The sequence below is a fragment of the Aequorivita marisscotiae genome (assembly GCF_029814825.1).
GTDB lineage: Bacteria > Bacteroidota > Bacteroidia > Flavobacteriales > Flavobacteriaceae > Aequorivita > Aequorivita marisscotiae.
Window position 1 is genome coordinate 2,306,861 of record NZ_CP122379.1, and the last position, 115,343, is coordinate 2,422,203.

The 115,343-nt window shown below is 35.9% G+C and carries 112 protein-coding genes and 2 pseudogenes (1 of these 114 cut by a window edge); 88 read left to right on the plus strand and 26 right to left on the minus strand.

Annotated features, from left to right (window positions below):
* Nucleotides 1–87: 87 nt before the first annotated feature.
* From QCQ61_RS10385 to QCQ61_RS10395, 3 genes are read left to right on the plus strand one after another with little or no spacing between them, the layout of a single operon-like run.
* Nucleotides 88–1,284, plus strand: a complete 1,197-nt coding sequence (locus QCQ61_RS10385; RefSeq protein WP_279447582.1) for a nitrous oxide reductase family maturation protein NosD — start codon at nucleotides 88–90, stop codon at nucleotides 1,282–1,284.
* Nucleotides 1,271–1,981, plus strand: coding sequence for an ABC transporter ATP-binding protein (locus tag QCQ61_RS10390; protein WP_279447583.1), 711 nt, complete (start codon nucleotides 1,271–1,273; stop codon nucleotides 1,979–1,981). The genes QCQ61_RS10385 and QCQ61_RS10390 overlap by 14 nt, the downstream gene beginning before the upstream one ends.
* Nucleotides 1,974–2,756, plus strand: coding sequence for an ABC transporter permease (locus QCQ61_RS10395; protein ID WP_279447585.1), 783 nt, complete (start codon nucleotides 1,974–1,976; stop codon nucleotides 2,754–2,756). The genes QCQ61_RS10390 and QCQ61_RS10395 overlap by 8 nt, the downstream gene beginning before the upstream one ends.
* 63 nt (nucleotides 2,757–2,819) lie before the next feature.
* On the opposite strand, the gene QCQ61_RS10400 is transcribed toward QCQ61_RS10395, so the two are convergent.
* Together QCQ61_RS10400 and QCQ61_RS10405 are read right to left on the minus strand one after the other, a co-directional pair.
* Nucleotides 2,820–2,993 (minus strand): Lacal_2735 family protein, encoded by a 174-nt coding sequence (locus tag QCQ61_RS10400; RefSeq protein WP_279447586.1) that lies wholly within the window; start codon nucleotides 2,991–2,993, stop codon nucleotides 2,820–2,822.
* A 14-nt stretch (nucleotides 2,994–3,007) separates the two neighbouring features.
* Nucleotides 3,008–3,538, minus strand: a complete 531-nt coding sequence (locus tag QCQ61_RS10405; protein WP_279447587.1) for a CIA30 family protein — start codon at nucleotides 3,536–3,538, stop codon at nucleotides 3,008–3,010.
* A gap of 223 nt (nucleotides 3,539–3,761) precedes the next feature.
* Here QCQ61_RS10405 and QCQ61_RS10410 point away from each other — a divergent pair, with 223 nt between their 5' ends.
* From QCQ61_RS10410 to QCQ61_RS10440, 7 genes are all read left to right on the plus strand, one after another.
* A complete protein-coding gene (locus QCQ61_RS10410) occupies nucleotides 3,762–5,564 on the plus strand; it encodes a hypothetical protein (protein ID WP_279447588.1) in 1,803 nt (600 codons plus the stop codon).
* Between the two features lie 232 nt (nucleotides 5,565–5,796).
* Entirely contained in the window at nucleotides 5,797–6,255 is a 459-nt protein-coding gene (locus QCQ61_RS10415) for a c-type cytochrome (protein WP_279447589.1), read from the plus strand.
* Between the two features lie 4 nt (nucleotides 6,256–6,259).
* Entirely contained in the window at nucleotides 6,260–7,609 is a 1,350-nt protein-coding gene (locus QCQ61_RS10420; RefSeq protein WP_279447590.1) for a cbb3-type cytochrome c oxidase subunit I, read from the plus strand.
* A gap of 142 nt (nucleotides 7,610–7,751) precedes the next feature.
* Complete coding sequence (locus QCQ61_RS10425; RefSeq protein WP_279447591.1) at nucleotides 7,752–8,576, plus strand: CbbQ/NirQ/NorQ/GpvN family protein; 825 nt, start codon at nucleotides 7,752–7,754, stop codon at nucleotides 8,574–8,576.
* Between the two features lie 9 nt (nucleotides 8,577–8,585).
* Nucleotides 8,586–10,355, plus strand: a complete 1,770-nt coding sequence (locus QCQ61_RS10430; RefSeq protein ID WP_279447592.1) for a nitric oxide reductase activation protein NorD — start codon at nucleotides 8,586–8,588, stop codon at nucleotides 10,353–10,355.
* A gap of 1 nt (nucleotide 10,356) precedes the next feature.
* Nucleotides 10,357–10,941 carry a cytochrome c oxidase subunit 3 gene (locus tag QCQ61_RS10435; protein ID WP_279447593.1) on the plus strand — a complete coding sequence of 195 codons (585 nt, stop codon included), beginning with the start codon at nucleotides 10,357–10,359 and terminating at the stop codon, nucleotides 10,939–10,941.
* 3 nt (nucleotides 10,942–10,944) lie between these two features.
* The gene (locus QCQ61_RS10440; protein WP_279447594.1) at nucleotides 10,945–11,178 is read left to right on the plus strand and encodes a cytochrome C oxidase subunit IV family protein; all 234 of its coding nucleotides are present in this window, start codon (nucleotides 10,945–10,947) and stop codon (nucleotides 11,176–11,178) included.
* Between the two features lie 71 nt (nucleotides 11,179–11,249).
* On the opposite strand, the gene QCQ61_RS10445 is transcribed toward QCQ61_RS10440, so the two are convergent.
* From QCQ61_RS10445 to QCQ61_RS10455, 3 genes are all read right to left on the minus strand, one after another.
* Nucleotides 11,250–11,507 (minus strand): Txe/YoeB family addiction module toxin, encoded by a 258-nt coding sequence (locus QCQ61_RS10445; protein ID WP_279447595.1) that lies wholly within the window; start codon nucleotides 11,505–11,507, stop codon nucleotides 11,250–11,252.
* 1 nt (nucleotide 11,508) lies between these two features.
* Nucleotides 11,509–11,763, minus strand: coding sequence for a type II toxin-antitoxin system Phd/YefM family antitoxin (locus tag QCQ61_RS10450; protein ID WP_279447596.1), 255 nt, complete (start codon nucleotides 11,761–11,763; stop codon nucleotides 11,509–11,511).
* A gap of 110 nt (nucleotides 11,764–11,873) precedes the next feature.
* The gene (locus tag QCQ61_RS10455) at nucleotides 11,874–13,931 is read right to left on the minus strand and encodes an acetate--CoA ligase family protein (protein ID WP_279447597.1); all 2,058 of its coding nucleotides are present in this window, start codon (nucleotides 13,929–13,931) and stop codon (nucleotides 11,874–11,876) included.
* Between the two features lie 187 nt (nucleotides 13,932–14,118).
* On the opposite strand from QCQ61_RS10455, the gene QCQ61_RS10460 reads away from it, so the two are divergent.
* From QCQ61_RS10460 to QCQ61_RS10580, 25 genes are all read left to right on the plus strand, one after another.
* Complete coding sequence (locus QCQ61_RS10460) at nucleotides 14,119–14,517, plus strand: c-type cytochrome (protein ID WP_279447598.1); 399 nt, start codon at nucleotides 14,119–14,121, stop codon at nucleotides 14,515–14,517.
* Nucleotides 14,507–15,832, plus strand: coding sequence for a cbb3-type cytochrome c oxidase subunit I (locus QCQ61_RS10465; RefSeq protein WP_279447599.1), 1,326 nt, complete (start codon nucleotides 14,507–14,509; stop codon nucleotides 15,830–15,832). The genes QCQ61_RS10460 and QCQ61_RS10465 overlap by 11 nt, the downstream gene beginning before the upstream one ends.
* Nucleotides 15,832–16,758, plus strand: a complete 927-nt coding sequence (gene nadA, locus QCQ61_RS10470; protein WP_279447600.1) for a quinolinate synthase NadA — start codon at nucleotides 15,832–15,834, stop codon at nucleotides 16,756–16,758. The genes QCQ61_RS10465 and nadA overlap by 1 nt, the downstream gene beginning before the upstream one ends.
* Before the next feature lie 2 nt (nucleotides 16,759–16,760).
* Complete coding sequence (gene nadB, locus QCQ61_RS10475) at nucleotides 16,761–18,347, plus strand: L-aspartate oxidase (RefSeq protein WP_279447601.1); 1,587 nt, start codon at nucleotides 16,761–16,763, stop codon at nucleotides 18,345–18,347.
* Between the two features lie 68 nt (nucleotides 18,348–18,415).
* A complete protein-coding gene (locus QCQ61_RS10480) occupies nucleotides 18,416–19,012 on the plus strand; it encodes a thioredoxin family protein (protein ID WP_279447602.1) in 597 nt (198 codons plus the stop codon).
* Between the two features lie 239 nt (nucleotides 19,013–19,251).
* Nucleotides 19,252–20,520: an acetyl-CoA hydrolase/transferase family protein gene (locus tag QCQ61_RS10485; protein ID WP_279447603.1), complete on the plus strand. Its 1,269-nt coding sequence runs from the start codon at nucleotides 19,252–19,254 to the stop codon at nucleotides 20,518–20,520.
* Between the two features lie 104 nt (nucleotides 20,521–20,624).
* Nucleotides 20,625–21,053 carry an RrF2 family transcriptional regulator gene (locus tag QCQ61_RS10490; RefSeq protein ID WP_279447604.1) on the plus strand — a complete coding sequence of 143 codons (429 nt, stop codon included), beginning with the start codon at nucleotides 20,625–20,627 and terminating at the stop codon, nucleotides 21,051–21,053.
* A 105-nt stretch (nucleotides 21,054–21,158) separates the two neighbouring features.
* Nucleotides 21,159–21,593 carry an RrF2 family transcriptional regulator gene (locus QCQ61_RS10495; protein WP_279447605.1) on the plus strand — a complete coding sequence of 145 codons (435 nt, stop codon included), beginning with the start codon at nucleotides 21,159–21,161 and terminating at the stop codon, nucleotides 21,591–21,593.
* Nucleotides 21,594–21,789: 196 nt separating this feature from the next.
* Nucleotides 21,790–22,461: a ferredoxin reductase domain-containing protein gene (locus QCQ61_RS10500; protein WP_279447606.1), complete on the plus strand. Its 672-nt coding sequence runs from the start codon at nucleotides 21,790–21,792 to the stop codon at nucleotides 22,459–22,461.
* Between the two features lie 25 nt (nucleotides 22,462–22,486).
* Nucleotides 22,487–22,939, plus strand: a complete 453-nt coding sequence (locus QCQ61_RS10505) for a carboxymuconolactone decarboxylase family protein (RefSeq protein WP_342686573.1) — start codon at nucleotides 22,487–22,489, stop codon at nucleotides 22,937–22,939.
* 37 nt (nucleotides 22,940–22,976) lie between these two features.
* Entirely contained in the window at nucleotides 22,977–23,690 is a 714-nt protein-coding gene (locus QCQ61_RS10510) for an SDR family oxidoreductase (RefSeq protein WP_279447607.1), read from the plus strand.
* Nucleotides 23,691–23,781: 91 nt separating this feature from the next.
* Complete coding sequence (locus QCQ61_RS10515; protein WP_279447608.1) at nucleotides 23,782–24,075, plus strand: hypothetical protein; 294 nt, start codon at nucleotides 23,782–23,784, stop codon at nucleotides 24,073–24,075.
* 4 nt (nucleotides 24,076–24,079) lie between these two features.
* The gene (locus QCQ61_RS10520; protein ID WP_279447609.1) at nucleotides 24,080–24,544 is read left to right on the plus strand and encodes a hemerythrin domain-containing protein; all 465 of its coding nucleotides are present in this window, start codon (nucleotides 24,080–24,082) and stop codon (nucleotides 24,542–24,544) included.
* 160 nt (nucleotides 24,545–24,704) lie between these two features.
* Nucleotides 24,705–25,427, plus strand: a complete 723-nt coding sequence (ric, locus tag QCQ61_RS10525) for an iron-sulfur cluster repair di-iron protein (protein ID WP_279447610.1) — start codon at nucleotides 24,705–24,707, stop codon at nucleotides 25,425–25,427.
* Between the two features lie 126 nt (nucleotides 25,428–25,553).
* Entirely contained in the window at nucleotides 25,554–26,768 is a 1,215-nt protein-coding gene (locus QCQ61_RS10530) for a hypothetical protein (protein WP_279447612.1), read from the plus strand.
* 122 nt (nucleotides 26,769–26,890) lie between these two features.
* Nucleotides 26,891–29,299 (plus strand): heavy metal translocating P-type ATPase, encoded by a 2,409-nt coding sequence (locus tag QCQ61_RS10535; RefSeq protein WP_279447613.1) that lies wholly within the window; start codon nucleotides 26,891–26,893, stop codon nucleotides 29,297–29,299.
* A 60-nt stretch (nucleotides 29,300–29,359) separates the two neighbouring features.
* Nucleotides 29,360–29,584, plus strand: a complete 225-nt coding sequence (gene ccoS / locus QCQ61_RS10540) for a cbb3-type cytochrome oxidase assembly protein CcoS (protein WP_279447614.1) — start codon at nucleotides 29,360–29,362, stop codon at nucleotides 29,582–29,584.
* A 13-nt stretch (nucleotides 29,585–29,597) separates the two neighbouring features.
* Nucleotides 29,598–31,799, plus strand: a complete 2,202-nt coding sequence (ccoN, locus tag QCQ61_RS10545) for a cytochrome-c oxidase, cbb3-type subunit I (RefSeq protein WP_279447615.1) — start codon at nucleotides 29,598–29,600, stop codon at nucleotides 31,797–31,799.
* Nucleotides 31,800–31,801: 2 nt separating this feature from the next.
* The gene (locus QCQ61_RS10550) at nucleotides 31,802–31,999 is read left to right on the plus strand and encodes a CcoQ/FixQ family Cbb3-type cytochrome c oxidase assembly chaperone (RefSeq protein WP_279447616.1); all 198 of its coding nucleotides are present in this window, start codon (nucleotides 31,802–31,804) and stop codon (nucleotides 31,997–31,999) included.
* An 85-nt stretch (nucleotides 32,000–32,084) separates the two neighbouring features.
* Nucleotides 32,085–32,963, plus strand: coding sequence for a cbb3-type cytochrome c oxidase N-terminal domain-containing protein (locus QCQ61_RS10555; RefSeq protein WP_279447617.1), 879 nt, complete (start codon nucleotides 32,085–32,087; stop codon nucleotides 32,961–32,963).
* 82 nt (nucleotides 32,964–33,045) lie between these two features.
* The gene (ccoG, locus tag QCQ61_RS10560; RefSeq protein ID WP_279447618.1) at nucleotides 33,046–34,467 is read left to right on the plus strand and encodes a cytochrome c oxidase accessory protein CcoG; all 1,422 of its coding nucleotides are present in this window, start codon (nucleotides 33,046–33,048) and stop codon (nucleotides 34,465–34,467) included.
* 99 nt (nucleotides 34,468–34,566) lie between these two features.
* Nucleotides 34,567–35,013, plus strand: coding sequence for a FixH family protein (locus QCQ61_RS10565; RefSeq protein WP_279447619.1), 447 nt, complete (start codon nucleotides 34,567–34,569; stop codon nucleotides 35,011–35,013).
* A 48-nt stretch (nucleotides 35,014–35,061) separates the two neighbouring features.
* On the plus strand, nucleotides 35,062–35,784 hold the full coding sequence (locus QCQ61_RS10570) for a sulfite exporter TauE/SafE family protein (RefSeq protein ID WP_279447620.1): 723 nt from the start codon (nucleotides 35,062–35,064) through the stop codon (nucleotides 35,782–35,784).
* Nucleotides 35,785–35,814: 30 nt separating this feature from the next.
* A complete protein-coding gene (locus QCQ61_RS10575; RefSeq protein WP_279447621.1) occupies nucleotides 35,815–35,982 on the plus strand; it encodes a hypothetical protein in 168 nt (55 codons plus the stop codon).
* Between the two features lie 11 nt (nucleotides 35,983–35,993).
* Nucleotides 35,994–36,179, plus strand: a complete 186-nt coding sequence (locus QCQ61_RS10580; protein WP_279447622.1) for a hypothetical protein — start codon at nucleotides 35,994–35,996, stop codon at nucleotides 36,177–36,179.
* An 89-nt stretch (nucleotides 36,180–36,268) separates the two neighbouring features.
* Here QCQ61_RS10580 and QCQ61_RS10585 read toward each other — a convergent pair whose 3' ends face one another.
* From QCQ61_RS10585 to QCQ61_RS10645, 13 genes and pseudogenes are all read right to left on the minus strand, one after another.
* Nucleotides 36,269–36,886, minus strand: a complete 618-nt coding sequence (locus QCQ61_RS10585) for an SCO family protein (protein ID WP_279447623.1) — start codon at nucleotides 36,884–36,886, stop codon at nucleotides 36,269–36,271.
* An 8-nt stretch (nucleotides 36,887–36,894) separates the two neighbouring features.
* Nucleotides 36,895–37,659 (minus strand): formylglycine-generating enzyme family protein, encoded by a 765-nt coding sequence (locus tag QCQ61_RS10590; RefSeq protein WP_279447624.1) that lies wholly within the window; start codon nucleotides 37,657–37,659, stop codon nucleotides 36,895–36,897.
* A gap of 14 nt (nucleotides 37,660–37,673) precedes the next feature.
* Nucleotides 37,674–39,140 carry a copper-containing nitrite reductase gene (gene nirK / locus QCQ61_RS10595; protein ID WP_279447625.1) on the minus strand — a complete coding sequence of 489 codons (1,467 nt, stop codon included), beginning with the start codon at nucleotides 39,138–39,140 and terminating at the stop codon, nucleotides 37,674–37,676.
* A gap of 28 nt (nucleotides 39,141–39,168) precedes the next feature.
* Nucleotides 39,169–40,452: an alginate export family protein gene (locus tag QCQ61_RS10600; protein WP_279447626.1), complete on the minus strand. Its 1,284-nt coding sequence runs from the start codon at nucleotides 40,450–40,452 to the stop codon at nucleotides 39,169–39,171.
* A gap of 108 nt (nucleotides 40,453–40,560) precedes the next feature.
* Nucleotides 40,561–41,925 carry an oxygen-independent coproporphyrinogen III oxidase gene (hemN, locus tag QCQ61_RS10605; RefSeq protein ID WP_279447627.1) on the minus strand — a complete coding sequence of 455 codons (1,365 nt, stop codon included), beginning with the start codon at nucleotides 41,923–41,925 and terminating at the stop codon, nucleotides 40,561–40,563.
* Between the two features lie 214 nt (nucleotides 41,926–42,139).
* Nucleotides 42,140–42,669: pseudogene (locus QCQ61_RS10610) on the minus strand (pirin family protein); the annotation flags it as partial.
* Nucleotides 42,670–42,805: 136 nt separating this feature from the next.
* Entirely contained in the window at nucleotides 42,806–42,928 is a 123-nt protein-coding gene (locus tag QCQ61_RS10615; RefSeq protein ID WP_279447628.1) for a hypothetical protein, read from the minus strand.
* Between the two features lie 28 nt (nucleotides 42,929–42,956).
* The gene (locus tag QCQ61_RS10620) at nucleotides 42,957–43,670 is read right to left on the minus strand and encodes a pirin family protein (RefSeq protein WP_279447629.1); all 714 of its coding nucleotides are present in this window, start codon (nucleotides 43,668–43,670) and stop codon (nucleotides 42,957–42,959) included.
* Between the two features lie 32 nt (nucleotides 43,671–43,702).
* Nucleotides 43,703–43,987, minus strand: a complete 285-nt coding sequence (locus tag QCQ61_RS10625) for a GNAT family N-acetyltransferase (RefSeq protein ID WP_279447630.1) — start codon at nucleotides 43,985–43,987, stop codon at nucleotides 43,703–43,705.
* Between the two features lie 43 nt (nucleotides 43,988–44,030).
* Complete coding sequence (locus QCQ61_RS10630; RefSeq protein ID WP_279447631.1) at nucleotides 44,031–44,960, minus strand: DUF5996 family protein; 930 nt, start codon at nucleotides 44,958–44,960, stop codon at nucleotides 44,031–44,033.
* A 166-nt stretch (nucleotides 44,961–45,126) separates the two neighbouring features.
* A complete protein-coding gene (locus tag QCQ61_RS10635) occupies nucleotides 45,127–45,645 on the minus strand; it encodes a YceI family protein (protein WP_279447632.1) in 519 nt (172 codons plus the stop codon).
* A gap of 10 nt (nucleotides 45,646–45,655) precedes the next feature.
* Nucleotides 45,656–46,105 (minus strand): DoxX family protein, encoded by a 450-nt coding sequence (locus tag QCQ61_RS10640; protein WP_279447633.1) that lies wholly within the window; start codon nucleotides 46,103–46,105, stop codon nucleotides 45,656–45,658.
* Between the two features lie 437 nt (nucleotides 46,106–46,542).
* Nucleotides 46,543–48,621, minus strand: coding sequence for a helix-turn-helix domain-containing protein (locus tag QCQ61_RS10645; RefSeq protein WP_279447634.1), 2,079 nt, complete (start codon nucleotides 48,619–48,621; stop codon nucleotides 46,543–46,545).
* A gap of 236 nt (nucleotides 48,622–48,857) precedes the next feature.
* On the opposite strand from QCQ61_RS10645, the gene QCQ61_RS10650 reads away from it, so the two are divergent.
* The 33 genes and pseudogenes from QCQ61_RS10650 (at nucleotide 48,858) to QCQ61_RS10805 (ending at nucleotide 87,108) form a co-directional block, all read left to right on the plus strand.
* On the plus strand, nucleotides 48,858–49,451 hold the full coding sequence (locus QCQ61_RS10650; RefSeq protein ID WP_279447635.1) for an ankyrin repeat domain-containing protein: 594 nt from the start codon (nucleotides 48,858–48,860) through the stop codon (nucleotides 49,449–49,451).
* Between the two features lie 19 nt (nucleotides 49,452–49,470).
* A complete protein-coding gene (locus QCQ61_RS10655; protein ID WP_279447636.1) occupies nucleotides 49,471–50,601 on the plus strand; it encodes an acyltransferase family protein in 1,131 nt (376 codons plus the stop codon).
* Nucleotides 50,602–50,709: 108 nt separating this feature from the next.
* The gene (locus QCQ61_RS10660) at nucleotides 50,710–51,522 is read left to right on the plus strand and encodes a CPBP family intramembrane glutamic endopeptidase (protein ID WP_279447637.1); all 813 of its coding nucleotides are present in this window, start codon (nucleotides 50,710–50,712) and stop codon (nucleotides 51,520–51,522) included.
* A gap of 101 nt (nucleotides 51,523–51,623) precedes the next feature.
* Complete coding sequence (locus QCQ61_RS10665) at nucleotides 51,624–53,048, plus strand: serine hydrolase (protein WP_279447638.1); 1,425 nt, start codon at nucleotides 51,624–51,626, stop codon at nucleotides 53,046–53,048.
* A 56-nt stretch (nucleotides 53,049–53,104) separates the two neighbouring features.
* Nucleotides 53,105–54,553 carry a serine hydrolase domain-containing protein gene (locus QCQ61_RS10670; protein WP_279447639.1) on the plus strand — a complete coding sequence of 483 codons (1,449 nt, stop codon included), beginning with the start codon at nucleotides 53,105–53,107 and terminating at the stop codon, nucleotides 54,551–54,553.
* A 76-nt stretch (nucleotides 54,554–54,629) separates the two neighbouring features.
* The gene (locus tag QCQ61_RS10675) at nucleotides 54,630–55,643 is read left to right on the plus strand and encodes a medium chain dehydrogenase/reductase family protein (protein ID WP_279447640.1); all 1,014 of its coding nucleotides are present in this window, start codon (nucleotides 54,630–54,632) and stop codon (nucleotides 55,641–55,643) included.
* 263 nt (nucleotides 55,644–55,906) lie between these two features.
* Nucleotides 55,907–56,938 (plus strand): serine hydrolase domain-containing protein, encoded by a 1,032-nt coding sequence (locus tag QCQ61_RS10680; protein WP_279447641.1) that lies wholly within the window; start codon nucleotides 55,907–55,909, stop codon nucleotides 56,936–56,938.
* 74 nt (nucleotides 56,939–57,012) lie between these two features.
* Nucleotides 57,013–57,399 carry a VOC family protein gene (locus tag QCQ61_RS10685; protein WP_279447642.1) on the plus strand — a complete coding sequence of 129 codons (387 nt, stop codon included), beginning with the start codon at nucleotides 57,013–57,015 and terminating at the stop codon, nucleotides 57,397–57,399.
* 103 nt (nucleotides 57,400–57,502) lie between these two features.
* A complete protein-coding gene (locus QCQ61_RS10690; RefSeq protein WP_279447643.1) occupies nucleotides 57,503–58,375 on the plus strand; it encodes an alpha/beta fold hydrolase in 873 nt (290 codons plus the stop codon).
* 64 nt (nucleotides 58,376–58,439) lie between these two features.
* Entirely contained in the window at nucleotides 58,440–59,171 is a 732-nt protein-coding gene (locus QCQ61_RS10695) for an NAD(P)-dependent oxidoreductase (protein ID WP_279447644.1), read from the plus strand.
* An 89-nt stretch (nucleotides 59,172–59,260) separates the two neighbouring features.
* Nucleotides 59,261–59,953, plus strand: a complete 693-nt coding sequence (locus QCQ61_RS10700) for a DUF6624 domain-containing protein (RefSeq protein ID WP_279447645.1) — start codon at nucleotides 59,261–59,263, stop codon at nucleotides 59,951–59,953.
* Between the two features lie 308 nt (nucleotides 59,954–60,261).
* Nucleotides 60,262–62,046, plus strand: a complete 1,785-nt coding sequence (locus QCQ61_RS10705) for a helix-turn-helix domain-containing protein (protein ID WP_489470563.1) — start codon at nucleotides 60,262–60,264, stop codon at nucleotides 62,044–62,046.
* 256 nt (nucleotides 62,047–62,302) lie between these two features.
* Nucleotides 62,303–64,261, plus strand: a complete 1,959-nt coding sequence (locus tag QCQ61_RS10710; RefSeq protein WP_279447647.1) for a serine hydrolase domain-containing protein — start codon at nucleotides 62,303–62,305, stop codon at nucleotides 64,259–64,261.
* Nucleotides 64,262–64,314: 53 nt separating this feature from the next.
* The gene (locus QCQ61_RS10715) at nucleotides 64,315–64,968 is read left to right on the plus strand and encodes an amidohydrolase family protein (protein WP_279447648.1); all 654 of its coding nucleotides are present in this window, start codon (nucleotides 64,315–64,317) and stop codon (nucleotides 64,966–64,968) included.
* Between the two features lie 19 nt (nucleotides 64,969–64,987).
* Entirely contained in the window at nucleotides 64,988–65,818 is an 831-nt protein-coding gene (locus tag QCQ61_RS10720) for an amidohydrolase family protein (protein WP_279447649.1), read from the plus strand.
* A gap of 91 nt (nucleotides 65,819–65,909) precedes the next feature.
* Nucleotides 65,910–66,062, plus strand: a complete 153-nt coding sequence (locus tag QCQ61_RS10725) for a glycine zipper domain-containing protein (RefSeq protein ID WP_279447650.1) — start codon at nucleotides 65,910–65,912, stop codon at nucleotides 66,060–66,062.
* Nucleotides 66,063–66,066: 4 nt separating this feature from the next.
* Nucleotides 66,067–67,545, plus strand: a complete 1,479-nt coding sequence (locus QCQ61_RS10730; protein WP_279447651.1) for a serine hydrolase domain-containing protein — start codon at nucleotides 66,067–66,069, stop codon at nucleotides 67,543–67,545.
* Nucleotides 67,546–67,586: 41 nt separating this feature from the next.
* Entirely contained in the window at nucleotides 67,587–68,408 is an 822-nt protein-coding gene (locus QCQ61_RS10735; protein ID WP_279447652.1) for a GNAT family N-acetyltransferase, read from the plus strand.
* 275 nt (nucleotides 68,409–68,683) lie between these two features.
* Entirely contained in the window at nucleotides 68,684–69,253 is a 570-nt protein-coding gene (locus tag QCQ61_RS10740; RefSeq protein ID WP_279447653.1) for a hypothetical protein, read from the plus strand.
* Between the two features lie 202 nt (nucleotides 69,254–69,455).
* Nucleotides 69,456–70,238 (plus strand): CPBP family intramembrane glutamic endopeptidase, encoded by a 783-nt coding sequence (locus QCQ61_RS10745; RefSeq protein WP_279447654.1) that lies wholly within the window; start codon nucleotides 69,456–69,458, stop codon nucleotides 70,236–70,238.
* A 74-nt stretch (nucleotides 70,239–70,312) separates the two neighbouring features.
* Entirely contained in the window at nucleotides 70,313–71,110 is a 798-nt protein-coding gene (locus QCQ61_RS10750; RefSeq protein WP_279447655.1) for an NAD(P)-dependent alcohol dehydrogenase, read from the plus strand.
* 24 nt (nucleotides 71,111–71,134) lie between these two features.
* A pseudogene (locus tag QCQ61_RS15555) lies at nucleotides 71,135–71,275 on the plus strand (zinc-binding dehydrogenase); the annotation flags it as partial.
* A 15-nt stretch (nucleotides 71,276–71,290) separates the two neighbouring features.
* On the plus strand, nucleotides 71,291–72,355 hold the full coding sequence (gene trpS, locus QCQ61_RS10755) for a tryptophan--tRNA ligase (RefSeq protein ID WP_279447656.1): 1,065 nt from the start codon (nucleotides 71,291–71,293) through the stop codon (nucleotides 72,353–72,355).
* A 134-nt stretch (nucleotides 72,356–72,489) separates the two neighbouring features.
* Nucleotides 72,490–73,422 carry an NAD(P)-dependent alcohol dehydrogenase gene (locus QCQ61_RS10760; RefSeq protein ID WP_279447657.1) on the plus strand — a complete coding sequence of 311 codons (933 nt, stop codon included), beginning with the start codon at nucleotides 72,490–72,492 and terminating at the stop codon, nucleotides 73,420–73,422.
* Nucleotides 73,423–73,624: 202 nt separating this feature from the next.
* Entirely contained in the window at nucleotides 73,625–74,194 is a 570-nt protein-coding gene (locus QCQ61_RS10765; RefSeq protein WP_279447658.1) for a hypothetical protein, read from the plus strand.
* Between the two features lie 232 nt (nucleotides 74,195–74,426).
* On the plus strand, nucleotides 74,427–75,677 hold the full coding sequence (locus tag QCQ61_RS10770; RefSeq protein ID WP_279447659.1) for an alpha/beta hydrolase-fold protein: 1,251 nt from the start codon (nucleotides 74,427–74,429) through the stop codon (nucleotides 75,675–75,677).
* Between the two features lie 56 nt (nucleotides 75,678–75,733).
* The gene (locus QCQ61_RS10775) at nucleotides 75,734–77,125 is read left to right on the plus strand and encodes a S41 family peptidase (protein ID WP_279447660.1); all 1,392 of its coding nucleotides are present in this window, start codon (nucleotides 75,734–75,736) and stop codon (nucleotides 77,123–77,125) included.
* Nucleotides 77,126–78,266: 1,141 nt separating this feature from the next.
* Nucleotides 78,267–79,127: an alpha/beta fold hydrolase gene (locus QCQ61_RS10780; protein ID WP_279447661.1), complete on the plus strand. Its 861-nt coding sequence runs from the start codon at nucleotides 78,267–78,269 to the stop codon at nucleotides 79,125–79,127.
* Nucleotides 79,128–79,419: 292 nt separating this feature from the next.
* Nucleotides 79,420–79,632, plus strand: a complete 213-nt coding sequence (locus tag QCQ61_RS10785; RefSeq protein ID WP_279447662.1) for a hypothetical protein — start codon at nucleotides 79,420–79,422, stop codon at nucleotides 79,630–79,632.
* A gap of 33 nt (nucleotides 79,633–79,665) precedes the next feature.
* Nucleotides 79,666–80,154 carry a P-loop nucleotide/nucleoside kinase family protein gene (locus tag QCQ61_RS10790; RefSeq protein WP_279447663.1) on the plus strand — a complete coding sequence of 163 codons (489 nt, stop codon included), beginning with the start codon at nucleotides 79,666–79,668 and terminating at the stop codon, nucleotides 80,152–80,154.
* Nucleotides 80,155–80,435: 281 nt separating this feature from the next.
* Complete coding sequence (locus QCQ61_RS10795) at nucleotides 80,436–82,088, plus strand: tetratricopeptide repeat protein (protein WP_279447664.1); 1,653 nt, start codon at nucleotides 80,436–80,438, stop codon at nucleotides 82,086–82,088.
* Nucleotides 82,089–82,272: 184 nt separating this feature from the next.
* Nucleotides 82,273–83,766 (plus strand): T9SS type A sorting domain-containing protein, encoded by a 1,494-nt coding sequence (locus QCQ61_RS10800; protein WP_279447665.1) that lies wholly within the window; start codon nucleotides 82,273–82,275, stop codon nucleotides 83,764–83,766.
* A gap of 33 nt (nucleotides 83,767–83,799) precedes the next feature.
* Nucleotides 83,800–87,108: a fibronectin type III domain-containing protein gene (locus QCQ61_RS10805; protein ID WP_279447666.1), complete on the plus strand. Its 3,309-nt coding sequence runs from the start codon at nucleotides 83,800–83,802 to the stop codon at nucleotides 87,106–87,108.
* Between the two features lie 431 nt (nucleotides 87,109–87,539).
* Here QCQ61_RS10805 and QCQ61_RS10810 read toward each other — a convergent pair whose 3' ends face one another.
* The 4 genes from QCQ61_RS10810 to QCQ61_RS10825 all read right to left on the minus strand — a co-directional run bounded on the left by QCQ61_RS10810 (nucleotide 87,540) and on the right by QCQ61_RS10825 (nucleotide 91,086).
* A complete protein-coding gene (locus QCQ61_RS10810) occupies nucleotides 87,540–88,811 on the minus strand; it encodes a type II toxin-antitoxin system HipA family toxin (RefSeq protein ID WP_279447667.1) in 1,272 nt (423 codons plus the stop codon).
* 2 nt (nucleotides 88,812–88,813) lie between these two features.
* Complete coding sequence (locus tag QCQ61_RS10815) at nucleotides 88,814–89,077, minus strand: helix-turn-helix domain-containing protein (protein ID WP_279447668.1); 264 nt, start codon at nucleotides 89,075–89,077, stop codon at nucleotides 88,814–88,816.
* 164 nt (nucleotides 89,078–89,241) lie between these two features.
* Complete coding sequence (locus QCQ61_RS10820) at nucleotides 89,242–90,486, minus strand: site-specific integrase (protein ID WP_279447669.1); 1,245 nt, start codon at nucleotides 90,484–90,486, stop codon at nucleotides 89,242–89,244.
* 402 nt (nucleotides 90,487–90,888) lie between these two features.
* Nucleotides 90,889–91,086: a hypothetical protein gene (locus QCQ61_RS10825; RefSeq protein ID WP_279447670.1), complete on the minus strand. Its 198-nt coding sequence runs from the start codon at nucleotides 91,084–91,086 to the stop codon at nucleotides 90,889–90,891.
* 186 nt (nucleotides 91,087–91,272) lie between these two features.
* Between QCQ61_RS10825 and QCQ61_RS10830 the strand changes: the two genes are divergently transcribed.
* From QCQ61_RS10830 to QCQ61_RS10840, 3 genes are all read left to right on the plus strand, one after another.
* Nucleotides 91,273–92,028, plus strand: a complete 756-nt coding sequence (locus tag QCQ61_RS10830; RefSeq protein ID WP_279447671.1) for a hypothetical protein — start codon at nucleotides 91,273–91,275, stop codon at nucleotides 92,026–92,028.
* 3 nt (nucleotides 92,029–92,031) lie between these two features.
* On the plus strand, nucleotides 92,032–92,427 hold the full coding sequence (locus QCQ61_RS10835) for a DUF5675 family protein (RefSeq protein ID WP_279447672.1): 396 nt from the start codon (nucleotides 92,032–92,034) through the stop codon (nucleotides 92,425–92,427).
* 214 nt (nucleotides 92,428–92,641) lie between these two features.
* Complete coding sequence (locus QCQ61_RS10840; RefSeq protein WP_279447673.1) at nucleotides 92,642–92,878, plus strand: hypothetical protein; 237 nt, start codon at nucleotides 92,642–92,644, stop codon at nucleotides 92,876–92,878.
* Between the two features lie 73 nt (nucleotides 92,879–92,951).
* On the opposite strand, the gene QCQ61_RS10845 is transcribed toward QCQ61_RS10840, so the two are convergent.
* A complete protein-coding gene (locus tag QCQ61_RS10845; RefSeq protein ID WP_237604278.1) occupies nucleotides 92,952–93,374 on the minus strand; it encodes a DUF6943 family protein in 423 nt (140 codons plus the stop codon).
* Nucleotides 93,375–95,270: 1,896 nt separating this feature from the next.
* On the opposite strand from QCQ61_RS10845, the gene QCQ61_RS10850 reads away from it, so the two are divergent.
* The 5 genes from QCQ61_RS10850 (at nucleotide 95,271) to QCQ61_RS10870 (ending at nucleotide 104,073) form a co-directional block, all read left to right on the plus strand.
* Nucleotides 95,271–96,071, plus strand: coding sequence for a tetratricopeptide repeat protein (locus QCQ61_RS10850; protein WP_279447674.1), 801 nt, complete (start codon nucleotides 95,271–95,273; stop codon nucleotides 96,069–96,071).
* Nucleotides 96,072–96,290: 219 nt separating this feature from the next.
* Nucleotides 96,291–98,516, plus strand: a complete 2,226-nt coding sequence (locus QCQ61_RS10855; RefSeq protein ID WP_279447675.1) for a type I restriction-modification system subunit M — start codon at nucleotides 96,291–96,293, stop codon at nucleotides 98,514–98,516.
* Nucleotides 98,506–99,765 carry a restriction endonuclease subunit S gene (locus QCQ61_RS10860; RefSeq protein ID WP_204376462.1) on the plus strand — a complete coding sequence of 420 codons (1,260 nt, stop codon included), beginning with the start codon at nucleotides 98,506–98,508 and terminating at the stop codon, nucleotides 99,763–99,765. Before QCQ61_RS10855 ends, QCQ61_RS10860 begins: the two co-directional genes overlap by 11 nt.
* Entirely contained in the window at nucleotides 99,765–100,784 is a 1,020-nt protein-coding gene (locus QCQ61_RS10865) for a hypothetical protein (RefSeq protein WP_062619148.1), read from the plus strand. The genes QCQ61_RS10860 and QCQ61_RS10865 overlap by 1 nt, the downstream gene beginning before the upstream one ends.
* A 28-nt stretch (nucleotides 100,785–100,812) precedes the next feature.
* Nucleotides 100,813–104,073 carry a type I restriction endonuclease subunit R gene (locus tag QCQ61_RS10870; protein ID WP_279447676.1) on the plus strand — a complete coding sequence of 1,087 codons (3,261 nt, stop codon included), beginning with the start codon at nucleotides 100,813–100,815 and terminating at the stop codon, nucleotides 104,071–104,073.
* A 38-nt stretch (nucleotides 104,074–104,111) separates the two neighbouring features.
* Here QCQ61_RS10870 and QCQ61_RS10875 read toward each other — a convergent pair whose 3' ends face one another.
* Genes QCQ61_RS10875 through QCQ61_RS10885 form a run of 3 tightly spaced genes read right to left on the minus strand, consistent with a single transcriptional unit; the run spans nucleotide 104,112 to nucleotide 105,893 of the window.
* Nucleotides 104,112–104,906 carry an ImmA/IrrE family metallo-endopeptidase gene (locus tag QCQ61_RS10875; RefSeq protein ID WP_279447677.1) on the minus strand — a complete coding sequence of 265 codons (795 nt, stop codon included), beginning with the start codon at nucleotides 104,904–104,906 and terminating at the stop codon, nucleotides 104,112–104,114.
* Complete coding sequence (locus QCQ61_RS10880; RefSeq protein WP_062619140.1) at nucleotides 104,887–105,294, minus strand: hypothetical protein; 408 nt, start codon at nucleotides 105,292–105,294, stop codon at nucleotides 104,887–104,889. Before QCQ61_RS10880 ends, QCQ61_RS10875 begins: the two co-directional genes overlap by 20 nt.
* Nucleotides 105,270–105,893 carry a sigma-70 RNA polymerase sigma factor region 4 domain-containing protein gene (locus QCQ61_RS10885; protein WP_062619138.1) on the minus strand — a complete coding sequence of 208 codons (624 nt, stop codon included), beginning with the start codon at nucleotides 105,891–105,893 and terminating at the stop codon, nucleotides 105,270–105,272. Before QCQ61_RS10885 ends, QCQ61_RS10880 begins: the two co-directional genes overlap by 25 nt.
* Before the next feature lie 99 nt (nucleotides 105,894–105,992).
* On the opposite strand from QCQ61_RS10885, the gene QCQ61_RS10890 reads away from it, so the two are divergent.
* The 12 genes from QCQ61_RS10890 to QCQ61_RS10945 all read left to right on the plus strand — a co-directional run.
* Complete coding sequence (locus QCQ61_RS10890; protein WP_193392780.1) at nucleotides 105,993–106,166, plus strand: hypothetical protein; 174 nt, start codon at nucleotides 105,993–105,995, stop codon at nucleotides 106,164–106,166.
* A 5-nt stretch (nucleotides 106,167–106,171) separates the two neighbouring features.
* Complete coding sequence (locus QCQ61_RS10895) at nucleotides 106,172–106,588, plus strand: lecithin retinol acyltransferase family protein (RefSeq protein WP_279447678.1); 417 nt, start codon at nucleotides 106,172–106,174, stop codon at nucleotides 106,586–106,588.
* On the plus strand, nucleotides 106,581–107,408 hold the full coding sequence (locus QCQ61_RS10900; protein WP_279447679.1) for an SMODS-associated NUDIX domain-containing protein: 828 nt from the start codon (nucleotides 106,581–106,583) through the stop codon (nucleotides 107,406–107,408). Before QCQ61_RS10895 ends, QCQ61_RS10900 begins: the two co-directional genes overlap by 8 nt.
* Nucleotides 107,409–109,043: a nucleotidyltransferase domain-containing protein gene (locus QCQ61_RS10905; protein WP_279447680.1), complete on the plus strand. Its 1,635-nt coding sequence runs from the start codon at nucleotides 107,409–107,411 to the stop codon at nucleotides 109,041–109,043.
* A 60-nt stretch (nucleotides 109,044–109,103) separates the two neighbouring features.
* The gene (locus QCQ61_RS10910) at nucleotides 109,104–109,274 is read left to right on the plus strand and encodes a hypothetical protein (protein WP_279447681.1); all 171 of its coding nucleotides are present in this window, start codon (nucleotides 109,104–109,106) and stop codon (nucleotides 109,272–109,274) included.
* Nucleotides 109,275–110,518: 1,244 nt separating this feature from the next.
* Complete coding sequence (locus tag QCQ61_RS10915) at nucleotides 110,519–111,226, plus strand: VIT1/CCC1 transporter family protein (protein ID WP_279447682.1); 708 nt, start codon at nucleotides 110,519–110,521, stop codon at nucleotides 111,224–111,226.
* Nucleotides 111,227–111,285: 59 nt separating this feature from the next.
* Nucleotides 111,286–112,581 (plus strand): ferredoxin reductase family protein, encoded by a 1,296-nt coding sequence (locus QCQ61_RS10920; protein WP_279447683.1) that lies wholly within the window; start codon nucleotides 111,286–111,288, stop codon nucleotides 112,579–112,581.
* Between the two features lie 123 nt (nucleotides 112,582–112,704).
* The gene (locus QCQ61_RS10925) at nucleotides 112,705–113,283 is read left to right on the plus strand and encodes a cytochrome b/b6 domain-containing protein (RefSeq protein ID WP_279447684.1); all 579 of its coding nucleotides are present in this window, start codon (nucleotides 112,705–112,707) and stop codon (nucleotides 113,281–113,283) included.
* A gap of 113 nt (nucleotides 113,284–113,396) precedes the next feature.
* Nucleotides 113,397–113,804: an OsmC family protein gene (locus tag QCQ61_RS10930; protein ID WP_279447685.1), complete on the plus strand. Its 408-nt coding sequence runs from the start codon at nucleotides 113,397–113,399 to the stop codon at nucleotides 113,802–113,804.
* A 224-nt stretch (nucleotides 113,805–114,028) separates the two neighbouring features.
* Nucleotides 114,029–114,523 (plus strand): heme-binding domain-containing protein, encoded by a 495-nt coding sequence (locus QCQ61_RS10935; protein WP_279447686.1) that lies wholly within the window; start codon nucleotides 114,029–114,031, stop codon nucleotides 114,521–114,523.
* Between the two features lie 150 nt (nucleotides 114,524–114,673).
* A complete protein-coding gene (locus QCQ61_RS10940) occupies nucleotides 114,674–115,342 on the plus strand; it encodes a response regulator transcription factor (protein ID WP_279447687.1) in 669 nt (222 codons plus the stop codon).
* Nucleotides 115,339–115,343 carry the 5' portion of a sensor histidine kinase gene (locus tag QCQ61_RS10945; RefSeq protein ID WP_279447688.1) on the plus strand. The gene runs 1,369 nt beyond the window's last position, so 5 of the gene's 1,374 nt are visible here — the first part of the coding sequence; the start codon lies at nucleotides 115,339–115,341; the stop codon falls past the right edge of the window. The genes QCQ61_RS10940 and QCQ61_RS10945 overlap by 4 nt, the downstream gene beginning before the upstream one ends.

Here is a 115,343-nt window from a genome sequence, read left to right on the forward strand (position 1 = left end):
GAGTTCGTAAAGCGTAATTTTGTCATCGTTTTGAAAAATAATCACAACATATTCTTCTTTTTAATTTTATTGTTTTCCACAGCATCCATGTGGTCTAAAACAATAACGGTTTGTGCTACCTGCCCTGTAAAATCTATTAACGAAGCTATTCTTCAAGCCGAAGAGGGCGATACCGTTTTTGTAAAAAAAGGCATATACAAAGAAGCCAATATAAAAATTAATAAAAGCATTGCTCTAATTGGAGAAAATTTACCCACAATTGACGGGGAGAAGAAGGGTGAGATTATTACCATTGGTACTGATAACGTAACCTTAGATGGCTTTAAGATTATAAACGTAGGGGTTAGTTATACAACAGATTATGCGGCAGTTCGCGTGGTAAACAGTGAAGGTTTTGTTATAAAAAATTTAGAACTCGAAAAGCTTTTCTTCGGAATTTACCTTCAAAAATCTAACAATGGCAAAGTACTTAACAATAAGGTGCGGGGAGAGGCGGTAACCGAATTTAATTCAGGAAATGCAATTCATCTTTGGTATTGTAAAAATGTAGAAGTTCGCGGAAATGATGTGCAGCGGGTGCGCGACGGAATCTATCTTGAATTTTCAGATGAAATTTCAATCAAGGATAATTTCAGTAAAAATAATGTGCGCTATGGGCTTCATTTTATGTTTAGCAATAACAATTATGTAATCAATAATGTTTTTGAAACCAACGGCGCCGGAATAGCTTTAATGTTTTCAAAGTTTATGGAAGTTGAAAACAATATTATAAAGAAAAACTGGGGCACCGCAGCCTATGGGTTATTGTTAAAGGAAGTAAACGATGCCAACATTAAAAACAACCTGTTTTTTGAAAATACGGTAGGTATAACTGTAGAGGGGAGCAACCGTTTGCAATACGCAAATAACGATTTTACCAGTAATGGCTACGCAATAAAAGTGAAGGGCGCATGCTACGAAAACCACGTTATTGATAATAATTTTCTTTATAACTCTTTCGATATATCATACAACGGGCGGATAAACAACAATAAATTTAACAACAATTATTGGAGCAATTATACGGGGTACGATTTAGACAAGAACGGCATTGGCGATGTGGCGTATCGTCCGGTAAAACTGTTTTCATATATAGTAAACCGCACTCCGGAAACCATTATTTTAATGCGAAGCTTATTTATAGATATTATAGATTTTTCGGAAAAAGTTTCCCCGGTATTTACACCGGATGATTTAATGGATGAAAATCCAAGAATGAAACAAATAGCTCATGATAGAAATTAGGGATTTATATAAAAAATTCGGTAAGAACGAAGTGCTTAAGGGCATCGACCTCGCTATAAAAGAAGGCGGTATTTTTTCCATTCTCGGGCCTAACGGATCGGGAAAAACCACACTTATTAAAGCTATTTTAGGTATGGTTTTGCCAGATTCGGGTGAAATTTTCATTAATGGAAAGTCGTTGAGAAACAATTTTAAATATCGCGAAAAGATAGATTACCTACCGCAGATTGCAAACTTTCCCGGCAACCTAAAAGTGAATGAACTTATTGCCATGATAAAGGATTTAAGGGCTTCCGAGGCAACTAAAGACGAAGAGCTAATTGAACTTTTTAAGCTGCAACCCTTCCTTAATAAACGATTGGTAAACCTCTCCGGAGGAACAAAACAAAAAGTAAACCTAGTGCTTACTTTTATGTTTGACAGTCCGTTAATAATTCTTGACGAACCTACCAGCGGCCTCGATCCTATTTCGCATTTGCGGCTAAAAAACTTAATTTTTGCCGAAAAGGAAAAAGGGAAAACAATTTTGGTAACCTCGCATATTTTGAGTTTTGTGGAAGAAATTGCCGACGAGATAGTTTTTCTGTTGGAAGGAAAAATTTATTTTAAGGGAAGTATCCCAGAATTAAAAGCGAAAACCGAACAACCCGATTTTGAACACGCTATAGCCTCCATTTTATCTGCTAGTTATGCTTAAAATATTAAAATACAGTTTTTACGATTTAATGCGAAGCCGCTGGAGCTACGTATATTTTCTGTTCTATTTACTGCTTGGCATCGTGTTGTTGTTTCTTAACAACGACCTTTCAAAAGCAGTTATAACGTTAATGAACGTAATCATTATTTTGGTGCCGCTTATTGGGACTATTTTCGGGGTGATGTATTATTACAATTCCCGCGAATTTACCGAACTGCTTTTGGCGCAACCCGTAAAACGAAGCTCCATTTTTTTGGGTCAGTATTTTGGAGTTGCAACCTCTTTATCAATGAGTTTGGTGATAGGCTTGGGAATGCCATTTGTTTTCTACGGAATTTTTAACAGTAACGCCATTTGGGACTTTTCACTATTGCTAGTAACGGGGGCATTTTTAACCTTTATTTTTACCGCTTTGGCCTTTGTAATCGCGCTTTCCAACGAAAACAAAATAAAGGGGTTTGGGTACGCTATCTTACTTTGGTTGTTTATGGCGGTAATCTACGACGGTATCTTTTTAATGTCGTTATTGTATTTTGAAGATTATCCGTTAGATAAATTTTCCCTAATTGCCACGATGCTAAACCCAGTAGATTTATCGCGGGTATTGATACTTTTAAAGCTGGATATTTCGGCACTTTTAGGATATACCGGAGCCGTATTTCAGAAGTTTTTTGGAACAAATTTCGGACTAATTTTATCGTTTGTAATGCTAATTGTTTGGGTGGTTGTGCCTACCTTCTTTATTTGGCGAATTGCAAAACGGAAGGATTTTTAGTAAACCAATAAATTTCTTGTATTTGTTTTTAGGGCCGTGTGTTAAAATGAAATCGTCTAATAATTACGAATTCTTTTTAAGTAGCTCTATTTGCTGTAAAACTGCTTCGGCTTCTGAAACTTTACTGTCACTGAGTTTTCTGTTGGTTGTGGACAGTTTAAAAGATTCTTCCATTAATTTTTTGTACTGAGCATGTAGTTTTTCGGCCTTGGATTTTCTGTTGAATATATTAAACATAATTTTCGTTTGATTTATATTAGTTCGATTGTATCAATTAAAAGTTCAAAGTTTTCATCTTTTTTATTAGCGATCAGAAATGCAATTTGTTCTATATAGTTATGTGAAAAATTTGGAATGTCCAGTTTTCTTCCCCTTAAAGAGGGATACATATTTTTTAAACCTATTTCTATATTTTCCCACGTGTTGGCAGTTGAAAATGTAGCGATATAGGAGTAGTAACTATCTGCATTATCCTTAATTCTAAACTGATAATCTTTACCATCTCCTTTCAACCTAATTCTGATTTTCGAGTATTTTGCGACGTTCAATTTGTTGAATTGATAACGAACCGATGAAAATCCGCCATTATTTGCCACGGATACCTGTCCTTTAAAAACCCCAAAACCATTGGCGTTCAGTTTAATCTCACTTGTTGATTTACCGCCCATTACCGCATCGTCAACAATAATCCAAACTTGAAGATTTGACTCTTTATTAAAATCGAAAATTATTTTAGTGTTCATTCCTTGAAATAGTATTAGAATAAAGATGAAATATTTCATTGTAGCGATATTCTTGTTTAATAAAAACTAAGCAAAGTTAAACAAAAATAGATAACACGATGATTTATTGGGTATTATTTAGCTTTTTTACCAAGGAATAGTTGAATGTGTTTTTAAAAACAACAACATAAAAGACTAAAATGTATTATTTATGATTTTTATCATAAAATGGTGTTTTTAGATAGCTTTTCTTTACCGCATTTTCAATCCTAATATTTTTTTAATGCAGACTACCAGTCCACACAGTTTTCATATTCCCGTAATGGGAATTGCTTTTACCATTGATTCGCCTATAAAAGTTGCTCATTTTGGTATAAATAGTACGCTTTCTATTATTGAAGATAATTTAATAGAGGTAATGCGAAAATACTACTACCAGCAAAATAACGAGCCCTATGTGCCTATTTCAGAAAAGGAACCGGATTCGCGGGCGAGACGCATTACCGATTATTTAAATTTAATGCAGCGAATTGTAACCTCTAAAATGGAGCGGTTAAAACATTCAGCTTTTGAAACTGGTTCTGATATTGTGAAATATTTTGAAATGCTTCCAGATAGTAGTGTGTTGAAGGAAAAATACCATGAGTGGTTTTCGCTTTCTGATAGCACAGAAAAGCAGAATGCCGAAAAATTGCTACGGGAAAGTTTGGTTCCCGGTGCTATTGAGGTTAATATTATGACCAAGGTAGATAAGGACCAACTAGACAAAAACAAAGAACCTATTGAAAACGGATCGGATGCTATTACGGCCTTAAAGGGATACGCAGATTGCAATTTAGGCAATTCGGCCGTTGTGCTGTCGGCGGGAATGAATCCGCGTTTGTACAATTATATGGAAGGCTTTACAGCGTTTGATGCTTATAAATTGGGTGGTTTTTATAAAAAGGTAATTATTAAGGTAAGCGATTACCGTTCGGCATTGATTCAAGGTAAATACTTGGCTAAAAAGGGAATTTGGGTAAGTGAATTTAGAATTGAATCGGGCTTAAATTGTGGCGGTCACGTTTTTGCCACACAGGGTTTGCTTATGGGGCCGATTCTTCAAGAATTTAAGGAAAAGAAGCAAGAATTGCAGGATAGCCTATTTGAACTTTATAACCCCGCAATTAAGGCAAAAGGGAAGCCCTGTTTTGGCAAACCACATCCGATAAGGATTACCGTACAGGGTGGAATTGGAACCAGCGAAGAAGATACATTGCTAAAAAAGTATTACAACGTAGATGGTACTGGGTGGGGAACGCCATTTTTACTGTGTCCTGAAGCTACTACTGTAGATGAGAAAACCTTGGAGCTATTGGCAAAATCTAAAGAAAACGATGTGGTTAGAAGTAAAGCCTCGCCATTGGGAGTTGAATTTAATTATTTAAGGGGCACCACCGCAGAAACGGAACGTTTAAACAGAATTGGAAAGGATAAACCCGGTAGTCCGTGTACAGAAAAGCTATTGGAATCTAATACTGAATTTACAAAAACTCCAATTTGTACAGCTTCTTCCAAGTATCAAAAACTAAAATTAGCGCAGTTAAAGACTTTAAATATCTCAAAACAGGATTATGATAAACAAGTAGAAGACGTGTTAAGTAAAGAATGTCTTTGTATTGGGTTAAGCAACGCGGCACCAGCGCTTTACGAGGTGTCTTTTCTAAAAAAATTAACTGCCGTTACTATTTGTCCGGGGCCAAATATTATAAACTTCTCTAAAACCACCAGCCTCCGCGAGATGACAGATCATATTTACGGTAGAGCGGATATTATGCAAAAGCCCAATCGCGCTGCATTATTTGTCACTGAACTTAGACTATATATTGACTTTCTAAAAAAAGAGATAGAGGGCGTTACTTCGCCTACTGTGCGCGACTATAAATCTTGGGATAAATTTAGCCAGAATCTATTGGATGGCATTGAACACTATCAAAACTTGACGATAAATTATATTTTGGACAATGCTATAAAATTTAAAAGGGATTTAGATTTTGCCAAAGTTGAAATTTTAAAAGTTCGTGATTCTCAGTTGCAGTTGGGATAGTGGGATTAAGTAAATTCGGCTTATTAGAATAATGCGGCTTTGAGTAGCCTAAACTGGTTTGTTTTTTAAAATTATTTTGGCGTGGGATGTTTGCCGTTGCTGTTGATTACTTCTTAAAAAATTGTGAAAATCCACTCCAAATATGACAATGGTCATAAATAATTTTTAGTGAATGTTTTTATTTTGCTATTAAGATATTTTAGTCTTAATATGTAACTTAAAACCAACCAATATGCTATCCAAACAACAAGCGCGGGCATTTTTCCTCGGTGGAACGCTCGTAACATTCCTGATTTTTATTGGTCTTACCATTTACTCCTTTAGCGATGGAAACGACCAGACCAACTATGAAAACATTACCGAACAAGTAGTACGCGGTAAGGTTATCTGGGAGGAGAACAACTGCATGGGTTGCCACACCATTCTCGGCGAAGGTGGCTATTATGCCCCTGAACTTACCAAAGTTGTTGAACGTAGAGGCGAAGGTCTAATAAAAGCAATTCTTATGTCGCCCGTGCCTTGGGAGCCAAACGGTAGAAAAATGGTGGCTTATGGTTTCACGGCCGAAGAGGCCGATGACGTCATCGCATTTTTCAATTGGATTGGCGAAATAGACTTAAATGGTTTTGACCGCATAGTATCGCCTTTAGCGAAAGACAAACAATTACTTAATAACCAATCTGAAAATTAATATTATGAAATATAAATCTCAAAAAGTAGCTTATTGGTTTTTCGCACTTTCAATGCTGTTACTCGTACTTCAAATAACCTATGGTTTTATTATGGGTTTTGCCCGTATCGGGATGGATGGGCTTCACGAATTTATTCCTTTTAATACGGCGCGTGCCGTTCACACCAATCTCTTGGTGGTTTGGTTGCTCTCCGGGTTTATGGGGGCTGCTTACTATATTATTCCTGAAGAGGCCCAGCGCGAACTCGTAAGTGTAAAGTTGGCGTATGTACAGCTTATTTCACTTGCGGCGGTTGGCGTGGCCGCAATTGTGGGCTATCACTTTAACTGGTGGGAAGGCCGTAAATTTTTGGAAATTCCGCGGCAGCTTGACTATTTGGTAGTTTTAAACGTGCTGCTGTTTTTAGCATTAATACTTCTGACACTTTTTAAAGGAAAACGAAAAACTACCACAGCATTAGTGCTCACAATGGGGCTGCTATTTGCGGCATTATTATACATTCCCGGAATGTTGCCGTTTGACAGTCAGGTAACCGACAGCTTTTTTCGCTGGTGGGTAGTTCATCTTTGGGTTGAAGGCGTTTGGGAACTTATTATGGGCGGTATTCTGGCATTCCTATTAATTAAACTTACGGGAGTTGACCGAGAAGTTATTGAAAAATGGCTTTATGTAATCGTCGGCCTAACCTTTCTTTCTGGAGTACTGGGCACCGGCCACCACTACTATTATATTGGTGTAAATAAAATCTGGCTGATCGTTGGTGGAATTTTCTCGGCCTTGGAACCTTTGGCCTTCCTTGCAATGGCACTTTTTGCGGTAAATATGTACCGCAAAGGAGAGAAAAAACACCCTAATAAAATTGCCTTATTCTGGACGTTGGGTGCCGCAATTGTATCGTTTGTGGGCGCAGGACTTTTAGGGTTTGCACACACGCTGCCACAAACAAACCTTTATACACACGGAACCTTGGTAACTGCAATGCACGGACACTTGGCCTTTTGGGGAGCTTATGCAATGATTGTTTTAGCAATTATAAGCTATAGTTTGCCGAATATGACAGGGCGTAAGTATTATGACGGCATACGTGGCCGCGTGGCGTTCTGGACATCAAATATTGGAATGATAGGAATGACGATGGCTTTTGGTGTAGCGGGCGTAGCACAGGTTTATTTGGAACGAAAATTTGGCATGGAATTTATGGCAGTTCAAAAGGAAATTAGCATCCATTTTGTAGTGTTGATTATCTGCGCCAGTTTATTTGCCGTGGGAATTTTAACCTATATCTATGACTTTTACAAACACGGTCGTCCAACAGATGAAGCTTTGGAAAAAGCTGAACACGAATATTTATAATTGATAAAGGGTCTGAATTCGGTTACGCTCTTATACCTAAAAACGCCTGGAAAGTTCAACTTCACGTAAAACACTTAAAGTTTCTTTCCAAAAAGAACCGTTTTTCAGACCTTTTAAATAGCTATTTTAAGAAGAGAAAATTATGTCCACAATAGATACTAATATCATAAGATCAGAAACGAAGGTTTCTTATAGAACCATACCCTTTTACAAACCCATAGATCGCGAAGTTGAAGTTTTTCAGCACGCGTTTAAAAACAAATTGCCCATTTTGCTGAAAGGCCCCACGGGAACTGGAAAAACCAGGTTTGTAGATTTTATGGCGCATCAATTGGAGCAGTCGCTTTTAACGGTTTCCTGTCATGAGGAAACTTCTTCCACAGACCTTATTGGCCGCTATATAATCAAAGGCGCCGAAACTATTTGGGTGGACGGGCCGTTGACCAAAGCGGTAAAAGAAGGTGCAATTCTATATTTAGATGAAATCGCCGAAGCTCGCCCAGACGTTGTGGTTGCGATACATTCACTCACAGATCACAGAAAGGAATTGTATATAGACAAACTGGGCATTACCGTAGAAGCCCATCCGGATTTTATGCTCGTGGCTTCCTTTAATCCAGGATATCAAAAGGGTTTTAAAGAGCTGAAACCTTCTACCCGCCAACGTTTTGTGGCACTTTCGTTTCAATATCCCACTGCAAAGGATGAAACCGAAATTGTGCACACGGAAACTGGTTTGGACAAAGACACCTCCAAAAAATTGGTAAACATTGCCAATAAAATTCGCAATCTAACTGAATTGGGACTTACCGAAACCGTCTCCACCCGTTTGTTGGTAGATGCGGCAATGCTTATAAACAGCGGTCTTCCCAAACGACTTTCCGTAAAAGTGGCAATTGTGGAACCATTGACCGATGATCTTGAAATTACCCAAGCACTAACAGATCTGTGCGATTTGATGATTTAAGAAAAAACCATGTTCGAACCCGATGAGTTTATCTTTGCCAAGGTTGCAAAATTTCTAAAGCGCAGAAAAAAAAGTGCTAAGGAAGCAATTGCGCACACCGTAAAACTTTGTGAAATAAAGCCTCGGCTCACTTTGATGGCACGTGCCGTAACCGGTCATCCCATCGAAATTTTTGAGGCAGAGCAGGAGGGTGGTTATAAAAACAACGCTTTCTTTTTGCCCGAACGATTTTCAGGGTTTGATACTTCGGAAAAAAATCTGGCCTTTTATATTTTTAGGACGCTATATCTTTCAATTCAAAAAAGCTTTCAGCTTAATTATGAATTGGGCGAGGAGCATACCTTGGAAGAGGCGCGGCAAATTTCCGAAGAAAATGCTGAAAAAGTATTAACTGAAATTTTTAATCAATTTCCCGGAACGGAGCAGATTTATAACGAACTGAAACTTCACTTTGAAAAAAACGCTTCGGAAAAAAATCCGCCCGACTATTCCTATATTTATGGGAAATGGATGGCGAATTCGCCTGAAACACCAAAGAAAAAAGTACTTCAGAATATTTCAGAAAAAGTAAAAACCGCCATTGAAGAAGAGATAAATACTATTTTGAAAGCCAATGCGGTAGAAGAAATAAAATCTATTGAAGTTGACAAAAAAGCACAGGAAGATTATGTGCTCACCCACAACTTTGAAAAAGCCGAAACCGCAGAAGAGTGGGAAGGCGGTTGGCGCGATTTTGATGGCGATGACGAGCTGGACGACCACGCAAATGCGCTGGAAGATTTAAATATGAAACAAACCGTGCGGGTAGACGATCCCACGCATTCTATTTATCAGGCCGAGTTTATTGAAAATACAACCATTTCTGAAAGTGCGGAAATAGAAAATGCCAACTACAACATTTTGTATGACGAATGGGATTATTCCAAACGCACTTATAAAACAGATTTTTGCAAGGTTTATCCGCAAACACAAACCGAAACCGATTCTGATTATTATATAAATACTTTAAGGGAACACGCAACAACCTTGATGGGGCTTCGGAAAATGCTTACTTCGGTAAATAATAAATACCAACAGCAACGCAGGCAGTTGCAGGGCGAGGAGTTTGACCTTGATGCGCTCACAGATTTGTATGTGGACGTTCATTCGGGCCACACGCCTTCGGAAAATATCTATCTCTCAAAACGCAAAAAAGAAAAAGACCTTTCTATTTTGATGCTTTTGGACAGCAGCCTTTCCAGCGATGGCTATGCTGCAGACAATCGGGTAATAGATGTGGAAAAACAGGTTTCAATCATTTTTGGGGAAATTTTGGAGGAATTCAACGTAGATTTTTCTATTGCCGGTTTTCATTCCAAAACCCGGAACCACAGCACATATTTAACCTTAAAAAATTTTGATGAGCCGTGGCAGAAGGCAAAGCAAAAAGTTGGCGCCTTGCAACCCAGCGGTTATACGCGAATTGGTACGGCATTGCGACATTCGGGTGCTTTGCTGGATAAACGTGACACAAAAAACAAATGGGTAATTCTTATTTCAGATGGAAAACCCAATGATTACGATAAGTACGAAGGCAAATACGGCATAAATGATGTAAAGCAGGCGCTACGTGAATTGAACCAGCGGAATATAAATTCGTATGCGTTGGCCATTGAAGCGCAGGCAAAATATTATTTGCCGCAGATGTTTGGGCAGAACCATTTTCAGATTTTGACTACACCGGTAGAACTGCTGCAATCGCTTGTAAAATTGTACGATAAAATAAAACACCAAAGTTAATATGAAAACTACGGCAACAATAGATTACAAAAACATATTTTACCCACCAGGCGGCATATTGCTGTGGATTGTTATTTATTTGGAACTGGTAACTTTTGGCATTGCATTGGTTTTTATGGCGATAAATGCAAAAGCCGAACCCGAAATATTTCACGAATCGCGCTTAATGCTCAATACGGCTTATGGCGCAATAAATACCGTATTTTTACTTAGTAGCGGATGGTGCATGGCGCAGTCGGTTCATTTTTTGAAACGTCGAAATTTTAGTAAAAGCAAATTGTTTTTAAAGCTAACCATGCTTGGTGGCGTACTTTTCTTGGTATTGAAAGGAGTGGAATATTACGATAAAGTGGAAGCCGGCCTTACTATCGGCTACAATGCCTTCTTTGGTTATTATTGGATGCTTACGCTATTTCACCTAATTCACGTTGTAGTGGGCATCATTATTTTGCTTGTTTTGGGAAGAACCCTCAGCAAAAAACCCGAAACCCTAAAAGTAGAAGATTATGAATCGGGCGCGGCCTTTTGGCATATGTGCGATTTGATTTGGCTACTTCTTTTTCCAATAATTTATTTATTATTCTAAAAAATGGAACGCACTTTTAACATCACTTGGCTTATTTTAATTGGGCTTACAATTCTGTCTGCAGTTTTTGCGAATCTGGATTTGGCTAATGTTGCATTAATTATTTTGGCTTTGTCTTTTCTAAAATTTATCGGGGTTGCTTTTTTCTTTATGGAACTTAAAAAAGCCAATGCTTTTTGGAAGGTACTTTTGGTGGCGTTCTTGGGATTACTGTTAATTGTAGTTTGGGCGATTTAGCGAATTATAAGATTTTTGTAAGTGAGTATAAAGAAACAATGATTTAACTATAATTTTGACAAGAAAACTTTTCAGTCGTAATGGAAGCGGCATTTTGCAATTAATATTTCACCCTCTTTAAATTTATAAATTAGCCTATGTTCGCTATCAATTCGCCTAGACCAGAAGCCAGCGTATTTGTGTTTTAAAGGTTCAGGTTTTCCAATGCCATCAAAAGGATTTCGAGCGATATCTTTTAGAATTTCATTTATTTTTTTCAACTTCTTTTTGTCGGTTTTTTGCCAATACAGATAATCTTCCCAAGATTCGTCGACAAAAATATACTTCATTTTAATCTTCGATTAGTTCTTTGTTAAAAGTAGATCCGCTATTAAGTTTGTCAATTGCAGAATCTAATCTCCTTTCATTCTTTCGAGAAGACAATTCGTGATTTGTAGCCATTAAGGAATTGTACTCCTGCAAAGACATGATTACTATTCCAGAATCCTTTCCGCGATTAATAATTAAAGTTTCAACGTTCTTTACAACTCGATCTAAGTACGTTTTAATATCCTTTCTAAAGTCCGAAACGGTTGTAATTTGCATAAGGTTATTTTTTAAAATTAGTACAAATTTATGTACAAAATTTGAATTATGCAATTTTCATCAAGACACTATATTATCTTGTTACAACTTGTCCAAGTATTAATTCCCACTCACCTCCCAATCCGCACTCGCGCATCTACCGCGGTGATGGCGCGTTGTGTGCCAATTAATGGGTTGATGTCCATTTCAATAATTTCGGTGGCAGCTTGGACCAATGCCGAGAGCCGCTGGATAATATCTATAAATATTTTTTCATTCGCTCCTTTTTTCCCTCGTGCGCCTTGAATTAATTTGTATCCGCGGAGCGACTGCACCATATTTTCGGCCTCGTTTTTAGAGATGGGGCTTAAGCCCGCAGAAACATCATTGAGCACTTCAATAAAAATTCCGCCCAAACCGCAAAGAATGGTGTGGTTAAATCCGGGTTCCTTCATTACGCCCACAAACAATTCCAGCCCTACTAATTGAGGCTGCACCATTACAGCAGTGGCCGAATCTATCTTCATCAATAAATCGAAAGTTTCGGCGGCTTCACCTTTATTGGCAATATTTAAAACCACGCCTTGGGCATCCGATTTGTGGAGTGGGCCAACCACTTTCATCACTACGGGAAAGTCTGTTGCTTCCATAGCTGCAAGCAATTTTTCTTTTGAATTTTCTACAATTTCATGAACCCGCGGAATTCCTGCTGCATCCAATAAATCTACGGTTTGTTTAGGAGAAAGATAGCCTTCAGTAGCGGTGTTGATGATTTTTCTAATACTTTCAATATCAATTTTTGGGAGAGATATTTTTTGCGATTGCGGCTCGGGTGTATTATAAACTTGTGCCAGAGCTTTTCCCAAAACCACTTCATCTGGAAAATGAATGTGTCCTTTCTTTAAAAAAGATTGAATTTCGCGTTGGGCGTTTACAACGGAAGGTAGAACCGGGAAAATTGGTTTGTTGCAAATTTCTAGTTTTACGCTTAAAACGTTGTACACATTTTCAACATCAAAGAGGCCTGCACTACCAAAAACTACGACCATAGCATCTATAGAATCAAATTTATGTTCGCAATAATCTATAATGATGCCCAACTGCTCGGCGGTTCCGGTTGCCAAAAAGTCTATGGGATTGGCAATTGAAGAACCGGGATAAAGAAACGATTTCAATTTTTCTGCTTCGGGACCTGAAATTTCGGGAACTTTTAATCCGCCTTTTGAAAGCTGATCTGCCAACATTACCGCCGAACCCCCTGCGTGGGTTATAATTGCAATGTTTTTTCCTTTTAACTTTTTATAGTTGAAAATAGCTGCTACGCTCAACAATTGCTCTCTACTGCTGCAATAAACAATGCCCGCTTTGTGAAACAGCGCGCGCACCGTCATATCGCTACTGGCAATTGCTCCGGTGTGCGAAGTTGCGGCGCGACTGCCTTCTGCGGTGCTTCCCGCTTTTATGGCTGCTATTTTTGCCCCTTTTTTTATAAGAGAGGAGGCGTGTTTTAGCAATTTTTGTGGATTGGAAATGGTTTCGAGATACAGCAGTTTTATCAAGGGATCTTTTTCGGCATTAAAATTTTCATCCATATATTCCAAAATATCCTCAACGCCTGTTTGGGCTGCATTTCCAACGGAAAACACATTTGCAAAAGTAACGCCCAAGGCCATTCCCGCTTCCATGATAAAAACCGCCGTTGCGCCCGAGCCCGAGATGAGGTCGCAACCTTTTGGATTGAAAGGTGGCACCGGAGCCGTAAAAACGCCTTTGTAATTTTCGGTAATTACGCCAATGCAGTTTGGGCCAATCAGGCAACCATTAGCCGAATTGACCGTCGAAACTATCTGCTGCTCGCATTGTTTTCCCTGTTCGCCCGCTTCGCCAAAACCTGCGGAAATGATTATAAAAGCCTTCGTATTTTTTTCTTCGGCTAAAATTTTTACCGTTTCGGGACAATATTTTGCCGGAATGGCAAGAATGGCGAGGTCGGTTTGGGGAATTTCCATTACTTCAGAAAAACTTTTTATGCCCTGAACTCTTTCTTCCTTTGGATTCACCGCGTAAAGATTTCCCGCAAACCCTCCAGCAAGAATGTTTTTCAGCATATTGCCACCGGGTTTTTTTGAGTCGTTGGAAGCGCCAATTACAGTGATGCTTTTTGGGTTAAGGAGTTGTTTGTTTACCATACGGAAGAAGTTGAGTTTAAAATTGAAAATATAAGAAAAAACGATGGTTTGCCAAAAGCGAAATTAAAAGATGTTTAAGTCCTAAAAACTGATAAATATCATATTTCAGGCAGGAGGGAAGGGGTATTTTTATGGCCAAATAATTTAAATTGAAATGGTCTCCAATCCAAGGCCTTATATTTTCGTGATGGCGGTTTTACTCGTCGTTTTCAGTATTTATAATTATATAATTTATAATACTGATGGGTACGTGGCCGTAGAAAAATTATCCCCTGTGGCAGTAAAAGGCCAGCAATTGTTCCAGAGTAACCGTTGTTGGTCCTGTCATCAATTGTACGGCTTGGGTGGTTATTTGGGTCCGGATTTAACAAACGTATATTCCGCGGAAGGCAAAGGGGCAAATTACATTAAAGCGTTTTTAAACAGCGGGGTGAAGAGTATGCCGCAATTCCATTTTACCGAAGAAGAGAAGGATGCTTTGGTGGAGTATTTAAAACAGGTGGATGAAACGGGCATTTACCCAAATTACGAAGCCGAGATTGAAGCATCTGGCTGGGTAAAAATAAAGTATAGAAATGAAGAATAAAGTGCCGTTCTATTTTTTGCTGTTTGCCCTAACCGCCCTGTTTTTAGGGATGCTCTTTGGGCTTACGGCTTCGTTCCAGTATTTGTTGCCAGAGTTTTTAAAGGAAACGGTTCCCTTCTCCAAACTGCGACCCTTTCACGTTACTTCTGAAACTTCGTGGATCGTGCTCGCCGCCACGGGCAGTATCTATTTTTTTATCGCTTCGGTTGAGAAGTTTGAGCTCTTTTCGCGCAAATTGCAATCGCTGCATTTCCTACTTTTTCTGTTTACGGGCGTTGCTATTTATTTCTCTTTCGCTTTCGATTATACCGAGGGGCGGGAGTATTTCGCTTTTAAACCTATTTTAATGATTCCGATATTATTAGGTTGGATATTATTTGGAATTAATTATTTTAAGACGCTATACGCCAATATGAAGGGTTGGCCCGTCTATTATTGGATGTGGGGCACGGGCATCGTTTTTATGTGCTACCATTTGATGGAGGCGCATTTTTGGCTGTTCGATTTTTTTAGATTGAATTTTATAAAAGATTTTGCCGTACAGTGGAAATCTACCGGCTCGTTTACCGGTTCGTGGAATATGCTAGTTTATGGCATCTCCATTTATCTGATGTCTAAAATTAAAAAGGATACGGACGTTGCCACGAATAAATTGGCTTTTTTCTTCTACTTTTTGGGGTTGACCAATTTAATGTTTGGATGGGCGCACCACACTTATTTATTGCCAACCCAGCCCTGGATTCGGTATGTAGCTTACGGAATTAGTATGACGGAGTGGATTGTTTTGGCTTCGATTATTTACAATTGGAAACGTTCGGTTTTAAAGGTTGAAAGCGAAAATCACCCTATGGCGTATCGCTTTTTGCTAGCTACCGATTTTTGGATTTTTATAAATATAATCTTAGCGCTTCTGTTCTCCATTCCGGCCATTAATTTCTTTACCCATGGCACGCACGTTACCGTGGCACATTCCATGGGCACTACCATTGGCATTAACACAACGATACTTTTTTCGGCCTTGTTTTTTATTGCGCATTATGTTCGGCCACAGCTAAAAACCGACACCAAATGGGTTAAGCGCGGGTTTGTTGCTTTCAATATTTCGCTGTTTATCTTTTTTGTTTCGTTGATAATTGCTGGGGCTAAACGCAGTTATTGGATGTACGTTTCAAAAGAAGGGTCGTTTGCTGAAATGCAGGATTCGGTCGTGCCGTATTACATTTCATTTTTCATCTTCGGAATAGGGATTTTTGTTTCGCTTTTAATTGTAGCGACGCCTATTTTCAAAGCTTTGCTTCAAAAAATAAAATCATAATGGATTTACATCAAAAAATAACTGAACTGAAAAAGCAGAAAAACGCCGTCATCCTCGCGCACTATTATCAAGTGCCCGAAATTCAGGAAGTGGCAGATTATGTGGGCGATAGCTTGGGACTGTCGCAAAAAGCTGCCGAAACCGATGCCGAAATGATCGTCTTTGCTGGCGTGCATTTTATGGCAGAAACGGCCAAAATTTTGAACCCCGATAAAAAAGTTTTGTTGCCCGATTTAATGGCGGGTTGTTCGTTGGCAGATTCGTGTCCCGCCGACGCTTTTCGCACTTTGGTGAAAGCACATCCAGATCACGAGGTGATAACGTATGTGAATTGTTCTGCGGAAGTAAAAGCCTTGAGCGATATTATTTGCACCTCTTCCAACGCCGAAAAAATAGTGAATTCGGTGCCAAAGGATGTGCCAATTATTTTTGCGCCCGATAAAAATCTGGGAAAATATATTCAGAAAAAAACCGGACGTAAAATGCTGCTTTGGGATGGCGCATGTATTGTACATGAGGCTTTTTCGATGGATAAACTGTTGAAACTTTACAAAGAAAATCCGGGTTCAAAAATTATTGCGCACCCCGAAAGCGAGAGCCATATTTTGGAAACGGCAACTTATGTAGGCTCCACCGCCGGAATGATAGATTATGTGAAAAAACATCCGGCGGAAAAATTTATTGTCGCCACGGAAGCGGGTATTCTTCACAAAATGCAACAGGAAGTGCCTCAGGCCGTACTAATACCTGCTCCCGCTGAAGAAGACAACACCTGCGCTTGCAGCGAATGTGCGTTTATGAAAATGAACACCTTGCAAAAATTGTACGACTGCTTGCTGAATGAAAATCCGCAGATTGAAGTTACCGCAGAAATTCGGAAAAAAGCCATTGTGCCCATTGAGCGCATGTTGGAATTATCAAAATAGTGATGGAAACAAATTTTTTGATTATCGGGTCCGGAGCTGCAGGTTTAACACTTGCGGTAAAACTTGCTGCGAAATTTCCAAAGAAAAAAATAACAGTTGTTACAAAGGCCCACGTATCTGAATCGAATACGAAATACGCCCAAGGCGGGGTGGCAGCGGTATTCGATTTAAAAAAAGATTCTTTTCAAAAACATATTGACGATACGTTACGCGCAGGCGATGGACTTTGCGATGAGGCGGTGGTTGAAATGGTGATTACCGAAGGACCCGAACGGCTTCGCGAACTGATGGAGTGGGGTGCCAAATTTGATACCGATGCCAACGGCCAACTCACTTTGGGCAGGGAGGGCGGTCATTCAAAATTTAGGGTAATTCATCATAAAGATACTACGGGCAATGAGATTGAGCGCACACTTTTGGAACGTAGCAACAAACTGCAGAATATTACGATGCTTCCACATCATTTTGCCATTGATTTAATAACGGAGCATCATTTTTCTGAAGGGAAAAACGAAAATCTTTCGTGTTATGGAGCTTATGTTTTGGACCAGATTTCAGGAAATATTTTTACAATTAAAGCAGATTGCACTACGTTGGCTTCGGGCGGAATGGGGCAAGTTTACGGCCATACCACCAATCCCACTGTTGCAACCGGCGACGGTATTGCAATGGCGTATCGGGCAACAGCGAGAATACAGAATATGGAATTTATCCAGTTTCATCCCACAGCACTTTACGATGGAAAAAATCAATCTTCTTTTTTAATTTCGGAAGCGGTACGGGGGTTTGGAGCTTTTCTTCGTAATAAAAACGGAGAGCGATTTATGTTTAATTACGATGCTCGAGGCGAATTGGCATCGCGCGATATTGTTTCGCGCGCCATCGATTCAGAAATGAAAAATTCTGGCGATGACTGTGTTTACTTGGATTGTACCCATTTGAACATCGACGATTTCAAAAAACACTTTCCGAATATTTATGAAACTTGTTTGCAGCGAAATAAAAATATTGCGAAGGATTGGATTCCGGTAGTGCCAGCATCGCATTATTTGTGCGGCGGGGTGGTTGTGGATGTGGATGGCAGAACTTCTTTACAAAATCTTTTTGCTTGCGGAGAATGTTCGTACACAGGTTTGCACGGCGCTAATAGGCTGGCATCCAACTCGTTGTTAGAGGCATTGGTTTATGCAGATAGAATTTTTAAATACCTCTGTAAACACCAGCCCTGGCAAACGACCAAAGACATTCCGGAATGGAATGATGCAGGGACGGTTTTATTGAAGGATGTTGAAATTCTTCAACAGAAAACGGTCCAATTACAATCCCTAATGCGGCGATTTGCGGGTGTGGTTCGTAATAATAAAGATTTAAAAAAAGCATCCATTCAACTTGAAATGTTGTATTTTGAAGTGGAGGCACTTTACCAAAAACACAAACTAAACACAAGTCTTTCAGAGCTTCGGAATATGGTAAACGTGGCCCATTTAATTATTCAGCAATCATTAATTCGTAAAGAAAACCGCGGTGGATATTTTAATGAAGATTATAATAAAGAATCTGTAGAAAATATAGTAAACGACAAAATATAGTTGATTGAATGACCTCTCGACTGCGCTCGAGGGGATATATTTAAAAAAAATTAAAGTAAAGAAATAAGATGAAAAATTTGATAAAAAGCTCCGTAAACAAAGCAATGGATTATTCCGAATACAACTTGCTTTTCAAGCAATTGGTTGAAGAAGGCAGAACCACTGGCGAACAAACACAAGAGAAAATCGATTACACAAAGCTGAATTTCAGTCGCACAAAGCGTTTGGACAAAACCGCTATTATTTCAGAAGAAAGTATGGAAGTTTTTAAAAATGTTTCAGAAAAACAAACTTGGTTGGTAATCAGCGAACCCTGGTGTGGCGATGCCGCGCAAACGCTTCCGTTTCTAAATAAAATTGCACAACTTTCAGAAAACATCGATTTAAAAATTGTGCTTCGCGATGAAAACCCGGAATTGATGGATGAGTTTTTGACAAATGGTTCGCGCTCCATCCCCGTGGTTATTATGCTCGATGCAGACTTCAACGTAATCAATACTTTTGGTCCACGCTCGAAGGCCGCGACAAAATTGGTTGCTGATTACAAGGAACGTCACGGGAAAATAGACGATGCCTTTAAGGAGATGCTGCAGAATTGGTATAATAATGATAAGGGAATTTCAATAATTAATGATATTTTGGAAACCCTGAATGTAAAAGCGTAAAAAAACAAGACGACGATTTGACCCACGACCGCTTCGCTACAAGACCCACGACAAAAAGAATAATTACTATTACTCGGGTTTCTAACCGTTGTGCTTCCAACAGTCGTAATTTCAACGGTCGTGGCACCAACCGTCGTGGCTCCAACCGTCGTGGCTCAAAAGTTCAATTTCCAAAAAATCTGACCAAAGTCATTTCAGGAACAGTTTAGATTCCCAACTTTTGCACAAAAGTTAAAATTATGCAAATTGTTTCCGCCCAAGAGGCTGTATCTATAGTAAAATCTAATAATCGCGTGTTTTTTCAGGGTGCTGCGATGACTCCAAATTTGTTGATAGACACTCTGTGTGAGCGCTATCAGGAACTGAAAAACGTTGAAATTATCCAAATTCACACCCACGGCCAGGCGTTGTTTACGCAGGCGCCATATACCGATGCTTTTAAACTTTCAAGCTGTTTTGTGGGCGATAATGTTCGGAAAGGTGTGAATACAATTCACGGCGATTATATTCCCGTATTTCTAAGTGAAATCCATTGGCTTTTCAGAAGAAATATCCTTCCATTAGATGTGGCCTTCATTCAAGTTTCTACGCCAGACAAGCACGGCTACTGTTCTTTGGGAGTTTCGGTAGATGTTACCTTGCCTGCAATTCAGACTGCAAAACACGTGGTGGCCCTTATTAATCCCAATGTGCCAAGAACCCACGGCGATGGCATAATTCATATAAGTAGTATAGATTTTGGAGTAGAAATAAATACTCCAATCTACGCTTCTGTTTTAGGGGAACCCTCAGAAATTGAAGCAACAATAGGTAGAAATGTAGCCGCATTGGTTGAAGATGGCGCCACCTTGCAAATGGGCATCGGGAATATTCCAAATGCGGTACTTCATAATTTGGGCAATCACAAAAGATTGGGAATCCATACCGAAATGTTCAGCGACGGAATACTTCCTCTGGTAGAAAAGGGAATTATTACAGGCGAAGACAAGGAAATAAAGACTGGTAAAATAGTAACCTGTTTCGCTATGGGCACCAAAAAATTATACGATTTTATTGATGATAACCCAATAGTTCATTTTAAGGAAGCTGGCTATACAAACGATACTGCAATAATTCGTCGTAATCCAAAAGTTACCGCCATAAACAGTGCCATTGAAATAGATTTAACGGGGCAGGTTTGCGCAGATAGTATAGGAATGTATCAATATTCTGGCGTGGGTGGACAGATGGATTTTATTCGCGGTGCTTCGCTTTCGGAAGGAGGGAAGCCCATTATTGCTATGCCTTCGGTAACCAATAAAGGCATTTCAAAAATCACCCCATTCTTAAAGGAAGGAGCCAGCGTAACAACTACTAGGGCGCACGTACATTACGTAGTTACGGAATACGGGGTTGTAAACTTATATGGAAAAGGATTGGAACAACGGGCCAAAGCATTGATTTCCATAGCGCACCCCGATCATCGTGAGGCTTTGGAGCGGGAAGCTAAAAAACGCTTTCACAATTAATTCTGTTTATTAGAATTATTAAGATTTTAAATTTTGCATTTTTTTAAGATAGTTTAGTCCTTGAATACGAGGGTTATTAGCTATTTTTGGAGAAAATACAAAATATGTTTTCGAAAGCCTGTGAATATGGCATTAGAGCGGTACTATTTATCGCGCAGCAGTCTAAGAAAGATTTGCGTCCTAATATCACTGAAATTGCTAAAGCGGTAAATTCGCCCGAACCATTTACAGCAAAAGTTTGCCAACAGCTAGCTCGGGAGGGTATAATCCTTTCTAAAAAAGGTCCTAATGGCGGTTTTTATCTAGAAAAGGATTCTACCGTTAAGTTGGCCGATATAGTTACAGTTATTGATGGCGATAAAATTTTCACGGGTTGCAGCTTGGGATTACCCGAATGTTCTTCAGAACGTCCTTGTCCGGTTCACGATCAATTTATGGGCGTACGCGATGGTTTAAAACATATGTGTGAAAATACCTTTGTGATGGATTTGGCTTCAAATTTGGAAGAAGGCGAAACTTTCTTAAAGTTATAAGCTTTTCATATAGTACAATCAAACAATATTGCTTTATAATTTATTTCTGATATATTTATCAGAAATAGGAATTTTATATACCTTTGTAAATGATAGAAGTAAGCTATGTTTTCAAAAGCGTGTCAGTACGGAATTAAAGCGTCGGTGTATATAGCCTCGCAGTCGGAGTTGGGCAATCGCGTTAGTTTACGGGAGATAGCCTATAATGTAAATTCACCTGAGGCATTTACAGCAAAAATACTTCACCAACTGGCAAAGCAGAACATTTTAACTTCCTTGAAAGGCCCAACTGGTGGCTTTGAAATACCAAAGGGGAGGGCAGCGCAGATAAAATTATGCAATATTGTATCGGCTATTGATGGTGATTCTATTTATGTAGGATGCGCACTTGGTTTTGACCGGTGTGATGCTCGCCAACCTTGCCCAATGCACAATAAGTTTGTTGATATTAGAGATAATTTAAGAGAAATGCTTGAAAATACGAGTCTTCTGGAATTGGCAAACGGACTGGATGTAGGAATGTCGTTTTTAAAGCGGTAAAAAAATTTAATTCTATTTATGATAAAAATGTCAGAATTATTTTTTTAAGAATTAAAATTTCAAAATACTTTTTTACAACTGTACACCATAAAGGCATTTTACACGAAGGTTTAAACCTGTTTAAGGTTAATACATTGAGATTGCGTATTTTAGTCTGTTTAGAGTAAAAGAAGGAAAAACATTAAAATTTATGACTATGAAAAACGAGCCTGTAAAAATTAGCCAAATAAAACATCTAACGCACGATGTGTTACAAATTGTAACAGAAAAACCGGCGGAAGCCCACTTTAAACCAGGTCAAGCTACCGAAATTTTTATTGATAAACCGGGTTGGCAGAATGAGGGAAGACCGTTTACATTTACTTGTTTGCCAACAGATGGGTATTTGGAATTTGCCATAAAAACTTATCCCGAACACGAGGGAGTTACCAATGAGCTACTCAGTTTAAAAAAGGGCGACAGGTTAATTGTGAATGAAATTTTTGGTGCGATTGAATATAAAGGCGAAGGAATATTTATCGCCGGTGGCGCAGGAGTTACGCCGTTTATTTCCATTTTTCGAGATTTAAATACAAAAAATAAATTAGGCGCGAACAAACTTATTTTTGCAAATAAGACTATGGAAGATATTATCTTGAAAAACGAATTTCAAGAAATGCTTGGTGAGAACTTTATTAATATTCTTTCCAAAGAAAAAACTGAGAAATACGCCAACGGTCAGATTTCGGAAGATTTTATTAAAAAGCACGGTGGCTCATTGAACTCCTATTTTTATCTATGCGGCCCCCCACCAATGATGGATGCCGTTGAAAAACATTTGGCGCACTTAAATGTTCCTACCGACAAAGTAATAAAAGAGGCGTTTTAATATATTCAGCCACAATTTTAAGAATATGATAAAAAAGAGATTGGACTATAATACAACTGATCCCAAGGCCATAAAGGGATTGTTGGAACTCGAAAAATATGTAGCAGATTCAGGACTAGAACGCAGTCTTTATGAACTTGTAAAATTACGTGCTTCACAGATTAATAGTTGTGCATATTGCATAGATATGCATTCCAAAGATGCACGTAAAGCGGGTGAAACCGAACAACGCCTTTATGCACTATCTGCTTGGCGAGAAACTTCGTTTTATTCTGAACGCGAACGTGCTGCTTTGGCTTGGACAGAAGCTCTGACCTTGATTTCTGACAACGATGTTTCCGATTCACTTTATAAAGAAGTTCAGAAGTATTTTAGCGAAAAGGAACATGTAGCGTTAACGATGGCAATTGTTGCAATTAATGGTTGGAACCGCTTGGCTATTAGCTTTCGGAAGGAGCCAGGAAGTTACAATCCTTAAATAGGTTTTCAGATAAATTATCTTAAAAATAGCAACGATGAAAATTCAGAATAAGACAGCTATCGTTACAGGAGCCAGCAGCGGGCTTGGAGCAGCTATTTCAAAAGCGTTGATACAGGAAGGAGTTACGGTTTTTGGAATTGCTAGAAATAGTGATACACTTCAAAAGCTACAAAATAATATAGGAAGCAAATTTGTTCCCGTTACGCTTGATATTACAGATAATACAGCGGTTAAAAAGTGGGTGGCAACTACTTTTTCCGAAGAAAAATCTCCGGATATTTTGGTCAATAATGCCGGTTCGGGTTCCTTTGGAAAAATTGACGAAATGCCGTCTGAGGAATGGTACAAAATGATAAACACCAACCTCAATGGAATGTATTGTATTACTTCTGAAATTGTAAAATTAATGAAAGCCCAAAAAGAGAGTTCCCACATTGTAAACATTGGTTCTATTCTGGGAATTACCACTCGAGCAGAAGGCGCGGCTTATTCTGCTACAAAGTATGGTATAAGTGGGTTTAGTGAGGCACTTTTTAAGGAGTTAAGAGGCGACAACATTAAAGTAACTTGTTTAAACCCCGGTTCTATCAATACACGGTTTTTTAAAAGCTCAGGAATACAGTCGCACGAAAATATGTTACAGGCAGAAGACATTGCTTCTACAATTTTGCATATTCTAGAAACACCCAACAATATGTTGATAAGTGAAATGACGGTAAGACCGCTTAACCCGAAACCACCGGAATAGCGTTATAAAAGTATGATCTATAACTTAAAAAATAAGGCAGCGTATATATGTAATTGTTTCAGAGATGCGCTTGCTTTTAAAACCAAAATAAATGAATTATCGTAAGCGTTTTCTTGCATTTTTTCAGAAAAAGCCCGAACAAGTCAACAAAGTAAACACGGGTAACAAGGACTGTCCGTTTTGTTGGGGCCATCAGGAATATGCCAATGATTCGCGATCCATCACGAAGGACAAACAGATAGATGTAAAGAACCATCGCGATAAACACGTAAAAGTGGGGAAATTTATGGTAGAACACGTTGACGGGTTTAAAAATAAAAAGAGAATTATTGAACGCTGTCCTAAATGTGGCGGCAAACGAATAAAATACGTACAAAATCCTTAAATCTATGGAAAAAACAAAACCAATTAAAAGACACGTTGCCTTACAACCGCTTAGCAGACAACATCATTTTGGGCTATTGTTCAGTTGGAAACTTCGCAAAGGTTTTCATAAAAATATTGAAACAAAACGTTTGCAGCAATATGCAAAATGGTTTTTTAAGCATGAAATAGAGCCTCATTTTAAAGATGAAGAAAAATATCTTTTTCCCATACTCGAGGCCGATAACGAATTAATAGAACGCGCCTTAAAAGAACATAGGCGCCTAAAACGATTGTTTAACAATACTAAAGACCCAGAGCGGTCCCTTCACCAACTGGAAGAGGAGTTGGATGCCCATATACGTTTTGAGGAACGTGTTCTTTTTAATGAAATTCAAAAAGTGGCCACCGAAGCACAACTTAAGAAAATTGAAGAAATACATAGTAATCTTGAGGAGACTCCGGAATATGACGATCCTTTTTGGGAATAAATATTTCTAAAATTACTTTTTGTAAATAATTAATAGCGAAACATTTCGTGATATAATTTAATTTCTGATAAAAATGTCGTTTTATGATTTAAGTCATAATCTGTTTCTTTTTTTCTGTTGAAATTTGCATCATAAATAATATATTAAAACAATAAAAATCATGACAACACTTCAAGAACGCACCGTAGCCGATGTGGTTACCGAAAACATAAAAGCAGCACACGTATTTAAAAAATACGGTATAGATTTTTGCTGTGGCGGTGGGGTAAGTATTACTAGAGCTTGCGAGAAAGCCAAAGTAGATCCTGCAATATTGCTAGCCGAATTAGTAAACCTTAATAATGCTCCGGACCGTGCTTCGGATTACAATAGTTGGAAATTAGATTTTCTTACAGACCATATTATAAACGTACATCATCAATATGTAGAGGAGAACAGTCCGTTATTATTGCAATATGCAAAACGCGTAAATCATGTGCACGGGAGTCATTATACCGAACTTGCCGAAATTGAGGCATTGGTAACTCAAGTGGTTCAGGCAATGGCTGCGCACCAAAAAAAGGAAGAATTAATATTATTTCCTTTTATCAAAAAATTGGTAAAAGCTGAACGCGAAGGCGCTGAGGTTCCGCCAATTCATTTTGGAAGTGTAGAAAATCCTATTTCTATGATGGAAGAAGAGCACGAAGAAGCTGGCGAAATAATGCGCAAAATTGCCGAATTAAGCAATAACTATACGCCTCCACAAGGAGCTTGCAACACATATCGAGCCTTTTTTGCTAAATTGGACGAGTTTGAACAAGATCTTCACCATCACATCCATTTAGAAAACAATATTCTTTTTCCAAAAGCCTTAAAGCTTGAAAAGAAACTAAAAAATTAAAATTTCAAAGATATCCCCAGCCCCAAATCTTGATTTTTATTTAATTGGTTTTTAAGACAGTTCGGACCATTGACAGCTTTGAATGTTTGCAGTCAGTTCCGAACTGTTTTTTTGTAATTTTACGGCTTGATTAATTTAAAAAAACATATTGGCATTGCTCTGGCGTACTTCTTCATTGTAGCGCTAATGGGTATTTTGCTTCGCTTTTATTTTGTAACCTCACTTCCTTTTAATTATAAATTTTTACTTCACGCACATTCGCATACTGCACTTTTAGGATGGATTTATTTGGGATTAACTACCTTAATTTACAGAATATTTTTAGTCGGAGCCCAGAAACATAAACGGTATAAATATATTTTTCTCTTTACAAATATTTGTATTGTTGGAATGATGGTAACCTTTCCCTTTCAAGGGTATGCGCTTTATTCAATTATTTTTTCAACTTTATTTTTATTTGCTTCGTATTGGTTTTCATGGTTTGCCATAAGGCAGGTTCCCGAGCACTTTAAAAAGCGCTTTTCCTGGAAACTTATAAAAACGTCGTTATGGTATTTGGTTTTTTCCAGCATTGGTCCGTGGACCATCGGGGGAGTAATGGCCACCTTAGGACCGGAATCTATTTGGTATAAAACTTCAATCTATTTTTATCTTCACTTTCAGTATAACGGCTGGTTTATTTTAGCGCTGTTGGGAGTGCTATTTTATATTTTTGAAGAAAATGGGGTGCAGTTTAAGCAAGAAAAACTAACCTCGTTTTTTATGCTTATAAACTTTGGCGTGCTTTTTACCCTTTTTTTATCTGTGCTTTGGTTTGTACCCCCAACCGTTTTTTACATTTTAGGATTGATGGGCGCCTTAGCACAACTATTGGCATTTTATGAACTCTATTTGTTGCTAAAGGGCAATTTTAAAATTTTGCAGTTAACTTTTAGTTCTCGTGCATTTTTTCTGTTGAAGCTGGCAGCAACATTGTTTTTTGTAAAACTTTTTATGCAGATTTTTTCCGCATTTCCGTACTATGCTACTTTGGTATATCAACTAAAAGATTTTGTAATTGGTTACCTGCATCTTGTTTTTCTGGGTATTGTTATCCCTACACTTTTGGCATTTTTACAGTACTTTAAGCTTTTAAATATTCCTAAAAGTTTTCTTTGGCTATTTATATTTGGGCTGGCAACTACAGAGGCTTTAATATTTTATAAAGCTCTGGCAGTGTGGTTGGGGCTTCCATTCTTTCGGGATTTTTATATTTATTTGGCGGTTTTAAGTTGCCTTTTTCCTGTTGCAACTGGTATTTTATTTTTTAAACACCTCAAAAGTTTTTATCTTTCAGATTAATCGCAGATGTTAACGTATAGTTGCTAAATCCTGTTTTTTAAATGAACACTGATAATTGTCATTTTAAACAAGTGGGGGTTTTGCAATATTTGCGGCAGGTATAATGAGCAAATTTTAGATTGATGGTAAACTGTTTCCATTGTGGAGATGCGTGTCTAGACGTAACCATAACACATGACGAAAAATCTTTTTGTTGCCATGGCTGCAAAACGGTTTACGATATTCTGCACGATAACGATTTAAGTTACTATTACGATCTTGAAAAAAATCCAGGTATTTCTCCCCAAGAAATCGCGGGAAAATTTGATTTTTTAGACAATGAAGCAATCGTTGAAAAACTATTGGAATTCAATGATGGCAATATGCAAATTGTATCTTTTGTTATTCCGTCTATCCATTGTAGCAGCTGTATTTGGATATTGGAGAACCTAAATAAATTAAGTGCTTCCGTTAAATCTTCGCAGGTTAATTTTCCTGAAAAAACAATTCGAATTTCTTTTTCTTCGGAAGAAAATTCACTTAAAAACTTAGTACTTCTTTTAAGTAGAATTGGATACGAGCCATATATTTCGCTCGATGATAGCAATAAAAAGGAAAAAAACATTGACCGAAGTTTAATTTACAAACTTACCATTGCTGGCTTTGCATTTGGGAACATTATGTTTTTATCGCTTCCCGAATATTTTGAAGGTTCGGAGTTTTGGTTAGACCAGTTTAAACCGTTCTTTCGCTGGTTGATGTTCGCTTTTTCATTACCTGTAGTATTTTACGCTGCGAGCGGATATTTTACTTCGGCATACAAAGGCTTACGATCAAAAATACTCAATATAGATGTGCCAATTGCTTTGGGTGTGGCCGTGCTATTTATTAGAAGCACCATCGATATCGTAATGAATTGGGGCACGGGCTTTTTCGACAGCCTTACGGGCTTGGTGTTCTTTTTATTGCTCGGTAAATTTTTTCAACAGAAAACCTATAGCTATCTCTCTTTTGAACGCGATTACAAATCGTATTTTCCGATTGCCGTTACCCGACTCTTTAAAAATGAGGAAGGAAAAACGATGGAGGAACAAGCCGAAGTTTATACAGTTGAAAAGGGCGACCGATTGCTAATTCGGAATAACGAAATTTTACCCGTAGATGCTATTCTTATAAAGGGAAATGCGCTAATTGACTACAGTTTTGTTACGGGTGAAGCGGAGCCAATTTCCAAACAGAGTGGCGATAAACTATTCGCAGGAGGCAGACAACAAGCAGGAATAGTTGAAGTAGAAGTTTTAAAACCTGTGTCGCAAAGTTATTTAACCCAGCTTTGGAGCAATGATGTTTTTAGTAAAGATAAGGTTGGAGTTTTTGAATCGCTCACCGATAGTATTAGCAAACGCTTTACATTAACGCTGCTTACGATTGCTTTTGTGGCCACTATTTTTTGGATAATTGTAGATCCGTCCAAGGCCTTTAATGTGTTTACCGCGGTACTTATTGTTGCTTGTCCGTGTGCCATTGCCTTGGCAGCTCCTTTTACTTTGGGGAATGTGCTTCGTATCTTTGGAAGAGAAAATCTGTATTTAAAAGAGGCTTCGGTAATAGAGCAAATGGCGAAGTTAGATACCGTAGTTTTTGATAAAACGGGAACGTTAACCACCAATCAAAAAAACCTGATTACCTATGAGGGTGTGGCACTTTCTTCAGCAGAAAAACAATTGTTAACCAATACACTACGGGCCTCGAGCCATCCATTAAGCAGATCGTTGTACAGCATTTTAGATAAAAACGATATTCATACATTAGACGAGTTTGAAGAGGAAGTAGGGAAGGGTATTTCGGCGCGTTTTAACAATAATTCAATTAAAGTTGGTTCGTATGAATTTGTTGGCGCTTACGATGAAACAATTACCGAAGTAAAAAACAAAACTACCGTTCATATTAGTACAAATAAGACGTATAAAGGCTGTTATATTTTTAATAGTGAATACCGAAATGGCGTGGCCGAAGTCTTCAGCAAGCTAAGCCATACTAAGGAAATTATTGTACTTTCGGGGGATAATGAGGGGGAGCGAGAACGTTTGGAGGCTATGTTGCCAAAAGGAGTGAAATTGCATTTTAACCAAAAACCCGATGACAAATTGAACTTTATAAAAATGTTGCAAAAACAGGGAAAAAAAGTGTTGATGATTGGCGATGGTCTCAATGATGCTGGTGCTCTAAAACAGAGCGATGTAGGATTTGTAATTTCAGAAAATACGAATGTGTTTTCGCCTGCCTGCGACGGAATTTTGGAGGCGGCTAAGTTTAATAAAATTGCAGATTATTTAGATTTTTCAAAAAGCGGAGTAAAGGTTATTAAATGGGCGTTTTTACTCTCGTTGTTTTATAATTTAATAGGAATTTCATTTGCGGTTACGGGCAACTTACTGCCAGTGGTTGCAGCAATCCTAATGCCATTGAGTTCTATTAGTATTGTTGTTTTTACAACAGTTGTTACTCAGTATATAGGGAAAAAATTAAGAATGAATATAAATAACAAATAGTGACGAATATCATACTTTGATGCTATTCACAATAATATTTTTGAATTATAAATTTTAGAAATGACCATCATTTACATGCTTTTGACTATCAGTCTGTTCGTGGCCATTGTGTTTTTTGCGCTGTTTGTTTTTTCAGTTAAAAAGGGACAATATGACGATACCTACACGCCTGCTGTACGAATGCTGTTTGAAGATGAGCTAGTAAAAGAAGGAAAGCAGCCAAAGAACGAAGGTTTAAAAAATAAGCCGTCTGAAAAAAATGAAATAACCAATCCAGATAAATAATTTTATTACCACTATGCAAACAGAACAGTTTTATTACGACAACCAGATTGTCAAAAAATTTATCAATGCTACGATTTTTTGGGGCCTCATTGGTATGAGTGTTGGCTTGTTGCTGGCCTTTATGTTTTTGTTCCCAAATATGACAGACGGAATTTCGTGGCTTAGTTTTGGTAGGTTAAGACCTTTACATACCAATGCCGTAATTTTCGCCTTTGTCGGGAACGCGATATTTGCGGGAGTTTATTATTCTTCACAGCGGCTATTAAAGGCCCGAATGTGGAGCGATGCTTTAAGTAACCTAAACTTTTGGGGTTGGCAAGCAATAATTGCTGCTGCCGCAATTACGCTACCGTTGGGTTATACCACCTCAAAGGAATATGCCGAATTGGAATGGCCAATTGATGTTGCCATTGCCGTTATTTGGGTAGCATTTGGTATAAATCTTATAATGACGATGGTAAAAAGACGGCAACGCCACTTATATGTTGCATTATGGTTTTATTTGGGTACTTGGGTAACGGTTGCTGTACTGCATATAGTTAACAGTATGGCAATTCCGGTTACGGCCCTAAAGAGTTATTCTATGTACGCCGGTGTGCAGGATGCCTTGGTACAATGGTGGTACGGGCATAATGCGGTTGCATTTTTCTTGACCACCCCGTTTTTAGGATTGATGTACTATTTTGTACCAAAAGCTGCAAATAGGCCTGTTTATTCGTATCGTCTATCTATTGTGCACTTTTGGTCGTTAATTTTTATCTATATATGGGCAGGTCCCCATCACTTGTTATATACGGCACTTCCAGAATGGGCGCAGAATTTGGGGGTTGCTTTTTCAGTAATGCTTTTAGCGCCTTCGTGGGGAGGTATGATCAACGGACTTTTAACCTTGCGAGGTGCTTGGGATAAAGTACGTGTAGATCCAGTTTTAAAGTTTTTTGTGGTAGCCATTACCGGTTATGGGATGGCAACTTTTGAAGGTCCCATGCTTTCACTTAAAAACGTAAATGCCATTGCCCATTTTAGCGACTGGATTATTGCGCATGTACACGTAGGAGCTCTTGCGTGGAATGGTTTCCTCGCCTTCGGTATGATTTATTGGTTGGTTCCGCGCTTATTTAAAACAAAATTGTATTCTACACAATTGGCAAATGCACATTTCTGGATAGGAACTTTAGGAATTATAATGTATGCCCTACCTATGTATGTTGCAGGCTTTATGCAGGCTTCTATGTGGAATCAATTTAACCCGGATGGAACACTTACCTATGGAAACTTCCTTGAAACGGTAACGCAAATCATGCCTATGTATTGGATGCGTGCCATTGGAGGAAGTTTATATATTGCCGGTGCCTTTGTATTGCTATATAATATAGTAATGACGGCACGTACGGGAAGCAAGGTTACTGATGAGCTAGCTGAAGCGGCACCTCTTGCTCCGGTACCAAAAAGACAAACTTCGGGTGAAGGATACCACACTTGGTTGGAGCGTCGCCCAATTAAATTAACCATTTACGCGACAATAGCAATTTTAATAGGAGGTATGGTACAAATTATACCATCGTTAATGGTAGATGATTATGTACCTGCTATTTCGAGCGTTAAACCGTATACACCTTTAGAATTGGAAGGACGCGATATATACATTCGCGAAGGTTGTGTAAACTGTCACACCCAAATGATTCGTCCGTTTAGAAGTGAAGTAGAACGCTATGGCGACTATTCAAAATCGGGTGAATATGTTTACGATCATCCTTTTTTATGGGGAAGTAAACGTACGGGACCAGATCTGCATCGTGTGGGAGGAAAATATTCCGATAACTGGCATTTAAATCATATGTACGATCCGCAAAGTACTTCTTCGGGATCTATTATGCCTTCGTACAAATGGTTAATTAGTTCCGAATTAGATAAATCTGATACCGAATCTAAAATGCGAGCCTTAGTTAAAATTGGAGTGCCTTATACAGATGAAGAAATTGACAGGGCCCAACAATGGATGGATGAGCAGGGAACAAAAATTGAAAAGAACCTGTATAACGACCCCGATTTTGTAACCACATATGAGGCAGACAAAAAATATGCTGCCGAAAATGGCGAAGAATTTATAGAAATGAAAAACCGCGAAATAGTTGCGGTAATTGCCTACCTACAAAGGTTAGGAACAGATATTAAAGTACAAAATTCCGAAGATGCTTCGGCAAAAAACCAATAGAGATGCTGAAATTTATAAAAGGAAACCTTGAAAATATTGATAATGTTCAGATTTATCCAATGATTTCACTTTTAATATTCTTCTTCTTTTTTGTTGCCCTTTTTTACTGGGTAATTACGGCGAAGAAAGATCATATTACTGAGGTGAGCAATATTCCGTTGGAAGACGATACTAAGTATCAAAATGATGAAATATTATGAAATTCACATTCACAAATAATAAAACCATGAAGGGGGTTCAATTTATTGTTCCGTCTTCTGCAAACCATTCAAATATTATATACAAATGAAAACCACAGCTTCATATTTAAGAGTCATCGGGTTTATGATTCTCGCTTTTTTTCTAATGGAATTTTTAGTCGATTCCGGAAAAGATTTGGCAATTGTAAAATACCCAATTATTTGGGCGGTTTTAGTAGCAGTTCTTTTTATCGCGATTGCTTTTGAAGTAATAGCAGCAGCCCTAGAACGCGTTTTGTTCTCAGGACTTTCTCCAGAGGCAAAAACACGGTTTGTAGCTGCCGAAAATTCACGCGAACAAAAACGCTTTGCCTGGTTTAAACGAAAGTATCACGAAATGCTAGATTCTAAACCAATAGCAAAAGAGCAAGAAATTGTATTGGATCATAATTACGATGGCATTCGCGAGCTGGACAACAATTTGCCACCGTGGTGGACCTATCTTTTTTATGCAACTATTGTTTTTGCAATAGGCTATTTTGTTTACTATCAAATGTTTGATGGACCCACCCAGATTGATGAATACGAAGCAGAAGTTGCACAAGCAGAAATTGCTATTGCCGAGTTTAAGAAAAACAATAAAGACTTAGTAGATGCAGAAACCGTTGAACTGCTAACAGAAGCTTCAGATCTTGCTGCAGGTAAAACAATATATACAGATAATTGTGTAGCTTGCCATAAAGACAGTGGTGGCGGCGGTATTGGCCCAAACCTTACAGACGATTACTGGATTTTGGGCGGGGGCATTAAAAATGTTTTCCATACCATTAGTGAGGGAGGACGCGCCGGAAAAGGTATGATTCCTTGGAAATCTGAATTAAAACCAAACGAAATGGCACAAGTAGCCAGTTATGTTATCTCCTTACACGGAACCAATCCGGCAGATGGCAAAGAGCCTGAAGGCGATTTGTGGACCGGAGAATAATTTGTATCAAACATTTAAAATGTAACGGAAAAATTGGTTTAATAATTTGCGTTACAAAATAAATCTCTAAAGACAATTAATAGTGGATACCCCAGAAAACGAACGTTTCAGAGATAGTATTGGCACAATGACCGAAGAAGGCAAAAGGGCTTGGGTGTACCCCAAGAAACCTTCAGGTAAATTGTATCAATACAGAAAATATGTAAGTTATATTTTACTTGCATTTCTCTTTATTGCGCCATTTGTAAAAATAAACGGCAATCAGTTTTTGCTATTTAATGTCTTGGAGCGACGTTTTAATATTTTTGGCTTTCCTTTTTGGCCGCAAGATTTTTATCTGTTTGTTATAATGATGATCATTGGGGTGGTCTTTATTATTTTCTTTACAGCGGCTTTTGGCCGAATTTTTTGTGGGTGGATCTGCCCCCAAACAATTTTTATGGAAATGGTTTTCCGAAGAATTGAATATTGGATTGATGGTGATAGAGGTGCACAAATACGTTTAGATAAAGCTCCGTGGAATGCCGAGAAAATCAGGAAACGCGTATTAAAATGGTTTATTTTCTTTGTTATTTCGTTTGCCATCGCAAATATTTTTCTCGCTTATTTTATCGGGAGCGACCGGTTAATTCAATATGTTTTTGAAGGGCCGTTAGAGCATGTAAGTACGCTTATTTCACTATTGATTTTTACAGGAGTATTCTATTTTGTCTTTGCCTGGTTTCGCGAGCAAGTATGTATAATTGCTTGTCCGTACGGTAGGTTACAAGGGGTTTTGTTAGACACTAAATCTATTGTGGTGGCTTATGACCATAAACGAGGCGAAAAGGAAGTGGGGCGTGCCAAATTTAAAAAGAATGAAGATCGGGAGGCTTCGGGAAAAGGAGATTGTATAGATTGTTTTCAGTGTGTAAATGTTTGCCCAACGGGAATTGATATTCGCAATGGAACACAATTGGAATGTATAAACTGTACCGCTTGTATTGATGAGTGCGACAGTATTATGGAAGCGGTAAACTTGCCAAAGGGATTAATCCGATATGCGAGCGAAGAGAATATTGAAAAAAAGGCACCATTTAAATTTACGCCACGTCTAAAGGGTTATACGGCAGTATTAGTTATTTTAATTGGTGTTTTATCCGGACTTTTATTTTTAAGAAGTGATGTTGAAGCAAACATTTTGCGTCTTCCCGGACAGTTGTACGAGCACAAAGACGGCAATATTATCAGCAATGTTTTCACCTATAAATTGTTGAATAAAACCACTAAGGATATTGAGGATATTCACTTTAAATTGAAATCGCCTAAGGGTACAATTCAAACTGTAAAACACGGTGCAATTGTGGTGCCAGCGCAAGATTTGGCACAAGGAACCCTATTTATTGAAATAAATAATTCGGCTTTAAGCGGCGATAAAAACCGTGCAGTAATAGAAGTTTACAGCGGGGAGAATTTAATTGAAACCACCAGCGTTACATTTTTAGGCCCACGAAGTTTTAAGTAAAACGTTACTTCTGCCTATTAATGCTGAAATATTATAAATTAAAAGCTCGGGTATTTTATTGCGAATTGAAGAGTGAAGAATAATTAAAAAAGGTAAGTAATGAAGATGAATTGGGGTACGGGATTGGCAATTTGGTTGGCACTTTTTATAGTGTTTATTCTGTATTTTGTTATAAGAATAAGTACCGAAGATAAATACGATTACGATTTGGTAACCGAAGAATACTACCAAAAAGAAATGATTTTCCAACAAGAATTTGACGCAGAAGAGAATGCCAATTCCTTGGAAGGATCTATTACAGGCGAAAAAATTGCCGAAGGATGGATGCTTACATTTCCGAAGAATATAGATTACACAAAAATAAAGGGCACTGTATTTTTATACAGGCCGTCTAATAAAAATTTGGATTTTCAACTTCCGTTGGAATTAACGAGCGAAAAATTATTAATTCCAGATAAACGCCTTCTTGCCGGACGGTGGAATACGATTGTAAAATGGAGCTACGAAGGGGAAGCATATTTGTATAAAAGGAAAATTGTATATTAATACGGCTTTGAGCCGTAACAAGCACAGAAATATAAATTTGGAATTTGAATGTTGTACACCTCACTTATATTTGGATTATTAGGTAGTTTCCATTGTGTGGGAATGTGTGGGCCAATTGCATTTTTATTACCTGTTGATAGAAATAATAATGTAAAAAAAATTGGACAAACATTTCTGTACCATTTTGGCCGAATTTTGGCCTATAGTATTATCGGACTGGCCTTTGGATTGGTTGGTAAAAGTTTAAATTTATTTGGATTTCAGCAGCAGCTTTCAATATTTATTGGAATTTTAATGTTGTTGGTAATTTTTATTCCGCAGAAAACTTTTAATAGATACAACTTTTCTAAACCCGTTTTTAAAATTATTTCAAAAGTAAAGTCCGCTTTAGGGAAGGAACTAAAAAAGAAAACGCCGGATACATTTTTAACCATTGGGCTTTTAAATGGTTTTCTTCCGTGTGGGCTTGTTTATATGGCTGTATTTGGTGCAATTGCTACTGGCGATGCCTTAAGCGGAAGTTTATATATGGCTATATTCGGGATCGGAACAATACCATTAATGACAACTGCCATATATCTTGGAAATTTTTTAAATGCGCAAGTTCGGCAACGCGTACGCCGTGCAATTCCTGTTTTTGTAGTAATAATAGGTTGCCTGTTTATAGTTAGAGGTTTGGGGTTGGGCATCCCGTATATTTCACCAAAACCGATGACCGAGACCGTGGACGCAAATTACGATTGCGAACCCATGATCTTAGAAAATAAATGAAATAATTATTAACCAATTAAAAATTATAATATGACACATTTAATCTTGCCACTTGCCAATTGGGGAATGGGTACCGCTATTATTATTTTCTTTGCCGTATTATGTGTAGGTCTTTCTGCCCTTGTGCTTAGCTTTGTGTTTAGCGGGAAAAAGAAAGATAAAGACGAAGTAACCCCCTCTAAAAATGATAAAATTTAAACTTTTGTGTTATGCGTAACCTTAACTCCATTCCATTAGTAGATTTTACGTCGGGCGTTGTAACAACTATCCTTTCAATAGTTATATGTTTTGTTATAATTATTGCGTTAATTCTATATGTGAAGAATAGTAAAAATCGAAAAAACATGGTTCACAATAAGAAAAAGAAGAACGATGAACCGGGAAATAACAAATAGTTTTGGCGCTATTTTAAATTGAAAAAGTAAAAAGGAGGGAAGCGTGTAAAGCGCTTTTTTCCGGATCGTTATTATGTTTTAACGTACTGTTATTTAGCTAAATCAATAATAGCTTGAACTGTTTCTTTATTATCTACGCCCAATCCTTCTTGTTGATGTGCCAGTTCGCCCGCTTGATTAAAAACACTAATGATGTTTGAATGGGAGAAATCCATTGGCGATATTTTTTTGTAGTTTACGGCCAATACTGCAGCAAATTCGCGAGTATCGTCTTCGGTACCACGCAGAAATAGCCATTTGTCATCTTCCATTTTGTTTTCTAAGGCAAATTCTGTTAGTCGTTCGGGCGTATCGGTTTTTGGATCGATACTTACAAAAACGAACTGGACATCATCAATTTTATCTTCTGGAATTTGTTTTTCAATGTTTCGCATATCGGCAACCAATCTGGGGCAAGCCGCTTGGCAGGAGGTATAAATCATAACCATTGCCAATACTTTTCCTTTTAACTCTTTTAGTTCAATTTCGTTGCCATCCTGGGTAGTCCAGTTAGACGGAAGATTATAGATAGACATATCGGAGATAGCATTATCTGTTGCTTGCTCAGTGGCATTTTCAGCAGTTGCTTCGGTGTCTTTTGCAGTATTATTACACGAAATTGCAACCAATGAGGCTGCAATAAAAATATATTTGAGTTTGTTTATCATTTCAATATTTAATTTTCAATATCCTTTGCACAGCGAAAACCTAAATTTTGGGAACTGTAGCGGGCTTTCATACTACCGCGAAATGCGTAACGCATAAAAGCTGCATAATTCATTAAATCTGAAGCACCAATAGCTGCGCTTCCACAGAAGAGGTTAGCATCTTTATCTACATCTTTTCTAGATTCGCCAGAGATAAGAACCGTGTTGAAATCTTGTGTCCATTCCCATACCAAACCGTGAAGGTCATAAATGCCATAATAATTTTTAAAAGTAGAACCAACGGGTTGGTTAAAGGTTTTTGGAGTTTCGTACCAGTTTAAAATATATTGGTTATAAGCTTTTATTTTACGAGCATCCGGTACATTTTCATTGGCCATTGCGGCATATTCCCATTCATCCATTGTAGGTAAACGTTTGCCTTGACACTCGCAGTAATTTTTTGCTGCAAACCAAGAAACATTGTTTACAGGAGCATCTTTAAGTCCGGTAAAAGTTGTATCGTCTGTCCACTTAGATAAATAGCTTTTGTCTGCAAATAAACTTTTTACGTTACTCTTTTTCCATTTTGGATTTTCCTGTACAAATTTTAAATAATCGGCATTGGTAACAGGATGTACATCCATTAAAAACGGCTCTACTTTTACAGTTTTACCTTCGGCACCGTAAAGTGGTAAATAAACACCGCCTTCAACCATAGCCATTTTATCATTCTGAGCTGATAGCTTACAAAATAATGAAAGGAGTAAGAAGAGGGCGGTGCTATAATATTTCATTTTAATCAATTATTTTATTTGTTTCTAACGGCTTCAACCATCTCTGGAGTTACGTCAGTTTTATTATTGCCCCAACTATTATACACATAGGTTAGAACATTAGCCACGTCTTGGTCACTAAGGGCTTGTGCGGTCATTACACTGTTGTATTTTTTGCCGTTTACAGTAATTTCACCGGATAAACCGTGAAGTACAATATCAATGGCGCGGTCAACATCAGCATTTAAGTAATCTGAGTTTGCCAAAGGAGGGAACGCATTGGGAATACCTTGTCCATTTCCTTGGTGACATGCAACACAAGTGGCCATATACTTGTCCTTACCAAATTTCATTTTTTCTTCAAAACTCAAGGCTTTCACTTCTTCTTTCTCCTTATTTCTGTCAAGGCTTGGCATAGATTGAATTACACTTCCTTCAGGCAGGTAGATTCCATCGTGTATTTCGCCGGCAAACACTTTTTCGTTTTCTTCACCTCCTACTTTTAGCATACCAAGGGCACCCTTGTTAAAAGCTCTAAAAATAGAATGATCTACTAAAATAAATGTTCCAGGTACTTCTACTTTAAACTCTACTATGGCTGCACCTCCAGCTGGAATTAGGGTAGTTTGTACATTGTCGTTTACCAAATCACCACCTTCAACATATACTTTGTCAAAAATCTCACCAATTACGTGGAAAGAAGACACCAGATTAGGCCCTCCATTACCCACAAACAGTCGCACTGTTTCGCCTACATTAGCAGTAATAGCATTATCACCAGTCATAGCACCTACGTGGCCGTTAAATACAACGTAATCTGCGTTTTCATCAATTGCCTTCTGCATATCGAAAGCTTGCAGGCCACGTTCACCGTATTTACCTTCCGTATAGAAATCGCCTTGCATGATGTAATATTCTTTATCAACAGGTTCTAGTCCGCCTTCAGGTTCAACTAAAATTAGCCCGTACATTCCGTTTGCAATGTGCATTCCCACAGGGGCTGTTGCACAGTGGTAAACATATAATCCTGGATTAAGCACTTTAAAGGAGAATACTTTTTCGTGCCCTGGAGCTACAAAAGATGATTCTGCTCCACCTCCTGGACCGTTTACTGCGTGAAGGTCAATGTTGTGTGGAAGCTTGTTATCTGGGTGGTTTTTAAGGTGAAACTCAATTTCGTCACCAACACGGGTTCTGATAAAACTTCCCGGAACCGTTCCCCCAAAAGTCCAGTATATGTATTTAACACCGCTGGTCATTTCGCCTTCGCGTTCCTGTATTTCTAAATCGACAATAAGCTTTTTCGCCATACGCTTTCCAACCGGAGTTGGCACGAATGGAGGAGAGGTTAGTTCTGCAATCATTTCCTGATTTACAGGAATATCTACCGCATCCTTGTATTTTTTACTAGACTGATCGTTTACACAGCTCGAGAGCATTGCTATAGCAGCTATGCCAACGAGCATTTTAGTAAAGAAGAATTTTTTAATGTTTGATTTCATAGATTGGAATTTTAAAATTATGCTTGATTTATTTATTGGTTGTTTCTGTATTATTTTTTTGCCAGGTGAATAGATTAGGGTTAATTGTAACCATTACCCATGCCCAGTTGTTTGTGTTGTTATCGTAATTATTTTTTACCATTTCAATTCCATTTGATGTAAAAAATTGTGAATATCCTGCCTGAATATTTGTAAATTCACTCAATTTAAATGAAGTTACTAAATCTATTTCAAAACCCAAATTTTTTGAATCATTATTCTTCAAATCGGCTGCACTGAAAAATTGATGGAATGCAATTTGGAGCTTCGATTTTGTACTTAAGTTATACTTTACATTTCCGTATAAATCTACCAAACCAACAGTATTTAAGTGGTTGCCCACATAAAAATAATCCATATACCCATTAAATTTATGATTTGTACCATAGAGTGGGTTAAACGCCTTATTTTTTCCATTTGCCGGACTTCCGTAATCGTTACCGCTAAGTAATTCGCCTCCTAAACCAACATTTAGGTTTTCGTTGGCCGAATATAAAGCTTCCAAAGATATTAAATAAGCTTCAAGCGAATTATTCAAAACATCTTTCCCAAATTGATAATACAGATTAGAGCTAAAGTTGAAATTGGCGATAGCTGTTTTTAAATGTAATCCTGCCGTTTGGCTGTATCTGGTTTCGCTCTTGGCCGGTTCAATTTCGTCTATAAATTGTAGTCCGTTGTTTAAAAATAGGAAACTGGCATTTAGGTTTTTCCAATCTTTATGAAACCATGCATACTGCAAACTTTTATAGGTGTTTTTGGTGAGAATGTTACCCGTTAATGCTTCGGCATCTTGATTGTAAGCGGCGCCAACATGCAATTTAACTGCAGTTGGTTCGTATTTAAATACTGCGGCATCGTGGCTTCGGCCTTGTTGCGCCCACCCTACGTTTCCTAAAAATCGTTGATCGTCGTAAACAATTTCTTGCCGGCCAATTTTTAATGATAGATCTGAAACCAAGACAAATTCGCCCCAGGCTTGGTGAAGTGAAAATCCATTTTCATCGGCAACGTTTAATTGGGGAACATCGCCCCAAACCCGCACATCCTGTGGACTTAAAAACAAATGAAGTTTTTCCGATTTAAAATCAAAGTTTAATCTTGTTCGCTGCGATACAAAGGCCGCTGGATCCGTATTATCGGGAAAAAGTGTTTTGTATCCGTGTCTGTATTCAAAACGTGGTCTTAGCTCTGCATCTATCGTAAATTGTGAATAAACGGAGGATACTGTACAAAATAGAATTAGCGGAAGCAGGGATTTTAAAACTTTCATTGTTATAATAAATTCTAGTACAAAATTCGAATATTTGAATGTTTCTAAATATGACTATTGTCATTTAACAATCTATTTTATAGGAATTTTTTTTTAGAAATAAATGATCTAAACCGTCATTGAAAACAATTGCGTTTCAGGTTGATTGCGTTGCAGAAGCACATCGAATGCCATACAGACATTACGTACGTAGGGTCGTCCTTTTTCGGTAATTTGAAGTTTTTTGGCACCGATTACTATTAAGCCATCATCTTCCATTTCCTTTAGTTTGGAGAGAACTTCGGGCAATTCTTTAAATTGAAGCGAGGTTTCTTCCCATGACGTTTCTAGTTTGCACATCATATTCAAAATATGCTTGCGGATCAACAAATCTTCTTCATTTAAAATATGTCCGCGATACACGGGAATAATATTTTGTGCCACTAAATCTTGATATTCTTCAACATTTTTTACATTTTGGCCAAAACTGTACCAACTATCGCCAATAGCCGATACGCCAAGTCCGAGCATAAATTGCGTTTTGCTATCTGTGTAACCCATAAAGTTTCGGTGTAACTTTTTTTCTTCCACAGCTTTATATAAGCTATCGGATTTTAGGGCGAAATGATCCATACCAATTTCTACATAACCTGCTTCTTCCAGCATTTTTTTGCCAGTTTCGTACATTTCGCGTTTTTCTGCGGCACTGGGCAAATCGGCTTCTTTAAAGCCTCTTTGTCCGTTGCCTTTTATCCACGGAACGTGTGCGTAGCTATAGAAAGCAATACGGTCTGGCATTAATTCCTTGGTTTTTTCAATGGAATAAATAACGTGTTCAATTTTCTGAAAGGGAAGCCCAAAAATAAGATCGTGCCCTACCGAAGTATAGCCAATTTCGCGTGCAGTATTGGTTACGTTTTTCACATTTACAAATGGCTGAAGCCTATGAATGGCTACTTGAACGGTGGGGTTGTAGTCCTGCACCCCGTAACTTACCCGGGTAAAGCCACAGTCATACAATGTTTGTAGATGGTCGCCTTTTGTGTTATTGGGATGCCCTTCAAAACTAAATGAAGGGTTTTCGGCAATGGTAGCATCTCTAAATATTCCTTTTAAAAGCAGCTTTAAATTATCTGCGGAAAAGAAGGTTGGAGTACCCCCGCCGAGATGTAATTCTTTTATAATTGGACGTTCGGTAAATAGTTTTAAATATAGTTGCCATTCGTTTAAGACAGATTCCAAATAGGGTGTTTCTACATTGTGATTTTTGGTAATACGTTTGTTGCAACCGCAAAAAGTACAAAGGCTTTCGCAGAAGGGCAGGTGAATATATAGACTTATGCCTTCTTTGGAGTTGCTCTCCGAAAAACTCCGGATTACCCCTTTTTTCCATTCATTCAGGGAAAAACCTTCGTTATTCCAATAGGGAACCGTTGGATAGCTGGTGTATCTTGGGCCCGCGACATTATATTTTGAAACTAAACTGTTTTGCATCTTTTGTCAATTCTGGGGTCAAAAGTACTTTTGAAGCATTTAATATAAAATGACAAATATCAGTTTAAAAGATTGTCGAGTTCAATAAAAATTCCCGAAAATCATTGAATTAACGGGGCTTATTATGATAGCAAGTCTCTTTTAGAATTATTTTTGAAATTAAATAAGAATGCTGGAATTGAGGTATTCTGAAATTTTAATTTATAGTAAATCCCTATTTTTTACGGAATGATGGATATGGAATAAAATCGGTTTCGTCGCCCTCAATTTTGGGAAAGGATTGGGTTTTCCATTTCTCTTTCGCCTCTTCAATGCGTTCTTTGCTCGAGGAAACGAAGTTCCAATCTATAAATCGTTCCTCGGGAAAAGGTTCACCGCCAAAAATATAAATGGTGTTGTTTTCCTGAATGGTAAATTCGCAAAGTGTGCTATCTTTCGCCACAATAATTGTTTTGGTTCATAAACATTTCCTTCACTTTCAATAGCGCCTTCCAGAATATAAAGGCCCGATTCGCCATAAAGCTCCTCACCGATGTTTAATGTCTGTTTCGATTTGCTTTTTATTTCAATCATAAACAGTTTGCTGAAAACGGGCACCGACGATTTTCTTCCGAAGGCTTAGCCGGCTACGAGTTTAAATTGCAGATCGCCATCTGTCTAATTTGGTATTTCTTTTTCTTCAACATGTGTAAACTGCGGTTCCATTTCCTCGAGGTGTTTAGGCAATGCCACCCAGATCTGCAGTAACGGACGACATTAAAATCATAAGCAGCCACGGGAATGCACTTTTGGTTTTTGCAGCAAGGATATGTTTGTTCATGGTTTAGGTAAAATTTTGAATTTGTAGCTTGTCTTTTTTAGTCATTGAACCAAAAAATAATTAGAGATCCAAAGGCACATCATACGCCATCTCCTTTCTGCAGAAAAGGAATTCGCCGTCGCGCACAGATGCCAATACGGCTACTCTTTTTCTAATGGCTTCGTAAACCGAAGATTCATTCAAAACAAAAAAGTTTACTCTCCTACCAACTTCAAATTCGTAGCGGAACTTCCATTATAAGTATTTCGGAATTTTCAAGCGTTTCAATTTTGAATGAATTGGTATTGCTAATACCGAGACCGTCCCTTCTTTCCAAAATTTGCTCGCCAATTTTTGCCTTTCCCTCAAGAATAAAAACATATACGCCGTTTCCTTCCTTTTTCAGGGAATATTCCTTTGATATTCCGTTTTCAAATTTTGCCAAATGAAACCACGCATCTTGATGTATCCAAACTCCATCATCATCCTTATTGGGTGAAACGATCTGTTGAAAGTCATTCGGTTTGGCATTGGCTGCGGCATTTATTTGTCCGTAGCGTGGCGTAACGTTCATTTTATTTGGAATTACCCAAATCTGCAGAAACTTTACGGGCTTGTCGGGGTCGTTATTGTATTCGGAGTGCATCACTCCGGTGCCGGCGCTCATAACTTGGATGTCGCCAGCCTTTATGATGGTTTCGTTGCCCATATTGTCTTTGTGCTTCAGATCGCCTTCCAAGGGTATGGAAACAATTTCCATGTCTTTATGCGGATGGGTGCCAAACCCCATATTTCCTGAAACCGTATCGTCATTCAGAACGCGTAATACGCCGAAGTTCATACGTTCCGGATTGTAATAATTCGCAAAACTAAAGGTGTGATAGGAATTTAACCAACCGTGATTGGCGTGGCCTCTGCTGTCTGCTTTATGATAAATGGTTTTCATAATTTTCTTTTTTATTGCTTTAGAAATACACGTTATGCCAAAACGTCTGAAAGACTATCATCTCTGTCGAAAGTTTTCTTTGCATATGGGCACAGTGGAATGATCTTTAAATCGTTCGTCCGCGCGTAATCTACGCCTGCCATAACCAGTTGCTTGGCAAGGCCTTTTCCGCCAAACGCTTCCTCTACGCCTGTATGGTCGATAATGAATTTATTCTTTCCCGCCCAGGTGAAAGTCATTTCACCAGCAAAAGCATCGTTTTCATAAATTATAAAGCGTCCTTTCTTTCCGTTGTCTTCCCGTTCTATTTTTGTCATAATTATCTGTGTTTTTGAATTAATGAAAATTTTATATTTGACATTACATTTCCTTGAGATCTGGAACCTTGAATTTTTCAATATCCCAGTTGGCTTTTTTGGCACCCGCGCGGTATGTGGATTCCAAAAACCTGAGTAATTCTTTTCTTGGATTTTCAGTGTTCAATAAATCCTTGTATTTAAGAAGCGCCATGGGGCTGCCATTGTTGTCAATCCATTGTGCCGATGCCGGATTTATGGTTTCTTTTTCCAAACCATCCGGTGCAGGGAATGTATAGGAATAGAATGCCGGTTCGGGTACATTTTCATCGCCTGCCCAAAAACCAAAACTTATACATTCGTGCGAGTATGCATCTTTATCGGAAATTCTCGCATCAGTGGGCATTGGCGGGGCTTCGTTTCCGGAGAATCGCGTTACCACCAAATCTAAAGAGTGCCAATAAAGATGGACCGGACAGGTTTTTCCGTAAAAGCGTCCGCTGAATTCTTTAAAAACATTGCTGATCCACAACATAGTTTTCCATAGTTTGTGGGTGTAATCTTCGTCATAGTGATGGTATTCGGTGATTTCATCAAAAGATTTGTCAATATCCAAATCAAACGGAACATCAACGATAGATACGGGAACATTCACCTTTTGGAGCAATGTCATAAGATTTTGATAAAAAGCAGCAACGGTAAGCGAATTTTGAAGTGGGAAATGTTCCGAATGACCTTCGCTGGTGTTAGCTTCCAGTTGGTGTTTCTTAACATTTATTGTAATATCAAACTGTTCAGTGCCTGATTTATAGGGAATGGGTCCAGTGGTAAACCCAGTGGTTCCAATGTATTCCGTAATGTACCACCAGTGGTTTTTTCGGGGCGTCATCTTTAAACGCACCTTTCCCATAATCTGTAAAAAAATATGCAGGGTCGTTTTCTTTTCTACATTTCCTTTATAATGAAGGCTTGGCAATTGAATTTGATTTTGCATACTGTTTTGGTTTTGGATTGGAACTCGTTTAAAATAGTGGGCTTTGGTCTAATCGTTTCGTGTTATTTAGGAAATTTTCCATCGCGAAAGTTTATATACCCTTCGTAACTTTTAAAGTTAAGGTTTTCAAACCTAAGAACTGATTAAACCAAAGCCTTTTCTATTTTTACTGCTTGATAAATTGAAGATTGGCAATAAGTCTAACTTTATCGCTCACTACGATACTGCCCGCTTCGGTTACCGCGCTCCAATTTAGATTGAATTCCTTTCGATTAATGGTTCCTGTAGCTTCAAAACCAGCTTTGGTCTGCCCGTATGGATCCACGGCTATTCCGTTGAAATCTACATCGAGTGTAATTTCCTTGGTTACGTCTCTTATAGTCATATCGCCGACCATTTTCTCACCGTCAAAGGATTTTGATTCAAAAGTGAGTTTTGGGAATTTTTCGGCATTGAAAAAATCATCCGACTTTAAATGCGTGTCTCTATCCTTATTTTTTGTGCTGATAGAATCAATTTTTGCGCTAAAGCGGAATTTAGCATTTTTAAAGCTGTCATCAGCCGCTTCGATAGAGGCGTCAAAATCGCTAAAACTTCCGGTTACTGTTGAAATCATCATGTGTTTTACCTTGAATTCAATTTCAGAATGTGCGGTGTCTACTGACCAATTTGTTTTGTTTTCCATTTTTTAAGTTTTAATTATTATTTATTTGTATTAATTTTTTTCGCGATAACAAGTAATCTATAGAATACTTGCCAGCGCCCATTACAATAATCGTAATGTAGATTACTGCGTAGAGTAGTGGTAATTCCTGTTTTGCGAACCCATCGTTGCTGTGAATTATAAAGGTTGCAACCCCCATGGTAATTAGTAATGGTAATGCGGCCAAGCGGGTTCCCATTCCGAAGATTAGTAAAATGGAACACGCTACCTCTGCAAAGACCGTAAGCGCAAGCGAAGCAGTGGCTCCTACGCCAAGAGGGTCTAAAAATTGTATTGGCTCACTGCCGAATAAAGTTTGAAATTTCCCCATGCCGTGGGTAAGCATGAAAATACCTGCCGTTAACCGAAGTATAAGAAGCAATATATCCAATTGCTTGGGATACGTACCGGAATTAAAAATGTTCATCATTGTTTGTTTCATAAGGTTTTGTTATGCTATGGATGTTTATTTGATACAAAATTACGGTGTAATATTAACCTGCGCATTGATGTATGATAAGAAGATAAGGTTTTGTAAAACAGGTTGTTAACTGTAAGTTAATATTATTCATTGATTTTCCAAATACTCTCTTTGCAATCAAGTTGGGAATACAGCACAGAAGCTTAAATCTGCTCATCGATAGTCGTACAGTAAGCATTGAGTAGTGCCTCAAAAAAAAAGAGCACTGGTATGGTCAGTGCTGGTATATTTCTTCTTTAAATTATAGTTTGGGAAACTGGCAATATATTAGACGGTCTTATATTACTTGCCATGTATTCAGTAACTACTTATTTATTAATTTGGCTTTTCCGATTAGAAGGTTTAGCCAGATTCCAGTATAGGCAAAACAGATAATTAATCAATTTCGATACAAGAAACTACAAAAGGTCTTTATCCTCTAAGGATTGTTTTAATTGGATTTGATTTTCCCAAAACCTTTTCTTTATTTTATTCATAACTTCCTCATATTCAGGATATTTTTTTAAAGGTTTCATTAAGGGATCCTTTTCTGAAAATAATAGAATCCAATATTGATAATTATTTTTGGAAGCGAATATTTTTAGCTGTGCGAGGGCTAGCTCATATTTTTCTTCGTGTACATACATTGAAGCCAAGCTGGCAGGCTGGTAGATAGATTGATCAATTTTACAATAGTTTGTAAAGGCATTATAAAATTTGGCAGCTTGTTCATCTAACCCCATTTTGTCATAAACAATTCCTATTTTAAGGTTTTCTTGTGGATAAATATCAAGGCCATTTTCTTCTTTAATTTTTACAAACTTTTTATAGTAATAGTAAGCGCTGTCATACTTCTCTTGAAAATAATAAAACTTCCCTACTTCCTGCATAATGTCTAATCGCGTGGTATCTTTTTTCCATTCGTTAACCAATTGGGTTGTAGTTTTATCTATATTTTGATGGTCGGCATATTGAATAAATATTTTTAAAAAAGGAGCATGATAATTCTTCGGATTATAATCTATTGCCAAGTTTATATACTTCATCGCTTCATCTGTAAATCCATTTTGAATAAAAGCATTGCTAAGGTTTAAATAAATGTAGCTTTTATTCACTGAATCGTTAGCGGCAATATCAAGTTGAATCCCTTTCAATGCATATTTCAGATACTTTTCCGTATTAGGAATGGCATTTGCATATAATTCTGAAAGCATTTTAACAACTGATGATGAATTGGGATTATACTCGAGGGCTTTTTCTAAATGAGGTATGGCAAATTGATATTCTTTATTATTTATATAATAAAGTGCCTTAGCTATAAGACTTTCTGCAGATTTTGAATCGTAAAGCAAGGCTTTATCTGCATAATTATTAATTACTTCGGTATATTGCTTTTCGGTTTTATTTAAATCTAAGTAAAAATAGGAAAAAGCCAGTTGTGAATATGCCAGCGCAAATTCAGGGTCATTCTTAATGGCCTTTTCAAATAAAGGAATGGCTTCTTCCAATCCTTCTATAGTCTCTGTTTTATATTGCTCCATACCTTTAAGGTAATAATCGTATGCCAATACATTTTCGGTAGGTTTTTTTTCAATTCGCTCTAATTCAGCTGGTGTAACCTTTGCTTGTATAGCGTCAGCTATTTTTTTGGCCACTGCATTCTGTAATGAAAATACATTTACAACTTTATAGTTATATTGTTCGGCCCAAATTGGGGTGTCTGTTGATACTTCAATTAATTGAATATTCAACAATACTTGGTCGCCAACGCGCTGTCCACTTCCTTCAACTACATAATTCACATTAAGCTCATCAGCTATTTCTGAAATTGTTTTATCGGAATTTCTATATTTTTCTACCGAGGTTCTACTTATCACCCGCAGATCTTCTATCTTTTGTAAGTTATTTAGAGACGACTCCATTAGCCCGTTTACGAAATATAAGTTAGTAGAATCACTACTCAAATTTTTAAACGGCAAAACCGCAATAGATTTTTGAAGGTTTGTATTTTCTTCGTTAGAATTATTGAAATTTTTATAGTAAAACAGAAATGCGACCACAATTATAATTGCGGAAGTTACCCCAACAAGTTGCCAACGGTTTTGTTTGAAAAAACTATTTTGTGGAATATAATTATCTTCTGAAACTTCTTTGTTTTCAATAGCTTTTCTTCTAACTTCCCCTGGCGGATACCCATAGTGTTCACGAAAGCACTTAATGAAATACGAGTTATTTCCGAAGCCTACCTGATAAGAAATCTCAGAAACCATAAGCTCGGTTTGCTCTAATAGTTCCATGCCTTTTTGAAGGCGGATTTGACGAATAAACTGACTTGCACTACCGTCCGTTTGTTTTTTAATTTTTCTCAACAAATTAGAACGGCTCATATTTAACTGTTCAGCTAATTCTGAAACCCCAAATTGCTCATTAGAGAGATTCTCTAAAATAACAGCTTCAGCTTGTTCAATGAATTTTCCTTGAAATGAATTGCTAGACATGGCAGTTTTACTGTTACGAAAGTAGAGAAATTAATTCAATAAGTCTTTGGGTTTATAGGGTGAAATTCATGTGTAAACTGGTGGGCTTGCGTCATAAATAATACTACTGCGTCATAATTTATACTTCTTCAGCAAACTTGACATATATCGCAACATAATGATTTATAGTCAACTAACTGCTTGTTGCATCTTTGTGGCAACAAAAATCAAATTATAAATCATTAAAAACTTTAATCATGAAATCTTTAGAAATCAAAACTTTTAAAACGACATTCCCTCTTTTACTTCTCATTCTATTATTTACAAGTGCATGTGCTCAAACTGACAAAAAAACAACTACATCTATTAATACTGAAGTAAAAGAAAAAGGCACCAAACCAAGTATGGATATTAATACTGCCGTAATATCCGGAAATCTTGAAGCGGTAAAACAGCATATTGAAGCAGGGACGGATATCAATCAAAAAGAGCCGATGAGCGGTTCGACCCCATTAATGTCTGCAGCTACATTTGATAAACCTGAAATAGCAAAAGCGCTTATTGACGCCCAAGCAGATTTGTCCATAAAAAACAATGACGGCGCAACCGCTTTACATTCTGCCGCGTTCTTTGGCCGTATAGAAATTGTACAAATGCTCCTTGATGCCAAAGCGGATAAAACCATAAAAAATAACTATGGGGCAACACCTCGGGAATCAGTATTAGGAAATTTTGCGGAGATGCAGCCTGTTTACGAAATGATCATACAGCAATTAAAACCAATGGGCTTTAAACTTGACCTGAACGAACTTAAAAAAGCACGTCCTGTAGTTGCAATGATGCTAGAGTAATTAATAAAACACTGCTAAAATGACAACAGATAGAAGATATGATATAGATTGGTTACGGGTAATTGCCATAGGATTATTGCTTATTTATCATATAGCCATTGTATTCCAACCCTGGGCTTTGTTTATAGGCTTTATTAAAAGTGACAATTCGGTAGAGAGCTTGTGGACTCCTATGACGATGCTGAATGTTTGGCGAATTCCACTCTTGTTTTATGTTTCTGGAATGGGCGTGTATTTTGCAATGAAAAAGAGAAGCTGGAAGAAGCTGATAACAGAAAGAACAAAGCGCATTCTTTTACCTTTTCTATTTGGTTTCGTTGCAATTACGCCCTTACAGATGTTCATTTTTCAAAAATTTTATAATATGCCTTTAAGTTATTATCCCGGTAGCAGCCACTTATGGTTTCTGGGAAATATATTTATCTATGTGCTTCTGTTATCCCCTTTGTTTTTCTATTTGAAAAAATATAAAAATGGAAAATTTAGAAAAGCAATTTCAAAAATCATGAGTTACGCTATGGGGCCTGTATCTATCTCAGTCTTTTTTATGTTGGAAGTAGTTTTTGTTAAACCACAATTGTTTGAATTGTATGCCCAAACTTGGCACGGATTCTTTATGGGTTTTCTTGCTTTCATTTTTGGTTTTCTCTTAATGTATAGCGGTAATAGCTTTTGGCAAACGGTTTTAAAATGGAAATGGTTATATATAGGCATAGCGGCTGTTTTATATACCATTAGATTCACTGAGTATGAAGGGATTTCAAATATGTATCTCACAAGTTTAGAATCTAATTGCTGGATATTTGGAATTTTTGGTTTCGGGTTTCAGTATCTAAATAAACCTAGCGCATTGTTGAGCTATTTGAGTCAAGCTGCTTATCCGGTTTATATCATCCATATGTTTGTGTTATATGCGGGTGCATTTATCTTCTTACCATTAAGCCTTCCTCCTATTATAAAATTTTTAGGAATAACACTTTTCACCTTTCTCGCCTGCTTTTATCTATATGAGTTTATACTAAGAAGAGTTAATATAATAAGACCATTTTTTGGATTAAAATGGAAACAAAAAGTAAAGCAAGAATTTGAAGATAAAAGCACCATTAAAAAAGATTTGTTGAACATAAAATCAACAAATACTAATATGTAATAATACTTTTCAATCCTGCATACCTCTTAAATGATGGCTCCATGGATTTTGAAGCAAAATCAACATTCATCCAACAAGAATTTATTCCTTTAATTAACTTTTGAATCTATGACAACTATTATAAAAAGTGAATCTCCATACGTAAAAAGCATAGTTATTCTTGCAATTATTGCCTTAATCATGCTAATGCCTATGGAAAATTTGTTTAGAATACTCACTAAGGATGATTTTAAATTAGAGTATATAAATCTCATTTTCAAAATGGGACTGATTTTTCTCATAGGCTATAGCATGATACGAATGCTAAAGACTCAAGCACTTGCAGGGGTGTCAGGACAATTTTCTTGGCGATTTAAATACCTAAATTTAATTCCAGTGTATTTAATCATAATTGCAATTCTCGGTCTTTTAGATCAAAACTTTTCAGCAATAGCATCCGTAAATCTGATGCTATTGCTTATAGGGTGCTTTATGGTAGGCTTTGCAGAAGAATATCTGTTTAGAGGTTTATTGCAATCGCTCTTTTTAAAAAAATATGGTTTACGGAAAAACGGAATCTTTATAAGTATTCTTTTGCCAGCGGTTTTCTTTGGTGCTTTTCACCTCTTAAATCTAACCAAGAACGATACTATTGGGCAAGTACTGGTACAGGTTGTCTTTGCTATGTTCATTGGATTCTTTTTTGGTGTTTTGGTATTAAAAACCAATAAACTTAACGCCGTTGCCATTACGCACGGACTCATCAATTTTTTCTTTTCAATTGCTTTTTTGCCAGGCTTAAAATCTTTACAAGAAGATTTAAATAACCCTGTTTCCATGGCGCCAATAATCTTGACGTTTCCCTTGCTCATTATTGCATTTTTCATGTATAAAAAAATAGATAAAAAAGAGATTGAAAAAAAGATAGCCATGGGAAATTGAGAAGAAACATTCACTCACTATTTATGCCCCCATTATCAATATAGGCTGCAACATTCAAAAAACTATATTCTCTTAAACCCTTAATATTAAACACAAAATAAATGAAATCAAAATTTTGCCTTTTTGTTATAGTAACAACCATATTTATGGGTTGCAAAAACAGTAGCAATACAATAACCAATAATTTTATAAAAACTAATAAAGATCTTTTTATCAAGGAAACTTTGATAGATTCATTGATGAGTGAATCCTATAATAGGGGTGTATTTAATGGTAATATCCTAGTTGCTAAAAACAATAAAATAATATATCAAAATGAATTTGGATACTCTGATGCTTCAAAATCCAAAGCACTAAATCGAAATTCGATATTTAATATTGGGTCTATAGGAAAAGAATTCAACGCAGTTGCTTTGATGATTTTAAAAGAGAAAGGGTTACTTACTTTAGATGATCACATTTCAAAGTTTGAGTTACAGTTACCAGATTGGTCCACTAAGGTCACTATTAGAGATTTACTAAAATATACTAGCGGATTGCCAAAAATAAATTGGAGTAATATTAAAAATGATGAAGATATATATGCTGATTTAAGGAATATTGAACATTTGAATTTCGAACCTGGATCAGATTATCTCTATAGCAATAACAATGTTTTTCTTCAAAGAAGGATTGTAGAAAAAGTATCAGGTATGCGTTTTAATGATTTTATCAAAAAAAATATCCTCATCCCCAGTAATATGTCAGACGCTATTATGGACGCCACTCCAAAGAACCCTCAATTAGTAGCGGCATTTAACAATGATATGGTCAATGATAGACCAATGGACATTGAATTCTCCGGCTGGGTATATCCTAATGCAAATGATATGTACTATTGGTTAAGCAGTTTGCATTCAGGGAAGCTAATTTCGAAAGAATCGTTAATGCTATTATTTGATGCTTACGCTAAAGACAGTGAGTCCGCTTTAGGAAAGGGAATCTTTGAAAATAAAGAATTGCTGGTTCATGAGCATCATGGGTCCTCTTTTAATTACGAATCTTTTATACATTACAATGTAAAGGAGGATTTATCAATTATCTTAATGACAAATAATAAAAATCATAAACTGCATGAAATTGCAGAGTCAATCGAAAATATCTCAAACGGGCGTCGTTTTTCAATTCCTCAAAAATCCATTTATCTAACAATCAGGCAAACATGCTATGACAATATAAATGAAGGTATTGAGCTTTATAAAAGTTTAAAAAAAAATGACCCCAACACATATAATTTTTCAAATGAGAATGAATTAAATCAACTTGGTTATAAGTTAATTGAGAAACATCAAATCGAGAAAGCCATTAAAATTTTCAAATTGTATATTTCAGAATTTCCAAACTTAGCCAATGCATACGATAGTATGGGTGAAGCTTATTATCTTAATGGCAACAACAATCTGGCATTAATCAATTATAAAAAATCGCTAGAATTGAACCCAAACAATACCAACGCAATAGAAATGATCAAAAAAATTCAAAATTAGTAAAATAAAATATCCAGTTGTTATGCACAATTAAAACAAAACAGTATAAACAGACTATGAAAAGATATATTTCAATTATTGTGATAATCCTAACTCTTTGTGTTTCCTGTAAATACAGAACCAACTCAAACTGCACAGAGAACCCTTCGGAGAAAAGACTTGAATCCTATATTGACGCGTGTGATAAAAACGGACTTTCAGCAAGCATATTGGTCGCCAAAGATGGAAAAATACTTTACTCCGGTGGCGTTGGCCAAAGAAACAAAACTGAAAACCTTCCTGTAACGGAAGAAACCATTTTCACAACAGGTTCGTTGACAAAACAGTTTACGGCAACTGCTATTCTAAAATTGCAGGAAGAAGATAAATTATCGGTAAACGATTCTATTTATAAATTTTTTGAAGATGTGCCGAAGGACAAACAAAATATTACGATTCATCAATTACTGACACACACATCAGGAATCGTAGGGAATCTGGGTTACGGAGTGGATTTCGTCCCCATCTCAAAAGAGAAGTTTTTAAGCGAAGTTTACAATGCACCATTAGATTTTGAACCGGGAAAACAATTTAGCTATTCCAACGTCGGCTACAGTATGTTGGCTATGATAATTGAAAAAGTTACGCAAACAGATTACGAAACCTATTTGCAAAAAAATCTTTTTCAAAAAGCGGGCATGAAACATACGGGTTATCTTTCCCCCAAATGGGATACAACACAAATTGCCCACGGCTATAAATGTGGGGAAGATTGGGGAACCCACCTCATAAAATGGCAGGCAGATTCAAACCAAATATCGTGGCATTTAAAAGGAAACGGCGGAATACTTTCCAATCCTTCCGATCTGTATAAATGGTACATGGCTTTAAAGGCAAATAAAATTATTTCAAAAAAATCATTTGAGCAACTCACTTTTCCATACGTAAAAGAAAATGAATCAGGAGATTCACACTATTCATACGGATGGACAATAATGAATAGCGATAGGAATACAAAAATTATAGCGCACAATGGTTCAAATGGTGTTTTCTATGCCGATTTCATACAACTGCCGGAAGAAAACACGGTAATTATATATATGACCAATGAATTAAGATACGACACTCAGATTGTTGCGTGGGAAATTGAGCAATTGCTTTTTAAGAAAAACTACACACCTGTTGTACCCAAGATGAAAAGTATAAAACATGCCAATACCGATGTTACAAATAAACAACTTGAAATCATACACCAGTTTGTAGCCCTAATTTTAACCGATGAGGAGCACATTGATGATTTTATCAACGAACATGTCGCTAGTAAAGAAAGAGAACGAAGATTCAAAATGTGGATTAAGGACATGCAGAAAGAGTTTATGGGATATCGATTGAAACATATTTTAGAATATGGTGATATGAGTTACGATATTGTTTTGAAATCGAAAGATGGGAAAGTTGTCGATTTAACCCCTTGCTTTGACCTGCAGTTCAATGAAAGTAATAAAATTGTTGCTTTTGGATGGTAAATTAAAACTGCCCACAATCAATTTATATAAAAAATGTTGTGGATAATGATAAAAGACATAAATAATACAGATACCAATGCAGTATAGAAGAATTGTAATATCAAAATTTGGAAGCCCTGAAGTTCTTCAGGAAATTACCGAAAAAGAATTGCCTAAGCCACAAAAGGGCCAAGTAAGAATTAAAGTATTAACAACAAGCGCATCATTTACGGATACACTTGTTAGACGAGGCATTTATCCAGATGTAAAAGAAAAACCACCATTCTCGCCGGGATATGACTTGGTAGGAATTGTTGATGAACTCGGCGAAGGTGTCAATAATTTAACAGTCGGACAAAAAGTAGCAGATTTGACCATCATTGGTGCCTATACAGAATACATTTGTCTTGATGCAAATTCGGTCGTTCCAGTACCAAACGACTTGGATAATGGAGAAGTGGTCAGTTTAATACTCACCTATCTAACCGCTTATCAAATGCTTCATCACTTTGCTAAAGTAAAAGACGGGCAAACTATTTTAATTCACGCTTGTGCAGGAGCAGTCGGTACTGCAATGATTCAATTGGGCAAACTTATGGATTTGAAAATGTATGGAACTGCCTCAAAAAATAAGCACGATTTTGTAAAAAGGATGGGGGCAATTCCGATTGATTACAAACAACAAGATTTTGTAAAAGTGATGAAAGAAAAAGAAGCTAACGGAATTGATGCTGTTTTTGACCCTATGGGCGGCGATTACTTTTCTCGTTCATTAAGTGTGCTTAAAAAGACAGGTATTTTGGTTGGTTTTGGTTTTCAAAACTCGGCAAGTGGAAACGGTGGCAATGTAATTATAGACTTTATGAAAATTCATTTATGGAATTTACTTCCTAGCAAACCTTCAGCTAAATTTTACGTTATAACTTCAATACGAAAGAAACACCCCAAATGGTTTCGTGAAGATTTAAATAAATTATTCAAACTGTTATCGGAAAGAAAAATCAAACCGGAAATTGGTAAAATCATGAGATTAAATGAAGCATCCGAAGCTCACAAGTTGGTTGAAAAAGCTATGGTTAAAGGAAAAATAATATTAAAGGTAACTGAATGATAAGCTAATTTACTACGGCTAACATCCTAAAAATATTTAGGGCTAAGAGCCGAATCCTAATTTGGAAGTGATTTGCTTAGTTTGCCCCATAGGCAGTTTGACAGTGTAAAGAATAGGCAGTTTAAAAAATGGAAAATGTAAATTTGGCTAAGAATCAAGATTATAAGTAATTGAATTTTAACATCTTACTATTCTTAAAAATCTCTGAAAAAAGTTAACTTAAAAATTTTCATATAGGATTAGTTTCTAAAATCAATAAACTAATGAAAAATTATAAAGCAAAACAAATGCTGAAACTAGGATTAATTATAGCAAGCATAGCCTCGTTGTGGCTCGTGCCTTGGATAATGGTAAAAGCGTGGATAATGCCGCTGCCAAGCACAGTTCAAGAACAGGTAGATGAAGCGCTTGATTATAACTTTTCGGGAATAGTTGTATATATAGACCCGGCCGGAAAACCACCGCAGTATTTTGCTTCCGGGTGGCACAACCGAGAAGATTCCATTCCTGCCAATCCTCATGCCCTTTTTAAACTGGGCAGCATCAGTAAACTCTATGATGCAGTGGCGGTAACCAAATTGGTGCACGAAGGACGGCTTTCACTAGACAAAACACTTGCTGAATATCTACCGGAGCTGGTAGGTAGAATTGAAAACGCAAATAGGATAACCCTGCGAATGCTCGTACAGCATAGAAGCGGTATCCCTAATTTTACAGACACTCCCAATTTTTGGGAGGCACCCACAGCAACCTATAAAGAAAGCCTTGCATTAATTCTAGACAAGCCGGCTAATTTTGATCCTGGGGAAGACTATGAGTATTGCAATACAAATTATCTATTAATCAATAAAATAATGGATGACGAATTGGGGTATAAAAACTTTCAATACATTCAAGAAAAAATCCTAAAACCCTTAAAACTTAGCAATACGTTTGGTTCATTAGACGAAGTGAATATGGATGCAGTAATGAGCGGCTATCACTTGGGACATCCTTTTGATTTAAAAACAGACGATTACGGAATGGTAGCCACCGCAGCAGATGTGGGAACGTTTATACGGGCTCTAAATGATGGAGCACTGTTTAAGGATGGAGAACAGGAGATATATTCTTCTATTTACAAATATGAACACGCAGGTTGGGTTCCGGGGTACCAAAGTTTTGCAAGTTATGACTCAGATCTGGATGCTGTAATGGTTGCATTCTACAGTACTACCGACCCTAAACTATACTTATGGAATGTATCAGAAATCATCAACAAAAGAATTATTAAAATACTGAAAAGAAAAAACTAGCCAAAAGCTAATCCATTTATCACATTTTTTTAAACCTGATATGTCTAACACCAAAAAAAAGCTGTTATAATAATATGAACCTAAATCAAATTACCATTCCATCGTTGGACTTGACAAAATCAATTTCATTCTATGAAAAATTAGGATTGAAATTAATAGTTAAATCGTTACCACATTATGCAAGGTTTGAATGTCCAAACGGAACATCTACATTTTCAATACATAAAACTGTAAACCTACCAAAAGGAGAGGGGATTTATGTGTATTTCGAATGCGAAGATCTTGAAGAACAAGTTGAAAAATTAAAAAAGATGGGAATTAAATTTGACCAAAAACCAACGCTTCAAAAATGGTTATGGAAAGAAGCAAGACTCAAAGATGTTGATGGAAATCAACTCATATTATTTTATGGCGGTGAAAACCGGCTCAATCCGCCTTGGCGCATTGAAAACAATCGATAATTCCAATGAAGAGTTTTTTTACATCATCGATCATACACCATTTACTTAGCAAAAAGTACTTACAGGAGTAACAAAAGAAGAGCTAATACAACTAGAAAATATTATGAAAACACATAAAATTACTTTAATCTTAATAATTACTTGCACATTTGGTTTTGGACAATCTGAATGTGATACTACAATTGACTATGGAAATAATCCTGCTTCAGGAAAATATGCCCTAGTTAATGGAATCAAAATGTATTATGAAACTTACGGAAATTCAACGAAACAACCTTTATTAATAATCCACGGAAACGGAGGTTCTATTAAAAGTGGTCGATGCCAAATAGAATATTTTAAAAATGATTATTACGTGATAGTTGCAGATAGTAGGTTTCAAGGGAAATCAGAAAATGGAAAAGAAAAATTGACATATAAATTAATGACTGAAGATTATAATTCTTTTTTAAATTATCTCAAATTAGACTCCCTTTATATTATTGGTCAAAGCGATGGGGGTATTATTGGTTTACAACTAGTAATCAAGTATCCATCGAAAGTCAAAAAACTTGTAGCAATTGCTCCAAATTTGAGATCTGATAATTCAGCAGTTCATCAATGGGATATAGACAATGTTACTAAAGACTTAGAAGAGGCGGAATTAAAGCTAAAACAAGGAGATAACTCAAAAGAAACTATTAGAAATAGAGAATTATTGAATTTAATAGATAAGTTTCCTAATATTAAAACCGAGGAACTTTTGAAAATTAAATCTCCTGTATTAGTCATAGCTGGAGATGAAGACGTTATTAAACTTGAGCATATTCTTGAAATATATCAAAACATTCCGAAAGCACAATTATTTATAATGCCAGGTGCAACACATTTTATGATACGAAGTGAACACAAACTTCTGAATCAAATGGCTAACAGATTTTTGAGCAACCCATTTAAAAGACCAACTACAAAAGAAATATTATCAAAGAACAAATAAAACGACTGCCAAAATAATTGAAAAATTACTTTGGGAAAATTTAATATCCATAAAAAAATATAAAATGACGGTTTTAATAGTGGGTGCCAGTGGCGCAACAGGAAGTAAATTAGTAGAACAACTCTTAGAGAGAAAGCAAAATGTAAGAGTGATTGTTAGATCACCGGAAAAACTACCTGAATCTTGGAAAGAAAATAAAAATTTACAAATTATTTCCGCAAGTGTCCTAGATCTTAGTGACAAGGAACTAAGTGAATACATTCATGGTTGTGATGCCGTTGCCTCTTGTCTTGGCCATAATTTAACGTGGAAAGGCATCTATGGACAACCGAGAAAATTGGTTACAGATGCTACAAGCAGATTATGTGATGCTATTACAACGAACAAGCCAAAACAGCCCATTAAATATGTTTTAATGAACACTACGGGAAACCGTAATCGCGATTTAAATGAACCGATTTCATTTGCGCAAAAATGTGTTATTGGACTTCTTCGTCTAATCTTACCGCCACATGTAGATAATGAAAAAGCGGCCGATTATTTACGAACTACTATTGGTCAGAACAATCAATTCATAGAATGGGCTGCTGTTAGACCAGATGGATTAATAAATGAGTACGAAGTAACCGAATACGAAATATATCCTTCGCCAATCAGAAGTGCTATTTTTAATGCAGGTAAAGTCAGCCGTATTAATGTCGGACACTTTATGGCTAATTTAATCTGTGATACTGATTTATGGAATAAATGGAAAGGACAAATGCCTGTAATTTATAGTAGATCGTCCTTAGATTAACACTAATTACAACCTCTATTTTCGTTTAAAGTGTACATCCCCACAAACTATTTTATCAATTAGTTCATTAAATAATAGATTTTATAAAAATGAAAAAAATAGTTCTCATCTTTATTTTATTATTTGGGTTGTCGTGTATGAACAAGAATAAAGCAGAAAAAACGATAAAACTGATTCAACAACAGGAAAATTTTATAGCCCTTTTAGATATGGTTTGGCAGACAGAACAAACTCCAATTAGGTTAAGGGATTCTTTAATGAGAATTTATGGTACAGAATCAAAACAATACAATAAGCAGCAAAAAATCTATGAGATAAATCACATTGCTAATGAAAAAATAGTAACAACCATTCTAGATAAATATGGATGGCCATCAATAGAAATGATAGGAGAACATGGAAATTGGACAATTTGTAATGTTATACAACATTCAGATAATGATGTTCGAATAAAGTATCTTCCAATGATGAGACAAGCTGTAAAAGAGAATAAATTGGAACCTCGATATTTAGTACGAGCAGTAGATAGAATTGCAACTGAAGCGGGAAACTTACAAGTTTATGGGGGACAGATGAAATACGATCCTGAAAATAAGAGTTTTAATGTTGGGCCAGTTTATGACCCCGCAAATATTGATAAAAGAAGGGCTGAAATAGGTCTTGGCCCAATCGCTGAATTTCTTAAAAACAGATTTGATTTTGAATGGAATCTCAAAGAACAAATTAAAAGAACAGCGGAATTTGAAATGGAAAAAGCTGAAATTATAAAGATGGAGGAATAGTTATAATCGAATTGAATGCTTCTGTGTCTACAAGTAAATTATGTGATGCATAATAGCAAACAATCCAAAACAGCCTGTTAAAAATTTTCTAATGAACATTATAGGAAATTGTAATCGCAGTTTAAAGAACAGATTTCATTTTCGCAAAAATGTGTTGTTGATCTTCTTCGATTAATACTGCCTCTTCATGTAAACAATAAAAAAGCTGCAGATTATTTAAGAATTAAAAGCGGAGAGAACAATCCATCCATAGAATCAACTTTAGGGTTTATTTTAACTTTTATAAATTTGCTGGAAAGTATAATAATTTGATTAACCAAAAATCCATAGCAGTACTTCCATTCGTCAATATGAGCAACAATATTGAAAACGAATATTTCTGTGATGGATTAACTGAAGAAATTATTAACGCTTTAGCAAAAATAAAGGAGCTCTCAGTAACCTCTCGTACCTCGTCGTTTTATTTTAAAAACAAAACAGTAACCGCTAAAGAAGTAAGAGAGAATTTAAAAGTGGCTACTTTTATTGAAGGCAGTGTAAGAGCATCAAAAAAGAAAATGCGGATTACAGTGCAAATGATTGACACTGTAGATGACTTTCATTTCTGGTCTGAAACTTTTGATAGAGACCCAGAAAACATTTTTGAAATTCAAGATGAAATTAGTCTTTTCATTGCTGAAAAATTACGTGAACATGTAGGTCATATTGAGATAGGAGATAAGCTAGTGGCACCTATTGATGTGCCAGTAGCTATTTATAGAGAATATTTGAAAGGGAGGTATTACATCATGAAGTTGGATTATAAAAATTCTATAAAAGGTATCAATATCTTAAATGAAGTAATACATAAATCACCTGATTTTTCAAGTCCTTATCTAGATATTAATCTAGCATATGTTCAATTGGGAACCATGGGACTTTTACCTGCATTTGAAGCCTACGAAAAGGCCCAGCCTTATTTGTTAAGGGCTTTAGAGCTAGACCCAAACTCATCAAGGTCACAACTGAATTTGGCTTGGATAGAATGCTGGCAAAACTGGAACCTTAAGAAAGCTTATGAACATGCCAATAAAGCTTTAGAAATTCAACAAGCAGACGATATTTACTTAACCATTTCTAATTTTTTGACAGTGGAGGGAAAATTGGGAGCAGCACATAATTATCTTGACAAAGCTTTGCAGTTAGACCCTTATGCCGCAATCAACCATCATTATAAAGGGTTTTTATATTACTTACAGGAAGACTACACCACTGCTATATCGTATTTAAAGAAGGCGTTGGATCTAGACCCAAAGTTACCCTTTCCACCAATTTATATAGGCATTAGTTTATTAATGTCAGGCAAACCAAATGAAGCTTTATCATATTTCGGTTCACTTGAAGGCGTTTCTGTGAAAGACCTCACCAAATTAGGAGGTGAAACTATGTGTTATGCAAAGCTTAATGAAACAGAAAAGTGCAATGAGGGATTAAAGGAATTAGAAACCTATTTAACAACAGCACTTGTAGATAAGGCATTTACATTTTTGATATTGGTTAATGCCTTGTTAGGTAATAGTGAAAAGGTAATTGATTTAGTAGAACAAGCATACCAAAACCGTTTGCCTTTAATTTTATTATTAAATCCGTCTCCAATTCTTAAACCTGTAAAAAATAAAAAAAGGTTTAAAGACATCATGCTAAAAGCCATTCCCGATAACTTAAATTATAAACAGAAGAAAAAGTACAAACAAGCTTTACTGGATTCCACGGAAATCAAAAAATACAGCAAAGAACTAGAACAAATCATGATAGACTATAAACTGTATTTAAACCCAGATCTATCCTTAAAAGATTTAGCTTCTTATTTGGAACTTCCTGCTAATTATGTCTCGCAATTATTAAACCTCGGCTTTCAAAAAAACTTCTCTGAATATATCAACACCTTTCGAGTGGAGGAATTTAAGGAGCGCGTTCTTCTTGAGGAAAGCAAAGAATTAACCATTATGGCTGTAGCTTATGACAGTGGTTTTAATTCCAAAACAGTGTTCAACACCTTTTTTAAAAAAATTGAAGGAATAACACCGAATATGTACCTAAAAAATAACCGTTAGTTCTGATTTTTAAAGTAGAACTACTCTAGTATAGTTTACAATTAATTTTATAACATCAAATTGTTATAGCATTAAATTGGTTGATATATTCTTTGGTAATGGTAAAAAATGCATCATAATTAACAGTGTTGCATCATAATTTATTGCGCTGCATTAAACTTAATGATTCTTGCTTCATACCTGTTTACTGTTGCTTCAAAGTTCAACCCATCTTTGTATCATCAAGTTAAACCAATAATTCTAAAAATTTAAAATAATGAAACAATATATCAAACTATGTTTTGCGTTACTATTGTTTAGCACATGTAAAGGTCAGATAAATTCTGTTACAACAAGTCAACCCACCTTATCAGACTACAACGTAGGTGAAAAATGGGTGTGGAAGTATAAAGGACTAACCACCAATGGCGAAGTAAGATCTGAAGGTACAGATGTCCGAGAAATAATAGAGGTTAATGGTGCTTTACAAATAACAATAGGTAATGATACCATTTCTGTTTCAGAAATTGTAAAACCTGAAGAAAGTAGTACCCCAAAGTACGATTGGCCTCTTCAAGTAGGTAATAAGTGGGTGTATGAAGAAAACTGGACGAGTCAAGATGGTACAACTGGTAAACAGCATCTAAATGCTGAAGTAGTATCTTACAAAGAAGAAACAGTAACTGCAGGATCATTTATGGCGTATACCATTCATTATAATGGTAACATCACAAATTCTAGAGGTTATAATGCGGTTGTAGAAGAAGTTTGGTTGTATGCACCAAAAGTGAAAAACTTCATTAAGCTAACTCAAAAGCAAGATGATTTTGTGTACAATGAAGAACTGGTTGAGTATTCTGATAAGCCATTAAAAAGTAAAATTCAATTAGAAAATCAGATTATCGGGAAAGTAAAGTTCTTTGAAGAGCCAGAAAACTTTAGCACTATAGTAAATAAAATGACTGAATATAAAATACCTGCGCTCTCCCTTGCAATTATTAATGATGGTAAAATAGAATGGACAGACACCTATCAAAACCCAAGTTTTTCAGAACAAAATTTAAATAACTCGAGTATTTTTCAGGCAGCATCTTTATCCAAACCCGTAACTTTTTTTGCTGCATTACGTATGCATACTGCAGGAAAAATTGACTTAGATGAAAATATTGAAAACTATTTAGAAAGTTACCAACTACCACAAGGAAAACAGACGGCTGAAAACCCAGTAACCTTTCGCAATATTTTTTCGCATACGTCGGGTATTACTTCTGGTGGGTATCAAGGCTATGCTAGCCACCATACTTTTCCAACTGATGTTGCTGTTTTAAAAGGTGAGGACGGCGTAAATTCTCCAGCTATTGAAGTAGTCTCAGCACCCAATGAAATGTTAGCGTATTCTGGTGGTGGATATACCTTAGCTGAGGTTGCACTTCAGGATATTTTTAATGACAATTTTTCAAATATTATGAACCAATGGATTCTTCAGCCTATTGGAATGAAAAATTCTCAATTCACGCAACCATTGCACCCATCAGACTCAAGCAAAGTCGCAAAAGGATATACCTCAAATGGTGTTGTTTTAGAAGGTGGTTGGAGAAACCACCCGGAACAAGCCGCAGCCGGACTTTGGAGTAATGCCACTGATATGGCGAATTTTCTAATTGAAATCTATAAGGGTTATCAAGATCAAAGTTCAATTTTTTCAAAGTCAGAAATTCAATCGATACTCAATCAAGAACGCGATGGACATATTTATGGATTAATAGTAGATAAGTCAGAAAAAGGTTTTGCAATTACCCATTATGGGGGTAATGCTGGATATCGAACTGGTATGACCATAGATCTTAACACTGGAAAAGGATTGGTCTATTTGATCAATTCAGATAATGGCGGTGCATTGGGTAATGAATTGTTATTATCTGCTTCACAATTATACCGTTGGAATCATTTTAAGCGTACATCTGCAAAACGGAATCAATTAGATTCAGAAGTATTAAAACAACTTATAGGAAAATACAAATGGAATAGTCAAGTAGAGCTTTCCATAAGTTATGATGATGAAACAAACCTATTTTCATTGCACTTTCCAAATGGTGATACGTATGAGCTTATTTCTATTAAAGATGAAGAATTATGTTTTATCAATCCAAATACTGGTGTTAACGTAAAGTTTTTAAAGTCTAGTAATTATAATTCATTTCTGTTGTACGGACAAACGGCAGTTAAGTTTCAGTAAATTTTATTGACCATCTAACAGACAGTTCTAAATAATTCTCATAAAAATCAATTTTGAAAAAAAGGATTAAATACTTCATAAAAATTGTAGTTGCACTTTTTTTGTTAGCAATTACAATTATTACCACCGCTTACCTGTGGCCAAATTCCAAATTCCAAACACCAGTAGTTTATGAAAGAACTATCATCAAAAATATAAATATTGTAGATGTTGTAACCGGAGAAATTGCCGAGGACCAATTTGTTTTGATAGAACAATCTCAAATTACAAAAATTGATTCCACGAATATCACAACTTCAGAGAATGCCTTAATAATTGATGGTACTGGTAAATTCCTCATTCCTGGATTGTGGGATATGCATACACATTCCAACCAACATTCAGAATGGTTGCATCATCCGCTTTACATTGCGAATGGGGTTACTGGTGTTAGAGACATGTCTGGTCAATTAAATGAAAAAGACAGTTATTGGGTGGGTAGTAAAGAACGTTTGCAATGGAATAAAGATCTAGAAAATAACACAAGAGTCTCACCCAGATATGTGCTGCAAAGCAGCTACCAAATGGATGGTGAAAAGGCAATTCCTGAAGAGTCCCCCAACTTTTTTAAACTGCAAAAGCCATCTCAAGTAGATTCATTGTTGCAATTTTATAAAAAGGAAAACGTAGATTTTATAAAGGTGTATCAACAATCTGGCTGGTCATAAACCGATGTTCTTAAACCTGGTGGAAGCAATTAATTTAGATCAAAAAAGCTTTGAACATGGACGCATATTCATGTACGAGTGTTTTCCGGAAGCGGATAGTTTAAAAAATCCAACAAGTTGGAAAGCCTATTTTTCAAAATCAAAAGCCAAGATAGTAAAACGGTTTGATAGTGTTCAAGCAAAAGATTTGATGATTTTGATGCAGAAAAAAAATACGCACTGGACACCAACTTTACAGACCTTAAAGTTTGAAGCTAATGCACATAAAGAGATGTTCACGAGTAATGAAAATTTAAAGTATATCACTTCCATTAGAAAAAAGTTATGGTGGAAATACGATACAGATTATAACAGAGAAAAAAACCTCGAAAGTGGAGGTTTTAGTATAAGTGAGCAATTTTTTGAAGCTTCAAAAAAACAAGTAGCTATGGCGCATAAATTGGGTGTATCCATTATGGCAGGAACCGATGTTACAGATTCTTTTGTCTTTGCCGGATTTAGTTTACATGATGAGTTATATGAATTAACTAGAAGTGGATTGTCTAACCTTGAAGCACTGCAAAGTGCGACAATTATCCCTGCAAGATTTTCAAATAAAGAGAAGGACTTTGGGACTATAGATTTAGGAAAAAAAGCGGATTTAATAGTATTAAATAAAAATCCATTAAATAACATTCATAACACAAAGGATATATATGGAGTATTTCTAAATGGTACATACTATAATGAAGAAAAAATTATAGAACTCAAAAACTTTACTGAAATAGCTACTAGCAGCTTTCATATGAATGTAAAAGCATTGATAAGTTTGGTGAACAGTCCTTTAATTCGAGTGCAGTTTGCAGATTAATGGATTTCGTTCTGATTCTTAAAGCAGAACTTCCTAGTTCCGAAGGCTACTTAATTTTACCAAAATTATAAGAATATAAACAATGGAAAAAATGGAAACAAAAAAAAGAAGAAAAGGATTAAAATTAGGAACCGGGATTATCCTCGGGTGTATTGTAGGCTACTTAACCTCAAATATGCAATTATGGTTTGTTCTGGGCATTGCCATAGGTGCCGCTTTAGAATATGGGACCAAAAAAAAATAATAAAATGAAATCGTTTATTAAAACACTATTTTTTACACTTATTACGCTTTCTATTTTTAGCGCTACTTCTCAAAACACTAACAAGAAGCTTTTCAACAAAATTGATTCTTATTTGGATGCGAGTGCAAAAAATGGCTTTTCCGGTGTTGTTTTAGTTGCTAAAAAGGGGGAAGTTATTTTGTCTAAAGGCTACGGATGGGCAGATCGAAAAAATAAAATTCCCAACTCACCAGCAACTGTTTTTAATATTGGTTCAGTAACTAAGCAATTTACAGCATCCGCTATTTTAAAATTAGTAGAACAAGGAAAAATGAAAACTTCGGATAAACTGAGTTTATATTTTCCTCAAATTCCTCTTGATAAGACTGATATTACAATTCATCAACTATTGACACATACCTCTGGAATTTCTAATAAAACAGGAGGTTTTAGATACAATGAAGCCAGCAAGGAACAGTTTTTAAAAGAATTTTTTGAATCAGAATTACACTTTAAACCTGGCACAACCTACCAATATGCCAATGCCAACTATATTATGCTCACTGCTATATTAGAATTGGTTTCAGGTCAAACCTATAATGTTTTTCTACAGAAAAATCTATTTGAGCCTGCTCAAATGAAAACTACAGGATATAAAAGCATCAATTTTAATACAGAGCTACTGGCACATGGCTATTACTATAACAGAGACGATGAAAAGTGGACCGATTGGGGAACAACCCAACAGCACCTGCTTTACAATAATAACTATTGGTATAGTATAGGTAAAGGCGACATTCATTCCAGTATTGAAGATTTATACAAATGGCATGTTGCTTTACAAAATAATGTCGTTTTAACATCAAAAACTAGAGAAATCCAAGAAACACCTTATGTAGCCGAGAATGATAAAATGACATCCTATTATGGCTATGGATGGGCCATATCCAAAAGTCATAACGACGCCAAAATAGTTGCTCATAATGGTAGTAACGGATTGTATTTTGCAGATTTTGTGAGATTTGTGGATGATGATGTAGTTGTTATATACATCACAAATGCGTTTTTAGGACCTGAATCAGAAAACGTTGCGAGAGAAATTGGTAAAATGGTTTTTGATACCAATTATAATGCTACACCAATATCCAGAAATATTTATGAATTGATTCATGATTTTATGAAAACCAATCCATCTGCAAATGCAGACAAACTACCAAATTATTTAAATAAAGAACTTAAAGATGAATTTAACGATCCTGCCATTCTAAATAGACTAGGATATAGTAGATTGAAAAAAGAAGACCAACCTGACTGGGCATTAGCATTGTTTAAATTGAATGTAAAATTATTTCCTGAAGATGGTAATTTATGGGACTCATTGGGCGAGGCTTACTTAACATACAACCAAAAAGAAGATGCGATAAAAAGTTATTCAAAAGCCGTTGAGTTAGGTAGTGAAGGCTCAAAGGAAACATTACAAGAATTGTTGAAAGAAGACGAATAATACAGTTAGTTAGAATTTAAGAACAAATAACATATAAAGTTTTGATAGTAAAAAAATTAGAGAATATAGCATTTGATATAATCGCTGATTGCTTTTTAAAATCTTTTGAGAATTACTACGTCAAAATTCCAAGTGACAAAAATTACTATAAAGAGAGGTGGAAAATAGCAAAAGTTGACTATGCGTTTTCTTATGGCATGTGTGATGGTGGTAAGTTAGTTGGGTTTATTATTAATGCAATCGATACACGAAACGGAGAGAAGATAGCATTTAATACGGGTACAGGTGTACTTCCAAAATACAGAGGAAAACAAATTGTTAGGTCAATCTATGATTTTGCTATACCAGATTTAAAAACAAATGGAGTTATAAAATGTGCGTTAGAAGTTATCATTGAAAATAGTAAAGCCATAAAAACGTACCAGAGTATTGGATTTAATATTTGTAAAACATTTAAGTGTTTCAGTGGCGAAATTAAATTACACCTAAATGAAAAAATAGAGTTGAACGAAGTGGATTATAATGCTTTTGATTGGGAAAAAATGCCAAATCAACAATTATATTCTTGGGATTTTAATTTAGAAGTCATTAAAAAAGGAAATTACAAATACTATCAATTAATAAATGACAATTTGGTTGAATCGTATTTTATTATAAACCCCTGTAATGCGTATATAGCACAATTTGAGATTCTAAAAGAAAGTGCTGGGTGCTGGCAACGATTATTCAAAGGAATAAAAGAAGTTTCAAACTCAATAAAAATCATAAATGTTGATACCAGATTAAACCAAAAAATAGATTGCATCAGTTCAATAGGGTTAGCGAATACTGTTAATCAATATGAAATGGAAATGATTATATAAACTAAAGGCTATATAAGCTACGCGTCATACCTCCATAGAATGATACGGTCTTATAAAGATACTTTTCAGTTTAGTTAAGAATCACAAAGTAAATTCAGAATTTATTAAAAAATCAACAAGTCATCTTTCTAAAGCAACAGTTCGGTTATTTAATTTCATAATCGTCCAGCTTTTATAGGAAATTAGAACATCAATTAAAAAAATCATTAATCAAAAAACGAACAATCATGACATCAATCAAAACGAAATCAATCAAAAAACAAATCGTATTAAAAATGGCTTGTGTAGCCTTGGCGTTATCATCTAGTATAGCATACGCACAAAACAAAAATTCAGAAACAACAACACAAAGGGATGGTTTTATCTTAGAATTCGTAGTAGGAGGAGGTATTATAAGTATAGAAGATAGTGCTGGTATGCAAACGTTCGACGAGGCTCAAGGTGCATTTGTTTTTCCAGATTTAAAGTTAGGCTACATGTTAAATGAAAAGCTCGCCATTACAGTCTCTATGCCAGGAATGATATACGAATTTCAGGATAATGACAGGCACTTTGGAGGGTTTATTCCAGGACTTCAATATTGGGTGAAAGATCGCTGGTGGGTTCATGGAGGAATCGGTTTAGCAATAGATTCGCCAGCACTATATGATATTGAGGACCATGTAAACGACGATTGGAACTTTGGTTGCGCGGTTAAGGCAAGTAGTGGGTACGAAATTTATAAGAAGAAAAACTTTGCGCTGAACCTTCAGGCTAATGTCCTTCTTGGTCGTGCGTTTTTAGATGGCGATGCACACAGAGATGCAGTAACCTGTAATATAGGATTTGGCTTTAGCTGGTTATAAGCTATAATAGCAATAATGTATTCCAAAAATCATCATGAAATTAAGTAGCTGAATAGCATCCTATGAATTCTATGTATTTTAGGATGCTATAAGCGAAGAGGTATAAAATTTAAAAATGTATTTCTAAAAAATAGATTTGATTTTGAATGAAATCTTGAACAACAGATAAAAAGATCTGAAGAATTTATTTTAGCAAAACAAAATGATTAGTAATAAAAATCGCATTAGGACTGCAGCGGTTATAGTTGTTCTATTCGTAATAGGCACGCTTCTAAATATTCCTTTTAGTCGAGAATTAAAACGATTAAAAATTGAGGCAGGTGATGCAAATGTAAGGCTATCAGATTCCATATTTAGTGATGTAATACAAACAGGGATTTATGGTCTTATTTTAGGCATAATTATGGTTTTTGTTGGTTTATGGATTTCAAAGAAAGCACAATTGGGTGCACCAGTAATTGAAAGTTTCTTTTCAAATCAAAAGAACAGAACACAAACTCATTTTTTTAAAACGCTATTATTTCCTTTAGCTTATAGTGTAGTCTTAGCATTGGCAATACTTTTGGTTCATAATCTAATTAGAGATTACTTTCCTGTAGCTAGTATTGTTGAAAGACCTTCCAAACCGTTTTATGCTATTGTGTCTTTTTCAGCAGGAATTACTGAAGAAATTATCTTTCGGTTAGGATTAATGTCTCTTATTGTAGTAGTAATTCAGCGTTTCAAAAAAAAAACAAATCCGTCACCAAGCGTGGTTTGGGTGGGCATAATCATTACAGCATTATGTTTTGGCTTAGTGCATTTACCGCTATCAAAAAACTTTGCAAATCTCACTTTGGTAACTGTAAGTTCTACTATGATAGGTAATCTTATCACAGGGTCATTTTTTGGTTGGGTGTATTGGAAACGTGGTTTAATAGTAGCAATAATTGTGCATATTGTTTGGGATTTGGTTTTTCATGTAGTTGGCTCGCCTTATTTGTAGAATAGTGTTCCGATAATGAAATTCGAACCTTTAATAGCTTAATTAACCGCAACTTTGTAGTAAATAATAAAATTATGAAAGTAGCAATTTATACAACATATGGTTCACCCGAAGTTATTCAGATAATTGATGTTGAAATTCCATCACCAAAACCAAATGAGATTTTAGTAAAAATTAAAGCATCATCTGCTACAAGAGCAGATACCATGATGCGCCAGGGAATACCAAAATATGGAAGATTGTTTTTAGGACTTTTCAAACCAAAAAACACAGCTTTAGGCACTGGGTTTTCAGGAGTTGTAGGGGCTATAGGTTCACAAATCACTAAATTTAAAATAGGCGATGAAGTTTTTGGCGAGAAATTGACAGGTAATGGGAGTAATGCGGAATACCTATGTATCAGTGAAAATGAACTTATAGAGAATAAACCAAAGAATATTTCTCATATTGAAGCTGCACCAATTTGCGACGGTTTTTTAACCTCTTATAATTTCTTAAAACAGCATGCAAAAATTAAAGAAGGTCAACATGTTTTAGTTAATGGAGCTTCTGGTAGTTTAGGTTCATCTGCGGTTCAATTAGCGAAAACAATGGGTGCAAAAGTAACGGGAATTTGCAGTTCAAAAAATATTGATTATGTACTGGCACTAGGTGCAGATGAAGTATTGGATTACACAAAGATTAATATTAACGCGCAGCAAACAAAATATGATGTTATCTATGATGCTGTTGGTAAGCTTAATTATTACAACTCTAAAAATAATTTAAATACCAATGGTATTTTCATGACACCTGTATTAAGTATTCAAATATTATGGCAAATGCTATTGCTCCCTAAAAAAGTTAAGTTTGAAGCTACTGGCATAAAATAGACCGAAGACTTAAAACGTTTATTAAAGGATTTAAAAAGCCTCTTTGAACAAGGTCGAATATATACCCATATTTATAAAAAATATGGCCTTTCGGATATAAAATATGCACATCAATACCTTGACACAGGTCGAAAAGTAGGTAATGTAGTTATCATCAATCAATAAATCATCTACCATAAAATGAAAAATAAAAGTTTTGAAAATGCAAAAGAGCAAAGCAAACTATTAGAAAATGATTTGTATAAGAACCCTCAAAAATACCGTGTATTAACTGGAGATAGGCCTACAGGTAATTTGCATCTTGGTCATTATTTTGGATCGATTATAAATCGTATAAAATTGCAAAGTGCAGGTATTGAGACTTATGTTTTAATTGCTGATTATCAGGTGTTGACAGATAGAAACGTTTTTAATGAAATTTCAAAATTTACCTTTGAATTAACTTTGGATTATTTAGCTTGTGGTTTAGACCCTGAAAATTATAAGACACACATTTTTCCTCATAGTCATATTCCTGAATTAAACCAATTAACTATTCCGTTTCTTACATTAGTATCCAGTTCAGAATTAAACAAAAATCCAACTGTTAAGGAAGAAATTATAGCTTCAGGAATGAATACTATTAATGCAGGTATGTATATCTATCCAGTTCACCAAGCTGCAGATATTTTGTTTTGCAAAAGTAATGTTGTTCCTGTAGGCAAAGACCAATTACCACATATAGAATTAACCCGAAAAATTGCAAAACGCTTTAATACGAAATTCAATAGTAATATTTTTCCAGAACCAGTTGCGCTTTTTACTGATACCCCAACTATTCTTGGGTTAGACGGTATTCAAAAAATGAGTAAGAGTCGTAACAATTCAATTATGATAAAGTCAACAACTGATGAAACAGTAAAACTAATAAAATCTGCCAAAACTGATTCAAACCGTTACATAACTTATGACCCCGAAAACAGACCAGAAGTTTCCAACTTACTTAAGTTAGCTTCCTTATGTTCAGATAAAAATCCAACAGCTATTGCTGATGAAATTGGAGGCCAAGGATCAGGAAAACTTAAACAGCTAACAGCTGAAGCCATAAACACATATTTTGAACCCATTAGGAAGAAAAGAATAGAACTTGAAGAAAATAAGGATTATGTGAGGAATATTTTGATTCAAGGAATTACAAAAGCAAGAGAAACAGCTATTGAAACGTTGAGCGAAGTCACTGAAGCAATGAATATGAAAATAGCATAGCACTAACTTCAACGACGTAGTGAAATTGATAAAACATGCAAGGAGTAAAATAGAGTTATCAATTAAGTTCCAATTTCAAAACACGAACTTTTGTACCCCACATTTTAACCAATTTTGCTGTAAACAAAACAATTATGAAAGCAATAGAATGTCTAAAATATGGCGATGTAGAAAACCTGGTGCTGAGGAATGTTAAAACACCAATACCAAAAGATAATGAAGTACTTATAAAAATATTTGCTACTTCAGTAACTACAAGTGATGTTCTTATTCGGAGAATGAATGAACCTTTGATCCCCAGATTTATACTTCAACTTATATTTGGTTTTGGACGTCCGAGAAATCCTATATTGGGTATGGTAACAGCTGGAATTGTAGAGAGCAAAGGTAAAGATGTGTCAATGTTTGAAATAGGGGATGAGGTTTTTGCCTACGGTTCTATTTCATCTACCAAACGTCGTTTTGGTTCTTATGCAGAATATATTTGTTTATCCGAAGATTGGAATCTGGCACTAAAACCTGTAAATCTTAGTTTTGAGGAAGCTGCAGCGATTCCTTATGGTGGTTTGCTGGCTTCTCATTTATTAAAAAAGACGAGTATAAACAGGGGCGACAGGGTTTTAATTTATGGAGCGTCAGGAAGTATAGGTACCATGGCGATACAATTGGCGAAGCATATGGGTGCTCATGTTACTAGTGTATGCAGTGGTAGAAATTTCAAATTAGTAAAATCTTTAGGAAGTGATAAGATAATTGACTACACCTTAGAAAACGCTGAAAATCAATTAGAAACGTATAAATATGTAATTGATGCTGTAGGCAATTCGAAATCATCGAAACTAAAAGAAAAGAGTAAAAAAGTATTGACATCGAATGGCAAATATATATCCATCGATCATGGAACTCCATCAACTACAAAAAAAGCTTTTTTTAATTTAAAAACTTTAGTAGAACAAGAGAAGATTGTCCCTGTTATTGATCGAATATATCCTTTAGAAAAAATTGCCGAAGCTCATAGATATGTTGAGATGGGGCATAAAAGAGGAAATGTGGTGGTCACAATTTAGTTGAGCTTATAAATCATTCATCAAAAAGCAGTATAACCAAGTATACTTGTTAAAGCCTGCAATAAATAGGTTACCCGCCTATTATATTAATTACTAAATATTAAACGGTATAAATTTGCCGATTAACATAAACTTTTAAAGTATTTATATTTCATAATGAACGATATTTAAAACAAGCAGAGAACACTTTACAAGAATCTGAATGGGTAAAATCTTCCCAACTAACTGTTATGTAAAGGTTCGCTCCATTATTTTAAGAAATACAAGTTTCTTATTTATTTTTTTTGCTTTGAGCACTAACCAAGAAAACAATAATATTATGACACTACAAGCAGCTTATGCCTTTTTTGAAAGTTTAAAAAAGGAAACAACCAATAAATCTGAAATTAAGGTGTATGATAATTTCCTTGATATTCTAACCAGGTTGAAGAATAGAGAGTTCACGAAAGATGAACTTCAATCCATTGAAAAGGAACTTGATCGCTTAGATCTAAAACCCAAAATGGGAAATAACAAAAAGTACTTCAACAAAATGCTAAAAGACTTTAGAGTATTTTTAAAAGAAAAGCATTCTTTAATTTCGGCAGGATACTATGTAAAAGTTGGAGTATCTATTGGAGCTGCCTTCGGTGTAGTTTTAGGCGTTATCCTAGGTTCACGTTTTGAAAGGTCTTTAGGAATCGCGGTAGGAATTAGTGTTGGCATAGTAATCGGCTTATTTATTGACCGAAAAATGGACACTCAAGCTAAGGCTTCAGGAACCATCCTTTAACTCAATGGACACCAAATAGCTACAACGACCAAATATATTACAACTAAGCCATTAGTTATAACTAATAATTTAGTTACATTTGTCTTCGTAAGGGATGTATTATTGCAAAATCCAAACCTATTATATACTCTAAAGGCCATGTGGATTTAGGCTTGATTCGTTTTCTTAAAATAAATTATTTCCTAACTAATCAACGTAATTCATCTGAACACGTTGAAAAATTAATTAAATAATGAATAGAACACTCGTATTATTAGTAATTGGCATAAGTTTTATCTTTCTACAAGTTGTAAATAGCCAAACCGATCACAATATTTCATTTCTGCAAAAAGTTGGTACTTTGGATAGCATATATTCCGAAAGCCTGAAAGAATACAGGAAAATTTATGTGCAACTTCCTGCAAACTTTAACGCCAGAGAAAAGGAAAAATACCCCGTAGTTTATATTTTAGATGGTGAAGTGCTACTTCCTACGGTAAACAATGTTCAAGAATTTTATAGTGGTGGTTTTACGCCCGATATGGTACTTATCGGTATTTCAAACGATAAAAACAGAATGCGTGATTTAACAACATCAAAAGTAACAGAGATGTATGGAATGCCATTTGAACAAGAAAACGGAGATGCCGCCAATTTTAGTAATTTTTTAGAGACGGAACTTATTCCTTTCGTTGAAAATAAATATCCTGTAACCAATTTTAGAACCCTAATAGGGCATTCGTATGGGGGTTTATTTACGCTTTTTTCGCTAGTACACCATCCACACTTATTTTCTAATTATATAGCAATCGACCCCAGTCTTGATTGGGATAACCAAAAATTATTTACGGAAGCTCAAAGCATGTTAGCGACTAAAGACTATAAAGGAAAATCTTTATTTATGTCATTAAATGGGCAATTAAACATGCAGGATCCAACTGTTACAATAGATAATGTTATGCAGGATACTTCAGATTTTACGTTTTTTCCAAGGTCTAATATTGCCTTTTCAAATATCGTAAAGCAAAACAAACAAAATGGATTGGCTTTGGAATGGAAGTTTTATCCAAGGGATCTGCACGGCACAATAGCTTTCCCGTCTATAATGGATGGCTTAATTTCCGTTTTTCGATGGTACCAGATGGAGAATACCTCTAAATTTAATTCACCCGAAACTTCAAAGAAGGAATTATCTGAAATAATAAAATACCGCGCAAAAAAACTAAAAACTTATTTTAAATACTCTGTGCCACCATATCCTGAAGATTTATTGAATATGCTCGGAAATATGAGCTTAGATATGGAACAACCGGAAAAGGCGAAAATGTTCTTTGATTTCGATATTGAATTTTACCCCAATAGTCCCAATGCTTATGATTCTATGGCAGATTATTATGAAAGAACTGATGATTATAAAAATGCTTTAAAATTTGTGACCAAAGCGTATGAAATAAGTGGGGATAATTATTATAAAGAAAGAATGGAAGCATTAAAGAAAAAATAACAGACACAATCAAAAGTTATATTTTAATAAGGTTTAGTTTTTAAAAGAAACAACAAATGAAAATTATTATCCAATTACCTATCCTGTTTGTAGCACTCCTTTTTAATACGGGTATATGTAATGCACAAGACAATTCATTAACAAAAGAGTATAAGAAAGAGGTTATTCAAAACATCACCCAATTAATGAATGATTTTTATGTGTTTCCTGAAGTTGCAAAGTTAACTGAAGCGCATCTAAAAGCTCAATTGTTAAATGGATATTTTAATCAGTTTGAAAATAATGAAACTTTTGCAATAGCCTTGACTAACTCAGTACAAGCCATTAATAAGGACAAGCACCTGCGTATTTGGTCTAACCAAGCTAGCAACGATTCAGAAAAACCTCAGGAAAGAACAGTTGATGAATATATTACTAGAATAGATAGATCCAGAGCGGCAAATGCAGGGTTCAATACGGTTAAAATCTTGGAAGGTAATGTTGGTTATCTAGACTTAAGGGGTTTTGCCGGAATGGAAACTGGAAAGGACATTGCAGATGCTTTTATGAAATTAATGTCAAGAACAGATGCAATCATCATTGATCTAAGCAAAAACGGGGGAGGAAGTCCCAACATGGTTCAGTACCTATGCAGTTATTTTTTTAATCAGAAATTGCTTTTAAATAGCCTTTATTGGAGAGAAGGAAACAGTACACAAGAATTTTGGACATTAGATGAAGTTGGAGGACGTAGAATGCACGATGTTCCTTTATTCATTATTACAAATGAAAGAACTTTCTCGGCAGCAGAAGAATTTTCATATAACATGCAAACTCAAAAGAGGGCAACTTTAGTAGGACAAACCACTGGGGGAGGTGCTAATCCCGGACGTAGTATGAGAATCAATGCTAATTTGAATGTTTTTATTCCAATGGGAAAAGCAATTAACCCAATTACTAAAACCAATTGGGAAGGCGTAGGGGTAATCCCTGAAATAGAAACAACTGTTGAAGGTGCCTATGATAAAACACTTGACTTGGCCCAGAAAGCAGCGGAATCTTATCGGGCTAAGAGAAATAAAACATATAGCCAGTTGTTTATGGATTTAAATAATAAGCTTGACCATTTTACAGTTGGAAAATCAGACGACATAATTCTTGAAAGTTTAAAAAAATGTAAAGAAGCCAATTTGTTTGACGAAGGAGACGTCAATAATCTAGGGTATGAATATTTATTGACCCACAAAAAAACAAAAATAGCTGAATCGATTTTAAAAGCAAATACTATCCTTTATCCGAATTCAGCAAATGCGTTTGATAGTTATGGTGAATCATTAATGATAAATGGTGATTTAGAAGCTTCTCTTAAAAACTATCAAAGAGCAGTTGATATTGCTGCTTCAACTGCGGATAAAGACCTCGAATTTTATCAGAAAAATTTAGAAAGTATAAAACAAAAATTCAAGTAAAAATAATTTTCTTCGAAATAGTAAGTGTCTAAATGGCTGGCATTCATTATGAAAATGGAACTATCTAAAAATAAAAATTCTCTATCTTGTAATATTTCTTAAAACCTGTCACTAACTAAATAGAGACAATAAATAAGCAATCATATAAACTTTTAGAAAATGGAAAACACAAAGAAATTAATTCAGGTCCTAACAAGAATTCAAACACTAAGTAGTATAGTTTAGTCCATTTTGCTCCTAGTTTGCTACAAAGTATTGGGCATAACTCAGAAATTGATTTTGGAGCAAGAAAATGCTTAACATTTAAGAACCCTATAGACTTATAGAGAAACCCAAGTAATGAAAAAAATAAAGATTATAGTATATGTTTTATCAATCATCTTGATTGGTTCGTGTCAAAGTAATACAACTGACAAAACAAAATCCTCTTCAAAACAAATAAAAAACCCTCATAATGATTTTTTGGGGGTGTGGGAATGTTGATAATCCCCTAAAGTGTTTTATTAGTAATCATACTATGTGTGTTTAGTGTTTTTTTTCAAGAAGCAACTCATATTGTTCAAGATCCCATGAATATTTTAATAACAGAACTAAAGCTATCACTCTCACTAGAAATGGAAATTGGCAACAGTTAATTCCTATTACAGAAAGCCTCACCCAACAATATCAGAAGGATGGAGATATTTTCCATTTATTAAGACTTGCATATTATGAAACCGAGCAATTTGAACAAAGAACTGAAATTGGACTCGATTAAATCGCTTTATTTTAAAAGGATAGATTTGATTTTGAATGGAATTTAAAAGAGCAGATAAAAAAACTAAAGAATGTCAATTGAAAAAACAGGAAATGAGTAAAAATGAGTTAACCAATTACGTTCTAATTTCCAAACGCGAACTTTTCAACCACACATTTTAACCAACTTTGCTGTAAATAAAAGGAAATCAAGTCTGTTTTTGATAGAATACATCTCTTAGACAAAATGGCCGGAGCTCATAAATATGTTGAGAAAGGGCATAAAAGAGAAAATGTGGTTATTACTATTTAGCTAGGCTCTAGATTATCCCAATCCTTAAGTTGATTAGTTAAGAAAACTTACTATCATCAAACCTTAAATTATCAATCAAAAAACGAACAGTCTATGTTTTTCAAATCAAAAGAAGGAAAAGAAAAAATTATAAGCCTTTACAATCAAAAGTTAAAGGAGCTGAATATTGAATATTCAGAAAAATCTGTAGAAACAAAGTTTGGAGTCACTAATGTTATTACTACTGGAGATGCTCAAAACCCTCCTTTAGTACTGATTCACGGAACAGGAGGTTGTGCACCACAAATTTTAGACTCTTTCCCCAATCTAGCCTCTAAATATTGTGTCTATGCAATAGATGTGTTAGCACAACCGAATAAAAGTGCTGAAAATAGATTAGACATGAAATCTTTAGATTATGGTAAATGGCTTATTGAAATGATCATAAAACTAAGACTAAAAAATGTAACCTTAGTTGGTTTTTCTTTTGGGGGTTTCATTAGCTTAAAAGCACTAGAGTTTAATGAAACACCAATTAGGCATGTTTTTTTAATCGCCCCAGTCTATATAGTAAATGGTAATCCACTTGTAGGTTTATTCAAAATGTTCATACCATTAAAAAAGTTTATCAAAACTAATAACCAAAAGCACATTAAAAAAGTAATGGGTGTCCTCTTTTCTGAATACGATGATTTTGCACTAAACTATATGTCAAACACATTTCAACACTGCAATATGGATTTCTCACCACTACCTGTAATTACTAAAGATTCAGCTAAAAATATAAAAACACCAATCAGCATTTTCGCAGCTGAAAAAGATATCCTTTTTCCTGGTAAAAAAATGATAAAACGAGCAAAAAATATTTTTCCTTCTTTAGAAGTAGTTGATTTATTGGAAGGATCTAAACATGTACCAAATACAAACAATTTTAGAACAATTGAAGATAAAATAATCAATAAGACAAGAATTTAGGTGAAAAATATGATGGTAATAAAACAGTAAGTAATAGTAACGATTTTAATGTTGCAATTTGGATTTAATGAATCTGATGAAAAATAACCAGTATTATATATACTAGATTGTCAATGTTTATTTTACTATGGAGGCAGTTTAGCTCAATCATTTAAGCAATTTAATTTGAGTTCTGCTATTATAGTAGTAGGAATATTAGATTAATATTCTGATCGTTTTACGCATTTTAGTTCTGGATTTAATGCGTTTCTAAATTCTATTGAAACCGAAGTTATATGAAAGTTATAAAAATATGAAAGCCACGAAAAGAATCAAACAAACCTTAACTAGGATTCAAATAATTAGTAGTACAATATGGGCAATTTTAATAATTGTATGTCATCAAATTTTAGGTGATTCATTTAAAGATATAAGTCCTATCCTTATTGGTGGTTTCTTCATTGAATTTTTGCTTATTAATTCCGCAAAGAGTGGTTTGAAGCGTAAAGAAAATGACAAGTTATAATAATAACCAATAGTTCCCATATATGAATACGATATGATACATTTGATAATTGGAAATACAGGTTCTGGAAAAACAACCTATGCAATGGAATTGAAAAGAAAAACCCGCGGAATTATCTTTTCAATCGACAAGTGGAATAAAACACTATTTCTTGCCGACAAGAAACCGGATGACGGCTTGGAATGGTTTCTTGAAAGAATTGATAGAGCAGAAGTAATGATTATGGACTTAGTCCACCAATTGGAAAACTCAAACACAGATTCTATTCTGGACTTGGGTTTATCAAAATTTGAGCACAGGGAAAAATTTAGAAAATTTGCTGAATCCAATAGATTTGAACTGAAAACTCATTTTTTGGATATTTCAGAAGAAACTCGGTTCGAAAGAATAATGAAACGTAATAAGGAAAAAGGGGCTACTTTTGAATTTGAGGTAACCAAAGAAAATTTTGAATTTATGGAGCGTTGGTTTGAAAAACCCAGCGAAGAAGAGATGGTTGGAGGAATAGTTATTAGTGGCTGAAGGAGCAGGGAAACCTAGAAATGGGATAACAGATTATTGAATTTTAAAAAGAAATTTCTGTAATTTCATTTCTCTTTTTTTTAGTGCAAAATGATTACTGTAAAGAGTTGTTTTATGATAGAAACCTATTCGCTTACGCAATGTAATTATGTAACATTTTTAGACAATAAGCGTCTTAATTAGAATATCAAACTAATTACCACACCTCATAATCAATCATTTACTTCCTAAACAATAAATATAAAATTCAAGTATTAAATTTAAATATTAAAAAAACAAGAATGCGCATACATACTTACGCAATTCTATTGTTGCTATTAAGCATATTTCCCTTAAAACTTCTCGCTCAAAATAACGCGCAGTCAAGCGTTGTTGATCAAATTAACCTTGGGGTTAAATACTTATCCGAAAAAGAATACATTAAGTCTATTGAAGAATTAATTGAGGCAAAGGAAATTGCCCTTCGGAATGAATGGTATGCACAAGCCTTTAATGCTACCATAAATATTGGTACTAATTATTTTTTAATGTTGGACTATGGAGAGGCTTTTCGGTATTATTTAAAAGCGTATGAAATTGCTATTAAACATCTTGGTAAGAGCCAGGAAATGGCTGTTGTTAATAATATAGGAATTTTATATGTTGAGGAAAAAGACCTTCCTAAAGCTAAAGAATCTTTTTTTAAGGCCTATGAAATTGCTAAAGACCTTGATGACAATGAGATTATTGGGACCTATGGAATCAATCTTGCGTTGGTATTAAATAAAATGGGGGAATTAGACCAAGCAGAGAAATATATCGAAGAGGCATTACCCATATTAAAAATCAGGTCCAACGTACTTTTATTGGCAAAAATAGCAAAAGCAGAAAATCTATTTTTGAGAGAACAATATGTACAGGCCGAAAGACTAGCTTTAGATATTTTACCGCAAATAAATAATCTATCCCTTATAAATGAAGGAGCTACGGTTAATGATAAAATTACGCTGTTACTATTGATATCCAAAATCTACGAAAAGCAAAAGCAGTTTAAAAAAGCCCAGAAATACGTTTTAATGGCCCGTGCAGCACAATTGAACATTGAGGAGCGTATTGAGTCTTACGGAAGCCTGGCAGATCTTTACGGTGAAACAAATGAATTTCACAAAGCAATGGCCTATAAAGATTCTGTTCTCTTAGCTACAGACTCACTATATGCTATTAAGAATATGGCCTTGTTTAAGAGTGAAAAAGTAAAGTTCCAAATCCAGAATTACCAAAACGAACTTTTGGAAAGTAAAAAATTATTAAAACAGGAAAAACAGTTTTTTTATACTTTGATATTTAGTGTAATACTCATTATGGGTTTTTTACTTTGGATTTACAAAAACAATTCCCTTAAACACAAACAGCGAAAAAGGATTGTTGAACTGGAATTGGCAAAAGAAAAAAGCGATCACTTGTTAATTGAAGAAAAGCATCGTGAAAAAGTTGCCATGGAATTGTTGGAAAAAGAACGCCTTAAAAACGAACTGGATATAAAAAACAGAGAATTGACAGCGAAAGCCATGTATTTGGCAAGTAGAAATGAACTTATTGAAGAGGTGGTTCAATCGTTGTCCATAAACACCCAAATTACAACCAATACCCCCTTAAAAAATCAAGTAAACGATTTAAAAAAGCACTTAAAAAAAGATACGCAATGGGATAGCTTTTTTGTGCATTTTGAAGAGTTAAACCAAGGCTTCCTGGATAGACTAAGATCGCAACACCCCAAACTAACACCTAATGACATTCGTTTTTTAACGTTCCTCTATATGAATTTAAGTAATAAGGAAATAGCATCGCTACTAAACATTACTCCAGAATCCTGCCGAAAGCGGAAGGAGCGTATCTCAAAAAAAATGAATGTCCCAGAAGGCCTTCCGCTTCACGCATATCTTTCGGCTATTTAGGGCATTGTCACACATTTAAACACTACATGTCACAAAATGTCCGCCTCCATTTTTGGACAAAAATCTAGCTTGTTTCTATTTTTATCGAATAAATAGTATCTATTGAGTTGAAAAAGGTTGTGTGATTTTCACACTTTCTTTTTTACTCTAATTAAAAAAAATAACTAATTCTAAAATTTAACTAATGACAAAAATTAACATTACAAAGAGTATTTTTATTCTTTTTTGCCTATTTGGTATCACAACAGCAAAAGCCCAATTTACCCAAACAGCTAAAGTTGTGAGCACAAACAGAGAAAGTCGGGCTGAGTATGGTACTTCTGTTGCTATTACTGAAAACTTTGCTGTTGTAGGCGCTTCAAGAGAAACTATAGCATCTGGTGCTGCATATATCTATAGTAAAGACAGCCAAGGGAATTGGATGAATTCGCAAAGATTGGCAGCTGATGATCCAAACCAAGGAGCAGAATTTGGTGGCGGTGTAAAAATTACAGAAGATTACCTAGTTGTAGCTGCGGGTAGAGCAGACGTAGGTGGTACTCAAAGAGCTGGTGCTTTGTACGTTTACGATTATCAAAATAATAACTGGGAGTTCGGCACAAAACTGGTAGCTTCCGATATGAGTAATGATGCAAAACTAGGTATGAACCCTACCTCTTTAGATGCTGAAGGGAATACAATTGTTGTAGGGGCTCCAGGTGAAAATGGATGGGTCGGTTCGGTATATGTTTTTACTAAAGTAGCTGGAAATTGGTCAGAAGCTCAAAAAATTCTAAGTCCTACAGCCCCGGCATCCGATACTTTTGGAATAGGTGTTTCTATATCTGGGGATTATTTGGTAATTGGAGCTAATGAAGTAGATGGAAGAAAAGGAGCTGCATATGTTTATTTGAAAAATAGTAATGGGACTTGGGAGTATAATCAAACCCTTATGGCATCAGATGCTGCTAATGACAATTTCTTTGGCACCTCAGTGAGCCTATCTGGCGATCAATTAGTAGTAGGAGCTTATGGATCAAATTTGGAGCAAGGTGCGGCCTATGTATTTGAAAAGGACAATCAAGGGGCATGGGTAGAGGTACAAAAGCTAAATGGAAACGCCTCTACAGAAGGCACTCAATATGGTTGGAGTACAGATATTCAGAGAGATTATATTGTTGTAAGTGCGCCACATATTTTTGGACTTGAAGCAGGAGAAGTTTACTTCTATAAAAGAGAGAGTTCAGGAACATGGGTAGAGGACCAGGTAATACAAGGTTCTGATACCGTAGCGGAAGACTTTTATGGTTGGAGTGTTGCAATGCATGAAAATCAATTGATATCAGGAGCTCCATGGGAAGATCATGATGAAAATGGAGGAAATGAGATTGACCGTGCAGGATCAGCCTATATTTTTATGAACCCTTCTCTATTGGGCGTAACAGATAACGATGTTCTTGAAAATAACATTGCAATCTATCCCAATCCAGTTAAGGATAATTTTAATATTGAAAGTCTATCTAAAACTATTTCCAACCTAAAAGTTTATTCAATAACCGGTACGCTTTTACGGGAAATGAAAAATGTAAACGCAAACACCCTTGGATTGAATATTTCAAACTACACAAATGGTGTTTATTTCGTAAATCTCACACTTGATGATGGTTCTACCGTAGTAAAGAAAATTATTAAACACTAATCAAGGGTATTAGCAACCCATAAAATTATTTGAATGAAAAATACAGTTTTAGTGCTTGTTATGCTGTTCAGCATAACAAGCTGGCAGACTACTGCCCAATTTTTAGAAAGTTTTGATACGGAAATCCCACGTGAATGGACGGTTATTGATAACGACGCACAAGGAGCATCTTGGCAATATCATGCTGGAGATGGCTATCGTGGAGCTGGAGGAGTCCGGATTAATTTTGAAACAGCTGCACATGATGACTATTTAATTTCTCCCCAGTTTACAGTAAACATAGGAGTTTCTGATTTAGTTTCACTTTACGCTGGAGGAACGGGGCCAACCTTTCCAGAATCATTTGAGGTTAAATTATCCACTACAGGTACAAACCCTTCCGATTTTACGGTTTTATTGGGCTCAGAAACTACAATTTCCGATGTGGATGATTTGGGAGATTATATAAACTATACATATAATTTGACTGCTTATAACGGCCAAGCTGTTTATATTGCTATTGTAGCAACAGCTACTGCAGCATTTCACCTCTATGTAGATGAATTTTCAGTAGAAGCATTACCAAGGTGCCCAAAACCTTCTAATATAAATTTTGAAAACTTAACCGCGACCTCTTTAGATCTTAACTGGTCAGCAGGTAATACTGAAACGGAATGGATTGTTAAATATGGTTTGCAAGGATTCGATCCAGAAACAGAAGGAAGTTTAATGAATGTTCTAGGGACTCCAAATAATACCATAACCGATTTACAACCTGGGACTGTTCAGGATATCTATGTGAAAGCTGTATGTGGTAGTGGAAACGGAGAAAGCGAATTTGCTGGTCCATTAAGATTTATAACACCTTGCTTGACTGCAACAATCCCCTTTTTCGAAGGATTTGAAAATGGTTATACCCACAACAACAGTCTCGATGGTTGTTGGACTCAGGAATTAGTAATGAATTCATATTGGATAGCCAACAACACCTTCATAGACCACGATAGAGCTCCACGCACTGGCGATTGGGATATATTTTTAGCCTATGGTAGCGAAGCTTGGATGTTTTATCCAATAGAAGTTCAAGCTGGTATAAACTATACCCTTACCTTTTATGCTAGACAGAGCAATACGGAAGGAGCGAATATTGCTGTAAGCTATGGAATTTCAGACAGTTCTAGAGATATGATCCATGAAATAATCCCCACCACCGAAATAACTAATGGAGATTACCAAGAAGTAAGCGGTACATTTACTCCTGCTACAACAGGAGTGTTTTATATTGGTATTCAAGGACATGTAAATACTGGTTTTTTTCCTTTTTTTATGACCTTGGACGACATTTCAATTACCGAAACACAGGCTTGTGTAAAACCAACAAATTTACAGATAAATGCTACTACAGCTACCACAGCTGATATTAGCTGGTCACCCAGTGGAACCGAAACAGATTGGTTGGTAAAATATGGTGAACCTGGTTTTAATCCAGAAACAGAAGGAGATTCTGCACAAGTTAGAGATAATCCAAACGTTTCTATAACCAATCTTATCCCTGCCCATATTTATAGTGTATATGTTCAAGCCCAATGTGGTGGCTCAGATGGTAATAGCTTTTTTACAGGACCTATAACTCTTAAAACCAATCCTATAAATGATTATCTTTGTGATGCCACACACTTAATTGTAGACGAACCTTGCAGCGGCAGTACTTTCACGAACGTAGGGGGTACTTTAGAAAATAATGAACCGCAAGGTTCTTGTTTTGATGCTCCAGGAGATCAAACAGTATGGTTTAGTTTTGAAGCTCCCTTAAGTGGCAACGTTACCGTAACTACAGATTTTGAGGGAGGTACTTTAGAAGATACCGAAGTAGCAGTGTATGAAGCTCCAACAGATTGTAGTAGTATGTCTACCTTAGGTATGGAAGTGGGTTGCGATGAAGATGGCGGCAATACCGGAACTGGATTTTTATCTGTTGTTACTTTGACTAATCTAGCCCCAGGTGATACGTATTATGTTCAAGTAAATGGATTCATCAGTTTTAATGATGGAACAATGGAAGGAACTTTCTGTATTGAGGTTCAAGATAACGGAATATCCTGTCCGGTACCAACCGATATTACATTTGATAATATTACTGTCTCAACCGCAGATGTAAGTTGGACAGTTGGTGACAGAGAGAATGAATGGGAAATTGTATATGGAGATCCTGGTTTTGATCCCGATGCTGGAGGAACTTCTGTTATTGATAACGATGGTTTTTTGGGTGAAACTCTTGTAAATTTAAATCCTGACACAACCTATGATGTATATGTTCGCGCTTTGTGCGGTGCGAATGATATGAGTGAATTTAGCCAAGTGGCTTCATTTACAACCCTATTAGCACCTCCTATTAATGATAATGTTTGCAACGCAATACATTTAATAGTTGATGAAGTTTGTGCAGGAAACACTTATACAAATATAGCAGCAACGGTTGAGCGTGATGAACCTGAGGGCAGTTGCTTTCTCCAGTTGCCTACCAATACGGTCTGGTTTACTTTTGAAGCACCTACTAGTGGAAATGTAACAGTAACCACAAATATTACACCCAGTAATTTGATAGATTCACAAATGGCGGTTTATGAAGCACCTATAGATTGTGCTGATTTAACTACCATGGGCGTTGAAATTGGCTGTAATGACGATATAGATTTTGGTAACAACGAATTGTTATCTGCTGTTGTATTAACAGCGCTTACGGCCGGTGAAACGTATTATGTGCAAATTAATGGAAACTCAGGGAATGAAGGAGATTTCTGCATTGAAGTTCGTGATGACGGTATAGCTTGTCCAGAACCCACTGATATTACATTGGCTAATGTTACTTCGAACACAGCTGATGTGAGCTGGACAGCCGGTGGTATTGAAACCGAATGGGAAATAAAATATGGTGCGCCAGGTTTTGATCCCAATACTACTGGCCTGAGTGTTATAGATAATGATGGCCTTCTTGGTGAAACTTTGATTGGTCTGGATAGCAACACCACTTACGATCTGTATGTTCGTGCTGTGTGCGGTATAGATACCGAAAGCGATTTCGTTGGACCTGAATCCTTTAGTACGTTGGAATTGGGTGTAGTAACTGAAAACTTCAGCAAATTCATTTTCTATCCGAATCCTGTAAAAAATCAAATCACTTTAAAGGCTGATTTGCCTATTGAAAGAGTGTTAATCTATAATCTTTTGGGTCAAAATATTATGGAACTAAAAGAAAATACACCGCAAATGCAATTGAATACTAGCATGCTGCAGCAAGGCGTGTATTTTATGAAAGTAGCGATTAATGGAGATGAACGGATCTTTAGAATCTTGAAAGAATAAGCTTAAAAAAGTTTTCGAATCTTCTTTAGGTTTAGTAGAGAGGATGAAGGTTCGTTATTTGACAAGCGATTAAGTACATAGATTCCCCATTTAATTTAATAAACCCTGGCCTTCTGGCTGGGGTTTTTCAGTTGTCTGTTTTCAGTTGTCAGTTGTCGATTTTCTGTTGTCTTTTTTCGGTTATCTGTTTTCGGTTGTCTGTTGTCGGTTATCTGTTTTCGGTTGTCTGTTGTCGGTTGTCTGTTTAACGGGTTCGACTGCCCCTCGACTTCGCTCAGGACACGCTGCTCACCCTGACATTGGAACTCTGCTCAGAGAGATCCTTCTTTAAGGTTTAATACACAGTCAGGAGTTATTTAAACTAGGTTTATTACATATTTAGTTGTAAAGTTTATTCTATTTAGTATTCTCTCAAATTAAAAAACTTACTTTTATAATAAACGTAAAAACTCTTTTTTAATAGCTTTACTGACTCTTTCTGGAATTCCCAAATTTGTGGTAATAACTTCCCAATCATCTATTACAGCTTGAACCTCATTGATAATGCCTTTGGGGTTTTTTATGGCATGTGTTTCGGCAATGGTCATTATATCTGCTAAGGTAATGTTGTTTCGTTTATTGTTTATAGACAATGCTCTGGCAATATTTGTGTAATTGAGATTGATGTTTAAAGGATATGTTAGATCATAGGCCGGAGCTAAATTCCAGGAGTCTGTATTTTTATTATATATAAAACTGTGGTTTTTTAAGTGATCGTCAATATTAGCAAATACGATATTAAATACCATTCTTTTAAACAGTTCTTGGATGTCCTTATACGGCACTTTAAGATCCAACGACAGTTTGAAGACGTTTTCATAACTAGCATTTTCAGGTTTTTTAAAATCCCATCCCGTTAGTCCGGAAGTCGTTAAAACGTGTTGTTTCTCTCCATCTTGTCTATCATAGCGCAGGGTTGCGAAATGCTTATTTTCTATCAATTTTGAAGACATCATTTGTATTCCAGCCTTTTGTGCCATCAAATAGTAGGCGTATTCTATTTTTTCTTTATTGTACTCTTTTACATCTTCCTCATTGAGACAGAGTTTTACCAAATAATGATTATAATCATTGCTATATTCCATATCGCCAGGGATAATATCACCAGTTTTTTTATTTTCTGAAATTAGGATTTTAGGTCTGGCTCCTCCAGCTGAGGTTCCAATTTTAAAAATGTTCAACAGGGCAAGATCACTCAATTCTTTTCCTGCTGTTTCATTTTTTAAATCTAACACTTTATTTAATACTTGGACTATTTCGGTGATATCTATGGTTGTTGATTTTGGTATTTCAGCCACAGGACGATACTCTAAAGCTCCCATTCCTCTATTAGAAACATAGGTTAATTGCTCTAAAGGGGTGATTTTTTGAAACTCTTTATTTTTAGCTTCGAACCATTCCTTGAAAATAATATTACCAAACATATCAGGTAGGGAGTCGGCAATCATAGGAGGGAGGCCCCGAAACGTTTCGCCTTCAAAATTTGTGAAGAGTTGAACTGGTTTTATACGTTTGAAGATATATGGAAAAACATTTGTGTATTGATTGGACTCCAAGAAGTCTGGATTGTACTGAAAATAGGAAGTCCTTTTGTCTACATCATAACCTATTTTGCCTATTTCCAGCCCAAACAAAATAACTTCTATGAGATTATTTTTAGCCATTTTTAATATAATGAGTTTATATCATTAGTGTTTTCCAAGTCTTTTAATGCTTGATATAATTTTTCTAATAAATTAAAATGATTGGCAATTTTAAGTACTGTATCTAGGGTTGCATTTTTGCCATTTTCAAATTTCTGAATGGTATAGCGTGAGAGCCCCAGTTCTTGGGCAAGATATTCCTGGGATATTTTGTATCTTTGTCTTTGCTGTTTACAAAGCTCACCGAGCTGTACTTTTACTTCCCAAATTGTAACTGCGTCAATCATTATATGGTTTATTATAGTACACAAATATAATTAAAAACAAATAAATGTGTATTATAATAAACACTTTACTTTATTATTAATGTATTAAGCTTTGGCAAAAGATGAAATGTTAGCCAAAACTTAATATTATTGGGGTACAAAATTGGCAGATACTATTTTATAAACTAACCTGTTTTATTTTTCGATAATTCTTGTTTTTGTAATAGACTCCTAAGATTACCAATATCATCACTAATTCTTTTTTCAAGAACCCTAGCATAAACCTGTGTAGTGGATAACTTGGAGTGGCCCAGATGTTTTGAGACGGTTTCGATAGGCACCCCATTGCTTAGTGTAACTGTGGTGGCGAATGTATGCCGGGTACAATGAAAAGAAAGGTTTTTGTTTATTTTTAATTGTACCATAATCTCTTTTAAATAGGAATTGAGCTTTTGATTTGAAAAAACTGGTAAGAGTCGATCTTGTGATTTCATTTCATTTTTATACTTTTCAATAATCTGTCCAGCTATACTTAGGATAGGAATTTTCACTGTTTGGTCGGTTTTTTGGCGAGAGGTGTAGATCCAATCATTTCCGTCAATACCTTTCACGATATTGGCTTTCTTTAGGTTTTTTACATCAATGTAGGATAGGCCAGTGTAACAAGCAAATATGAATATATCTCGGGTTTTATTTAAATAACTTTTTTCTGAATGGAATTTTAAAATTTTCTCTATTTCAGGCGGAGTTAAAAAATGTCGCTCCGTTTTGATGAATTTTAGGGAGAATTTTGCGAATGGGTCGCGCTCAATCCATTCTAATCTTAACGCTAGATTAAGGAGTTTTTTTAGTCTTTCCAGATGCTTCATTACACCGTTATTGGTCAAGGGTCTTGATTGTAACTGAGCCACATTTCTTCTTAGGAAATTTTCAAAATCAATGATAAAGGCATAGTTGAGGTATTCCAGATAAATGTCTTCAGCATTACGTTCGATCTGGAGGAATCTTCTTATGTATGTTTCGGTAGTGAAGTAGTTTTTTAAAGCCCCATGTTTTAATACGGATTTCATATTTAAGTTATGATACGCGCTCAACTGGAGTAATGTTTTATTAATATCATCTTCGCCAAGATAACGAGCCTTAACCGATAGGGGTGTGATTAGTTTTTTTTCTTTTAGAAGCTCACGATAGGCTTCATTGATATCAACGTAAACTTGATCTAAATACTTATTGATTTGGAAAGCTTCAATACTTGAGCCTTTTAGCCTTGATTTTGTTTCATCCCACAGGGTAGTGGTAAATTTTCGTTTTAGGCTGAAGAGGGTTCTTTTGCCATTTGTAGTTATTCGAACATACAAAGGTGATTTTCCTTTGGATTCTTTTTCGAATCTCGGTAAGAACATTACCGAAAAGGTAACCGAATTTCTCATGATATTTCCGTTTTCAAGTTGAACAAATGTTTGAAAACGAAGGTCAAATCAGGGCTGCCGCATTTTTAGGTTTTAAAAAGAAGGGTAACCGATTAGGTATCATTTATAATGATTTTATATCAAAATTAAGCATTTTCTCTTATGGCCTAAAAAAGATAAAACCCTGTAAATCATAGGATTTACAGGGTTTTGGTGTCAAATGGTTTTGACTTGGTCGGGATGACAGAACGACCACCCTGTAAATTGTATATTGATAATCAGTTACTTATGCTTATTTTTTAAAAAGGGTAACCGATTAGGGTACATTTATTTTAATGAGCGTTGAATTGATTTGACTTCGAATTCTTAATAAAGATAGGATTTTATAAGGAGATTTTCAAGTTTAAACAGGGGTATTTGCTATTAGCCGATAAGGAATTCTTTTACTGTTTCTATGTTTAATCCTGTGTATTCTGCGAACTCTTCTGCAGTGATGAAATGATGGGGCTCTTTGTCAAAATGCTTTCTAATTTGGTGTAAGAGGAGTCTGCCATAGCGCTCACTTCTTCCAGTTATGCGTTGGACGTCTTTTGGGAATATACATACTCTATCTGACTTCATAATATAATTTTCATACACTATCCATACTTCATCTATACATTATCTATGCTTTATCAATACAGCATCAATAATTGTTTTTACCGGAAATTTCGGTAAAAGAGTGTGTTTTCGGAATAGTTGCAGGGTCAAAATCGTGAAGTGTTGTAAAAATACGGTGATTTGTTGAGAACTTAAAATTTTATTGAAATGGCAAGACAAAAAGGTATTATCAAATTAAAAGGGACTATCGGAGATATTTCTTTTTACAAAACAAGTGATGGACATCTCGCTAGAGAAAAAGGCGGGGTTGAGAAAGAACGTATTTTGACGGATGCCGCCTTCCAGAGAACGCGTGAGAACGGTTCTGAATTTGGACGAGCAGGGAAAGGCGGAAAGCTTATTCGCAATGCTATTAGGGTGTTGTTACAGAACGCTAAGGACAAACGGGTTACTAGCAGGCTTACTAAGGATCTTGTTGCGGTAGTGAAAACCGATCCTGTGAACGAGCGTGGATTGCGTACAATTCAAGATGGGGATATGGTCCTTTTGAATGGATTTAATTTTAACCTCAATGGGAAATTAAGTACTACGCTTTTTGCTCCTTATGTTGTGGGTTATGACCGTGTTACAGGAGATGTGACAGTGGATTTGGATCCGTTTAGTCCTACGCTTAGAATTGCTGCACCAGGAGGTACTACCCATTTTAAATTGGTTATGGGAGGAGCTGAGCTGGATTTTGAAAACGAAATTTTTGTTTTCGAGATGGCGGATTCTGGAATTTTGCCCTACACTGCTGCAGATACTGCTGCCATTAATTTGGCTGGGGTTTTAACCCCTAACTCTGTGCTGCCTGTAATTGAAGTACTTGGGGTAGAGTTTTATCAAGAAGTCAATGGGCAAATGTATCCCTTGAAAAATGGAGCATTTAATGCACTGGCCGTAGTTACTGTTGACACCCCATAAGTTATGGAATTGGTATTACAGCGAAGTTATCACAAGGAGGGTACCAATGGTGCCCTCTTCTTAAATAATAAATTTCTGTGCTTTACAATTGAGCTTACTTTGTTTGCAAATAGGCGCTCTGAATCTTGCATTCCAGAATACACGTTTGAATTAGTTGCACGATATTCAAAAAAAATTGGCAACCATCTACTTATAAAGGATGTGTTTAAAAGAAACTTAATTCTGATTCAACCTGCAAATTATGCTAAGGAGGAACTCCGAGGAGGTATTGCGCCAGTTGCACAATTGACGGGAATTGGAAGGGGTTCCAATTCAAAGCAGGCGATGCAGAAAGTGCTGTCTTTATGCCATCAGGCATTTGAAAGAAAAGAACAGGTATTATTAACTATTAAATCTTAGCGTTATGGATTTAATTGAGATATAAAAAGCCTACTTCTAAATTTTTCATGGTCGTAAGAGATCTAGGGATTACATTGGATACATTGAGAATTGCTCTTTTAATCCTGGCAACCATATCACTGTTTTAGCAGCGGATAATTGCAGTAAACCAAGCGGAGGTGAGTAATTGTAACATTGAGTAAAATAAGTCTAATCAAGATTAAAATTAAAAAAAATGTCTTTTAAATCGTTTTCTACAATAGTTGGGACCTGCGGAGGAACTTTTTTGGCAACCGTACCTGTCCTTGGATCGGATGATTTTATAAGAACTGCTATATTGGCTTTTATTGGCGCGGTGATTAGTTTTTCGGTTTCATTTTCGCTGAAAATAGTTGTGAAAAATGTGTTTTCTGCAAAGATTAAGTCATTTTTCAGTGCTTGGAAGTCCAAGGATAAAAACAATAATCAATAACTATGTAAATTCCCTTATGTGAGCACATAAAGCCCGAATTAATTCGGGCTTTTTTGTGGCTAACTGTTTTGTGTCAATCTCTATCAAGGTTATAAGATTGCATCAACGCAATTTGATGTTCTTTAAGGCATTTTTCTTGATATTTAAGATATTCACTAATATTTTGCAGCTTTTTAAGGGCTTTAAACCTGCCATTCCAATGATATCCATCATAATTTTTGGTTGCTTTTTTCAATAAGTAATGAATTTGTCCAATGTGGATAAATGGAATGACGGAACCAACCAGTCGTGGTTTGAAATATTGACCTGTGAACAAAATGTTGCAAATCCAGTAAAGCTGCTCATTTTCTTCCTTTGAATTTGCAAAGACTACAAATGAATTTGAAACTGGTCCATAACTTGGTCTGCCAGTGTTGTTTCCTTTATTAAGGATGAAGAAGTGTGGAGTTTTGTAATGTGCTCCGGGTCTGTGGGTTTTGATTTTGAAAGTTTTCATAAAACATCATTTTTAAAGATTAAACTTTCTTTGTTTCGCTTCGCTCCACCAATATTTTTTTCGGAAAATGGAAAAGAAAAAAGAAAAAAAGAAAGCTGTATCTCAGTGGGTGCGCCGAAGCTGTCAAGGTTTTTGGAAAAAATACTACCCGCTTTAGTAGTACGCAGTAGTCAGTGAGCAGTATTCAGTTTATATGACGGGTTATGAAAATATAGGGATCTAGGGTGGAGATTTTTTTCAAAACCCGGAGGGCTTGACCTTTACAGCTTCGATAAGCGTGCCTACTACCTTTGCTTCCTTTTTTTATTTTTTGAAAATATTATCAGTTATCAGTTATCAGTTATCAGTTATCGGTTATCGGTTATCGGTTATCGGTTATCGGTTATCGGTTCTCGGTTATCGGTTCACGGTTCTCGGTTCTCGGTTGTCTGTTGACTGGAGTTGTTTCTTGGCTGTGTATTGTTGGTTGTTTGTAGCTTATTTTTAACGGAATTCGGGACAACTCGCGCAGGAATAGGTGATGTTTGTTGAGGGAAAGAAGGACTTTGATAGGGAAGGGTGCAGGGTTTTTGGGGCTGTAGGATTTTTAAAGTGCTCTGCAGCCACTGTATAGGTTTTACAATTAGGGTTCTTTAGACACAAGAGATTGCTTATAAATTTTGAATTAGTTGTTATGGAGGTTGCGGGGCGCTTTCTTTTGAAGACGGAATATGATAGCACCGGAAACCCTGCACTCTTCCTTGAGGGGCGTGGAAGGCTGGTATTTTAAGGTTTTAGGTATGAGGGATTTGGGGATTAGTAGGGATGTTTTTTTAATAACGCTGAATACCTGCCTGGAGTGCCCTCATTTGATTGTACCAGCACCTATTCCTGCAACCGCTAAATGGGGTGGGTGGGCTTTGCAATGAATGTTTCCTCCTACGCTGAAGCTTGTGAGGACGTGGATCTTTCTTCACTGAAGTTTCGGAGGGCGGCTTTTAATGAAAAATATTTTTGAAAAGATAATTTAATAGCCGAATGTGAGCGGCTGGGGGAGGAGGAATTTGACTGAAAGACAATTTTTATGGAGGTGTGAAAACTTGGTTGTGGGACGGATGTGAGCGGCTTGGGCTATTTTACATAATGGCGTTATAGAACCACCGCAGCAGGATTTTGTTTTTTTATCTTATTTCTTACGGTTGCTTCTATAACAGACCATTATGTAACATAGCCCTGGGGTGGTTTTCTCTGGCGGACTTTTTGTTTTTTGGATAATGAACTAATTGCTAGCTAATTTCCAGAGAAGACGCACCCCTTACGAGGGTACCTTATGAAGACGGATTTGTGGCTCTTTGCTTTTTTGTTTTCTCTATTACTTAAATATACTCGTTAAACAAAAAAGCAATGTGCCACGCTTAATTATGACGGGTTTTCAAAAAGTGTGACAGAGAAAACCACCCTTGATCTGTTGCTTTAAATGGACCTACAATTGTTCTGAAGAGAATAACAATAATTTGAGATTTTATTGTTTTATATTTAATTAGCTTGACTGGCAATGGTTATATAAAAATGAGAACAATTTTATTAATCATACTTTACATAACAATTTATTTAGTTATGAGCTAAATGCAAAAAACATTAAAAAACATTAAACCGACTTTCACCTAATAACCATGGTAAAACTCATTTAGATTACGGCTTAAAATTTAATAACGGCACTTTCCGAAAAGATAACTTCCGCTATTAAAGGTGGTTAGAGGATCTATAGCATTTCTTAAGGAGAACCTAGTTTTAAGTTATTTCAATTTTTGTTTAAAATATATGAGTTAAAAGGAGCCTGAATACATAATTATATTAAGACTAGCGTAACAATTTTATTGATCGTAAAACTTATGGTTATAAAATTTTTGCGCTATTATGAAAATGTATGGATTAACAATTATATGTTTTATGTTGTTTCAAACATCTCTGTCCCAAGAATTAGAAGTTGGTGATTCCTTGATAAAAAAAGGAATCTTTTATCTTGAAGTGGGGGATCACGAAAAATCACTGAAAATATTGGATGAAGCGCTTTTGTTAGCAAGTGAAAATGGGTGGACAAAGGTGAAATTTCTTGCTTTGAATAATATTGGAGTTAACTACTATAATTTATTGAATTATGGGGATGCACTGGAATTTTATTCGCGGGCATATAAAATAGCTTTAGCGCAGTTGGATTTCAATTATGAAATGATTGTGCTTAACAATATAGCCTTGCTTTATTTGAGCGATGGAGAATATACAAAAGCCGCCGAATATGAAGAACGGGCCTTTAAGATTGCATCTGATAGGAAGAATAAAAAGAAAGTTGCACTATATGGAACAAATTTGGGCCTTATCTATAACAAACTCGGAAAGCTTAAGCAAGCGCGAAAGTTGTTGGACTCTATAGAGAATATAAATATTGACGATACTACAATAAAAATGGTAGCAAAAATCGGCTTGGCGGAGATTTATTTCTTAGAAGGAAATTTTATTTCTTCGATTGATTATTTGAAAATGTTACTTAAAACTATTGGAGAAGGGGAAGGTTTTAAAGCGGAAAAAAATTCCATTTATATCCTACTATTAAAGAACTATTTCAACCTCCAAAAATATCCTTATTCTATACAATATGCTGAATTGGCCGTAGCTACCGAGAGATTACGAGAGTATGAGTGGGTATTATCGAATGATTAAGGAGTAACATATTATATGCTAGAGAATTCCTACGATTCTTACATATTTAATATAAAATGGATTTATAATTATGGGCGTATGCCCTAAATAGATTTATTTAACCTCACCCTCATCACTAGTTGAAGAGAACTAAAGAATATCCTTCAAAATTTTAAGATTGTTAAAGTGCTTAAAATTATCTAATTTGGAAACCTTACCAATAAATACCTAAATCGCTGAATGACAAATCAAGAGCTTAAAAAACTGAATGAGAATTTATGGAGTGCTGCAACAAAAATGCGTGCAGATTCAGATTTAAAACTCAATGAGATAGATACTCCTCTCCTAGGACTGATTTTCTTAAAGTTTGCAGACAATAAATACTCTCTTATTGAGAGTGAAATAGAAGCAGAACTAAAAGCTCAAGAGGATAGTAGACGGCAACGGCCCGTTCACGAAATAGCAATAGAAAAGTGTGGTTTTTACCTTCCTAGAAAAGCACGGTACAACTATCTATTAAACTTGCCTGAAGAAGAAGACATTGCCAAAGCAATAAAAGAGGCAATGGATGAGATTGAAAGTTATAAACCAGAGCTTAAAGATGTCCTTCCGCAAGATGAATATTTTGCTCTTTCTAGAATTGACAGTTCCTTATTAAAAACACTGCTTAAAAACTTTTCTGACATTCCCGTTACTGCATCTGGAGATATATTTGGAAAAATCTATGAGTTTTTCTTGGGCAAGTTTGCAATGTCTGAGGGACAGGGCGGCGGTGAATTTTACACACCCACTTCGGTAGTAAAATATATGGTTGAGGTGTTAGAGCCTTATGAGGGAACAGTGTTTGATCCGGCGTGTGGTTCTGGGGGAATGTTTGTGCAATGCTCTAATTTTGTGGATAGAAGAAAAAACGGCCAAGCAAGTGGAGGAGAGAAGAACCTGTTTGTATATGGCGCAGAAAAGACTTTAGCAACTGTTAAGCTCGCTAAAATGAATATCGTAGTTAATGGTTTGCGGGGTGATATAAAGCAAGCCAACGCCTACTATGAAGATGCCCACGACTCTTTTGGAAGGTTTGATTACGTAATGGCCAATCCTCCATTTAATGTGAAGGATGTAAACTATGATCGAATTAAGGATGATAAGCGGTTTAATACTTACGGCATACCACAAAATAAATCGGCCAAAGCAAAGAAAACCAAGGATGGGGACGTAAACTTTGTGCCTAACGGAAATTATCTCTGGATAAATCTTTTTGCTACTTCTTTAAAGCCAAACGGAAAAGCTGCTTTGGTTATGGCAAATTCGGCTTCTGATGCCAGACATTCGGAAAGAGATATTAGAGAGACTTTGGTTAAAAAGGGGTTGATTTCCCAAATGGTTACAATGTCATCTAATATGTTTTCTACTGTTACACTTCCAGCTTCATTGTGGTTTTTTGACAAATCCAAGGAGGTATTGGATTTCGAAACTGAAAAAGAAAATATCAAAATCCTTTTTATCGATGCTCGCAATGTTTACCGGCAAGTAGACAGAGCACATAGGGAATTTACTCAAGAGCAAATCTGGAATTTAGGGGTTATCAGTCGCTTATATGAAGGCCAAGAAAACAGATTTATTGAACTTGTTGATTTGTACTTGAAAAATGTCAATGATCTTTTACCAAACTGCTTGAGCAGTTTTCAAACTGTTATTGATTCTTATAACACATTTTTTAGTTCATTTAAGAAGTGGTTTGAAAGCAAGGAGTTTAGTAAGGAGGAAGCTCTTCACGATGAATTTGAAGGACTGTTGGATTTTTTCACTTCAGAAGGATTACCTAAAAATCATTTTGTTCAACAATACGAAAGGGTATTTACAGCTCTTAATACTTATTTTGAAAAAGGATTGTCAACTAACAAATTACAGAGCGAGGTTGAGTTAGTTTTGAAAGATTTTGAAGAAGAAAAACGCACTGTAAAAAAAGCAATTGAAAAGGCATTTCGAGCTTTAGAGAAAAATTATAAAATTGCAGATAAGGATTTTAAAGAGAAAGATGATAAACTCTGGAAAAAGATTGAAAACTTTAGAAACCTCACTACCAGCTTAGAAAGGTTTATTGAGCACACGAACGAGCGTATAAATTCAGAACCCGTTTTTACAGAAGACACGGAAGGTAAGTCTGCTATTTATTTTATCAAACAAATCCAATGGTTGCAAGAACGTTTTCCAGAGGGGAAATATGAAGATGTAATTGGGCTTTGTAAGGTCGCAAATTATGAAGAAGTTAAAGAACAGGATTTCTCTCTTAATACTGGTCGTTATGTAGGAGTAGTTATTGAAGAGGATGGGATGACAGAGGAAGAGTTTGTTGAAGAAATGATTCGACTGAACACTGAACTCAATGTGGAAAGTGTAACTTCCTTAGAGTTGTTAAGTACGATAAATAAAAACCTGGATAATTTAACTGATGCTTATGAGGTATAATGACCAATTTAAAAAGTTAGATGATGTTGGATTTATAGGGAGAGGAAAATCCAAACACCGACCTAGGAATGATGAGAGTTTGTATGGCGGGAATTATCCATTTGTTCAAACTGGTGATGTTAGAAAAGCGGAATACTATTTAACAGAATACTCCCAGACTTATAACGATAAAGGACTTGCCCAGAGTAAATTATGGAACGAGGGTACCCTTTGTATCACTATAGCAGCTAATATAGCTGAAACAGCTGTGTTAGGAATAAAAGCCTGTTTTCCAGATAGTATAATTGGTTTTATTCCAGATGAAGAGAAAGCAGATGTAAGGTTTATAAAATACTGTCTTGAAACGTATAAGATTCAAATGCAATCTATCTCGCAAGGTGCTACACAGGACAATTTAAGCCTTGAAAAACTTCGCTCTATTAATTTTTCAATTCCAGAGCTTAAAATACAGCAGGACATTGCCGAAGTTCTATATTCTTATGATAAACTAATTGAAAATAACACCAAACGCATATCCATTCACGAACAAATGGCAGAGCAGCTTTATAAAGAATGGTTTGTTAGAATGCGTTTTCCTGGTTATGAAAAAGCAAAGTTTGTTAAGGGGATTCCTGAAGGATGGTTTTTGAAGAAAGCAAAAAGTATTTTCAATATAAATATAGGTAAAACACCACCTAGAAGTCAACCTAAATGGTTTACTAATAATGGTCAAGGGACTAAATGGGTTTCCATTAGTGATCTTAGTAAATCATCGTTATTTGTGTATTCAACTAATGAAGAAATTACAAGTGAAGGTGTTGCGAGACTCAATATGAGAAAAGCAAAGAGGAATACTGTTATTTTAAGCTTTAAGCTTTCTGTTGGAAAGGTTGCTATAACTGCGTGTGATATGGTTACCAATGAGGCTATAGCACATTTTAATAAATCGAAAGACTATGGTTATGTCAATAAGGAATACACCTATTTGTATCTTAAAAATTTCGCCTATGCTGAATTAGGAAACACTTCTTCCATAGGAATTGCGTTGAACTCAAAGATTATTAAAGATATGCCCTTTGTAATTCCAGCAAGAGAATTGTTAGAGGATTTTGAAAGAATTGTATTGCCGTTATTTAATAATATCGATCAACTCAATTTGCAAAACAACAATCTTCGAAAAACAAGAGATCTATTGCTTCCGCGTTTAATCAGTGGCAAACTTCAAATTAATACCGAAAGTAAAAAGTTAAACCAAGAAGCAAATACCTAATGGCAAAAGAAATTCGATTGTTCAATGATTATCATACCAAGGAAAACATTCTTTCCAATCATTGTGGTGTAATGTTGAAAATGCTATATGAGGAAAATCCCAAGAGTTTTGAGGAGGTGATTTCTGTATTGTCGGGATTGGATTTTGCAGTTACGCCATCCTTTGAACAACAGATTAAAAAGAGTAACAGCTATCCAGACATTGTGATAGAGCAACCTTCATTTGCGATATTTTTTGAAACTAAAAGAACCAATTGGTTTCACGATCCTCAAATAGAGAGACATTTAAAAAGTCTTCATAAAAACAGAGATCACAATATTCTATTTCTCCTTTCCAACTTTGAAGAAGATAGGCCGGAAGAAATTTTTAAAATGCAAATTGCAGATGCTTATGAGAAGTATGACATTCATATTGTACCCATTACTTTTGAGCAATTGGTTGAAACTTTAGAGACCACTGAGCATTCTGATAATTATAATCGATATTTGGATGAGTTTCGAGATTTCCTCGATCGGAATAATTACTTGCCTACTTGGAAGTATATGCTTGACGTAGTTAACTGTGCGAGTACAATTAATGAAGTCCACGATTATAATGTATATATGTGTCCAGCTACGGGTGGTAAGTATAAGCACCGACGCGGGAAGTATTTTGGGGGGTATAAGCAGAAAAATGTAAAATATATTCACGAAATAAAGGCTTTGGTTATTGCCGAGGAAGGTGGGGAAAATGCAGTGGTGGAATGGAACAACTTTAATTTTGATGAAAAGGAACTTATTACAGAGGCTTTGGAAAAAGTCAATTTACTACGAAAGGAAGAGGTTATGAATCGAAATATGCAGGTTTTTTTATTACAAAACCCTGCTGAGGTTAATTTTAGAAAGGACTCTGATGGTGGGTTATATTCGAGTAAGAAATACTTTAAAAATATCGCACAGAAATTTCCTTCTGAAAGCTCAAAAGAATTAGCTGAACAGCTACAGGGAAAAACTTGGGAAGAGGTTGAGAAGATGATTTGATAAACAATGGATATTAGAGTGGATTAGTATGAGAAATTTTTTATCTGAAGATGACATAGAAATTGCAGTAATGCAAACATTGGGAAATCAAGATTCGCCTTGGCGCCAGCTTAATTGCTATACTGCCAATGCGGAAGATCTTAATGATAGGTCCAATCGATCAGATAAAAGTGAGGTGGTTTTTAGGGATATACTATTGGACCGCTTACGCTATCTTAATAAAGGTATTCCGGAAGAAGGCATCCAACAAGCTCTGTCTGTGCTCACAAGCGGGAAACGGGCGATGAGTTTGATTAATGCGAATATTGAAATATACAACTACATACGAAACGGGATTCAAGTAACTTTCGATAATGCCACGGGAAAAGAGGAGAAGGTCACATTAAGAGTAATCGATTTCAACAAATCTTCAGAAAACGATTTCTTGGCTGTACAGCAACTTTGGATAAAAGGAGAGTTAGGATACAGAAGACCAGATGTTATTCTATATATCAACGGTCTGCCTTTGGTTCTTATAGAGCTTAAAAACAATAATGTTTCTATTAAAAATGCCTATTCAGATAACCTTACCAATTATAAAAAAGAGTTGCCACAACTTTTTTGGTACAATGCGATCACGATATTATCTAATGGAAAAGAAACCCGGCTAGGATCTTACACAGCTCCTTGGGGGCATTTTGGCGAATGGTTACGGAAAGAAGATGAGAAGGAGCGCCCAGACAAGAAGAGTATAGCTCAGAGCGGTGTAAGTTTAAAATACACGGTAAACGGATTGTGTACCCATTCAAACCTTTTGGATTACATAGAAAGTTTTATAATGTATTTTAATTCAGCCTATAAAATTTGTGCTAAAAACCACCAATTTTTAGGGGTGAATAAGGTGATAGATTCTTTTACCGAAAGGGAAGAGCGGGATGGGAAATTAGGCGTTTTCTGGCATACACAAGGAAGTGGAAAATCTTATTCGATGGTTTTCTTTACCCGTAAGGTGTTTCGGAAATTCACAGGGAATTTCACGTTTTTGGTTATTACCGATCGCAAGGATCTAAACACTCAGATTTACAGAAATTTTGTTGATATGGGAGCGTGTAAAGAAGCAGATACTTCCTTGCCAAATAATAGCACCGAATTACGTGACGTATTAAAAACGAATAAGAAATATATTTTCACTCTAATCCATAAGTTCAGATATGACAAGGGAAAAGAATATCCCTTAATATCTGATAGGAATGATATAGTAGTTATTGTAGATGAAGCTCACCGCACTCAATACGCTTCATTGGCGGAGAATATGCGAATAGGATTGCCCAATGCTCAATTTATCGCTTTTACAGGTACGCCTTTATTAGGAAAAGAACGGAAAACAAACGCTTGGTTTGGGGAATATGTTTCCGAATACAATTTTGCCCAGGCTATTAGTGATGGAGCCACGGTACCTCTATACTATGATAAGAGACTACCGGAAGTGCATATAGTGAATGACGATCTCGACGAAGATTTGGCGGAAATATTGGAGGACGAAAACCTGGATGAGCAACAACAACAAAAACTTGAAAATAAGTTCTCTAAAGAGATGGAGGTCATTAAGAGAGATGACCGTTTAGAAACTATTGCTCACGATATTGCCTATCATTTTCCGAGAAGAGGGTATTTAGGGAAAGGAATGGTGATTTGTGTAGATAAGTTTACTGCTGTTAGAATGTATGACAAAGTGGACAAGCATATCAAGGAACAGTTAAAAAGACTTAGAAAAGAGCATAAGGATGCTTTATCCAATGAAATGAAACAGGAACTAAGGAAGGTAATCGACTTCTTGAATAGACTTGAAATGGCGGTGGTTATCAGTGAAGATGCAAATGAGAATGAAGTCTTTGATGATAAAGGATTGAATATTCAGTTTCATAGGGACAAATTAAATTCTCTAGACGAGCACCAAAACAGTGTAGAGGACAATTTTAAAAATGAAAATCATCCATTACAATTAGTTTTTGTGTGCGCAATGTGGCTAACTGGATTTGATGCACCCACTGTTTCGACACTTTACTTGGATAAACCAATGCGGAACCATACGCTTATGCAAACCATAGCACGAGCGAATCGAGTAGCGCCACCGATGAATGGAGTAGAGAAGCGAAATGGGTTGGTAGTGGACTATTACAACGTATTTCGGAATATAAAAAGGGCACTTGTTGATTACGGAAATGGAGAGGATGCAGATGGGGACCAAAATCCAGAAGGAGAGGATCCTGTACAGGATTTCGCACAGCTTTATGTATTGTTAGATGAAACCATAGCACTATGTGAAAGCTTTTGTTTGTCGCAAGGCATAAATTTGCGAACCATTGTTGAGATCGGAGAGACATTCTCTAAATTAGAATTGTTTGATGACTTCGCGAATATTTTGTTGGGCAATGATGATTTAAGAAAGGAGTTCAATGTTTATGACAATACGATTGTAGGGCTTTATGAGGCCTGCCGACCAGACATTTTGAAATATCGCGCAAAATATGCTATTGTTGAGGTGATTCATTATTTGCGAGGCGTTATAGATTCCCATATTGGCTTTGCCAATATTGAAAGAGCTGAGGATAGGATTTCCGAGCTTTTGGATCAAAGTGTATTAATAAGCGAAGAAGCTAAAGGTTTGTATCCCTCAAATGAAGAAGGTGCAAAGTATCAAATCAAAGCTTATAAAAAGGAACTCAATTTATCGACGCTCAATTTTGAGAAGTTAAGAGAGGAGTTTCCAAAGACAAAACACAAGAATATTGAAATTGCAGATTTAAAGTCATTTTTAGAGAGTAAGCTTTTTGCTATGCTTGATGATAATGTAACTCGTATTCCTTTTGCGGAACGATTTCAAGCCATTATTGAACGATACAATGCAGGCGGTAGAATGACTGAGGATTATTTTGAAGACTTGATGAATTTCGCGGAGGATCTTAGAGCTGAAGAGGAAAGGGCTATTCGAATGGAACTCAGCGAGAGTGAATTGGAACTTTTTGATCTAATTCAGAAAAAGAAGTTGACTAAGAAGGAGGAGCAGGATGTCAAGAATGCCGCAAGGCAACTATTAAAGCGCTTGAAAGAAGAAAAACCTTCAGTGCTCATTCAAGACTGGTATAAGGATACGGTAACGCAGTTGAGGGTTAAAAGTGCTATAGAGGAACTTTTGGATACGGACTTGCCTAAGAGCTATGATAGAAAAGATTTTTCTAATGTTTGTAACAGGGTTTATAATCACGTTTTTTTACAAGCTTCGAAAGGGAAGGGATGGGTAGCGGCTTAGGTGAGGGTTGGAGTTTAAATTTTATTTTAACTTAGTGACTATGCTTCCCAAATTAGGCTTATTATTGTTTTATACTGCTTTGTAGGAATACAGTACTCATAAAAATCAATATCATCTTCCCAATCGTTAAGTTTAAACCAAGTGGATTTACTTATTAACTGTGCTTTTTCAGCCCCCTTGTATATAAAGTCATAATCGGCTTCTAGATACTCCATAGCTACAGAGTTTTCGGGTGGTGGAAGTTTTGTTATATCGGGTATCCAAACTTTTAAATCATTTGATTTTCGCCAATAGTGAATTTTGCCATTAGAAATAAATACCACAAAAACTGGTACAATATCTAGAGTTAAAAGCCTGAAAATAACAGAGGTTATACTTGTTTTAAATCTGGTGCTAATATCTTTTATTAATTGTGGACTAAAGGGTTTATTGATAATATACTTTCGAAATGCGTTTTCCGGCATTAATAGCTCACTAGCAAAGTCATTTGCTTCATACTCTTGGACTCCTTTTTGAGCTTGTTTTTCAATATTGAACCAATTAAGGGTCTTTGCATTATCGTTATGTAACTCTAGTTTTTTATGTAAGAAATGGTGACCTAATTCGTGAGCAGCCACAAATCTTTTTCGTTGCTCACTTATAAGAGATTTATTGACCTTTATTAAAGTTCTGAAATTTCCTCTTACAATTTTGCCATCAGAATTATGTAGGTCTTCTTCCTTGTAGATTATGTCAAAACCACTCATTAAATCTTCCATTGAAATATCGCTTATATCCTCACAACCGATTAAATCCAGGATTTCTTTGGCTTTATTACTTCCCTTCTGATTCACTCTCAATCATTTCAATTATTTCGATCAAATTATGATCTTTGATTATCTCTTTTATCCCTTCTTCATTGATTTCCTTCAGTTTACTGTATTGAAATTTAACCTTGTTCTGATTAATTAAATTATTTAAAAAAGCAATTGGTTTATCTAGGCCTTTGTTTAACGCATCTTGAAAATATTGCGTAGCAGTAAGTAATAATTCTTCCTGTTTTTCACGGTTAGCTTTTGCCCTTAATTTAAATTTTAATTGTTTGATAAATTTGTCTTGATAAGCATTTCGGGTATCTAAATCGACACCTGCTTCCGCAAGAGATTCTCTTACAGCCTCAATAGGATAAGACTGCTCAAAGTTCCTGATGCTATCTTTTATTGTTTTTTTAAGCTTATCCATTGTGTATCTAGTTTAATTGTTTTTCTTCTCAATCTTTTATAGATATTGTTGATTTCTTTTATGGGTAGACTCATATATTCCGCTACCTCTTTGGGGGTTTTAATACCGGCAGTCCAACATTCGAAAACTTCTATCTCCAAATTGTCCGAACCTTGCTCTTTCAGTGAAGATATCCACCTTTGAATATTAGTGTCGTCATCAATTTTGTCAAAGCTTTTATCGATAACACCTTGCTCTATATCCTCGGAATAATAAACGTCTGTTATATAGCTTTCTTCCGAATATTCAGAATCATCTTCCTCATTGTCGTCATCATCCGGTCTAACCTTACCTTTTTTGAAAAAATAATTCAGATCACTTCTTAAGGTTCCGAATATAAAATTTTCAAATGAACCCTTTCCCATATCCCATTTTCGAGTTCCATCACACGCTTTCATTAAAACAGTTTGACAGAAATCTTGGAATTGTAGACCGTTTTTATTTTGATCAGTCTTATCATAAAACCTTCCACGAACGTAATCCTCCATCTTATCTAAAAGATCTTTTAGATCAAGATTTTCAAGAGTTTCTAGTATTTGAGAAGTTGTTGCGATGGCCATTCAATGTAAATATGCTTAAAAAAACTAAAATTTTGCCATATGGTGGCAAAAAATATTAATAAAAGAGCATATAACATTAGTAACACTAAACTTTAATATATGGCAACAAATAAACCAACTGGAGACAATGCTCGAAAGGGAGCTGTAAAACAGAGGTCACAAGTACTCAATCCAAAGACTAACTTGTTTGTGAAAAGGGATAACGAAACAGGACGCTTTATGGATGTAAAGACAACTGGAGGAAAATTTAAAGGAGTTCGTAAGGAAAAATAAATATTATGATGATTACATTTCAAAATTCACCATCCCTATTTGCTGGTGACGTGCTAGTAGCGAAAAAACGAAAAGGGTTGGGCAGAATTCTTAACCATTATATCGTTTATGTTGGGTTCAACACTTTTGTGGGAAACCTATTTGATGGCGTTAAGATTTTGTCTGATCAAGAGCTAATGGAATTATTACAGGGATACGAACCAGTCAGTGTTCGAAGGTTTATGGATTCGTACCATCAGCGAAACGAAGCTGTAAATAGAGCATACTCAAAATTGGGAGAACGATATAGTCTTTTAAATTTCAACTGTGAACATTTTGCAAATTGGGTGCAGTTTGGAAAATGTGAAAGTGGTCAAGTGAAAACTGGATTTGCTCTTCTGGGAAGTATAATTTTATTGAAATTAATTTCTTCTGATGAGTAATGAATTAAAACGGTTTTTCTGGTATTGTAGCTTCTTTATAGGTGCATTGAGCTATCTCATATATAGGTATCTTTTTTTGGAATCTGCAACAGTACTCCATACGGAATTATTAGTACCCCTAGCTTTGGTTGCTATCACGACGTGCATCATTGGTGTTTATGAAACGATAAAGTGCCAAGGTAAATACTTCTGGATTGCAGTAAGGTGCTCACTGTTTATCCCAAATAAGAAAACCTATGTGTCCCTGAGTTACTTATTAAGGATAAAGATTCCTGGATCAGAAAGATATTTTCTAGTGAAAGGTTCAAAGGTTAATCAGTATCAGCCAGTTGGCGGGGTTTATAAACTAGTAGGCAATAAGGATATCTACAAGGAATGGGAAGCTCATCCTAAAGCAGATAAAAAGAATATTAAGGATTTGCGTTTTTTTGTTAAGGCCAAGCACATTCCCGATATAATAAGATGGTTTAAGTCGCGAAAGAATAGGGAGACTGGCGTTTGGAGGGAGTTTTATGAGGAAGTTTTGGAAACGGAAATTTTGACAAAAGAAAATTTCAAAACCATTCGCGCTGAATACCTGTACTCGCACGAGAATATCCTCAGTGAACAAAATAGATTCGAAGATGAGCAATATCACACTCTGATTTATGACATATTTCAGATTGAGCTAAATATGGATCAGGTACGGGAGTTAGAAGCATTATTCGCAAGGGGTACGTTTACGAACCAGTATGCATTTGTCACAAAAGATGAAATTGAAAAGGAATGCTTCTGGGATCACAAATTAAGAATAGGACAACACACTAAATTTATAATATAGATGAACTTTCAAGAATACTTATACAATCACGGCTTCCAAAGGGAAGATTTGCTCGCCAGGCTAGCGGAATCACTGGAGTTGGGCGAAACACGCTCCAAGAAAATGGAAACGGCCTATAATGCGATTTACGATGTTTTAAAAGCTGATTCTGTTTTTTTCTCGAAGGTGGATTTTGTTGTCTATCCGCAGGGATCGAAGGCTATCGGCACTACTACAAAACCTATTGGAAAAGATGAGTTTGATTTGGACATTGTAGTGCAGATTAGAGATTTCTATTATAATTATAGTTCATCAGAGATTTATAATCATTTAATTCGAGTGTTTACTGACAACGAGGTGTATCGGAATAAACTAGATCCAAAGAATCGTTGCGCTCGAATAAATTATGCTGGGGATTTTCATCTTGATGTTCTTCCCGGATGCATTATCGTCGAGAATGAAGATAGATTGAAAGTTCCAGATAGGGAGTTGGTGTCATGGACTTCTACATTTCCAAAGGGCTATTCCAGCTGGTTTTTAGATAGGGCTCGGGATGTGCGACAGCCTGTTTTGTTGAGAAAGGCCTTTAGTGACTTTGTTTCCTTAAATGAAGCTAAAGCAGAACAGGAAGATTTGCCCACTGAGAACATTTATTTAAAAGAACCATTGAAAAGAGCTGTTCAGCTCACAAAGCGTTATCGTGATATTTTTTTCAGTGAGAAGCCTAAGTATAGAACGTCAAGTATAATATTGACAACTATTTTTGCCCAGTTTTACCAAGGGGAAGCTTCAATTTATGAAACCATTGACAATGTTCTTAATCGTATTTTAGAGCATTATTCTGAATATCAACAACTTTTTGAAAACCGTGGTGTTTACAAAAGGATTAAGGTGTTTAATCCTGTAGACCCTGAGGAAGATTTTACCGATAAATGGGATAAGGATAAGGAGTATTATTTTCAATTTATCGCTTTTGTGAAAAGTTATAAAAAGAAATGGGAGCAGCTTAAAAAGGGAGATTTTGGAATTGCCGAAGAATTATTTGGGAGCACAAGAACCAAAACTATTTTGAAAGCGCAATTGGAGGACTTTGCTAGAGGAAAAACCGATACACTTGAAAAAGCAGGATTAACGATATTGACGGGAAACAATTATGTAGATACGCGAGGAAATATTACTGAGGACAGCGGTTACAAGAGCAAGCCGAATCGTAATTACGGTGGGACGGAATTAAAACTTAATCGAGGCATTCCTAGCGCCAACCCCAAGAACCATGTGGCTGCTTATATACAAAAACACCACATTGAACAAAACTTTCCGTGGTTATGGACTATGGTGAAGGATGGCAAATTATTGGGAAAAGGCAAGATAAAACCCGAGGGTTGTAAGAAGGAATATGAATTGTTGGTAGAATATGATATAAATAGAAGTGGTCGTAAAGAAAGAGTTTTTGTTCTCAATGATAGCCGAGTAAAATTTGGACAGACACCTCATTTATATCCAGGTAATAGTTTATGCCTATATTATCCCAAAGATCTACCTTTATACTTGGACTTAAACTTTGTGGATGTAATTCCATGGGTTTCAGAATGGTTGGTTATGTATGAGTTATGGAATAAATATGGAGTTTGGATGGCGGATGAAGTAAAACATTAGTCTTAAAAAAAAAATAGATTCTTGGCTGGGTGCAAGGAGAGATTTATTTTTTTATGAATTATGAAACAAATCAATAATTGGATTAACGACCTACTCCTTGTTTTGTTTCCTACTGATTCCGAAGAGAATGGGGAGGAGGATGAAACGGTAGCGGAAAAACCTATTGTGAATTTTGTGGTTTTGGTTTTATTAATAATTACAGTGGGGATGTTGATTTTATCGGCTAGCTGAATTCATTTGGTTTTGAGTCTGATTAGCTCCGTTCACAACTTTAGGTCTTCCAAATATTGCTTTAGCACGTGGGTATTCGCTAATTAATTTTAATCTATATGTTTCTTTTTTGCATTGTAAAGAAAATCGGATTTTCTTTACACGTTTTTTTAATACGTAAAGGAATTTGAGATTGGTTTACAGGAGGTTTGTTTGTTGATGGATGCTGGATGGTGGGTGGCGGGTTGAATTTTGAGTTATGATTGTGTTCATTATTATAGACTGTTCAGTGACAATGAACATTGAAATATAATGAACAGAAAAATTGGAGCGGGATATTAGTTTACGGAGGAAACATACTATTATCGGTATTCAGTGGCCCGGACTTCTGTGCATCCGGAAGTAAATTCGGAATATCCTCCCTTGGCCAGGTTCAATTACCTTTTCATTATTCAGTGATCAGTTGGCTTGTAGAGAGTATAAAAGTTGGCCCTGGATATATCCGTTTGCTTCGAGCTTGGTTCATCTCCTTCTTGTCTGCCGGTAGTGCTCATTCCTCCTGCTACTGAGGCTAACACCACATTTTGGAAGTGCCGAAATCTCTATAGAGATAGGTTATCTTGAGAGCTATCGCGGCGAAGTTCAAAACGTTGATCTACCCGTAATCGTGATGGGAAACTTTGGAAGAAATTGGATATGATATTAAATTTAGTTTAATAAACTAAATTTTTTATTGAATAATATTTTCAGTAGAATAAAAATATCGAGCTGTTACCCATTCTTTTTAAATTTTAAGCCAATCTTAAGAAATACCAAATCCAATCTTAATTAATAATTGCAACTTTTACTGGGTAAATGAATTGATGCTATCAAGTAGTTGGTTTATGGTCAAACCAGGTTTCAGGTCGAGAATTTGACGTTTTGATACGTATAAGGTGAAGTTTCAAACAAAAAAAGACATTTTATGTCAGAAAATAGGCGAATAAAACGTGCCAAAGGGAAAAGCAAGGTAGAGGCTGTAAAGTGCAGTATTACCAAGAAAGATAAAATAGTTTGGTTTATTATTCTAATCGCCATTATCATTTTAATCTGCTTTTTACTGTTCTTAATTTTCCTAAAGTACTTTATAGTTCTCTAGTCGAGGATTCACCGTGCATGTTGGTTAAATAAAAAGTAATATCTATAAATTTTCCAAAAGTGATTTTTGTCACATTACTAGCCAAAGCCCTGTTGTATATTTACGATAATAGCTATAAAATTTCAAGATGTCAGAATTAGCAGATGACTATTTAGACAATCATTACATACACCGCAGCAATTGGTTAAGGGCAGCGGTCCTTGGAGCAAACGACGGGATCCTCTCAACGGCAAGTCTCGCAATAGGTGTTGCCGCCGCAAGTGATTTTAGAGAGCCCGTTATATTGGCAACGGTAGCCGGATTGGTGGCCGGTGCTTTATCTATGGCCGCGGGAGAATATGTTTCTGTGAGTTCACAAACGGATATTGAAACAGCGGATATTGAGAGGGAAAGAAAAGAATTGGAGGAAATGCCCGAAATTGAATTGCAACGCCTCGCAGAAATTTATGAAAAAAGAGGGTTAAAGAAGCAAACCGCCCTGACCGTTGCCAAAGAACTCACGGAAAAGGACGCCCTCGCCGCCCACGTTCGGGATGAGCTGGGTATTAATGAAATTAGTCAGGCCAACCCCATACAAGCCGCCCTTGCCTCTGGAGCTGCCTTTACGGCAGGAGGCGTGCTCCCGTTGTTGGTAGCATTATTTCTGCCATTTGAACACTTGGAATATTACCTCTACGGTTCTGCCATTTTATTCCTAATTATTTTAGGAGGCTTAGCTGCCAAAACAGGAGGCTCCAGTATTAAAAGGGCTGTAATTAGAATAACTTTCTGGGGTACTGTCGCAATGGGATTGACAGCATTGGTGGGGTATTTGTTTAACGTGAATGTGGGATAAAAGACACACCGCGAGCCCTTATATGATATGAAAGGAGGCTCTGGAAAATATAAATACTCATGAAGAATAGAGATAGATATTTAATTTTGATTTTTCTGGTAATTGTGTTACCCATTTTTCTTTGGGGGTTAAGCTTCCCACAAACAACAATAAAGCACAATGCCTATCCAATTATTGTATATGGTAGTCAACTTTTCGCTGTAATTGGATTCTCCTTGTTCGCCTTTTCCTTTATGTTATCTACCCGGATTAAAGTGATAGAAAAATATTTTGGAGGGCTTGATAAGTTATATCGAATTCACCATACCATTGGTAAACTTGCCTTTTTTGCGTTGTTGATTCATCCTGTGGTGTTAGCAGTGAGATGGTTGCCAGACAACATCGCAAAAACGTTTTGGTATCTCTTGCCGGTCCATAGAAAGATGGAAATAAATTTGAGCAGTTGGGCATTGTTGGGATTGACCACATTATTGTTATTTACCTTGGTTATAAAACTACCTTATGACAAGTGGAAAATTACACACAAATTTATGGGCCTGATTTTTATTTTAGGTATTGTCCATGTGTTTGGGGTGGCTGGTTTTTATGAAGAAAAACCCTTGCTGGCAATTTACTTTATAATTATTTCTATTCTTGGGGTGTCCGCATTTATGTATAAAGCAATATTTCACAAGTGGGCGGTGAAAAAATATCCGTTCACAGTAGTAAAAATCGACAAGTTGGATGAGAGGACAATGGAAATTACCTTACGGAATGAATCTGCTGATTTCGATTATATTCCTGGACAGTTTTGTTTCTTCCAATTTGTCAACGAAGGGATTAGCATGGAATCGCATCCATTCACCATTTGTGGTTCTTCAAAGGAAGGAGAGATTAATATACTCGTTAAGTCTTTGGGAGACTATACCAATAATCTTTATAAAAAATTGACCCTGGACAGTATTGCCTTGGTTGAGGGACCTTATGGCTGTTTTGATTATAAATTAGGCAAAGAGAAGCAAATATGGATAGGCGGAGGGGTTGGAATAGCCCCCTTCATCAGTTGGTGTAGAGATTTAGAAAAGAATTCTATGCCAGGGCTGGAAGTTGAGTTATACTACTGCGTAAATAGTGAGGCAGAGGCCTTTCATCTACACGAATTCCAAAAGCTGGAAAAAGCACTGCCCAATTTTCGAGTTACATTATCGTGCTCAGATAAAAGCGGATTTTTAAAAGTAAGGGATATCGGGGACACCAAGAATAAGACCATTTTTATTTGCGGACCAAAGGAAATGAGGAGTGCGCTATTGAAAGATTTTAAGGGCCTTAAGATACCGAAGGAAAATATAATTTTTGAGGATTTTGATTTTATCTAGCTAAATTATTTTTTGGATGAGAGGTATTTTTCTTTTAATACTTTACTCCCAACGAAACACGCATAGGTTGCACAAGATAATATTATCTGAAAAAGAAAATAAACATTATTAAAAACAAACATCATGGAAAAAACAAAGTATTCTAAAATCTATCGAATAATCCATTGGGCGATAGCAGTTTCATTCCTACTGCTGTTGATTACGATTTTTTTGCGGTTAACATGGATGAACAAGTATAATGTGGCAGAAATCATACAAGATTATTTGAGTGGTACCGATCAGGTTTTAACTCAGGATCAACTCATTGCTCTGGCAAAAAAGATAAGACAGCCCATGTGGGATTGGCACATTTACGTTGGTTATGTATTGGTTGGATTATTTAGTATTCGTTTCATACTTCCTGCATTTGGACATATGCGAATCCAAAATCCTTTTGCTAAAAATCTATCCATAAAGGAGAAATTTCAAAAATGGACATATATCATTTTTTACCTCTGTGTGGTAACTTCATTAACTACCGGGCTTATAATTGAATTGGGTCCAAAGGAATTTAAAAAACCAATGGAAGAAATACATGTGCTGGGCCTTTATTACTTGATTGGATTTATTGTAATCCATATTTCAGGTGTACTTCTAGCTGAATTTACAGTCCATAAAGGAATAGTCTCGAAGATAGTGAGTGGCACTAAAAAGGAAGATTAGATAAGGGCAGAAGCAGGGTAGGTAAAAGAAAAAAGACAAAAGACTTACCAGCCGGCAGGTTCTAAGTTATATTGTGAAGTATTGTCACTTTTAAACTAGTTGAAACACATACCATGAAATATCAAATCACAGCCTCATCCACTTCAAATCAGGATGCTGTTATTCATATAAAACAGTCGGATATAGATTTTGGAACTACTTCAAAAACTGCTGAAACGCTGCCCAATCCAGCCGAATTATTCTTGGGAGCTTTTGCTGCGTGTATGTTGAAGAATGTTGAACGCTTTTCAGAGATGATGAAATTTTCCTATACAAAAGCTACTGTTGAAGTCAATGCAACACGCATTGAAAATCCGCCACGAATGGACGGTATAAGTTACAGTTTGACAATTTTCAGCAATGATAAAAAACTTAATACAGACCTACTTAAAAAGAACATTGAAAAGTTTGGAACCATCTATAATACAGTAAGATTGTCTTGTTCAATTTCAGGCACTATAAACACTATTAGCAATGTGTGATTGTTTTCGACACATTGCAGATTGGTAGATTTTAAACGAATAGCTATAAATGAATCATAAAATACAATGCTCTCTAAGACAAGAATACCGCCAAATGGTATTTGATAAATTTTAAGCCAATCTTAAGAAATACCAAATCTTAGCTTAATTTAGATTTATAACTTTTGTGAAACATTTTAGTATGGAATGTTTTATATATGTCTAATCTCTTAAAAATGAAAAAGATGAAAAAGGTTTTAAAAGTAATTCTGGTAATTGTAATTATGGCATTCATTGCGATTCAATTTATAAGGCCCGCAAAAAACTCAGGTGAAGAAATTGCCGCAAAACAAATTACAGCAAAGTATGAAGTACCCCAAGAGGTACAACAAATCCTAAAGGTTTCCTGTTACGATTGCCATAGTAATACCACCCATTATCCTTGGTATTCCAACATTCAACCTGTTGCCTGGTGGCTTGATGATCACATAGTAGAAGGTAAGGATGAACTGAACTTTTCTACCTTTATGGAGTATCCCGTCTGGCGACAATACAAGAAATTCAAGGAAATTGGGAAGGAAGTAAAAGATGGTGATATGCCAATGGAATCCTACACCTTCATTCATCGCGATGCAGTTATGAGTGCCGATCAAAAATCTTTGGTACAAACCTGGGTGGCAAATACAATGAAAGAAATGGAATCGGAATATCCAGCAAAAAGTCTGAAGAAACCTAAATAGGGTTTCAGGTTGCAGGTTTCATCCACCTTCGCTGAAGCTTCGGTGGACAAGGGTTGCAAGTTTCAGGTTTCAGGTTGCAAGTTTGTCCATGCCTAAATAGCATTGAACGTTGAGTATTAAACATTGAAAATTGAACATTGAAAATTGAGCATGAGAATTTTAATAGTAGAAGATGAACCCGGTATATACAACTTCCTCAAACAAGGCTTGGAGGAGGAGTCCTATGCCGTAGATATTGCAGAGGAAGGCAAGAAAGGCCTTCAATTGGCCCTTTCGGGGGAATATGATTTGTTGCTGTTGGATTGGATGGTGCCAGGGTTAAGCGGTATAGAAATCTGTCGCCAATTCAGAAAGGAGTTTAAAGATACCCCGGTCATTCTTTTAACTGCAAAAGATACGGTTGATGAAACCATCTTCGGACTTCAGGCGGGCGCCAACGATTATATAAAAAAACCTTTTCACTTTGAAGAGCTTTTGGAACGGATCAAGGTGCAACTGCGCCCTAAATCTGGGGAACATTCCATATTTAAACTTGGAAACATCATTCTTAACACCGCAACCCATCAAGTCCATAAAGACAAGGAAGAAATTAGTCTTACGCAAAAAGAGTTTGCACTTCTGGAATATCTTATTCGCAACAAGGGTATAGTCTGCCGAAGGTCCCGTATCATTGAAAGTGTTTGGGATATCCATTTTGAGTATAATACTGGAGTTATCGATGTATATATTAATGCCCTTCGTAAAAAATTAAAACTTGGAGAGGATGAAAACTATATCCAAACCGTTCGTGGAGTGGGCTATGTAGCAAAAGAAGTATGAA

What these genes read in the sequence shown, in the direction of transcription:
- QCQ61_RS10385 (WP_279447582.1), top strand. Translation starts at nt 88, where the DNA reads ATGTGGTCTAAAACAATAACGGTTTGTGCTACCTGCCCTGTAAAATCT.
- QCQ61_RS10390 (WP_279447583.1), top strand. Translation starts at nt 1,271, where the DNA reads ATGATAGAAATTAGGGATTTATATAAAAAATTCGGTAAGAACGAAGTG.
- QCQ61_RS10395 (WP_279447585.1), top strand. Translation starts at nt 1,974, where the DNA reads ATGCTTAAAATATTAAAATACAGTTTTTACGATTTAATGCGAAGCCGC.
- QCQ61_RS10400 (WP_279447586.1), bottom strand. Translation starts at nt 2,993, where the DNA reads ATGTTTAATATATTCAACAGAAAATCCAAGGCCGAAAAACTACATGCT.
- QCQ61_RS10405 (WP_279447587.1), bottom strand. Translation starts at nt 3,538, where the DNA reads ATGAAATATTTCATCTTTATTCTAATACTATTTCAAGGAATGAACACT.
- QCQ61_RS10410 (WP_279447588.1), top strand. Translation starts at nt 3,762, where the DNA reads ATGCAGACTACCAGTCCACACAGTTTTCATATTCCCGTAATGGGAATT.
- QCQ61_RS10415 (WP_279447589.1), top strand. Translation starts at nt 5,797, where the DNA reads ATGCTATCCAAACAACAAGCGCGGGCATTTTTCCTCGGTGGAACGCTC.
- QCQ61_RS10420 (WP_279447590.1), top strand. Translation starts at nt 6,260, where the DNA reads ATGAAATATAAATCTCAAAAAGTAGCTTATTGGTTTTTCGCACTTTCA.
- QCQ61_RS10425 (WP_279447591.1), top strand. Translation starts at nt 7,752, where the DNA reads ATGTCCACAATAGATACTAATATCATAAGATCAGAAACGAAGGTTTCT.
- QCQ61_RS10430 (WP_279447592.1), top strand. Translation starts at nt 8,586, where the DNA reads ATGTTCGAACCCGATGAGTTTATCTTTGCCAAGGTTGCAAAATTTCTA.
- QCQ61_RS10435 (WP_279447593.1), top strand. Translation starts at nt 10,357, where the DNA reads ATGAAAACTACGGCAACAATAGATTACAAAAACATATTTTACCCACCA.
- QCQ61_RS10440 (WP_279447594.1), top strand. Translation starts at nt 10,945, where the DNA reads ATGGAACGCACTTTTAACATCACTTGGCTTATTTTAATTGGGCTTACA.
- QCQ61_RS10445 (WP_279447595.1), bottom strand. Translation starts at nt 11,507, where the DNA reads ATGAAGTATATTTTTGTCGACGAATCTTGGGAAGATTATCTGTATTGG.
- QCQ61_RS10450 (WP_279447596.1), bottom strand. Translation starts at nt 11,763, where the DNA reads ATGCAAATTACAACCGTTTCGGACTTTAGAAAGGATATTAAAACGTAC.
- QCQ61_RS10455 (WP_279447597.1), bottom strand. Translation starts at nt 13,931, where the DNA reads ATGGTAAACAAACAACTCCTTAACCCAAAAAGCATCACTGTAATTGGC.
- QCQ61_RS10460 (WP_279447598.1), top strand. Translation starts at nt 14,119, where the DNA reads ATGGCGGTTTTACTCGTCGTTTTCAGTATTTATAATTATATAATTTAT.
- QCQ61_RS10465 (WP_279447599.1), top strand. Translation starts at nt 14,507, where the DNA reads ATGAAGAATAAAGTGCCGTTCTATTTTTTGCTGTTTGCCCTAACCGCC.
- nadA (WP_279447600.1), top strand. Translation starts at nt 15,832, where the DNA reads ATGGATTTACATCAAAAAATAACTGAACTGAAAAAGCAGAAAAACGCC.
- nadB (WP_279447601.1), top strand. Translation starts at nt 16,761, where the DNA reads ATGGAAACAAATTTTTTGATTATCGGGTCCGGAGCTGCAGGTTTAACA.
- QCQ61_RS10480 (WP_279447602.1), top strand. Translation starts at nt 18,416, where the DNA reads ATGAAAAATTTGATAAAAAGCTCCGTAAACAAAGCAATGGATTATTCC.
- QCQ61_RS10485 (WP_279447603.1), top strand. Translation starts at nt 19,252, where the DNA reads ATGCAAATTGTTTCCGCCCAAGAGGCTGTATCTATAGTAAAATCTAAT.
- QCQ61_RS10490 (WP_279447604.1), top strand. Translation starts at nt 20,625, where the DNA reads ATGTTTTCGAAAGCCTGTGAATATGGCATTAGAGCGGTACTATTTATC.
- QCQ61_RS10495 (WP_279447605.1), top strand. Translation starts at nt 21,159, where the DNA reads ATGTTTTCAAAAGCGTGTCAGTACGGAATTAAAGCGTCGGTGTATATA.
- QCQ61_RS10500 (WP_279447606.1), top strand. Translation starts at nt 21,790, where the DNA reads ATGAAAAACGAGCCTGTAAAAATTAGCCAAATAAAACATCTAACGCAC.
- QCQ61_RS10505 (WP_342686573.1), top strand. Translation starts at nt 22,487, where the DNA reads ATGATAAAAAAGAGATTGGACTATAATACAACTGATCCCAAGGCCATA.
- QCQ61_RS10510 (WP_279447607.1), top strand. Translation starts at nt 22,977, where the DNA reads ATGAAAATTCAGAATAAGACAGCTATCGTTACAGGAGCCAGCAGCGGG.
- QCQ61_RS10515 (WP_279447608.1), top strand. Translation starts at nt 23,782, where the DNA reads ATGAATTATCGTAAGCGTTTTCTTGCATTTTTTCAGAAAAAGCCCGAA.
- QCQ61_RS10520 (WP_279447609.1), top strand. Translation starts at nt 24,080, where the DNA reads ATGGAAAAAACAAAACCAATTAAAAGACACGTTGCCTTACAACCGCTT.
- ric (WP_279447610.1), top strand. Translation starts at nt 24,705, where the DNA reads ATGACAACACTTCAAGAACGCACCGTAGCCGATGTGGTTACCGAAAAC.
- QCQ61_RS10535 (WP_279447613.1), top strand. Translation starts at nt 26,891, where the DNA reads ATGGTAAACTGTTTCCATTGTGGAGATGCGTGTCTAGACGTAACCATA.
- ccoS (WP_279447614.1), top strand. Translation starts at nt 29,360, where the DNA reads ATGACCATCATTTACATGCTTTTGACTATCAGTCTGTTCGTGGCCATT.
- ccoN (WP_279447615.1), top strand. Translation starts at nt 29,598, where the DNA reads ATGCAAACAGAACAGTTTTATTACGACAACCAGATTGTCAAAAAATTT.
- QCQ61_RS10550 (WP_279447616.1), top strand. Translation starts at nt 31,802, where the DNA reads ATGCTGAAATTTATAAAAGGAAACCTTGAAAATATTGATAATGTTCAG.
- QCQ61_RS10555 (WP_279447617.1), top strand. Translation starts at nt 32,085, where the DNA reads ATGAAAACCACAGCTTCATATTTAAGAGTCATCGGGTTTATGATTCTC.
- QCQ61_RS10565 (WP_279447619.1), top strand. Translation starts at nt 34,567, where the DNA reads ATGAAGATGAATTGGGGTACGGGATTGGCAATTTGGTTGGCACTTTTT.
- QCQ61_RS10570 (WP_279447620.1), top strand. Translation starts at nt 35,062, where the DNA reads ATGTTGTACACCTCACTTATATTTGGATTATTAGGTAGTTTCCATTGT.
- QCQ61_RS10575 (WP_279447621.1), top strand. Translation starts at nt 35,815, where the DNA reads ATGACACATTTAATCTTGCCACTTGCCAATTGGGGAATGGGTACCGCT.
- QCQ61_RS10580 (WP_279447622.1), top strand. Translation starts at nt 35,994, where the DNA reads ATGCGTAACCTTAACTCCATTCCATTAGTAGATTTTACGTCGGGCGTT.
- QCQ61_RS10585 (WP_279447623.1), bottom strand. Translation starts at nt 36,886, where the DNA reads ATGATAAACAAACTCAAATATATTTTTATTGCAGCCTCATTGGTTGCA.
- QCQ61_RS10590 (WP_279447624.1), bottom strand. Translation starts at nt 37,659, where the DNA reads ATGAAATATTATAGCACCGCCCTCTTCTTACTCCTTTCATTATTTTGT.
- nirK (WP_279447625.1), bottom strand. Translation starts at nt 39,140, where the DNA reads ATGAAATCAAACATTAAAAAATTCTTCTTTACTAAAATGCTCGTTGGC.
- QCQ61_RS10600 (WP_279447626.1), bottom strand. Translation starts at nt 40,452, where the DNA reads ATGAAAGTTTTAAAATCCCTGCTTCCGCTAATTCTATTTTGTACAGTA.
- hemN (WP_279447627.1), bottom strand. Translation starts at nt 41,925, where the DNA reads ATGCAAAACAGTTTAGTTTCAAAATATAATGTCGCGGGCCCAAGATAC.
- QCQ61_RS10620 (WP_279447629.1), bottom strand. Translation starts at nt 43,670, where the DNA reads ATGAAAACCATTTATCATAAAGCAGACAGCAGAGGCCACGCCAATCAC.
- QCQ61_RS10625 (WP_279447630.1), bottom strand. Translation starts at nt 43,987, where the DNA reads ATGACAAAAATAGAACGGGAAGACAACGGAAAGAAAGGACGCTTTATA.
- QCQ61_RS10630 (WP_279447631.1), bottom strand. Translation starts at nt 44,960, where the DNA reads ATGCAAAATCAAATTCAATTGCCAAGCCTTCATTATAAAGGAAATGTA.
- QCQ61_RS10635 (WP_279447632.1), bottom strand. Translation starts at nt 45,645, where the DNA reads ATGGAAAACAAAACAAATTGGTCAGTAGACACCGCACATTCTGAAATT.
- QCQ61_RS10640 (WP_279447633.1), bottom strand. Translation starts at nt 46,105, where the DNA reads ATGAAACAAACAATGATGAACATTTTTAATTCCGGTACGTATCCCAAG.
- QCQ61_RS10645 (WP_279447634.1), bottom strand. Translation starts at nt 48,621, where the DNA reads ATGTCTAGCAATTCATTTCAAGGAAAATTCATTGAACAAGCTGAAGCT.
- QCQ61_RS10650 (WP_279447635.1), top strand. Translation starts at nt 48,858, where the DNA reads ATGAAATCTTTAGAAATCAAAACTTTTAAAACGACATTCCCTCTTTTA.
- QCQ61_RS10655 (WP_279447636.1), top strand. Translation starts at nt 49,471, where the DNA reads ATGACAACAGATAGAAGATATGATATAGATTGGTTACGGGTAATTGCC.
- QCQ61_RS10660 (WP_279447637.1), top strand. Translation starts at nt 50,710, where the DNA reads ATGACAACTATTATAAAAAGTGAATCTCCATACGTAAAAAGCATAGTT.
- QCQ61_RS10665 (WP_279447638.1), top strand. Translation starts at nt 51,624, where the DNA reads ATGAAATCAAAATTTTGCCTTTTTGTTATAGTAACAACCATATTTATG.
- QCQ61_RS10670 (WP_279447639.1), top strand. Translation starts at nt 53,105, where the DNA reads ATGAAAAGATATATTTCAATTATTGTGATAATCCTAACTCTTTGTGTT.
- QCQ61_RS10675 (WP_279447640.1), top strand. Translation starts at nt 54,630, where the DNA reads ATGCAGTATAGAAGAATTGTAATATCAAAATTTGGAAGCCCTGAAGTT.
- QCQ61_RS10680 (WP_279447641.1), top strand. Translation starts at nt 55,907, where the DNA reads ATGAAAAATTATAAAGCAAAACAAATGCTGAAACTAGGATTAATTATA.
- QCQ61_RS10685 (WP_279447642.1), top strand. Translation starts at nt 57,013, where the DNA reads ATGAACCTAAATCAAATTACCATTCCATCGTTGGACTTGACAAAATCA.
- QCQ61_RS10690 (WP_279447643.1), top strand. Translation starts at nt 57,503, where the DNA reads ATGAAAACACATAAAATTACTTTAATCTTAATAATTACTTGCACATTT.
- QCQ61_RS10695 (WP_279447644.1), top strand. Translation starts at nt 58,440, where the DNA reads ATGACGGTTTTAATAGTGGGTGCCAGTGGCGCAACAGGAAGTAAATTA.
- QCQ61_RS10700 (WP_279447645.1), top strand. Translation starts at nt 59,261, where the DNA reads ATGAAAAAAATAGTTCTCATCTTTATTTTATTATTTGGGTTGTCGTGT.
- QCQ61_RS10710 (WP_279447647.1), top strand. Translation starts at nt 62,303, where the DNA reads ATGAAACAATATATCAAACTATGTTTTGCGTTACTATTGTTTAGCACA.
- QCQ61_RS10725 (WP_279447650.1), top strand. Translation starts at nt 65,910, where the DNA reads ATGGAAACAAAAAAAAGAAGAAAAGGATTAAAATTAGGAACCGGGATT.
- QCQ61_RS10730 (WP_279447651.1), top strand. Translation starts at nt 66,067, where the DNA reads ATGAAATCGTTTATTAAAACACTATTTTTTACACTTATTACGCTTTCT.
- QCQ61_RS10740 (WP_279447653.1), top strand. Translation starts at nt 68,684, where the DNA reads ATGGCTTGTGTAGCCTTGGCGTTATCATCTAGTATAGCATACGCACAA.
- QCQ61_RS10745 (WP_279447654.1), top strand. Translation starts at nt 69,456, where the DNA reads ATGATTAGTAATAAAAATCGCATTAGGACTGCAGCGGTTATAGTTGTT.
- QCQ61_RS10750 (WP_279447655.1), top strand. Translation starts at nt 70,313, where the DNA reads ATGAAAGTAGCAATTTATACAACATATGGTTCACCCGAAGTTATTCAG.
- trpS (WP_279447656.1), top strand. Translation starts at nt 71,291, where the DNA reads ATGAAAAATAAAAGTTTTGAAAATGCAAAAGAGCAAAGCAAACTATTA.
- QCQ61_RS10760 (WP_279447657.1), top strand. Translation starts at nt 72,490, where the DNA reads ATGAAAGCAATAGAATGTCTAAAATATGGCGATGTAGAAAACCTGGTG.
- QCQ61_RS10765 (WP_279447658.1), top strand. Translation starts at nt 73,625, where the DNA reads ATGGGTAAAATCTTCCCAACTAACTGTTATGTAAAGGTTCGCTCCATT.
- QCQ61_RS10770 (WP_279447659.1), top strand. Translation starts at nt 74,427, where the DNA reads ATGAATAGAACACTCGTATTATTAGTAATTGGCATAAGTTTTATCTTT.
- QCQ61_RS10775 (WP_279447660.1), top strand. Translation starts at nt 75,734, where the DNA reads ATGAAAATTATTATCCAATTACCTATCCTGTTTGTAGCACTCCTTTTT.
- QCQ61_RS10780 (WP_279447661.1), top strand. Translation starts at nt 78,267, where the DNA reads ATGTTTTTCAAATCAAAAGAAGGAAAAGAAAAAATTATAAGCCTTTAC.
- QCQ61_RS10785 (WP_279447662.1), top strand. Translation starts at nt 79,420, where the DNA reads ATGAAAGCCACGAAAAGAATCAAACAAACCTTAACTAGGATTCAAATA.
- QCQ61_RS10790 (WP_279447663.1), top strand. Translation starts at nt 79,666, where the DNA reads ATGATACATTTGATAATTGGAAATACAGGTTCTGGAAAAACAACCTAT.
- QCQ61_RS10795 (WP_279447664.1), top strand. Translation starts at nt 80,436, where the DNA reads ATGCGCATACATACTTACGCAATTCTATTGTTGCTATTAAGCATATTT.
- QCQ61_RS10800 (WP_279447665.1), top strand. Translation starts at nt 82,273, where the DNA reads ATGACAAAAATTAACATTACAAAGAGTATTTTTATTCTTTTTTGCCTA.
- QCQ61_RS10805 (WP_279447666.1), top strand. Translation starts at nt 83,800, where the DNA reads ATGAAAAATACAGTTTTAGTGCTTGTTATGCTGTTCAGCATAACAAGC.
- QCQ61_RS10810 (WP_279447667.1), bottom strand. Translation starts at nt 88,811, where the DNA reads ATGGCTAAAAATAATCTCATAGAAGTTATTTTGTTTGGGCTGGAAATA.
- QCQ61_RS10815 (WP_279447668.1), bottom strand. Translation starts at nt 89,077, where the DNA reads ATGATTGACGCAGTTACAATTTGGGAAGTAAAAGTACAGCTCGGTGAG.
- QCQ61_RS10820 (WP_279447669.1), bottom strand. Translation starts at nt 90,486, where the DNA reads ATGAGAAATTCGGTTACCTTTTCGGTAATGTTCTTACCGAGATTCGAA.
- QCQ61_RS10825 (WP_279447670.1), bottom strand. Translation starts at nt 91,086, where the DNA reads ATGAAGTCAGATAGAGTATGTATATTCCCAAAAGACGTCCAACGCATA.
- QCQ61_RS10830 (WP_279447671.1), top strand. Translation starts at nt 91,273, where the DNA reads ATGGCAAGACAAAAAGGTATTATCAAATTAAAAGGGACTATCGGAGAT.
- QCQ61_RS10835 (WP_279447672.1), top strand. Translation starts at nt 92,032, where the DNA reads ATGGAATTGGTATTACAGCGAAGTTATCACAAGGAGGGTACCAATGGT.
- QCQ61_RS10840 (WP_279447673.1), top strand. Translation starts at nt 92,642, where the DNA reads ATGTCTTTTAAATCGTTTTCTACAATAGTTGGGACCTGCGGAGGAACT.
- QCQ61_RS10845 (WP_237604278.1), bottom strand. Translation starts at nt 93,374, where the DNA reads ATGAAAACTTTCAAAATCAAAACCCACAGACCCGGAGCACATTACAAA.
- QCQ61_RS10850 (WP_279447674.1), top strand. Translation starts at nt 95,271, where the DNA reads ATGAAAATGTATGGATTAACAATTATATGTTTTATGTTGTTTCAAACA.
- QCQ61_RS10855 (WP_279447675.1), top strand. Translation starts at nt 96,291, where the DNA reads ATGACAAATCAAGAGCTTAAAAAACTGAATGAGAATTTATGGAGTGCT.
- QCQ61_RS10860 (WP_204376462.1), top strand. Translation starts at nt 98,506, where the DNA reads ATGAGGTATAATGACCAATTTAAAAAGTTAGATGATGTTGGATTTATA.
- QCQ61_RS10865 (WP_062619148.1), top strand. Translation starts at nt 99,765, where the DNA reads ATGGCAAAAGAAATTCGATTGTTCAATGATTATCATACCAAGGAAAAC.
- QCQ61_RS10870 (WP_279447676.1), top strand. Translation starts at nt 100,813, where the DNA reads ATGAGAAATTTTTTATCTGAAGATGACATAGAAATTGCAGTAATGCAA.
- QCQ61_RS10880 (WP_062619140.1), bottom strand. Translation starts at nt 105,294, where the DNA reads ATGGATAAGCTTAAAAAAACAATAAAAGATAGCATCAGGAACTTTGAG.
- QCQ61_RS10885 (WP_062619138.1), bottom strand. Translation starts at nt 105,893, where the DNA reads ATGGCCATCGCAACAACTTCTCAAATACTAGAAACTCTTGAAAATCTT.
- QCQ61_RS10890 (WP_193392780.1), top strand. Translation starts at nt 105,993, where the DNA reads ATGGCAACAAATAAACCAACTGGAGACAATGCTCGAAAGGGAGCTGTA.
- QCQ61_RS10895 (WP_279447678.1), top strand. Translation starts at nt 106,172, where the DNA reads ATGATGATTACATTTCAAAATTCACCATCCCTATTTGCTGGTGACGTG.
- QCQ61_RS10900 (WP_279447679.1), top strand. Translation starts at nt 106,581, where the DNA reads ATGAGTAATGAATTAAAACGGTTTTTCTGGTATTGTAGCTTCTTTATA.
- QCQ61_RS10905 (WP_279447680.1), top strand. Translation starts at nt 107,409, where the DNA reads ATGAACTTTCAAGAATACTTATACAATCACGGCTTCCAAAGGGAAGAT.
- QCQ61_RS10910 (WP_279447681.1), top strand. Translation starts at nt 109,104, where the DNA reads ATGAAACAAATCAATAATTGGATTAACGACCTACTCCTTGTTTTGTTT.
- QCQ61_RS10915 (WP_279447682.1), top strand. Translation starts at nt 110,519, where the DNA reads ATGTCAGAATTAGCAGATGACTATTTAGACAATCATTACATACACCGC.
- QCQ61_RS10920 (WP_279447683.1), top strand. Translation starts at nt 111,286, where the DNA reads ATGAAGAATAGAGATAGATATTTAATTTTGATTTTTCTGGTAATTGTG.
- QCQ61_RS10925 (WP_279447684.1), top strand. Translation starts at nt 112,705, where the DNA reads ATGGAAAAAACAAAGTATTCTAAAATCTATCGAATAATCCATTGGGCG.
- QCQ61_RS10930 (WP_279447685.1), top strand. Translation starts at nt 113,397, where the DNA reads ATGAAATATCAAATCACAGCCTCATCCACTTCAAATCAGGATGCTGTT.
- QCQ61_RS10935 (WP_279447686.1), top strand. Translation starts at nt 114,029, where the DNA reads ATGAAAAAGGTTTTAAAAGTAATTCTGGTAATTGTAATTATGGCATTC.
- QCQ61_RS10940 (WP_279447687.1), top strand. Translation starts at nt 114,674, where the DNA reads ATGAGAATTTTAATAGTAGAAGATGAACCCGGTATATACAACTTCCTC.